This is a genomic window from Cryobacterium sp. TMT1-19 (assembly GCF_004403055.1).
Taxonomy (GTDB): Bacteria; Actinomycetota; Actinomycetes; order Actinomycetales; family Microbacteriaceae; genus Cryobacterium; species Cryobacterium sandaracinum.
Window position 1 is genome coordinate 1 of the sequence record NZ_SOHB01000005.1, and the last position, 114,966, is coordinate 114,966.

Below are 114,966 nucleotides of genomic sequence, written 5' to 3' on the forward strand. Positions count from 1 at the left end.
CGCCTCGTCGTGCGCGGCTTCCTCAGCGAGATCGTGCAACAAATCGGCTCCCCCCTGCTCGAAGAACGCCTCCAGGCGGCCATCGAAGCAGAACTCACCATGAGCGACCCGAGCTAAGCATCCGCCGCCGGATATCCGGCTCCCCAGGTCGACCAATCGGCCACTCCCCCATTCACCTGCGCAGTCACCGGCGTACGCCGGAGAACGAAAGAGAATTCCATGTCAGTTCTACAGATCATCGACCTGCACGTCAGCGTCTGGACCGACCAGGGCACCAAGCAGATCCTGCACGGGGTGAACCTGACCATCAACGAGGGCGAGATCCACGCCATCATGGGCCCGAACGGCTCCGGCAAGTCCACCCTCGCCTATACGATCGCCGGTCACCCGAAATACACTGTCGACAGTGGCTCGATCCTGCTCGACGGCGAAGAGGTCACCACGATGACCGTGGACCAGCGCGCCCGCGCGGGCCTGTTCCTGGCCATGCAGTACCCGGTGGAGATTCCCGGCGTCACGGTGACGAACTTCCTCCGCACCGCGAAGACCGCGATCGACGGCAGCGCGCCGCCCATCCGCAGCTGGATCAAAGATGTGCGCGAGTCGATGAAGCAGCTCCGCATGGACAAGTCCTTCGCTGAACGCAACGTGAACGAGGGCTTCTCCGGCGGTGAGAAGAAGCGCAACGAGATCCTGCAGCTCGAACTGCTGAAGCCCCGCTTCGCGGTGCTCGACGAGACCGACTCCGGCCTCGACGTCGACGCGCTCAAGATCGTGTCGGAGGGTGTGAACCGGGCCAAGGAGCACACCGGCCTGGGTCTGCTGCTGATCACGCACTACACCCGCATCCTGCGCTACATCAAGCCGGACTTCGTGCACGTCTTCGTCGACGGCCGCATCGCCGAACAGGGCGGCCCCGAACTCGCCGACCGCCTCGAAGACGAGGGCTACGATCGCTTCCAGAGCGCCGACGTCGCCCGATGAGCCTCGGGACAACCGCACTGCAGTCGGCGGAATCGACCCTGGGCGCGGCGCGGTTCGATGCCGTCCAGGAGGCCCTCAAGGATGTGATCGACCCGGAACTCGGCATCAACATCGTCGACCTCGGCCTGATCTACGATCTGGGCTGGGACGATGAAAACGATGCCCTGATCATTCACATGACCCTGACCTCGGCCGGCTGCCCGTTGACCGAGGTGCTCGAGCAGGAGATCGGCGTCAACCTGGACGGCATCGTCGACCAGTTCCGCATCAACTGGGTCTGGATGCCGCCGTGGGGCATCGACAAGATCACCGACGACGGCCGGGAGATGATGAGCGCTCTTGGATTCAACATCTAGCCAGCCCGTTGCCCCGATTCGGCTGAGTCTGACCGGGGCGTGCCGATGACCTATGTGATCGCCCTGCCCTGCGTCGACGTGAAGGACCGTGCCTGCGTCGACGAGTGCCCGGTCGACTGCATCTACGAGGGTGAGCGCTCGCTCTACATCCACCCCGACGAATGCATCGACTGCGGCGCCTGCGAGCCGGTCTGCCCGGTCGAGGCCATCTACTACGAGGACGACGTGCCCGAGAAGTGGGCCGAGTACTACAAGGCCAATGTCGAGTTCTTCGACGACATCGGCTCGCCCGGCGGGGCGGCGAAATCCGGCGTGTTCCAGAAGGACCACCCGATCATCGCCGCCCTGCCCCCGCAGGTGCGGCCCTGATCCTGCCGCGATCCTGAGCGCACCGCCGTGCCGGCTACGAGCGGATGCGGCGGTGCACCGACTGCGGCTTGAGGTAGACGTGCAGACCCTCCAGGCCGAATTCGACGCCGAGCCCTGAGCCATGCCGCCCCGCGAACGTGGCGGCATGGTTTGCGGCGAAGAATTTTATCCCGATCGAGCCCGTGTCCACCCGTGACGCCACCGCGAGGGCGGCATCCTCGTCTGCGGAGAAGACCGTTCCTCCGAGGCCGAAATCCGTGTTGTTGGCGATCCCGATGGCCTCCTCGAGGCGGTCGTAGCGCAAAATCGACAGCACCGGCCCGAAGACTTCCTCCCAGGCGATCCGCATGCCGGGCGTCACGTCGGCGAACACGGTCGGCGTGACGGAGAAGCCCCGGTCGAACCCGCTGGGCACGTCGCCGCCGGTCGTGGCGCGGGCACCCTCCGCCAGGCCCGACCGGATGTGACCAAGCACCGTGTCCCCCTGCGCGGCGGTCGCGCTCGGCCCGAACACGGTTGCCGGATCCATCGGGTCTCAGATCGCGACGGGGTCGATCACCGGGGTGGTTTGCGGGCGCGGGCGGCGGGCTGCAGCGCCGAGGGGGGAGTTGCGCGATTCCGACCTGGATGCGCTCGGCCGTGCCGAGCAGGATCGGCAGGTTGCGTTCGAGCTGGTGGGCGCGGCTGGTCGGCAGCACGATGCCGAGCCCGCCGACGACGCGGCCGTCAGCCTGGAAGTCCGGAACCGCCAGGGAGCAGGAGCCGAGGCGAACCTCCTCCGAGGCGAGCGCGAACCCCTGCACGCGGATCTTCTCGATCTCCCGGCGGAGCTGCTCGTGGTCGGTCTTCGTGAAGGCGGTGCGGGCGATCAGCGTGCCGCCGAGCACGGCGTCCTGCACCCAGTCCTCCTCGAATGCCAGGATGGCGCGCCCCATGGCGGTGGCGTGCATGGGCAGCCGGCCGCCGACCCGGGGGGCCTGCGGCACGCGCCGGGTGCCGTAGACGCGGTCGATGTAAAGCACGTCGGCCCCGTCGCGGATGGCCAGATGCGCGGTCTCCTGGGTGAGGCCGGAGAGGTCCTGCAGGTAGGGGGCGGGCCACGTCGCGCAGCTGCCGCCCCGCGTGCTGGCCGAGTTCCCAAAGGCGCAGGCCGATCTGGTTGCGGCCGCGGGCATCCCGCTGCACGGCGCCCCCCTCTTCGAGCTCGCCGAGCAGGCGGCACGGTGCTCTGTGGCAGCCCGCTCTCGGCGCAGATCTCGGAGAGCGACCGCGGTGAGGCGCTCTGCTCGAAGACGGCGAGGATGCTCAGCACCCGCGACGTCACGGATTGCCCGGGTGAGGATGTCCGACCAGCCACGTTCCCCCTTGGAAACGCTCGATCGCTTGCTCAGTCTACGAGCGTTCCGATCGGTGCGGCGGGGTGCGGCACCCCCCCCCCCCCCCTCTGTTGCCCCCTTGAAGTCCCCCCACGTGCGGCAGATTGCGTTTCGGATAACGTGGAGGGTGTGACCCACACTGCCCGCGACCTCGGAATCTCCGCCACCCCAGCCGCCCGGCCCGGGCTGCACGCCTGGCGGAACGCCGTGTTCGCACTCTTCTTCATTGCCGGACTCGCACTGGCCACCTGGATGTCCCGCATCCCGGCCGTGCGAGACGGCCTCGAGCTCTCGACCGCGCAGGTGGGCATTGTCATCTTCGGTCTCTCGGCCGGGTCGGTGATCGGCCTGGTGGCGGCGGTCGGGCTGCTCGCCCGCCTCGGCGCCCGGCGCGCCGTGGTACTCGGCGTCGCGATCTCCTCGGTCGGGCTCATCACGGCCGGGGTCGGCACGAGCCTGCTGGGGTCCACCGAGCTGGTCTTCGCCGGGCTGGTCCTGGTCGGTTTCGGGATGGGCTCGGTCGACGTCATGATGAACGTCGAGGGGGCGGCGGTTGAGCGGGCGATCGGCAAGACGCTGATGCCGCTGATGCACGCCTGCTTCAGCCTCGGCACCGTGGTCGGCGCACTGGCGGGCGCGGGGGCATCCTTCGTCTCGTTGCCGGTGTTCTGGCACCTGGCCGGGGTTGCGCTTCTCGTGCTCGCCACGGCCGTCGCCGGGGTGCGGTATATCCCGGTGCGAGCGGAGCTCGGCGACGAGCCGGCGACGGGCGCGGAGCCGGGCGTCGCGCCGGGAACGGCGGAGGCCGGGCCGCGCCCTGCGCCGCCGTGGCGGGAGCGCCTGCGTGTCGGCCTGTCCGCGTGGGGTGACACGAGGATCCTCCTGATCGGCACGATCGTGCTGGGCATGACCTTCGCCGAGGGCTCGGCCAACGACTGGCTGGCCCTTGCCGCCGTCGACGGGCACGGGCTGAGCAACACGGAGGGCGCCATCATCTTCGGCGTCTTCGTGACGGCGATGACCGTCGGCCGCGTGATCGGCGGGCCGATCCTGGACCGGTTCGGGCGGGTACCGGTGCTGCGCGCCTGCGCCGCGCTGGGCATCCTGGGCCTGGTGTTGTTCATCCTCGCGCCGAACGAGGGGCTGCTCTACACCGGCACGGTGCTCTGGGGTCTCGGCGCGTCACTCGGCTTCCCGGTGGGCATGTCGGCCGCCGCCGACGACACGCAGAACGCCGCCGCCCGAGTGAGCGCCGTCGCCATGATCGGCTATTTCGCGTTCCTCGTGGGCCCGCCCGTGCTCGGCCTGCTCGGCGAGGCCTGGGGCATCCTGAACGCCCTGTTCCTGATCCTGGCACTGATGGTTCTGGCGGGCCTGGCCGCCCCCGCCGCGCGCGAGCGCACCAACGCCCCCGCCGCCTAACGAATTCGACGGAGATTTTGGCGCTAGAGGCCGGTTTTGGGGCTGTTTCAAGCCGAAACGGCAAAATCTCCGTCGAATTGGTTCGGACCCGGGGCGCGGGAGGTTCGTCGAGGGTGGGCGAACGTATGCCGCGGCGCGGTTAGGCTCGAACCGTGCGCCTTGTGATTGCGAAATGTTCCGTCGACTACGCCGGGAGACTCAGCGCGCATCTGCCGCTGGCCACCCGCCTGCTCATGATCAAGTCGGACGGCAGCGTGCTCGTGCACTCCGACGGCGGCTCGTACAAGCCGCTCAACTGGATGAGCCCGCCGTGCAGCCTGGCGCTGTCCGAGCCCGATGACGACCAGACGGAGGCCGGCGTCACGGCCGTCTGGACGGTCACCCACGCCAAGACCGCCGACCAGCTCATCGTCAGCATCTACGAGGTGCTGCACGACTCCGCCCACGAGCTCGGCATCGACCCCGGGCTGATCAAGGACGGCGTCGAGGCCCACCTGCAGAAGCTGCTGGCCGAGCACATCCACCTGCTCGGCGACGGCCATATCCTGGTGCGCCGGGAGTACATGACGGCGATCGGCCCGGTCGACATCCTGGCGCGCGACTCCACGGGCGGATCCGTCGCCGTAGAGCTGAAGCGGCGCGGCGACATCGACGGGGTCGAACAGCTCACGCGCTACCTCGAACTCATGAACCGCGACCCGCATCTTGCGCCGGTGATCGGGGTTTTCGCCGCACAGATCATCAAGCCGCAGGCGCGCACCCTGGCCGAGGACCGGGGCATCCGTTGCCTCGTTCTCGACTACGACGCCATGCGCGGACTCGACGACACACAATCGAAACTCTTTTAGGAGCTGGCGGCCCGCGCGAAAGCGTATTACTCCTATTTTTCTTTAAATTCATGCGATGGATCGACTCCCGACCCCTAGTATTAGCCTGTGATTTCGACATTGACCCGCACGTGGAGTGCCATCATATTTGACCTTGACGGAACGATCACCGATTCCGCCCCGGCCATCACCAATGCCCTCGCCCGCACCTTCGCCGTGCTGGGCCGCCCGGTTCCCGCGGACGCGGAACTTCTGGCCTACGTGGGGCCGCCTCTGCTGGCCGCTTTCCGCGAGTACGCCGGCATGACACCGGAGGAGGCAGCCGAGGCTGTCGCCGTCTACCGCGCCGACGACCAAGGCAAGCACCTGCTGGACACCGCCATCTTCCCGGGCGTCGCCGGGCTCCTCGAGCGCATCCACGCGGCGAAGATCCCGATGGCCGTGGCCACCAGCAAAACCCAGCACAATGCGATCGCGGTGCTCGAGCACTTCGACCTGGCACAGTACTTCACCGCCATCGTGGGCTCCACCGACACCGAGACGCGCAGTTCCAAGGCCGACGTCGTGGCGGAGGCCCTCGAGCGCCTCGCCGCCGCCGGTGCCGACCTCAGCCAGCCCGTCATGGTCGGTGACCGCCGGTACGACGCGGAAGGTGCGGCCGCCCACGGCGTGCCGGCCATCCTCGTGGAGTGGGGCTACGGCTCCCCGTCCGAGGCCGCCGAGGCGACCGCGACCGTCTACTCCGCTGACACGCTCGGCAAGATGCTACTCGGCTGACACCCCCTCTCCCTGCCCCCACGAGAAAGCACCCCCGTCTCGAAACGAGGGTGCTTTTTCCGTATCCACGCGGACTCCCGCGCCAACTCCGGCGCGGACTCCGGGGTGGCTAGATGATGGCGGCGCGCAGGGCGGCCGCCGCGGCGGCCGGGTCCTCGGCGCCGTAGATGGCGCCGCCGGCGACGGCGACCCGGGCCCCGGCACGCTGCACGGAGGCAATGGTGGCGACGCTCACACCGCCGGCCAGGGAGAACGGAACCCGGGCGGTCTCACCCTGGTTGAGCAGAGTCGAGAGCGAGAAGCCGGGCTCCGCCTGCTCGTCAAGGCCGGCGTGCATCTCGACGAAGACGGCGCCGAGCTTTGTCACTTCGCGGGCCCGCGTCACCTTGTCGGCGACGCCGATCAGGTCGACGACGACGCCTTTGCCATGCTTCGTGGCCGCGGCGACGGCCCCGACGATGGTACTGTCCCCGGCCGTGCCGAGCACGGTCACCAGGTCGGCGCCGGCGGTGAACGCCAGGTCGGCCTCGAGCTCACCGGCATCCATCGTTTTGAGGTCGGCGAAGACCGTCTTGTCGGGGTGAGCGGCCTTGATGGCGGTCACGGCACGCAGGCCCTCCGCCTTGATCAGCGGGGTGCCGAGCTCGATGATGTCCACGTAGGGTGCAACCTTCGCGGCCAGCTCGAGGGCCGCATCCGTGGTGAGTACGTCCATGGCGACTTGAAGCTTCATGATGGTCTTCTTTCCGGTTTTGGTGACGTCTGGTGAGGTCTGATAGGTCTGAGTGAGTGAAAAGCGTTATTCGAGGTTGGCGTGGCGCGGCCACAGCTCGTCGGCCGTGGCCCCGGATGCCTTCCACAGGCTGTGGAAGATCGCGTCGCCAAGCACGACGACGGTCTGTTCAAAGAGCGCGCCCGAGTACTGCAACGACCGGAGTTCGTCGTGGTCCTGCTTCTGGGCGGCCGGCACGACCACGGTCACCGCGGCCAGCGCGGCCAGCGGGGAGTCCGGTGCGGTGGTGATCGCGATCACCCGGGCACCGGATGCCGCGGCGGTCTCGGCCGCGCGCACGACGGCGGCCGTCGCGCCGGACCCGCTCGCTACCAGCAACACGTCGCCGGCCGCGATCGCCGGGGTGGTGACCTCGCCGACCACGTGCACGTCGAGCCCGAGGTGCATCAGCCGCATCGCGGTCATGCGCAGGGCCAGGCCGGACCGGCCCGCGCCGAGCACAAACACGCGCCGGGCTCCCCGCAGGGCGGCCGCGGCCTGGTCGAGGGTCGGGAGACCGGCCGTGTCGTCGGTGCTGTTCCTGCTGTTCCTGCTGTTCGTGCTGTTCGTGCTGTTCGTGGTCGCCGTCGTCAGGAGCTGGCGCACGATCCCGGCGTTCTCGGCCGCGATGGCGGCGAGCGATTCGGTCACGGTCAGTGTCACGGGGGTGTCGGTGCAAGAAGGCATCCCCTTATGGTCCACTCTTTCGGGCGGGCAGGAGGCCCACCGAACGGGCGGTGCACCTACCCGAACGGATGGCTGAACGCACCCCCGGTAGGCTGCTGAGGTGAATAGTCAGCGCCCAGCCCCCTCGATCGAGCCGTTCGACTCCCGTTCGGCCGCCGCCGAGCGCGCCCGGGTCGTCGCCGACCTGACCGACACGCAGGCGACCACGCTCGAGTCCCTGCTCGCCGTGCTCCGCTCCCGGAACACGAGCGACGCCTCGGCCCGGCAAACCGCGATCGACCTGGCCGCGACGGCGATGGTGGCGCTGCGCGCCGTCTCCGACCTCGACCGGTCCCTCACCGAGGAGCCCGTTGCTCGGGCCTTCGAACGCCTGCGCGACGACCTGCGCCCGCTCGTGCGCTTCGGCGACCTCGACGTGCAGTTCATCGAGCCGCCCGTGAACGGCCGGGCCCTGCCCGGCGAGGTGGCCCACGCCGCCCGGGCCATCGTGCGCGGCGCGGTCCTGGCTCTGGTCGAGCAGGCCGGGGTGGCCCGCGTGCGCGTGCACTGGGACTGCGACGGCAGCAACCTTTTGATCCACATCCGCGACGACGGCTCCGGCGACCTCACCCCGGACAGCCCGAGCGTCAGCCGGTTGACGAGCCGGGTGGCCGCACTGAACGGGACGCTGCGGCTGGAGGCGACGACCGGCTGGGGGTCCGAAATGACCGTCACCCTCCCCCTCGACGTGCCGCTCGCACCGCTCACGGCGGCCGCCGCGTGGGGTCTGAGCCCGCGCGAGAAGGGCGTGCTCGAGCTGGTCGCCTCCGGCGCCCGCAACCGGGCGATCGCCGAGACGCTCTCGATCAGCGAAAACACGGTCAAGTTCCACGTCGCCAACCTGCTGCGCAAGGTGGGTGCCTCCACCCGGGCCGAGCTGGCAGCGCTCTCCCGCTGAGCCGCCGCTTCCGTGCGAAACTGGCCATCGCGCAGCATCCGTTCACACCGACGGATGCCCGCCGAGAGGACACGCGATGGACGCCACCGAATGGGACACCCGCTACCGCCTCGCCCGTGAGGCACAGGCCGGCCAGGCCGGACGTCTGTGGTCGGCTCTGCCGGCACAGATCGTGCAGGACACCGTGAGCCCGTTCCCGCCGGGGCGTGCGCTGGACCTGGCCACCGGCGACGGTCGCAACGCGATCTGGCTGGCCGGCCACGGCTGGACGGTCACGGCGGTCGACTTCTCCGCCGAGGCCGTCGGCCAGGCCGAAGCGCACGCCGCCGAGGCAGGCGTGTCGGTGGACTGGCAGGTCGGCGACGCCACAACCTGGGATCCGGCAGGCGAAAGCTTCGACCTGGTCACAGTGATGTACCTGCACCTGCCCGAGCCCGCCTTGCGCGCCGTGCTGGCCCGCGCCGCCGGGTGGCTCTCCCCCGGCGGGCACCTGGTCGCGCTCGGGCACGACCAGACCAACCTCGCGACCGGGGCTCCCGGACCAGGCGATCCGGCCATCCTCTACTCGCCCGAGCTGCTGCGTTCCTGCATCGACCCCGCAAGTCCGGGTGCCTCCCGGGTCGTGCGCTGCGAGACCATCCGCCGCGACCTCGCCACCGACCCGGAGGCCCCCGGCGACGGCGGCGCCGCCACGTTCGCCTTCGACACCCTGCTCGTCGTCAAAGTCTAATTACCCCCTGGGGTATGCTGAAACCCCAGCGCACATGCCACAAGGAAGCCCGATGTCCACCAATCCGGATGCGCCCGCGCCCGTGACCCCGGACGCCCGCCCCGTGCCCACGCCCGCCGACCACACGCCGCTGCAGCGCACGGTCGTGCGGGTGCTCATCGCAGGCCAGATCCTCGGCGGCATCGGCATGGGCGCGACGCTCTCCCTCGGCGCCCTGCTGGCCGCGCAGCTCTCCGGCTCCAGCGCCTGGTCGGGCATGGCCGCCACCATGAGCACCCTCGGCGCCGCCCTCGTGGCCGTACCGCTGGCCCGCCTGGCCCAGCGCCGCGGGCGCCGCCGCTCCCTCGCGACCGGCTCGCTCATCGCCGGCTCCGGCGCTGTTCTCGCCATCACCTCGGTCGCGGTCGACATCTTCCCGCTGCTCCTGCTGGCCCTGATACTCCTCGGCGCCGGATCGGCCACGAACCTGCAGGCCCGCTTCGCCGCCACCGACCTCGCGAGCACACAATTCCGGGCGCGCGACCTGTCCATCGTGGTCTGGTCGACGACCATCGGCGCCGTGCTCGGCCCGAACCTGTTCGGCCCCGGCGAGGTCGTGGGGAAGGCCATCGGCCTGCCCCCGCTGACCGGTGCCTTCGCCTTCTCCCTGATCGCCACGGTCGGCGCGGCCGTCGTCTACACGGTCGGACTCCGCCCCGACCCGCTGCTCACCGCCCTCGCCGCACGCGAGGTCGACCCCGCCGGCGGCACGCGGCGCGGCGGCCTGGCCATCGTGCGCGTCAACCCGCAGGCCCGCTTCGCAGTGGTCGTGATCGCCTGCAGCCACGCCACCATGGTCGCCCTGATGTCGATGGCCCCGGTGCACCTGCGCGACCACGGCGCCACCCTGACGCTGGTGGGGCTGACCATCAGTTTCCACGTCGCCGGCATGTACGCGCTCTCGCCCGTCTTCGGTTGGCTGGCCGACCGGCTGGGACGGATACCCGTCATCCTCATCGGCCAGAGCCTGTTGCTGGTCTCGCTGGCGATCTTCTGGCTGGCCGGGGAGTCACAAACTGCCATGACGGTGGGGCTGATCCTGCTCGGACTGGGCTGGTCGGCATCCGTCGTCGCCGGCTCGGCGCTGATCGCCGAGGCGGTGGGCGTGCACGACCGCGCCGCCCTGCAGGGTTTTTCCGACCTGTCGATGAACGGGGCCGGTGCCCTCGGCGGAGCCCTGGCCGGCCTGATCCTGAGCGCGATCGGCTACTCCGGGCTCGGGCTGGTCACCATGGTGCTCGCGGGCGTCATCGTCGTCTGGTCTGCCGTGCGCGGCACCACGGCCCCGCTGGTCGTGCGTTAACCGGGTCAGTCCTGACGATTGGTTATTTCACTGCGGCAGGTCCGAGTCGACCGCACCGCGTGGGTGCTTTCCGCACAGCTGGCATCCCGCCCTCGGTGTCGAACCAATTCGACGGAGACCTTGTGCTGAGAGCGCTCTTTCCGACCGTTTGAACCCGATTTGGCCAGAATCTCCGTCGAATTCGTTCGGGACGGAGGTGCTGCGGGGCCTCAGACTCGACAGACGCAGGGGCTGGAACGCTGGCCGACCCCCTCGCTGGCCGACCGGCCAGCTAGCGAACGGATGCAGGCGCGGGCTGCCGCCCCGCGGCGAGCGCGAGCAGCGCCGGAATGCCCACCGGCTCCTCCGCCAGCAGCGGCACCACCGCGAGCCGCGGGGCGCGTTTCTCGTGCACGTGCTCGAGCTCGGGGAGCTCGTTCCGGGCCCGCGCGAGCAGCAGCGGGTTGGTCGGCGCCGCCGCGGCGATCGAGTTGTTCACGATCCACGCCCACGGGGTGATGCCGGCCCGCTCCAGGTCGGCCTGCAGCTCCGCGGCCTCGAGCACGGGCGTGGTCTCGGCGAGGGTGACCAGGATCACCTTCGTCTGCTCCGGGTCCTGCAGCCGCATCATCGGCGTCGTCAGACGGATGCCGTCGCCCAGCTGCCGGGTGACCTCGCGGTGGTACGACCCGGTCGCATTCAGCAGCAGCAGGGTGTGGCCCGTGGGCGCGGTATCCATCACGACGAAGGTGCCCTTCGCCTCCCGGCTCACGCGGGAGAAGGCCTGGAACACGGCGATCTCCTCCGTGCACGGCGAACGCAGGTCTTCGCGGAGCATGGCTTGGCCCTGCGCGTCGAGGTGAGCGCCCTTCGTGCGCATGACCCGCTCGGTGTAGTTGGCGATTTCGACGGCCGGGTCGATCCGGGACACGGTCATATTCGCCAGCCCGCCGGCCAGGGTGTCGTCGAGGTGCGCGGCCGGGTCGGTCGTGGTGAGGTGCACGGGCAGCCCACGTACGGCGAGGCTGACGGCGATCGCCGCCGCGAGCGTGGTCTTGCCCACACCGCCCTTGCCCATCAGCATCACCAGGCCGTGGCCGCCGGCCTCGATCTTGTCGACGAGAGCCGAGAGCGGGGCCCCCGGAGCGACCGTGGCGATTCCGGTGCCCGGCGTCGGGACGACTTCAGGCTCGAGCAGGCTGCGGAGCGCGGCCAAGCCGACCATGTTGGTGCTCTTCAGCCCCACGTAGTCGGTGGGCGCGGTGCGCAGCCCCGCGGGCATCGCGGCGAGCGCCTGCTGTTCGCGCACCCGGATGGCGTCGAAGAGCGGGTCGGCCTCGGCGGGCGTGCCCGCATCGGCATCAGAAAGCGTTGCCGGTCCGGCCGGCAGGATGCCGTTGACCACCAGGTGCTGACGCTGCATGCCGATGGCAGCGAGTTCTGCCTGGGTGCGGGCGGCCTCCCGCAGGGCGCCGCCCTGGGCGCGCGCCACGAGCACCAGCCGGGTGCGGGCAGGGTCGGCGAGGGCGGCCACGGCGTCGGCGTAGACGGCACGCTGCTTCTCGAGGCCGGAGAGCGGCCCGAGGCAGGACGCGTCGCCCGTGCCCTCGGTGAGGAAGTCGGTCCACGACCCGGGCAGCTGCAGCAGACGGATGGTGTGCCCGGTGGGGGCCGTGTCGAAGAGGATGTGGTCGTACGCGGCCGTCCACGCGGCATCCGTCAGCAGGTCGGTGAACTCGTTGAACGAGGCGATCTCGGTGGTGCAGGCACCCGAGAGCTGCTCCTCGATCGAGGCCATCTCGGCCAGCGGCAGCAGGCCGCGCACCGGGCCGACGATGCGTTCGCGGTACTGCGCGGCCGCCTGCTCGGGGTCGATCTCGAGGGCCGACAGGCCGGGCACCGCCGCGATCGGCGTGACCGTGTTGCCGATGGTCACGCCGAAGACCTGACCCACATTGGAGGCCGGATCGGTGCTGACCAGCAGCACGGATGCCCCGGACTCGGCCAGACGCACCGCGCTCGCGCACGCGATGGAGGTCTTGCCGACCCCGCCCTTGCCGGTGAAGAAGAGGAAACGTGGGGCGTCGTCGAGGAAGCGCAGGGTCGTCATGATCGGCCCTAGCAGCAGCAGCCGGCATCGGCGCCCGCGGTATTTTCAGTGAGCTCGGTGGCCGTGGCGCTACCGGACCCGGCCATGGCTAGCAGCCGCACCGTTCCCTCCGGCTGCACGGCCGCACGGTGACTGGCCGCGCCGGTGTCGACAGCCGCCACGTCGGTCCAGCTCGCGAGCTCGGCGCGGGTCGGGTAGCGGCCGGTGAGCACGGTGGCTCCCCCTACGAGCGTGACGGGCAGGCCCTCCTGGCCGACGGTGTGCAGGAACTGGCGGGCCACCTCGTTCTCCACGAAGGCGAGGGGCTCCTGGGCCAGGTTGAATCGGGCAATGTCGCCGCCGTTCGCGCGGGTGAAATCGAGGTCCGCGGAGAAGGTGACCAGCGCCTGGTCGACGTCGACTCCGCAGATGCCTGTGCCGCAGCACAGTCCCGGTTCGAAAATCTCGATGTGTGCCATGGGTGACCATCTCCTAGACCGGCATCCAGAAGGGACGACTTGTCCGTGATGACGGTCCTCCCAGTATATCGACGCTTATCGATATTTGGCGACCCGTTTGCGTTAGCACCGGCTCCCGTTGCGAGCGCGGGAGTGGAAGACTGACTGCGGGCGCCTCTGCCCTGTTCATCATTCAACCCGAAAGGCATGCGATGACCGACGCGCACGACGCCGCAGACCTTCTCCCGCTGCTTCTCGAGCAGGAACGTGTCATTCAGTTCGACTCCTTCGACGTGGGCGACGCCTGGGCCGTCGGGTCGCGGCTCGTGGGACTCGGCAACGCCCGGCGGCATCCGATTGCGGTGTCGATCATGTTCGGCGACCAGCGCGTCTTCCATGCCGCCCTGCCCGGTGCCTGCGCCGACAATGACGCCTGGCTCGAGAACAAGTTCCGGGTGGTGCGGCGCTTCGCCAACTCCTCCTACGCCGTGGGCATGCGCTTCCGAGCGAACTCCCGCGACTTCAGCACCGACTCGAACCTCGACCCGAACACACACGCCGCGCACGGCGGCGCCTTCCCCCTGCGCGTACGGGGCTCTCTCATCGGCGTCGTCGGCGTCTCCGGGCTGGCCCAGCGCGATGACCACGACCTTGTCGTCGAGGCGCTCGAGGAACACCGCCGCACCCACGGCTGACCGGCAACGGTCTGGCCCGCACCCGACTCCCCTGCCCGGGCTGCCCCGTCCCGGGCCCCGTCCCGCAGCCCTGTCCCGCAGCCTGCCCGGATGTGAAAGTCTGGACCGAAGCCCCTGACCTGCTTTCGTTGGAGTATCCGTGACCGCCGCACCTGTCCGTTCGATCCCGCAATTCGACGCGGGCATGCCCGACGACCGCATCACCCTGCGGTTCATGGCTGTTCCCGCCGACGTCGCCGCTTCGGGTGCGACCGTGGCCGCGGGCAGCGTGCTCGAGTGGATTGACAAGGCCGCTTACGCCTGTGCGGTGGGCTGGAGCGCCTCCGACACGGTCACCGCCTACGTCGGCAATGTGCACTTCACCCGGCCGATAAAGCCCGGCAACCTGGTCGAGGTGCACGCCCGCATCATCCACACCGGACGCACGAGCATGCACGTGCTTGTCACGGTCGAGACCACGGATGTCCGCGCCCGGGAATACAGTCCGGCGACCCACTGCATCCTCGTCTTCGTCGCCGTCGACGATGCCGGGAAGCCGCAGGAAGTTCCCTTGTGGGTGCCCCACTCCGACGTCGACCGGGAGCTGCAAGAGAACGCGACGGCCCGGCTCCAGCCGCGCAAGCGCATCCAGACTGCTATGCGCTCACAGGAATATACCGATGACAGCACCACGCCACGCACGGTGTTCCGGTTTTTGGCCGACCCCGCCGACGCGAACTGGGGCGGCAACGCCCACGGCGGTACCGTGATGCGCTGGATCGACGAGGCCGCCTTCGCTACGGCGGCGGCCTGGAGCTCCGTCGCGGCCGTGGCCGTCTACTCGGGCGGCATCCACTTCTACCGGCCGATCCACATCGGGCACATCGTCGAAGTGGATGCCCGGCTCATCCACACCGGCAAGCGCAGCATGCACATCAGCATCCGGGTGCGCTCGGGCAGTCCACGCACGCCGCACGATTTGCACCTCACGACGCAGTGCATGAGCATTTTCGTCGCACTCGGCGCGAACGGGCACGCCGAGTCGGTAGAGCCACTGACGCTGATCACCCCGGAAGACAAGCGGCTCGACCAGCACGCCCGGGACCTGATGGAATTGCGCGCGCCGCTGGTCATGATGCCCGTTGACCACCTGCGCCTGCCGTGACCGGCGCGCCCTCACGGCCCGAACGAATTCGACGGAGATTTTGCGCGAATCGGACCTGAATCCTGCGAAAGAGCGCTTTCACGCCAAAATCTCCGTCGAATCGGTTCTACACCGGCTCCGGGGAACCGACGGGTCACTCCTCGGGGTCGTTCGCGTGCTCGGCGGCTGCGGCCAGTGCGGCGCGCTCGCTCTTCGAGAGCCGCGCGACGTAGGCGCGCTTGAGTTCGGCCCAGCGGGGCATCGAGACCTGGTGGGCAGGTACTTGCTGGTCGGAACCGGTGGGAGTGGTGCGGTCGGCCATGGTACTCAGCGACGCTCGCCGATTGGGGCGGCGCTCGGCGCGGACTGGCGGGACAGGAACGCCCGCTTCAGGGACGCCCAACGCAGCAGGGAAACGTAGTGGGTAGCGGTGGATCCGGATGTATCAGCCAATGGTTCTCTCAGTCTCAAACATGGTTTGAACGGCACGCCGCTGAGCCTGGTTCTATAGAAGAGCGATCGAGATTGTCACGGTAGAACATCGGGATCTGTCACGGTTGAGTATCGAGATGAAGACCGACCCACCGCCATCAGTGGACGGGATCGCAATTCACCATTATACCGCGTCGCCTCTCAGGTCCACTATCTCTAGCCCGGCATCCGCCCAGACGTTCGGGCTAGAGTCGGCCGAATGCAACCGCCTCGCCCTGACGCCGACACCGCCGCCTCGACCCGGATCGCTCCGTCGACCGCACCGGGGAACGCGCCGTTCGCGGGCTTCGTGCAGGTGCGCGGGGCTCGGGAGAACAACCTCCGGAACGTCGACGTCGACGTTCCCCGGGACGCCATCGTCGCCTTCACCGGGGTCTCCGGCTCCGGAAAGTCGTCGCTGGCGTTCGGCACCATCTTCGCGGAGGCCCAGCGCCGGTTCCTGGAATCCGTCGCGCCCTACGCGCGTCGGCTGATCCAGCAGGGCCACACCCCGCAGGTTGACGAAATCACGGGGCTGCCGCCGGCCGTGGCCCTGCAGCAGCGCCGGGGTGCGCCCAGCTCCCGCTCGAGCGTGGGCACCCTGACCACCCTGTCCAACTCGCTGCGGATGCTGTATTCCCGGGCGGGCATGTACCCGGCGGCTGCCCCACGCCTCGAGTCCGACTCCTTCTCCCCCAACACCGTGGCCGGCGCCTGCCCGCAGTGCCACGGCCTCGGCACGGCGCATACCGTGACCGAGGCAACCCTCGTGCCCGACCCTGCCCTGAGCATCCGTGACGGCGCCATCGCGGCCTGGCCGGGCGCCTGGCAGGGCAAGAACCTGCGGGACATCCTGATCACCCTTGGCTACGACGTGGACACCGCCTGGCAGGACCTGCCGCGCTCTGCGCGGGACTGGATCCTCTTCACTGAGGAACAGCCCGTGGTGGAGGTCACCCCGCAGCGCGACCGCATCGCCAAGCCGTACCAGGGCCGATTCTGGAGCGCGAAGAGCTACGTGCTGCACACCCTGGCCGACTCCAAGAGCCAGAGTCAGCGGGAGCGCGCGCTGCGTTTCGTCGAATCCGGCCCGTGTCCGCTGTGCGACGGCAGCGGTCTCACGCCCGCGGCCCTGGCGGTCACGGTGGCCGGCCGGTCGATCGCCCAGCTCAACCTGCTGCCGCTGACCGGGCTCGCCGAGCTGCTTCGCCCGACGCTCCGGGCGAGCGGCGCCGAGCGCAACGCCGCGCCTGGTACCGCGAAGCCGCACGCCGCGGAGCCCACGGAGGCCGCCGTGACCCTCACCCGGGACCTGCTCGCCCGCATCGAGGTGCTGCTCGAACTGGGCCTCGGCTACCTGAGCCTCGGGCGCGCGACGCCCACCCTCTCCCCCGGCGAGATGCAGCGCCTGCGCATCGCCACCCAGCTGCGCTCGGGCCTGTTCGGCGTGATCTACGTGCTCGACGAACCGTCGGCCGGGCTGCACCCGGCCGACGCCGAACCGCTGCTGCTCGTGCTGGAGCAGCTGAAGGCATCCGGCAACTCGGTCTTCGTCGTCGAGCACAACATGGACATCGTGCGCCGCGCCGACTGGGTCGTCGACGTGGGCCCGCTGGCCGGGGCCGGCGGCGGCGTCGTGCTCTACAGCGGACCCATCGCAGGTTTGGCCGATGTGTCGGAGTCGGTTACCCGGCAGTTCCTGTTCCCGGCCGCGCCGGAGCCGGCCGCGCCAGCCATGCCCCAGCCCGACGCGCCCCAGCCCGCGGCGCTGCGCACACCAGAACGCTGGCTGGGCCTGCACGGTGTCACCCGGCACAACCTCCGAGGCGTCGACGCCGGCTTCCCGCTCGGTGTGCTGACCGCGGTGACCGGCGTGTCCGGTTCGGGCAAATCCACCCTGGTCAGCCAGGTTCTGGCGGATTCCGTGCGGCTCGCGCTGCATCCGGAGTCCGACGCCGCCGTCGCCTCTGATCCGACGGCAGCCGCAGGCGCCGTCGACGACGACGGCGACGACGGCGAACGCGGCGACCCCGAGCCGCGGGCGCGGGTCGACCGGATCACCGGCCTGGAGGCCGTGGACCGCCTGGTGCGCGTGGACCAGAAGCCGATCGGGCGCACTCCGCGCTCCAACCTGGCCACCTACACCGGGCTCTTCGACGCGGTGCGCGCGACCTTCGCGGCCACGGACGAGGCCCGGAAGCGCGGCTACGGCGCCGGGCGGTTTTCCTTCAACGTGCCCGGCGGCCGCTGCGAGACCTGTCTCGGAGAGGGCTCGGTGAGCGTCGGGCTGCTCTTCTTGCCCGGCAGCTACACGCCCTGCCCGGCCTGCCTTGGCTCGCGCTACAACCCGGAGACCCTTCAGGTGACCTATCAGGGCAAGTCCATCGCCGACGTGCTCGGCCTGAGCGTCGAGGAGGCCGCCGGCTTCCTCGCCGACGTGCCGGCCGCTGCCCGCAGCCTCGCTACCCTGCGGGAGGTCGGGCTCGGCTACCTGCGTCTCGGCCAGCCGGCCACCGAGCTCTCCGGCGGCGAGGCCCAACGCATCAAGCTCGCCACCGAACTGCAGCGCGCCCGCCGCGGCCACACGATGTACCTCCTCGACGAGCCGACCACCGGACTGCACCCCGCGGATGTCCGCCTTCTCCTGGCCCAGCTGGGCCGCCTCGTCGACGCCGGCAATACGGTGATCGTCGTCGAGCACAACCTCGATGTGGTGGCCGCCGCCGACTGGGTGATCGACCTGGGACCGGCCGGCGGAGATGCGGGCGGCCAGATCGTGGCGACCGGAACCCCGGATGCCGTCGCGCGGCACCCGCACAGCCGCACCGCGCCTTACCTTGCCCGCCGCTTGGCTGATCGCTAGTTCGGTGACGCAAGTGCCATAGATTGGGAGGCGTACGTGTCGGCGCGAAGGAGCACTCATGACTGGTTGGCGGATCCGCGACTTTCACTCGGACGACCTCGACGGCATCCTTCGCCTCTGGGAAGAGATCACGGCCGCCAAGACGGAGCCCGTCTACGGCCTGTCCGAGGTGCTGGCCTCCTGCCAGAAGGATGACGCCGTGGTCGCCCTTGCCGGCGACGAGGTCGTCGGGGCCGCCGTGGGCCGCGCCGCCCACGCCCAGGGCTGGGTCGTCTTCCTCGCCACCGCGCAGCGCTACCAGGGCCGCGGCATCGGCACGGCCCTGCTGGCCGCCCTCGAGAAGAAGATGTCCCGGCACGCGTTGACCAAGCTGTCCGCGCTGATGCCCGAATCGGCCACGCGCGTCGACGCCTTCGTGAAGCGGGGCTTCGAGGTCAAGCAGCACCTGCGCTACTTCGAGCGCCACATCCCGGTGCAGCGCGAGGAGCTGCGGTCGCTCAGCGAACTGGGCGGGCGCATCCTGCCGCGCGATCTCTGGGAGGGCGTCGGCGGCATGCGCACCGAAAAGGAGCTGCTCGAACGAAGGCTCGTCATGCCACTGGCCAAACCCGACATGGCCGAACAGTACGGCGTCGTGCCACCGAAGGCGGTCGTGCTCTTCGGGCCTCCCGGAACGGGCAAGACCACCTTCGCAAAGGCCATCGCGTCGCGGCTGGAATGGCCCTTTGTCGAGGTCTTCCCCTCGCGGCTCGCGGCTGACCCCAAGGGCCTTGCCGGTGCGCTTCGGGAGACCTTCCTGAAGATCTCCGAGCTGGAGCACGCGGTCGTCTTCATCGACGAGGTCGAGGAGATCGCGGCGCAACGCGGCGGCGAGCCACCCTCGGCGCTGCAGGGCGTCACCAATGAGCTGCTGAAGATCATTCCCGCCTTCCGCGAGCAGCCCGGCCGGCTCCTGGTCTGCGCCACGAACTTCATCCGCGCCCTCGATTCCGCCTTTCTCCGGCACGGACGCTTCGACTACGTCATCCCGATCGGGCTTCCGGATGTCGCCGCCCGCCAGGCCATCTGGGAGCGCTACATCCCCGAGGGCAGGAAAAGCACGGTCGACCTGAGCGCGCTCGTCACCGCAAGCGACGGGTTCTCACCAGCCGACATCGAGTACGCCGCCCGGCGCGCCTCCCAGCAGGCGCTGGAACGCGCACTGTTCGAGGGGGAGGACGAGTCGACGCCCGGCGGCCCGGGCACCGAGGACTACCTGGTCGCGATCCGGTCGACCCGCACCACCGTGTCGGCCCAGGTCGCCAGCGAATTCCTGGAGGACATCGAGCGGCTCGCCCGGCTCTGAGCACGAGGTGCCGGGCAACGGACACCGCGCCAGGCCGGCAGTCTCAGGCCCCGAGGCCCCGTTCGGCGCGGCCCGATTCCTGGATGAACTCGGTCAGGGTGGCCTCGATCGTGGCATACGACCAGCGGTACGCGGCATCCTCGTCGCGCGCGAACAGCGCCTCGGCCAGCTGGTTGTGCCGGTGGGCCGACGGCGGCGTGTACTCGGTGATGGTGAAGCGCTTCTCCTCCTCGCGCGTGCGGAGGAGCGCCGCGACCGTGCCGGCGAAGTGCCCCATCACGCTGTTGCCGGAGGCGATCAGGATCAGGGAGTGGAACTCGATGTCGGCCTCGAGGAACCCGCGACCGTCGCCGGCAAGGTCAGCCGCGACCATGCCCTCGGCTGCCGCCCGCACCGCGTCCAGCTGCTCGGCGGTCATCAGGCGCGCGCTCAGTCGGGCGGCCACAGGCTCGATGCCGAGGCGCAGTTCGAGCATCTCGCGCATCTGGGTGAGATAGTCGGTGCCGCGTCCGCGCCAGTAGATGATCTGCGGGTGCATCAGGTCCCAGGAGGTGCGAGGCAGCACCTGGGTGCCCACCCGCTGCCGCGGCTCGACCATACCCAGCGACTGCAGCACCCGCAGTGCCTCGCGCAGCACGGAGCGAGAGACCGCGAATTCCTCGCTGATCACGTCCAGGTTCAGGATGTCGCCGGTCAGGTATCCGCCGTCGACGATCTGTTGGCCCAGCGAGTTCACCACCCGCGCATGAAGCCCTCGCTCACGCCACACTCCTGCGCCCGCCCCACGGTTCATCTCAGCTTCTCCCTGCGGACTGGCCGCGCGCGTCGTCGCGACGTCGCCCATCGTGATCGTACCGGCGTTGGTCCCGGAGTCGCGATTCGTGTGCCACACTCAAATATCTGATTAATCAGATTATTGGACGATGAGGTCGCAGTGAAGCAGCCTCGGAATGGAAATTCAGATGATTCTTCCCTACGCGGCTCCAGTGGTTCCGATTGAACCGGCCGGTAGCGACCTCCAGCTGATCCTCGCCGCCCTCGTCGGCGTCGCGGTGATCATCCTGCTCATCACCTGGCTCAAGGTGCATCCGTTCCTCGCCCTCTCGATCGGCGCCGTGGGCGTCGGCGTCGGGGCCGGCCTCGCTCCCGCCGCGGCCGTCACGAGCTTCAGCGCCGGCTTCGGCGCCACCATGGCCGGCGTCGGCATCCTGGTCGGCTTCGGCGCCATGTTCGGCAAGCTGCTGGCCGACTCCGGCGGAGCCGACCGCATCGTCGACTCGCTGGTGACGCGCTCGAGCGCCCGCACCCTGCCGTGGACGATGGCCCTGATCGGCGGGCTGATCGGCCTGCCGATGTTCTTCGAAGTCGGCCTCGTGCTGCTCATCCCGGTGATCATCCTGGTGGCCCGCCGCAGCGGGCTCTCGCTCATCCGCATCGCCATCCCGGCCCTCGCCGGCCTGTCCGTCATGCACGGCCTGGTGCCGCCGCACCCCGGTCCGCTCGTGGCCGTGACCACTCTCGATGCGAACCTCGGGCTCACTCTCGCGATCGGCGTGCTCATCGCCATTCCGACCGTCATCATCGCCGGCCCGATCTTCAGCCGGTTCGCGAGCCGCTGGGTCTCCGTGCCCGTGCCCGCCCTGTTCCTCACCAACGAGGATCAGGGTCTGGGCGAGAACGCCCGGCGCCCGAGCTTCCTGATCACCATCTCGGGCATCCTGCTCCCCGTCGTGCTGATGCTCGCCCGATCGATCGCCGACGCGATCGACCCGGGCTCCACCTCGCCTCTCAACGCCACGCTCGACTTCCTCGGCACGCCGATGATCGCCCTCGGCATCGCTGTGATCTACGCGATGATCGTCTTCGGTCGCGGTGGCGGCATGGACCGCGCCGGGGTCGCCAGGTCCCTCTCCGATTCCCTCCCGCCGATCGCGGGCATCCTGCTCATCGTGGGTGCGGGCGGCGGGTTCAAGCAGGTGCTCATCGACACCGGCATCGGCACCGTCATCGCCGAAGCCGTGGCCGGCAGCAGCGTCTCGGTGCTCGTGCTGGCGTGGTTCGTCGCCGCCCTGATCCGCGTCGCTACCGGGTCGGCCACCGTCGCCACCGTGACGGCCGCCGGCATCCTCGCCCCCGTCGCGGCCAGCCTGGGCAGCACGGATGTCTCGCTGATGGTTCTCGCCATCGGCGCCGGTTCGCTCTTCCTCTCCCACGTCAACGATGCCGGGTTCTGGCTCGTCAAGGAGTATCTCGGCACGACCGTCGGGCAGAATCTGAAGACCTGGACCGTGATGGAATGTCTGATCTCCGTGGTCGGCCTTGCCGGCGTCCTCCTGCTGAATATCGTGATCTAGCATGTTCGAGACTCAGCAGCCCGTGCTCGTGATCATGGGCATCTCCGGATCCGGCAAGTCCACCGTGGCGGGGCTCCTCGCCGGCCAGCTCGGCTGGGATCTCGAGGAGGGCGACGACCTGCATCCCCAGGCGAACATCGACAAGATGTCTGCCGGTCGGCCTTTGAACGACGAGGACCGCGCGCCCTGGCTCGACACGGTCTCCTCGTGGATCATCGAGCACACCATGGCGGGGGCGCCGGGAATCATCACCTGCTCGGCGCTCAAGCGCCGTTACCGCGACGTGCTGCGCGAGCACAACGTGATCTTTGTGCACCTGACCGGGTCGACGGACCTGATCGGGCGCCGGCTTGCGACGCGCCTCGACCACTACATGCCGACCTCCCTGCTCGATTCGCAGGTGGCCACACTCGAGGCGCCTGACGCCGACGAGCGCGCGATCTCCATCGACGCCGGCCGCGCTCCGGCCGAGGAGGCCGCCGAGATCGTGCGGCGGCTCGGGCTCACACCCCGGCCCGGCTCGTCGAGCCTGGGCGCGCGAGAACCGGGCAAGTCCTCGGTGCCGGGGTCGCGAGCGATTTCCTGATCGGGTCTGGCGAGTGTCGGCGGCATGAACTACACTCACAGAATCGAATAGATGTTCGAGAAAATCAAGGGAGCCACGCATGCCTCAGATCATTGACGCAGTCGTCGACGTGGAGCTGTCCGTCGACGGCGACCCGCGCGCGTTCATCTGGAACCGGTTCGAACACACCGTCATCGGCCAGCCGCAGGCGATCTTCACCCGCACCCGCTGGTGGGAGAATGCCGGCGGCGTGCCGTCCCGCATCGACACCGAGCTCTGGCGCCTCGATGCCTCGCGCGGCGACGAGGAACAACACCGCTACGACCTGCGCCGCGACACCGACGGGTCGTGGGTGCTCGCGCTCGACTGGGGGTGAGCCCCGGCCCGGGTGTCGCCCCGGACCGAGGCCGCTCCCAGCTGACGCCGATCCGCCCGGTATACCCTGAAAGGGCATCCACGGTGAGCGACAGGCCGACGGATGCCCAGACCACAGTTCGGACGGAGGCGGCAAGCTGCACACACGCGCTGCGATCTCCCTCCGTGATGGACGCCGGGTCTTCCACTCCGCCGTGCTCACGATGGCCGCGCTGCTGCTCTGCCTGCTCGCGGCGCACACGGCCGGAACCGGACACGGGCTGGCGCACGGACCGGGCAGCCTGTCCTCGGCTCCGACCGCTCCCGCTTCCTCATCAACAACAGCGTCAACAACCATGACCACTGCGATGACCGCCGACGCACACTCCGCGGCCGGGCACACCGCATCATCCGCCGCGCCTCTCGCTGCATCCCTCCCCGCATCCCTCACCGGCCCGCTGCTCGAGCGCATCGCGCCCGCGACCGCGACCGTGGTCGCCCTGTCCGCCGGCGCACTCGGCAGCGCCGACACCCACGCGATGTCCGGTCTGGCCACCCTCTCGATGACGTGTTCCCTGCTGCTTGTGCTGGTCGGCCTGATTCTGCTGGCACGGCGCCCGTCGGCCTGCCGTCGCCTGCTCGAGGCCGGCAGCTTCATCGTCGGCTCCTTCCGGGAGATTCCGCTGCACCTGCATCGGCCCCGCCTCACCCTGCTCTCCATCCGCCGCATTTAGGCCGAAACCCTCGCCAGCGCACCCCACCGGCCTGCGCGGCCCGGCCGCACCCCGGCCCCCGGTTTCTCACCCTTTTGTCAACGAATGGAACACCAATGCTCCGCACCATCCGCACCATCCGCACCTCGCTGATCGCCGCCGCCGCGCTCACCACGGCGCTCACCCTTACCGCCTGCGGCGACACGACCCCGGCCGCCGACGGACCCACCGCCGACGGACCCACCGCCACCGCGTCCGCCAACGCCAACGCCGCGGATGTCGACTTCGCCCAGATGATGATTCCCCACCACGAGCAGGCCGTCGCGATGAGCGACGACTTCCTCGCCAAGCACGGCACCGACCCGCGCGTCGTCGCCCTGGCGACCAAGATCAAGGCCGCCCAGGAGCCCGAGATCACCCAGCTGACCGATTGGCTGGGCGAGTGGGGCGCCGAAACGGGCGGCATGTCCGACATGAACCACGGCACCGACGGCATGATGAGCGAGGCCGACATGATGACGCTCGGCAACGCCTCGGGTGCAGACGCCGACCAGGTGTTCCTCGAGCTGATGATCGCGCACCACGAGGGCGCAATCGCCATGGCGCAGACGCACATCGACGAGGGCAGCAACGCCGACGCCCAGACCCTCTCGGCCACCATCGTCGCGTCGCAGTCCGCCGAAATCGCCGTCATGACCGACCTCCTCGCCGCGTACTGACCCATGACGACGGCCAGCAGAACCCTCCGCCTCGGCGGCGCCGCCGTGATCACCGTCGGCCTCGCGGCCGCGCTGGCCGGTTGCGCGCCCACTCCGGCTGCTCCGCCAACCGGCACGTCCGCCCCCACCACGGCGGCTTTTGAACACATTCACGGCCTCGGCGCCGACCCGTCCACCGGCAAGACCTACGCCGGCACGCACCAGGGCGTGTGGCAGATCCCGACCGACCTGCTGCCCGACAGCTACCTGGCCGGCGCGCCGGAGGCCGGGCTCACCCAGCCCACCCCGAGCGATGGCCCGGCCTTCGACGCCATGGGATTCACGGTGGCCGCGCCGGGCCTGCTGCTGGCCTCCGGGCATCCGGGCTCCGACGAGTCCACGTTGGTGGGCCCCAACGTGGGACTGATCAGCAGCGCGGATGCGGCAGCCACCTGGTCGAACGTCTCTCTCGCCGGCAAGACCGACTTCCACGACCTCGACGCGGTGACCTTGCCGCCGGGAGCCTTGCGCGTCTACGGCTACGACGCCGCCGCCGGCAGGGTCAGCATCAGCGACGACGATGGGGCCACCTGGTCGCCCGGAGCCGCGGTGGAGCTGCGCGACCTCGCCGCCGACCCGGCGACCGCCGACCGGGTCTTCGCGACCACCGAGAACGGCCTCGCCGTGAGCGAGGATGCCGGGCGCACGTTCGCGCTGGTCCCCGGCGCACCGATGCTGTACCTGATCGACGTTCAGGATGCCGCGGCCGGCGGCGGTGTCGTCGGCATCGACCCGGAGGGCGTGCTCTGGCACGAGGAGGCCGGAAGCGGAACCTGGACCCGCGGAGGGCAGACCGACGGCAGCCCGGAGGCCTTCGGCTTCGTCGGCGGGAGCGTGCCCTGGCTCCTCGCCGCCGACCGACGCGGGGTCGTCGCGAGCGACGACTTCGGTCTCACCTGGGCCGTGCTCGTTGCGGCCCAGGCCTAGCCCGGTGCGACGGATGAAGCTATGACCACCACGCTCCCAGCCGGTTCCCAGCCGCGCCGGGCAGAACCCGCTGCTCGCCTAGAATGAGCCGGAAAGAATTGAAGGACATGAAGCACACTGGGTTGTTCCGGCGCACACCACAGGTTGCGGTCGAAACCGGCCGTCTCGCCGATTTCGCTTACCTCGAACCCGACGCGGTCTACCTCGACTCCGCCTGTCAGAGCCTCCGGCCGCAGCCGGTCCTCGACGCCCTGACCGAGTACTACACGGAGTACAACGCCTGCGGCGGGCGCGTGAAGTACGCCTGGGGCACCCGCGTCGACCGGGAGGTGCAGGACGCCCGCCGGGCCGTGCTCGAGCTGCTCGGCCTCTCCGGCCGGGGTCACGCGGTCTCCTTCACCCTCAACACGACCTTCGGCCTGAACCTGCTGCTGCAACAGCTGCCGCAGGGCCGGTTCGGGCAGATGGTCACGAGCCACATCGAGCACAATTCGGTCTTCCTGCCCACCATGACGGCGGCGACCCGACTGGGGGTGCCCCGCCTGGTGCTCGACCGCGCCCCCGACGGCGCCCTGGTCTACCGGCCGGCCCAGCTCGAACGCGCGATCGTGGTCGTCAACGTGGCCTCCAACATCGACGGGCGTCTGCTTACCAACCTCACCGACCTGGTGCGCGACACCCACGCCCGCGGCGGCATCGTCATCCTCGACGCCGCCCAGGCCATGGCGCACGAACGCACCCTGCTGGCCAAAACCGAGGCCGACGCGCTCTGCTTCTCCGCCCACAAGATGTACGGCGCCAGCCTCGGCGTGGTCGTCGCCACCCACGAGCTGCTCGGTTCCCTCGAGCTCACCTTCGTGGGCGGCGGCATGGTGGCGGATGTCCGCGAAGACTCCTACGACCTTCTCGCCAACGACCCGGGCGCCCTGCTCGAACCCGGGCTGCAGGCCTGGGGCGAGATCATCGCCCTGCGCCGTGCGATCGAGTGGCTGGGACAGGTGCGCCCCGGCGGCCGGCCCGCGGCCGAGCACCTTCAGGGTCTCTCGCAGCGTCTCTTCGAGGGTCTCGGCGACATCCCCGGCCTCACTCTGGTCAACACCGCGGCCAGCCCGGTGATCAGCGCCTACGCCCCGAAACAGGATTCGCACCGGCTCGCAGTGTTCCTCTCCCAGTCCCACATCATGGTGCGCAGCGGCTACTTCTGCGCCCACCACTACCTGAAAGACCAGCTCGGGCTGCCGCCGCTGCTGCGCTTCTCGCTCGGACTGCACTCAACCACGGCCGATGTCGATCAGGCCGCACAGGCCCTCGCGCGCCTGATGAAAGGCCTCTCCTAAGTGTTCTGCATTGCCGCATTCATCGTTCTCGTTTTCATGGCGGCCGTGTCGGCACGATACCGCCGCTACCTAGGCAGGGCGTGGAACTGCACCCTCCGCCGTGTCACGTTCCGCCCCTGCGACACCACCTTCAAGCAGGACATCAAGGACCACCTGCTCGCGCCGCTGGCGGTGCGCCGTCCGAAGCTCGTCGGCCCGGCATCCGTCGCCCTCGAGGTGGTCGCGCTGCTCGTGGTGCTCGCCACCGTCTGGAGCGCATACGTCGTCGTCAAGAGCGGTGTGAACCTGTACGTCTACGGCACCTGCAACAAGCAGGATTCCGCATCCTGCAGCCTGGGCGCCGAGGCCTGCTCGATCCCCGACCAGACGCCCACCTTCGGCGAGTCCCTGCTCTCCGGCGACGTGATCGGCGCCTTCGGCAACGACTTCGCCAGCCTCGGCGAGACGTTCTCGGCGATCCCCTCCCGCATGCAGAACTGGGAGGCCGAGGAATACCTGCCCGCCAACGCCAGCTACCTGGGCGTCTACGACGCGAAGAAGGAAACCGCGCTCGAGGTCATCGACCCCGGTTGCACCTACTGCCTGCAGCTGTTCAACAACATCGAGGAGGCCGGGTTCGACGACCGGATGAACCTCACCTACATCGCCTACCCGATCGCCGCCGCCGACGGCTACAAGTTCCAGAACTCGCTGCTCGTCACCCAGTACCTCGAGGCGCTGCGGCTGAACCCTCTCGCCGACGTCGCCACGCCGGTCGACTGGGAGATCCTGCGCCGGATCTACACGGAAGTCGATGACAAGGGCGTTTCCTGGCAGAGCGTGATCAACGGCGCCGAGCCGGCTGTCGCCACCGCGCTGCTGCAGGACTGGTCGGCCGAATTCGGCCTGAGCCAGGAACAGGTCGCCGACGTGGCATCCGTCGCCGCCTCCGACGAGGTCGCGGACATCATCGCCGCGAACACGCGGCTGGTCGAGGAGAGCATCCACACCGTGAAGATCCCGACGATCATCTTCGACGGCCGCCGTCACGACGGCCTGGTCTCGGTGGGCGACCTGGACTAGCCCGGCGAGACTGTGAACGGCTAGACCGGCTTGACCACCATCAGCACGACCACGACCACCAGGAGCAGCGAGACGATGCCCGAGCCCATGGCCACGCGAGAGTAACCGGCGACCTTGGCGCCGGCGACCCGGGTACCGCTGGCGGACTGCTCGGCGAGGAGCTCCGAGACCGACTTCATGGCCGGAACCACCAGGAACAGGCTGAGTACGAGGGCCACCGCGTAGAGCACGATCGACAGCCAGATCCAGGTCGAGGCAAGGGAGGCGTTGTCCCTGAAGCCCACCGCGCCGAAACCGAGGAACACCACCAGCAGCGACAGCAGAGTGAAGAGATTGGTGGACTTCGCCAGTGAGGCCACCTGGCCGGCTTCCCCGGCACGCATGGAGCGCATGGCGGTCATGGGGAGGATGGCCATGGGCCCGACGATGAAGACGCCGGAGACAATGTGCAGGGTGTTGAGGGGTTCCATTTTTCCAGCGTAGGCCCCCGCCGTCCGCTCGCCGGTGCACCGACACGTTTGAGGGGTTGGCGGCCCGCACCTCTCACGGCTGTCGTTTCGAGACCCGCACCTCGGGGTGGTCGTCGGGCAGGGCGTGCCGGGAGCCGGCGCGCAGCAGCACGAGGTTCTTCCGCTCCCAGTCGAGCACGGCCTGCCGCTGCGGATCGATCGCCCGACCTTCCGCGCAAGCCGCGGCGGCGCGCCCGCAGACGCAGGCCAGCGGCATGCCCTCCACGGCGTGGTGCAGCTGCCCGATCCGCCAGAGCACGGCCATAGCCCAGTCGAGCTGACGGTGCGCGAGCTCGGTCTTCCGCTCGGCGCGCCGCACCAGGTCACTCTCGAGGAGCGCGCGCACCCCGGCGCTCTTCGTTCGGTCGGACTCGCCGGCCACGACGCCGCGCAGCTCCACCACCTGGGCTGTGAGCCCGTCGATCACCGCCTGCTGCTCGGCATCCGCCCCCGCCGACTTCTCGGCGAACTGCCGGTGGTTCTCCTGCTGGTCGGCGTATTGCCCGACCCACAGCTTGATGTGCTCCGCGTCCCGGCGGGTGGCCTTTTCCGCCCCCAGGTGGTGCAGGCAGGATGCGCAGACCACCTGGTCGGTCGCCGAGGTGAACGTGAACGGCTGCAGCGACTGGCAGCAGAAGCACTGCGCCCGGATGGCCACATACAACGGATACGGGTGGGTCACGGTTGGTCCTTCGTTAGCCTTCTTGAGCCCTATCGCCGAGCGTACCCAATCGGTGGGAGGCCGGGGTCACCCGCGGATGGCCATCCGTTCGGCCAGTTGCGCGGGCGTCAGCGGTGCGCCTCCCCCGATGAAGGACCTCCCTGGGCCGCGGGATTTCCTGCTGGGGATGAGGGTTCCGTCCCCGGCCTCCGGGCCGGCCCCTTTTCGCAGCATCCCACCGGGCACGCATCCGTCCATGGTCCGAGCGCGGTGAGCGCGCAGCGTTCCGGGGTCGTTGCCGGCGTCAGTCGCTCAAGCACCAGGTCGACGAGCCCCGCCACGAACTCCCGGTGCAGGCCGGGGGTCGACACCCGGGTAAACCCCAGGTCGTGCGCGGCGGCAGTGGCCGCCGCCTCCGTGTCGAGGTCCCAGGAGACCTCCATGTGGTCGGAGATGAATCCGATCGGCACCACGACGACGGCCCGCGTGCCGGCCGCGGCGAGCACGACGATGACGTCGTTGACGTCAGGTTCGAGCCAGGGCATTTCGGGCGGACCCGACCGCGACTGGAATGCCAGAGACCAGGCCGGGGTGGCGTCGGCCACTGTGTCGTCGTCCGCCGCCGCTGAAACTGCGGCCATCACCACCTCCGCGACGGACCGGTGCTGCGCCTCGTAGGCCCCGCCGGCACCGAAGGATCGCTCGCGTGGGCCACTCTGCTCGGCATCCGCCATCGGGATGGAGTGGGTTGTGAAGAGCACGTGAACGTCGTCCGGGGCCAGGCCCTGCCGCGCGAAGTCGGCGAGGGCGGAGCAGACGCCGAGCACGAACGGGGCGACGAAGCCGGGATGGTCGAAGTAGGGGCGAACCGCGTCGATGCGCACGGCGTCGCCGAGCCCGGTGGCGCACCGCGCCTCGGCCAGGTCTTCCCGGTACTGCCGGCAGCTCGAGTAGGAGCTGTACGCGCTCGTCGTGAGCGCGAGCAATCGGGTGTGGCCGGCGTCGACGGCCGCAGTCACGGCGTCTCGCAGGTACGGAGCCCAATTGCGGTTCCCCCAGTACACCGGTACGAAGGTGCCTCGGGCGGCCAGTTCGGTCTGGAGCGCGTCACGGAGCGCCCGGTTTTGGGCATTGACCGGGCTCACACCACCCGAGGCGCGGTAGTGGGCGGCCACGGTTTCGAGGCGTGCGTCCGGAATTCCGCGGCCCCGGGTGACGTTCCGGAGGAACGGGATGACGTCGTCCTGGCCCTCGGGGCCTCCGAAGCCGAGGAGGACCACGGCGTCGTACCCGGCTGGCTCCGCGGCAGGCGCGGGCACGAGGCCATCCACTGGCTGGGACTCAGGCACCGACGTGGGCGCCGGCCGCGCCGGGCTGGAACGGGCAGGCCGGGTCTTCCCCCAGCGGATCGCCGCTCGACGCGAACGCGCGGGCTCGGGAGCCCCCGCACAGGTCCGCGTACTCACAGCTGCCGCAGCGGCCGGTGAACTCCGTGGCCCGGATCTGTTTGAGTAGCGGGTTGTCCCGGTAGATCTCGGCCAGCGGGGTCGTGCACACGTTCCCGAGGCCGAGTGGCAGGAACCCGGCCGGGTAGACCTCGCCGTCGTAGGCCACGAAGACGATGCCCTTGCCGTCGCGGGTCGACGCGGTCTGCGCCCGCGGCAGGCCCGCGGGCGGCCCCATCAGGGCTTCCAGCCTCGCGGACAGGGTGTTGTACGGTGCGCTCGTCGGTGCAGGGTCACCGGCGCGTCGGCGGGCGACGATTCGCCGGAAAAAGGGTGCCTCGACCGTGCGCACGATGAAGCCGTGCTGGGAGGCGTCGAAGAGGAAGTGGCAGATGTCTTCGTGCTCCGCTGAGCTGACAGCCTCGGTCGAGACGCCGCGGCCGACCTGGACGAGGAAGAAGACCTCCCAGATAGCGGCGCCGGCGTTCTTGATCAGGGCCGCGACATCCGCGAGCTCGTCGACATTGGCGCGCATGACGGTCGTGTTGACCTGGACGGTCAACCCCGCCGCGGCGAGAGCCCGGATCGCCGCCACGGTGTCGTCGAAGTGGCCCGGGATCCCGCGCACGCCCTCATGGGTCGCGGCGACGGCGCCGTCAAGGCTGATCGACACCGCCTTGACCCCGCTCGCCACGATCCGTTCGATCATCTGCGGAGTAAGAGTCGGCGTGACCGACGGGGACAGCGCCGTCGGCAGTCCAAGGCCGGTGGCGTAGTCGACGAGTTCGAACAGGTCAGGGCGCATCAGGCAGTCGCCGCCGGTGAGCACCAGGATCGGGTACGGCCGGCCGAATCCGGCCACCTGGTCGATCAGGTCTTTGCCCGCTGCCGTGGTCAGCTCGCCGGGTAGGGCTTGCATCGTGGCGCTGGCCCGGCAGTGTTTGCAGGCAAGCGGGCAGGCGCGGGTGGTTTCCCAGAACACCAGCATCGGGCGCTGCGCGTAGTCCGGGCCCTTTCCACGGCGGGCGGTCGGCAGGGTCGGCAACACGGCGGTCTCGCCGAAGGGGATGCTGAGCCCGCTCATGCGGGCACCTCGCTCGCGGGACGCGCATCGGTCAGAAGCTGCGCGAGCTTGTCGGCGGTGCGCTCGGCATCGGCCACGCAGCTGGCCAGCCCGACCCCCCGGTAGGCGGAACCGGTCAGGTAGAGCCCCGGCAGCCGACCCAGAGCCACCTCCGCGGCGGCGAGCCGGCCCTGATGGCCGACGATGTACTGCGGCATCGCCTGCAGCCAGCGCTCGATGTGCTGCTCGGTCGGGCGCCCGGTCAGACCCATGGCCTCGACGAGTTCGGCGTGCACCTGGCTGACCAGGGTGTCCTCATCGAGGTCCATCCAGCGCTGGTCGCGGCGCCTGCCCACCATGCAGCGGATGATCATGGTTGTGTCATCGGCGAGGTGCGGCCACTTGGCGCTGGACCAGGTGCAACCGACAATGAGTTTGCCTTCCTCCGGCGGCACCAGGAAGCCCGTGCCGACGAGGTTGTGGGCGACGGCGGAGCGCGGATAGGCCAGGCAGATCGTGGCAACATCGACGTAGGGAATACCCGCCAGCGCGGCGGCCAGGTCGGGGGCTTCCTTGCGCACCACGTCCGCCGCAGCGAACGCGGGAGTGGCGAGCACCACCGCGTCGGCCTCGAGCACCGTGCCATCGCTCAGCTTCACCTCATAGCCGGCGGTGCCGCGCGACACGGAGACGACCGCCGTACCGAGGCGCACATCGTCGCCCACGACGTGGACGGCCAGTGCGTCGATCAACCGGGCGAGTCCCCCACGGAGGGTGACGAGGACCGCGCCTCCTGCTCCGGCGGGCTTGGGTGGGGCATTCCGGCGTCGGCGCCGCAGTCCGAGGTAGAGGCTGCGATTGCCGCGGGCGAGAGCGTCGATGTCAGGCGCGGTGCTCCGAGCACTGAGCTCGTCGGCCCTGCCGGCATGCACACCGCCGAGCAGCGGATCGACGAGGCGGTCGAACACCTGCCCGCCCATCCTCGGGCGAACGATTTCGGCGATTGTGGGGTCGTCTGGCAATCCCGCCGGGGCCGCCTTCACGAGGTCCAGGGCCGCACGGGCCAGGCCGAGCGGCGACAGCAGTCGGGATTTCATCAGGGGCAGCAGCCGATCGGGGATGCCGAAGAGGGTGCCGGCCGGGAGCCGTCGCAGCTTACCGCGCGACCAGATGCGTGCGCCGGACCCCGCGGGGGCCACGACGAGGTCGCTGACCCCGAGGTCCTCGATGAGGGCTGCCACCACGGGTGCCCGCACCATCAGCGCGTCAGGTCCGACGTCAACGAGGTGCCCGCCGAATTGTTCAGTGGAGATCTTGCCTCCCAACCGCGCCCCACCCTCAACCAGAGTCAGACGCACCCCGTCGCCAAACCGGCGGTGCAGGTAGTGTGCTGTCGCCAATCCGCTGATTCCGCCGCCGACGATGACGACCCGTGGTTGAGCGAGCATTCGACATACCTCCAGTTGCCGGTGAATCCGGGGCAACCGGCAACCTGTGGCAATCCTTGTTACTTCGATCCTACGACCGTCGTCTCCAGCGGCCACTCGCGGGCCGTCGGTGGCGGCCGCCGATCGGAGCACGAATCGCCGCCCGGACCGGGCCCTGATCAGCCCCGGAATCAGCCCGGACCACGGCCGTATTCACGCCTTCTCATATTCCGTCGGACGGTTGCGCGCGACCGCCGCGCAGGCCCGTTCGACGGCAGCCACGGATGCGGCGACGTCGTCCGCATCCGTCGACCAGTTGCTCACGGAGACCCGCAGCACGTCCCGGTCCTGCCAACGCGAACCCGACATCCAGGCGGTTCCCTCCTTGAGTAGTTCTTCCGTCACCCGTCGGGTGCGCTCGTCGTCGCCGAAGCTGACGCAGACCTGGGTGAAGACCACGTCGTTGAGCACCTCGGCGCCGGTGATGCGACCCAGCCCGTCGGCGATGGCCCGGGCGTGATCGGCCAGCCGCTCCACCAGCATCACGGTGCCCGATCGGCCCAGGGAGCGCAGAGCCGCCCAGACCGGAACGCCGCGCGCCCGGCGCGACAGCTCGGGCACCTTTTCGTAGGGGTCACCCGGACCGGTCTCGTCGGCGAACAGGTAGCTCGTGTGCACCCCGAAGGTGGACCGCAGCTCGGCGGGCCGGGCCACGATGGCCATGCCACAGTCGTAGGGCACTTGGAGTGTCTTGTGCGCGTCGGTAGCCCAGGAATCGGCGGTGTCGAGGCCTGCCAGCTGCTCGCGGTAGCGCGGGCTCACTGCGGCCCAGAGGCCGAAGGCGCCGTCGACGTGCACCCAGGCACCATGCTGGTGAGCGAGGTCGGTGAGTTCACCGACCGGGTCGAAGGCGCCGGAGTGCACATTGCCGGCCTGCAGGCAGACGATCGCGGGGCCAGTGCCCTGGTTGAGCGCGGCCGCCAGGGCCTCGGGGAGCATGCGGCCCTGGTCGTCGGCCGGGACGACAATGGGGGCGCCGAGTCCCAGGTAGCGCAGGGCCAGGTCAATCACCGCGTGGCGCTCATCGCCCACGTAGACGGCGACGCGGGGCGCCCCGGCCAGACCGGCGATCGCGACGTCCCAGCCGGCGTCGCCGAGCACATGATCGCGTCCGGCCGCCAAACCCACGAAGTTCGCCATGGTGGCCCCGGTGGTGAAGCCCACGTCGGCGCCGTCCGGCAGACCCAGCAGATCGAGGATCCAGCCGCCGGCGGCCTCCTCGGCGGCGGCCGTGGCCGGGGTCGCGAAGCGCATGCCGGCGTTCTGGTCCCACGCGCTGACCAGCCAGTCGGCTGCCAGGGCTGCCGGCAACGTGCCGCCGATCACCCAGCCGAAAAAGCGGCCGGACGTCATCGCCATCAGCCCCGGTTCGGCCAGCCGGGCCAGCTCGTCGATCACCTCCGCCGGGTCCGTCGGCTGCAGCGGCAGCGGCGCTGCGAAGCCCGCGGCGAGGGTGTCGGCGTCGACGCGTGGCCCCACGGGCCGGGTGGGCAGGGAGGAGAGCCAGTCCAGGGCATGGGCTTTCGCTCGCTCCAGGGCCTGACGATAGTCATCCGGGTCAGCAGACATGCCGAGATTTTATGCCCGCCGGGAGACCACCGAAAGAGCGCTGTTTTCCGGGCGCGGGTCGTCGCTGGCAAGGATGACCCATCGGAAGCGATCGCGACCCCCGTACCGGCTCCGATGGCGATGCCCACGTCGGCCTGCGTCGGCGAACACACGGTCGATGCCCGGTTCCGCGGCGACCGGCCGGTTTTGTGCCGACATGGGGGCTCGTCAAGCCGAAATTCAGCCCATCCGCCGTACCGTGGTCGATGGAGTTCCCCCACTCCAAACGAATCGGCCCCGGCAGATTCCTCGCCTCCCCCCAGGCGCGGTGAAGCCGGGGCTTTTTCGTGGCGGTCAGCGAACTCCTTTGAACAAATCACGGCCGATCGGCTCTCGCGACCGCTCTGAGAATCAGAGTCGCACTTCCCTTGGTTGGGGCGGCTCTGGGGTGACGCGCAGACCGGCGGGTGTGCTTGAGATGCGGACGAGTTCCTCCACCCATGCCCGGTTCAGGAGAGGTTCTTTGCTGCCCTGAAAGTTGAACTGCAACGAGATGGTGGGGTGGATCCAGATGGAGCTGTGGCCGCTGCCAGCCGCCGCCGTGTACTCCCAGGAGAAAGAGAAGCTCTCCCCTCGACGCACCTTGGCGAGGATGACGATCTTGAGGTGCGCGAGAACCCGATCATCGAACTCGACAACGACAGAGGAATTTCCGTAGACAAATTCGCCCATGATTATTGTCCGAGTCCCACGTCGATGTCGCCCATCATGGCATCGAAGTCCTTCGCTGTTGCCTCTGCGTCCCCGTTTTTTTCCACAGTTCCCTTGATGCCCACTTCCGGCGGCTGCGGGACGGGAAAACGACGTGCCTCCTCTTCTTCACCGTCGCCGACATCGGCGATATCCCTGGCCTCGAAGCCACGGCGGGTGTTGTTCGGGACGCTCCAGCGCCCTGCATTGAGCAGAAGGCCCCCTGCGCGAAGCGTAGGGGACCTTCTGTACGGACGCCGCGTCAAGGGCAGATCCGGTCCGTGCACCGAGTCAGTTAGCGGCGGTTGTCACGCTCGTCACGGTCGTAGTTCTCACGGCTTCCCGATTTGGCCAGGCCGCGGCTAATCATGTAACCGATGGTGAGGAGCGTGGCGGACAGCCAGACGGAGCTGGCCCCGAAACCCTGCCCGTCGTGCCCGTTATCGACCAAGGCGGAAGCGATGAACGCATGACGAGAATCAGCATGTAGGCGATGAATTCGGTCGTCTTGAAAGCAGCCTTCGTCTCGGTCGAAACGCGAGCGACGCGGCCAGTGTTGGGAGTGTTGCTCATAATGTGTTCCTGTGTCCGGTGTGATGTCGGCGCCGGACCGCACGGACCGACTCAGCGTCCCGCGTTCGCCTCCGGGCGCAGACGGATGAGCCGATGCGGGCCATCTTCCTGCAGCTCGGCCACCTCGCTGCGCGAGGAGAGGAAGTCGGTGAAGGAACGGAAGCCGAGCGGTTTTTCGTTGAACGAGGGGTCCATCCGGCGCATCTGGTTCTTCACCGTGCCGGTGTTCAGCCACTCGTCGTCGTCGCCCTTTGCGTGCCCGATCTGCAGGGCACGCACGAGGAGCTCCGACGCGATTGTCTGAGGGTCGATGTCCTCGGCCGGTTCCGGCTCCGGCTCGTCGAATTGCGAACTTGTGGTGTGCGAGAACATCGGGATCGTCGTCAGGGTGCGGGCTTTGACGGGCACCGTCTTGGGTGGCACGGTCGCGGGTTCTGCGGCCTTCCTGCCCGACGGGGGCTTCTGCACGAGCGCCACGGGGGCGGGCGCGGCGGCGGCGACCTTCGCTATGCCGGGGAGAGAGTCATAGTCTTCGAATTCGTCGCACGCAGCCGCGAGGGAGGTGCTGGTCGACCCGGCCACTCCAATGCCCACCACGAAGCGACCGAGACGTTTCGACTTCTGGGCGAGGGCGATGTAATCCGAGTCACCGGCGACGATGATGACGTGGGTGAGGTCGGGCAGCCGGAAGAGGTCTTCGACCACGTCGACGGCAAGACGGATGTCCGCCCCGTTCTTCGTTCCCCGCGTGGTCGTGGTGAATAGCTGGGTGAGGTCAACCGCTCGGGACATGAGCTGGCGTTGGTAGCTCGCATTCACGGGCACGGACCAGTCGGCGTACGCGCGATTGACAACCAGCGTGCCGAACGACGCGGCGAAATCAATGATCGCGTTGAAGTCGACCGTCGCGGCGTTCAGCTTCGCGGCAACCTCGGGCTCGGCATCCGCGCTCGATCTGTCGAAATTACGGATGCCATCGCGCTGGAAGGCATTTCGTCCGTGTAGTTGCTGATAGCGAGAGACGACGATGTTGTCGAAGTCGATGTAGAGGCCGACGCGTGCATCATTCGGTTCAGTCATGGTGGGTTCCTTAGCTACCGGGCGGACGAATCAGTCGCAACCCCAGACTCAAGTCTGCTGCGCACGATGCGACGACGGCAACTCGCGGAATCGACTGCGGCGCTCAGTACGCGCGCACCGATCCGCGCCGAGCCTGCCGGGAGGTACACAATGAGGTATGGCCACTGACGATCCATGCCCGGTTTTCTTTCTCTCGGATAGCACCGGAATCACGGCGGAAACGCTCGGGAGCACCCTCCTGTCCCAGTTCCCCACCGTGGAGTTCGACCGCACGACGATCCCGTTCATCCTGAATGTGGACCAGGCCCAGGCCGTGGTCGACCTGATCGACGCTCTGGTGGAGCGCGGCCAGAAGCCGATCGTATTCTCCACGGCCGTGACCAGCGACATCCGCCGCACCCTCAGCACCTGCACGGCCACCCTGATCGACCTGCTCGGAACCTATCTCGGCGAGCTCGAGGAGACCCTGGCGACGCAGGCCAGCAACGAACCAGGGCGCGCCCACGGCCTCGGCAACGCCGCCCGCTATCAGTCCCGCATGACGGCCGTCGAATACGCGATGGAGCACGATGACGGCCAGAGCCTGCGAGCGCTCGAGAAGGCGCAGCTGATCCTGGTGGCCCCGTCGCGCTGCGGCAAGACCCCCACCACGATGTACCTGGCGCTGCAGCACGGCATCTTCGCGGCGAACTTTCCCCTCGTCGACGAGGACTTCGAGCGGGAGGGTCTCCCCAAGCCACTGCGACCGTTCGTGGACAAGTGCTTCGGGCTCACCACCAATCCCCTGCGCCTGAGCCAGGTGCGCACCCAGCGCCGGGAAGGTTCGCCCTACGCGTCTCTGCGGCAGTGCGGGTTCGAGCTGCGCAGTGCGGAGCGACTCTATGCCTCCCACGGAATCCCGTTCCTCAACTCGGCGAGCATGTCCGTGGAGGAGATGTCGGCCATGATTCTGCAGCAAATGAACCTCAAACGCTGACTCACATTCAAAACGCAGACAAGTGAACATGTCAATCAAGTAAACAAATTGCGCTCAGGCCGGATAGACCTGTCACTATGGGAACAGGGCGCTTATCCATGAGGTGAGCCTCCTCACCTCGTGGCCTCACCTCTGGTCGCACACTGCAAGGGAGCAGAACACATGACGACAGACATCCTCTGGTTTTCCGAAATCGGACTCACGGACCTGGACCGGGTGGGCGGCAAGAACGCTTCCCTGGGCGAAATGGTGCAGAATCTGACGTCGGCCGGCGTCAAGGTGCCCGACGGATTCGCCACCACCGCGGACTCCTACCGCCGGTTCCTGTCCGATTCCGGTTTGGACCAGCGGATCATCGAGCGCCTGCGGGGCCTCGACATCGACGACGTCACCGCGCTGGCATCGGCCGGCAAGGAAATCCGCGGCCTGATGCGTGACACGCCCTTCCTGCCCGAGTTCGAGTCCCAGATCCGGGCCGCCTACGCGGCCCTGGTCCTGAAGCACGGCGGCTCCGACGACATTTCCTGGGCGGTGCGTTCCAGCGCCACCGCCGAGGACCTTCCGGATGCGTCCTTCGCCGGTCAGCAGGAGACGTTCCTGAATGTGCGCGGAATCGAGAACATCCTGCCGGCCATCAAAGATGTCTTCGCCTCCCTCTACAACGACCGGGCGATCGCCTACCGGGTGCACCACAATTTCGAGCACGCCGAGGTGGCGCTGTCGGCCGGGATCCAGCGCATGGTGCGCTCGGACATCGGCTCCTCCGGGGTCATGTTCACGATGGACACCGAATCCGGCTTCCGCGACGCGGTCTTCATCACCTCCTCCTACGGTCTGGGCGAGGCCGTCGTGCAGGGCGCCGTCAACCCCGACGAGTTCTACGTCTACAAGCCGGCACTCGAGGCCGGCCGTCCCGCCATCCTCAAGCGCACCCTCGGCGAGAAGGCGCTGCAGATGACCTTCACGAAGAACCGTGAAATCGGCCGCACGATCGACTTCGTTCCCGTGGACGTCGACCTGCGCAACCTGTTCAGCATCACCGATGCCGACGTGGAGGAGCTGGCCCGCCACGCCCTCTCGATCGAGGCGCACTACGGACGCCCGATGGACATCGAGTGGGGCAAAGACGGCATCGACGGCGGCATCTACATCCTGCAGGCCCGCCCGGAGACGGTGCAGTCGCGAGCGACCGCGGTGTCCCAGAGCCGGTTCAAGATGAACGAGACCGGTAAGGTCCTGGTCGAGGGCCGCGCCATCGGCCAGCGGATCGGCGCCGGAAGCGTGCGCATCCTCTCGTCCATCGACCAGATGGCGAGCTTTGCCACCGGCGACGTGCTCGTCGCGGACATGACCGACCCCGACTGGGAACCGATCATGAAGCGCGCCAGCGCCATCGTGACCAACCGCGGCGGCCGCACCTGCCATGCCGCGATCATCGCCCGCGAACTCGGCATTCCCGCGGTTGTCGGCACCGGGACCGCCACCGACATCCTCTCCGACGGCCTCGCAGTCACGGTGTCCTGCGCCGAGGGTGAGGCGGGCCTGATCTACGAAGGGCTGCTCGACTTCGGCATCGAGGAGACCGCGCTCACCACCCTGCCGCCGGCCCCGGTGAAGGTCATGATGAATGTCGGCACCCCGGAGCAGGCGTTCACGTTCGCCCAGCTGCCCAACCACGGCGTGGGTCTCGCCCGGCTCGAATTCATCATCAACCGTCAGATCGGCATCCACCCCAAGGCCTTGCTCAACCTGGCCGACCAGCCCGCCGACGTGGCCCGCGAGATCAACACCCGCATCGCCGCCTACGGCAACCCGCGCGACTACTACATCAAGCGCCTGGCCGAGGGCGTGTCCACGATCGCGGCCGCCTTCGCGCCGGAGACCGTAATCGTGCGGATGAGCGATTTCAAGTCCAACGAGTACGCCAACCTCATCGGCGGACCGGCCTACGAGCCGCACGAAGAGAACCCGATGCTCGGGTTCCGCGGGGCGTCCCGCTACCTCGAGCCCTCGTTCCGGGACTGCTTCGACCTCGAATGCGAGGCGCTCTCATTCGTGCGAAACGAGATGGGGCTGACCAACGTCAAGCTGATGATCCCCTTCGTGCGCACCCTGGACGAGGCCGCGGGCGTTATTGAACTGCTTGCCGAGAACGGGCTGCGCCGTGGGGAGAACGGCCTCGAGATCGTCATGATGTGCGAGCTGCCGGCCAATGCGCTGCTCGCCGACGAGTTCCTGGACTACTTCGACGGGTTCTCCATCGGCTCCAACGACATGACGCAGCTGGCGCTCGGCCTCGACCGCGACTCGGCGATCGTCGCCGGCGGCTTCGACGAGCGCGACCCGGCCGTGAAGAAGCTGCTCAGCATGGCGATCGCGGCCTGCAAGGCCCGCGGCAAGTATGTGGGCATCTGCGGTCAAGGCCCCAGCGACCACCCGGACTTTGCCGAGTGGCTCGTCGCCGAGGGCATCGACTCCGTGTCGCTGAACCCCGACACCGTGGTCGACACCTGGCTGCGGCTCGCCGGCGTGACCGCGGGCAGCAACCACTTCGGCACGGATGACGCCGCCACCGACCCCAAGGAGGCCTCGGCCGCCTGATCGGAGGTCGAGCTCGCCGAGCCCCGCGGGCGGCGCCCGAATCACCCGGGAACGTGCCACGCAGCTCGGCGCACTCCGGGCATCCGTCGTCGGTGCCCAAACTCGGAGATTTTCACGACACGCCGCGAGATCAGGCCGCCCAGCCGGCGTTTCGGCAATTTCTCCGAGTTTGCGTAGCGACGGATGCAGCGGGCACCGGGCGTCAGAGCGGCCCGATCAGCTTGCCGGCGTCAGTAGACGTACGGCTGGGCGGGCTGGTCCGTGGGCGTGATCTCGCTCGGAACCAGGGCGATGGCCTCCTCGCTGCGGATGCTCGGGTTGGTGTCGAAACCGCTCTCGATGGCAACCCAGCTGTCGGTCGGGAATTCGTCCTGCCAGCCGGAGTAGTAGACGGGGATGCCGACCGGCTGCGCGTCGACCGCGCAGCAGGACACGACGAAGCGGGCCACGAAGAACACATTCTCGGGGTCGCTCGTGTCGGGCGTGACGAACCCGGTCACGGTCGCGGTCTTGTCGGCGAAGAAGTCCTCGCCGCCGCCTTGGCGCACCAACGAGGACCAGTCCCGCACGGTGAAGGTCGAGTAGTCGCCGCCGACGAGGTCGCTCGCCTCTTTCTGCGTGATGAGCGAGGTCGAGCCATTCAGGTCGCGCTTGGCGACCGTGGCCGTGGTCAGGGTCCCCGGCGGCAACACCAGGAGGCCCCCGGTGGCCGCGACGATGATCAGGATGCTGCCGGCCGACCAGAGCCACGCCCAGCGTCCTCCGTCGCCCTCAGGCAGCTCGTGCTCGTGCTCGTCTTCGGCTGCGGGCAGGAGAGCGAATGCGGCCACCACCAGCGCGGCGGCGATCACGGCCATCACCATGGTGAACACGAAGTACCGGGGTGGATGTAGAGCCCGAGCTGCCCGCTGACCCCCAGCCAGACCGTGGCCACAATGCCCACGATGCTGAGGAGCGCGCCCTGCCAGCGCCGCAGGAGCCGTCTAAACGACATAGTTGATCGCCAATCCGAGAACCGCGGAACAGAGAGCCACAATCAGGGTGAGTTGCATCAGGGTCTTAGCCGTGAAGGGCGTGCGCAGCAGGGCCAGCATCTTGATGTCGATCATCGGGCCGAAGACCAGGAAGGCCACGATGGCGCCGGGCATGAACGTCGCACCGAACGAGAGGATGAAGAAGGCGTCGACGTTGAAGCAGATCGAAACCACGAAGGCCAGGGCCATCAGCGCCAGCACGGACCAGGCCGGGTGGCTGCCGAGCGTCACGAGCACCTCGCGGGAGACGGCGGTCTGGATCAGCCCGGCCGGTCCGGCGCCGATAAAGAGCGCCGGCAACATCGCGCTGGTCTCCTTCGTGAACAGACCGGCGCTGCGCTTGATCTTCCCGTCGGCCGCGTCATGGTGGTCGCCGAGTGCACAGGCATCCTGAAACCGGGGAGCGAGCAGGGACTCGGGTTTCAGGTGCCGGCTGTAGATGTAGCAGATCAGGTTGGCGATCAGGAATCCGCCGGCGATGCGCCAGACCAGGATGCCACTGTCCCAACCGAGGTCACCGGGTTGAGGATCGGGGCCGCGAAGAGTAACGTCATCGATTCGCCGACCGTCAGCCCCTTGGCGATCAGGCCGCGCGCCAGAGGCACATTGCCGCACTCGCAAACCGGCAGCAGCATGCCCAGCAGCGAGAGTACGACCCGCCGGGCGACTGGGTTCTTCGGCAGGCGCCGCAGCAGGAACCCCTCCGGCAGCCAGGTCTGCACCACGATCGACAGCACGATGCCGAGGAAGACGAACGGCAGTGACTCGACCACCACGCTGATCGACAGGGTGACGAAGTCGCGGAAGGTGTCCGCCACGGTGTCGGCAGGGGCCGCGGCCGGGCCTCCGGCGCGCGGTGAAGGGCCGCGCGGCGATGGCCTGACTCATGGGTATATCTTGTCCTGTTTCGACTCGGTCGCGCTCGGGACAGGAAGCCATCGGCAGGAGGTTGGCGGGGGCATCCGTCGGTTAGCCGCACCAATCAGGGAGAAAACCGGACACGCTACGGCTGCTGGTGCCGCGGTCGAGGTCTACCAGGGTGGTCGTCATGCCCGAGAACGCGGGCAGGGTCGGGTAGTCGTCGCCGAGGCCGGCCGCCGGGATCGTCTCCACCGCGAGGTACTGGCCGTTCGGCGAGACGCAGAAGTCCCGCACGCGCGACGCGTCCGACGCGGGAGTGAACGCGACGCTCGAGTCGGCGGCGTCGGTGACGGCGATCAGGGAAGCCAGCTGGTTGCTGTCGCCGGTCTCCTGCAGAAACAGGCGGGCGTAGCGCCCCTGCTCGGTGAGGAGCACGAGCTTGCCGGGGTAGGCGCTCGCTTCGAGCAGGCTGGGCGCGAGGTCGAGTGTGGTCACGGCCCCGTCGGCGAGGTCGATCGTCGAGCCTTGGTCGGGGTCGGCGACGACGAGCGCGCGGGTGCCGGGAACGAATCCGCGCATCTCGTCGTGCTCGCCCAACGGGGTCAGCACGGCGTCGCCGAGCATGTCGATCAGGAACAGGGTCTGCCCGGCGTTCTGCACGACGAGAGAGGTGCTGTCCGGCACGAAGCGCAGGTCCATCACCGTCATCGGCAGGCCGTCCACCCCGGTGACCTCGGCCGGGAGGCCCGAGTACTCGGTCAGGTCGTAGACGAAGGGGGTGCGGTCGTAGCGGCGCCCCGCCGTCTCCGGGGCGCTGGTGAAGGTGTACGCGATCAGGGTTTTCGACGGGGAGGCCGCCAGGTTCTCGATCACGCCCGCGCCCGGCACGGGCACCTGCACGTTGTCCCCGCCCCCGAACGAGACCACCTCGAGGGTGGCCGTGTCGTCTTCGGCGAGCGTGACGGCGGCGAGGTGGTTCTCCAGGGCGACATACTGCTGTATGCGCGGGGCGCTGAACACGATGTCTCCGTCGCCCCGGCCCTGCAGGGTCGTGCGGCGCACGGTGTCGGGCCGCTTCGCGCCGGCGTCGTCCACCCGGCTGTCGCGCTGCAGCGCATAGATGTCGGCGTCCGGGGTCGTGAACTCGTATTCCAGGGTGGCGGTGGCGTCCTGGGTGATGCTCGCGACATCCGTCACCGTCACCGTATAGACGGTGTTGTAGCGCAGGATGCCGGCGAACTCCACCGTCAGGGCGCGGTCGGCGACACGAGCGGAGACCTCTGTAGCCGGGGACACCGTCACCTGGCCGGCTTGGACCTCGGCCAGCGGCTGGTTCGCGGTGAGCAGCAGGCGCGCATTGCCACGCGTGACGGCGGCAGTGGGTTAATCTCGGCGGAGGCCAGGCGGGGACCCTGGCTGAAGTTGGCCATCGCGAGGCCCGCCACCAGCAGGACGAGCACCGCGACCGTGACCGAGAAGAGCTGTCGGAAACGCCGGCCCGCCAGCCGCACGGAGCGCGACCGATTCGCGGACGCGGGTGCGACCGAGAGCGCGCTCCGTTCGCGGTTCATCCTGTCAATTGTATCGGCCGATTTTCCGGGCGCGCCGGAGACCGGGGGATCAGGGCCGCGCAACCGGAGAAATCGGCGCAACGCCTTCGGGGGCATAGGATCGGGGGGAGTATTCAGGCGTATGCAGTCCTAGCCCTGGTCCGCAGCGTCGTCAATCGCATTCCTCGCCGCGTTGGCGCACATCACGTCGATCCCCCGATCGAGATCGTGATCATTTGACCGCTTCGATCAGACCTCCCACTGTCTCAGGACCTACCAAGCAAGGCATCAGTTATGACTTCTACGCGATTCCCCCTGTCGCGCGCGGAAACGCGCGCCCGGCTCCTGTCCATGCGCGGTGTACTCTTCGACCTCGACGGGGTGCTCACGCCCACCGCCGATGTTCACATGGCCGCCTGGTCGCGCCTGTTCACCCGCTTTCTCGAGGACCAGGGAGTGAGCCCCGCCTACAGCGACGCCGACTACTTCCAGTACATCGATGGCAAGCCCCGCTATGACGGCGTGCGGTCGCTGCTCGCCTCCCGGGGCATCCAGCTGCCCGACGGCGACCCGACGGACGCCCCGGAGCGCAACACCGTCTGCGGCCTCGGCAACCGCAAGAACGAGGCCTTCAACGAGACCCTCGCCGAAAGTGGCGTCACGCCCTACCCGGGATCGATCGAGTTCCTCGACTACGTCGTGGCCGCCGGCCTCGCCGTGGCCGTCGTCACCAGCTCGCGCAACGGGGAGAAGACCCTCGCGGCAGCCGGCATTCGCGGACGCTTCGAAATCGTCGTCGATGGCCTGCTCTCGGCCGAGCGTGGCCTGGCCGGCAAGCCGGCCCCCGACACCTATGAGCTCGGCGCGGAACTGCTCGGCCTCGATGCGGCCCAGTGCGTCGTCGTCGAAGACGCGCACTCGGGCATCCAGGCCGGCCGCGCCGGCAACTTCGGCCTCGTGCTCGGAGTGGACCGCGGCGTGGGCACGCAGACCCTGCTCCACGCCGGGGCCGACGTCGTCGTCCCCGACCTGCACGAGCTGCTCCCCAACGTCGAAACGGAGGCCGGAGAATGAACCGGATCACCGACACGAACGACCCGCTCGACCGCAACCGATTTCCGATCGACGAGTGGGCCCTGGTCGAGAAGGACTTCTCCGGTGACGACATGGGACGCACCGAGACGCTGTTCGCCACCGGCAACGGGTACCTCGGCCTGCGCGGCAACGTGGACGAGGGCCGGGACGGCCACGCCCACGGCACGTTCATCAACGGGTTCCACGAGACCTGGCAGATCCGGCACGCGGAAGAGGCCTTCGGCTTCGCGCGCGTCGGGCAGACGATCGTCAACGCGCCGGATGCCAAGATCATTCGCATTTACGTCGACGACGAGCCGCTCGTCCTGACCCTCGCGGATCTGCTCAGCTATGAGCGCCGCCTCGACTTCGCCGGCGGCATCCTCTCCCGATCCCTCGAATGGCGCACGCCCTCGGGCAAGCGCGTGCTGATCCAGTCGCGCCGCCTGGTGTCGTTCACGGAACGCCACCTCGCGATCCTCGAGTACGAGGTCACCATGCTGGACGCCGACGCGTCGGTCGTGATCTCCAGCCAGATCCTCAACCGCCAGGACGGCATCGGCGAGTACGACGCCCCGAAGCCCACCAACGGCAAGGACTTCGACCCGCGTAGGGCCGAGTCGTTCACCGACCGGGTGCTGCGCCCCCGCTTCAAACGGGCATCCGAGGGCCGCTACATCCTCGGCTTCCGCTGCACGAACTCGGGCATGACCATCGCCTGCGCCGCCGACCACCAGCTTGAGACGCTCAATGAGTACGACGAGGCCTCGCACATCGGCGACGACCTCGCCAAGCACGTCTACCGCATCAAGGCCAAGCAGGGCCAGTCCATCCGACTGACCAAGACCCTCAGCTACCACACCTCCACCGGCGTGCCCACGCACGAGCTCGCCGACCGGTGCGACCGCACGCTCGACCGCGCCGTCGCAGCCGGAACCGAGCAGTACGTCGCCGAGCAGCGCGACTGGCTCACCGCTTTCTGGGCGCGCACGGATGTCGAACTCGCCGGCCAGCCTGCCCTCCAGCAGGCCACCCGCTGGAACTTCTTCCAGCTCGCACAGGCGTCCATGCGAGCCGACGGCCAGGGCGTGTCCGCGAAGGGCGTGTCCGGATCCGGCTACGGCGGTCACTATTTCTGGGACACGGAAGTGTACGTGCTCCCCTTCCTGACCTACACGTCGCCGAACGCCGCGCGCAACGCGCTGCGATTCCGGCACGCGATGCTCGAGCACGCCAGGGTGCGCGCCACCGAACTGAACCAGCTGGGCGCGCTGTTCCCGTGGCGCACGATCAACGGCCTGGAGTCGTCCGCGTACTACGCCGCCGGCACCGCGCAGTATCACATCGACGCTGACATCTCCTATGCGCTGACCCAGTACGTGTCGGCCACCGGCGATGAGGACTTCCTCTCCCGCGAGGCCATCGACATCCTGGTGGAGACGGCGCGCATGTGGGCCGACCTCGGCTTCTGGCGCGGCAACGGCAACGACGTATTCCACATCCACGGCGTCACCGGGCCCGACGAGTACACGACTGTCGTCAACGACAACCTCTACACGAACATCATGGCCCGCTCGAACCTGCGGGACGCGGTCACCAGTGTGCGCAGACTGCGCGAGGTCGACATCGCCTCCTACGACTTCATGGTCGCCCGCCTCGGACTCGGCGAGGCCGAGATCATCGAGTGGTCGTTCGCCGCGGAAGCAATGCACATCCCCTTTGACAAGACCCTGGGCATCCACCCGCAGGACGCGCAGTTCCTGGAGAAGGAACGTTGGGACCTCTCGCAGACGCCGCCCGCCAACCGCCCGCTGCTGCTGCACTACCACCCCCTCGTGATCTACCGCTTCCAGGTGCTCAAGCAGGCGGATGTCGTGCTCGCCCTCCTGCTGCAGGGTGACCAGTTCACGCCGGAGCAGAAACGTGCCGACTTCGACTACTACGACCCGATCACCACGGGTGACTCGACGCTGTCCGACGTCGTGCAGTCGATCATCGCGGCCGAGGTCGGCTACCACGAGCTGGCGCTCAAATACTTCACCTCGGGCCTGTTCGTCGACCTCGCCGATCTGCACCACAACGCGGCGGACGGCGTTCACGTGGCATCCGCCGGCGGTGTCTGGAGCGCGCTCGTCTACGGCTTCGGCGGCATGCGCGACCACGGCGGCAAGATCACCCTCGACCCGCGACTGCCTGAGACCTGGGAGGCGCTGACCTTCCGCGTCACGCTCCGGGGAACCCGGCTGCGCGTGGACGTGCGTCAGAGCGAGGTCAACCTCACGATCGAGGAGGGCGTCGACGTCATGCTGTCCGTGCGCGGTGTTTCCGTCATTGTGCGGATGGGCCTGCCCATCACGGTCGCGCTGACCCACCAGGGCCCGCGCGACCCGGGGGCACCCTCTCGGACCTTGGTCGAGGGCGGGCGACGGGCCGACGGCACCGTCATCACGTCCTCGATCCCGACGATCGCGCACGCCACCGAGTTCCTGGAGCCGAACGACTAGTTCGCTTCCGCGGGGAGGGCCCCGGCACATCGTCGGGGGCCCTCCCTCGTTTCAAGCCCCGGCCCCGGCCCCTCGTCCGTCGCTCTGGCCCTAACCAATTCGACGGAGATTTCGCGATAGTGACCGCATTTCACATGAAATAGGTCGATTTTCGTCAAAATCTCCGTCGAATTCGTTCGCGGCGTCGGCAGGCCAGTGCCCGGGGAGCCGGGAACCGGGACTGCTACCGAGTTACAGCGCCGCCTGGATGGCCGCCGCGTAGGCCTGGTAGCCGGCGGGGGTCGGGTGGAAGGCATCCGGACCGGCGAAGTAGACCCACGAGTCGACGTCTCCGATGCCGTGGCCCGCGAAAGCCGCGGACACGTCGACGTATTCGATGCTGGAGTTCGGTCGGATTGCCTGGGCCTGGGCTACGACGCCCTGGATGGTCTGGTTTAGCAGCATGGTTGCCCCGTTGAGCTGGGCGATCAGCGGGTCAGCCGAGGGGGCAAAGAGCAGCGGGTAGCCGGTGACGACCACGTGGGCATTCGGGGCGGCCGCTGCGACGCGCGCGTAGGTGTCGGCCAGACGGGCTGTAAGCTCGCCGGAATAGATCAGGGCGCCGGCGGTGGAGATGGCGTTCCCGCACGCGACCGGATCCGCGGACGCGCACGCCGCCGCCACGCCGGCCACATTCAGATCGTTGCCGCCCACGGTAAGTGTCACCAGGGTGGTCCCCCGGTTCAGGGACGACAGCTGCGTGGTGGTCACAGTCCCGGTGGTGGCCAGGCTGCAACTGACGTTGCGCAGCAGGTTTGTGCCCTTCACCGCGTCCAGAAGGGCGGGGTAGCCGCTCGGGCTCTGCAGGCAGCTGTCCACGTAGCCACCGCCGCCTTGCCCAGCCGCGTAGGAGTCGCCCAAGGCGACGTATTTGTTGGCCGGGGCCGTGGGTGCGGCGGATGCCGGTAGAGCACCGGCGGCAAGCACGCCCGAGGCGGCGAGGATGGCGGCGAGGACGCTGGACAGGAGTCGGATTCGGGGTTTCATGGCCCGACTTTACTCGGATCTGCGCTCTAGGTGCAGGGTTGATTTCGGCACGACCTCAGCGACTCCCGGAAAGCGGCCTGGCGCTCAGCCAGCTCGGCTTTCTGGGCCGCCCGTGCTCACGGTGCCGACCTCACCAATTCGACGGAGATTTTGCCGGGATCACCCCGATCGGTGCGAAAAACCGGGTTCTGGAGCAAAATCTCCGTCGAATTGGTTCACGCGCTCAAGGGATTGAATCGCGCGTCAGGCGACGAGAACGTCAGGCGGTAAGGGGCACGTAGCGGTAATACTCGATGCCCTGGTCGTAGAAGTCGGGGCCGTTCGCGGTGCCGAGGTGGTCGACGACGAACTGGTCCTCGGCCGGGGCCGGCACGAGGTCACCGGGGCGCCCCTCGTGCAGCGCGATGTACTGCGCCTCGGTCAGGTCGACCGGGCCGTGCAGGGCGGTCTCGAAGTTGATGCGTGCGGCGGCGGCCTGCCAACCCTCGGCGACCCGCATCGGGAGAGCCTCGGCGGCGTCGCCGCTGCCGTAGCCGAGCGCCAGCCACTCCTGGCCGGCGAGCTCGAGGCCCTCCGTCAGTGCGTGCTGCAGACCGGATGCGAGCCACGCCGGCAGGGCGGCCGTGTAGAGGTTGCCCAGGTCGCGCATGGCGTCCGAGCCGAGGCCGAGCTTCTCGCTGACCAGGGTGTTCCAGACTTCGGTGCTTCGCAGGTGCTGGCGCAGGCGGCGGGACAGCGGGAAGACGTCACCGATGATCTCGCCGATGTCGGCCCCGTTTCCGTGGAACGGCGAGGGTGCGCACATCTCGGCGAGCAGGAGGTCGGCGTCGATCCCGGCATCCGCGCAGTGCGCGCGCAGCTGGTCGCGGCCCGATTCCTTGTCGGCCGCGAGCGTGAACAGGTAGGCCATCACCCAGCCGGTCGCCGGCATCTGGTGGTACGGGCGGTGCATGAACACCCGGTCGACCTCGTTGAAGTAATCGAGGGAATTGCCGGGGCGCTTTCCCAGCATGGCCGCCATCGCGTGGTGGGTGGCGTCGATGTAGCAGCTGGTCGAGTACCGGCCATTGAACACGGGCAGGTCCTGCATCTGCCCGTCGTCGCGGGGCGGCTGCCCGCGGAAGCGCGCGAACGGCTTGCGGAAGTCCGCCACCCGGTAGTCGGAGTCGCTGCCGGACCCGGCCAGATTTACTTCCAGCAGTCGGGCCTCGCTTTCCAGGAGCACAGCGACGGCGCCTGCACCTTGGGTGGGCTCGCCGCTGCCGCCGCGAGCGTATTCGGCGATGTCGGCGGAGACGACGATGGCCTGGCGGCCCACGCCATCCGTCGCCAGGTAGCGCAGGGCGGCCTTGATGCCGTAGACGCCTGCGAGGCAGGCCTGCTTGAACTCGGGCACCTCGCAGTCGCGCGCGAGCAGCGGCATGCCATGGGCGGTGAGGGCGTCGTTGACCATGCCCTTGACGATGACCGCACCGGCCGAGTTGTCGCTGCTGGATTCGGTGCCGAGGGCCAGGAGGCCGACCTGACCGGGGTCGATGTCGTAGTCGCGGATCAAACGCCACACCGCGTTCGCCGCGAGCGTGTAGACACTCTGGCCCGGGCCGCGCATGCGGAAGCTGCGTCCAACGACGTTCCGGACCTTCCCCCACGGCTGGTCGTTCCAGTCGCACCAGGCTTCGAGCTGCACCCGGTAGGGCGGCACGAACAGGGAGAATCCACTAATTCCAGGCGTCAACAGTTCCCTCTTCAGGTTTGGCGTGGTTGTTCACCCACACCGGGTCTCAAACGCACCACTCCATTATCAACGGATCGGTTGGTGAAAGTGGTGACCAGGAGCAGATCGTCAGGCGGAACCGACCCGATCACGGCGGTGCGGCCCCCCGGGAAGCGACTAAAATCGAGTGAACCCGATCGGAGCACCACTGTGGACCAACCCATCGATGGTGGCGCCACCGCCGTGGCCCGCGCGCACAGCAACATCGCCCTCGTCAAATACTGGGGCAAGCGCGACGCCGCCCTGAACACGCCCGCGGTCGGCTCCATCTCGGTCACGCTCGACGCGCTCTACACCGACACCCGCGTCACCTTCACGCCCGGTCTGGTCGCCGATGAACTGTGGCTGGCCGGATGCCGCATCCCGGCCACGCGCATCAGTCACGTTCTCGACCTGGTGCGTGGGCATGCCGCCAGCATGGGCCTGTCCGTCGCTGGACTGAACGCCATCGTGACGTCGACGAACAACTTTCCGACCGGGGCCGGCCTCGCCTCGTCGGCATCCGGCTTCGCCGCCCTCGCGGTTGCCGCGTCCGGCGCCGCCGGCCTCACCCTGGCCGACCGGGAACTGTCGATCCTGGCCCGGCACGGCTCGGGCTCGGCCGCCCGCTCGATCTTCGGCGGCTTCGCCGAGATGCACGCCGGCACCGCCGCCGACGGATCGGACGCCTACGCGGAAGAGCTGCTCGACCGGGCGGGCTGGCCGCTGGCGGTCGTCGTGGCGATCACCGAGCACGGCGAGAAATCGATAAATTCCACTATCGGCATGAACGAGAGCAAGGCCTCCTCGCCGTTCTACCAGGCCTGGCTTGACTCGGCCGACGACGACCTCAACGAGATGCGCTCCGCCATCCGTGACCGCGATTTCGCCCGGCTCGGGCAGCTCTCCGAGTACAACTGCCTCAAACTGCACGCCCTGATGCTCACGACCCGACCCGCACTGATCTATTGGAACGCCGCGACCGTCGCCGCGATGCACGCCGTGGCGGGTCTTCGCGCCCAGGGCGTGCCGGCCTACTTCACCATCGACGCCGGGCCGCAAGTCAAGGTGCTCTGCCTGCCCGGCGACGCCGCCGCGGTTCAGCGGGCGATGGTGCTCGTGCCCGGGGTGCTCGAGGCGCGCATCAGCGCGCTCGGCCCGGCCGCCTGCCGGCTGGAATGACCATGGCGACGACTCTGCCGACGCCTCCGCCGAAGCCGACGATCCGGGCGTCCGCGCCCGGCAAGCTCTTCCTGCTGGGCGAGTACGCCGTGCTCGAGGGCGCGCCGGCCCTGCTCACCTCCGTCGACCGACGCGTAGAGGTGACGGTCGACGAGTCACCCACGGGCTCCTGGCAGGTCAGCGCGTCCAATTTGGGCATCCGGAACCTGGTGTTGGGCACGGATGGCGCCCTCCCGGCCGGGCTCACCGACCAGCAGCGCGACCACCTCCGCGTCTTCGACCAGGTGCGCGTCGCCGTGCAGGCCGCTGCGCTGCGGGCGCGGGTGCTGCCGCAGAGTCAGACCCCGCTCGCCATCACCATTGACAGCAGCGCGCTGTCCCGGGGCGGCCACAAGCTCGGCCTCGGTTCCAGCGCCGCCACCGCCGCCGGCCTGACCGACGCCCTGGCCCGCGCCCTGGGCCTGACGCTCGACCGGAACGAGCTGTTCCGCCTGGCCCACGCCGCCCACCGCAGCGCGCAGAACGGCGCCGGCAGCGGCGGAGACGTGGCCGCGAGCGTGCACGGCGGGTTGATCCGCTATGCCCCGGGTGCCGCAGTGGTGCCTCTGCGCTGGCCGGAGGAGCTCTGCATCTCGGCCGTCGTCACCGGCGAGGGTGCGCTGACCACCCGCCTGGTGGGCCGCGTGGCCGACTACGCCGCCGAGAACCCCGCCCGGCACCGGGCCGACCTGGACCGGCTGAAACACCTCGCCGAACAGGCCGAGGCGGCGCTGGCCAGCCCGGCCGATTTCCTGCGCCTCGCCTCCGACTACTTCGCGGCGCTCACCCAACTCGACGCGCATGCCCAGGCCGGCATCGTGAGCGAGCGACACCGTGAACTGCACGCCCTCGCCCGGCGCGAGGGCGGCATCTTCAAGACCAGCGGGGCCGGCGGCGGAGACGTCGGTCTGGCCTTTAGCTACGCTGGAGAACCCACCGAGCGACTCGCCAGGGCACTCGCCCGGGCCGGGGCCGCCATCGTCCCGCTCGGCTTCTTCGCCGCCGGCCTACAGGGAGGCACCGCGTCATGAGCCGGTCCCGCATCCCCCGCTTCTACCAGTTGTCGGTCAGTGAACGCATCGCGCTCCTCCGGCAACGTGGTGTCCTGTCGACGGATGCCGCCGCGCACCTCGCAGACGGAACGTCCGCCCTCGACGTGGCCGCCGCCGACCGGTTGATCGAGAACGTGATCGGCGTCTTCTCAATGCCGATGGGACTCGGCCTGAACTTCCAGATCAACGGCCGGGACCACCTGGTGCCGATGGTGGTCGAAGAGCCCTCCATCGTCGCCGCGGTCAGCTCCGCGGCCCGGCTGGTGCGCCAGGCCGGCGGGTTCACGAGCGTCGCCGACGAGCCGCTGCTGATCGGCCAGATCCAGGTCGTCGACCTTATCGACCCCGAGCGCGCCCGGGCTGACCTGCTCGCGCGCGGCGACGAGCTCGTGGCGCTGGCCGACAGCGGGCATCCGAAAATGGTGGCGCGCGGCGGCGGCGCCCGCGGCATCGAGGTCTTCCTGCGCGGTGCGACGGCGCAGAACGGCGAACTGCTCGTCGTGCACCTGCTGGTCGACACCCGCGATGCGATGGGCGCCAATCTCGTCAACTCGATGTGCGAACGGCTCGCCCCACTGGTCGAGGAGATCAGCGGCGGCCGCGTGTTCCTGCGCATCCTCTCCAACCTCACCGACCGGGCCCTGGTGCGCGCCCGTGCCGTGATCCCGCACGCGCTGCTCGAGACCGCCGACTTCCCCGGCGAACGCGTGCGCGACGGTATCGTGCTCGCAAACGAGTTCGCGGCCATGGATCCCTACCGGGCCACCACGCACAACAAGGGCATCATGAACGGCATCGACGCCGTCGCCCTCGCCACCGGCAACGACTGGCGGGCGATCGAGGCGGCGGCCCACGCCTACGCCGGCCGCGGCGACGGCTACGGCCCGCTCACCACCTGGAGCGTGAACGACGCCGGCGATCTCGTGGGCGAACTGACCATCCCGTTGAAGGTCGGCACGGTCGGCGGCCAGGTGGAGTCGAACCCGGCCGTACGGCTCGCCCACACGATCCTCGGGGTGTCTTCAGCGGCCGAGCTGGCCGAGGTGATGGCCGCCGTGGGGCTGGCCCAAAATCTGGCCGCCCTCAAGGCCCTGTCGACCAACGGCATCCAGCACGGCCACATGCGCCTGCACGCGCGGGCCGTGGCGGCTGCCGCCGGCGCCAGTGGAGCCCGGTTCGAGGAGGTCGTCGAGAGGCTCATTACCGACGGCGAGATCAAGGTGTGGAAGGCGCGCCAGATCATGCAGGCCCTCGAAGAGAGCAGCGACGGCGACCGGGCCATTGAGCCGGCCGCGCCGGTTGCCGGGTACGGCACCGCCGCCGCCGTCGCCTTGCCCGCGGCTTACCCCGCACCCACGGCCACCCTTACGCCCAGCGCTTCCGCCACGTGCGCTGCTGCCCTCACCCCCGGCGCCCCCGGCCCGGATGCCCACCTCGGCTACGGCAAAATCATCCTGATGGGCGAGCATTCCGTCGTCTACGGCTACCACGCGATCGCCGCGCCGATCGGTCTGTCGGTGCGCGCGCAGGTCACCCGCCAGACGTCGCTCCGCAAACCGGTCATCGCCGACTGGGACGTCGACGGCTCGGTGCGCGAACCGATCCGAGCAGACCTCTCGCACCGGGTGGCGGCGCTGATCGTCACCCGGCTCGGCGTGTCCGACGCCGGCCTTCGGGTCGACGTGTTCTCTCACCTGCCGCGCGCCAGCGGCCTGGGTGCCTCCGCCGCGTTCGCGGTGGCATTGATCCGCGCCGTCGCCGACAGCTTCCAGCTCACGATCAGCGACGCCGAGGTCTCGAGCCTTGCCTTCGAGTGCGAACAGATCGTGCATGGCACCCCGTCGGGCATCGACAACACCGTCGCCACCTTCGGCCGGTCGGTTCTTTTCCAGAGATCGGATGCCCCGGGCGGCCACACGATCCGCGACATCTTCACTCCCCACCCGATCCCCATCGTCATCGGGCTGTCCGGGGTGGAGTCGCTGACGAAGCAGACCGTGGGCCTCGTGCGCAGCGCCTGGCAGCGCAACCCCGCGCGCTACGACGCGATCTTCAGCCAGATCGACGGGCTGGTGTTGGCCGGGGTAGACGCGCTCCGCCGCGGCGACATCGCCGAGCTCGGCGAACTGATGAACATCAATCAGGGACTGCTCAACGCGCTACAGGTGTCGAGCCCGGAGATCGAGTCACTCGTGGCGATCGCCCGCCGCGCCGGCGCCCTCGGAGCGAAGCTGACCGGTGGCGGGGGCGGCGGCGCCATGATCGCTATCGCCGAACCCGGCGGCACCGAACCGATCATCACCGCAATGCGCAGCGCCGGCTACACGACCTACCTCACCGAGATTCGCTGAGCACCCGAAATTCGAACCTGTATTCGAGGTATTCGGAGCTGGGCATCTCGTCATTCCCGACAGCAATAAACGGCGATTATGGCAGTCGTCCACAGGTCTCACGCGTAGTTATCCACATCGGGCATTCCAGTAATTATGCGGGCAACAGCCACATTTCACGCTGCTGTCCACAGGGTTATCCACAAGGCTGCGGATAGACGTATCTTCGACGTCTGCCGGGCCGGCCTGCCCGCCTCGCGGCGCAGGTCTCAATCGGCGGCCCTACGGCGGGCCCACGCGCCCCGGCCACAGGTCGACACCCAAACCGTTCTCCAGACGGGCCACGGTCGCCAGGTCCGGCCAGGACCGCCCGTGCAGCACCGAGAGCAGTGTCGTGTGGTCGAGCCCGGCATCGCGCGCCGCGGCGCGCACGCTCCGCTCGCCGATTGCGGCCTGCACGTTCACCGCGAACTGACGGGCCACCTCGCCGACGGCGCCCGCCGACGGCACGTCGGGCCACCCCACCACGAGGTCACGGGGAGCAGGTCGCGCCGGTCTGGACATAGCCCGAGCGTAGACGACGGATGTCCCCCTCGGATCGCCCACCCCAACCCGTCAGTCGAATCCACGGTGGTCGGGCTTGTCGAGACCCGGTGAGCCGCTCTCTGAACTTGTGAACAAATCATCGAAATAAACACTGAATCGAGTCGACAAATAGTGACAGACTCTCGACTCTGTGTTCGCTTTGAGGTATCCTCGTATAATGATCGATCTCGCGGATGACCTCAGGCAAGCGGCCGATGCCGTCGCCCTGCTGGGTTCCTCGAGTGCCGATTATGAGGCGCTGGCTGATGCCGCAGTGTTGTCCGGTCAGAAGCAGATCGCGGCGGCTCGCCGCCTGCTCGACACCCGCGCCGCGAGGATGGCCGGCACCATCGCCCGCCGGTCCCGGCCGGAGTTGGGCCACTCCGGGTTGGCGGCGCAGCAGGGGTTTCTCTCGCCGGAGGCCCTCATCCAGAAGTGGACCGGCTCCTCGAAGGGCAACGCCTACAAAATGGTCGCCGTCGGCACCATGATGGCTGATGCCGAAGCAGCCGAGAAGCAGGTCGAGGCGGCTCTCCTCGCCCAACGCGGATGCCGCCGAGGTCGCCGAGTTCGAGGCGAAGGTGCCGTGGCAGGCGCCGATCGCCCGGGCCGTCACCGCCGGATTCCTCTCCGTCGACGCGGCCGAGTCGATCCGCTCAGGGCTCGGCCAGATCGACGCCGCGGTCACCGCCGAGAAGCTCGGTGCGGCACTCGAAGCGCTACTCACCGAGGCGTCGTCACTGAATGCCGACGAGGTCTTCAAACGGGCGAGACGGATGCGCGACCGGCTCGATGAGGCCGGCATCGCCGCCCGCGAGAAGCAGGCCTACGACGACCGCTACCTGCAGGTCTACCGGCTTCGTGACGGCAAAGTGCGGCTGAACGGGCTGTTCGCGCCCGAAGACGGCGAGTTCGTGCTCTCCACCTACGACTCCATCATCGGCCCGCGCCGCGGCGGGGTGCGGTTCGTCGACCCGGAGCGGGAAGCCTGGGCCAAGAAGATGCAAGACGACCCCCGCACGACCGAACAGATCGCCGCCGACTCACTGGTGCAGCTACTGAAGATCGCCGGCGAGGCCGACCCGGGCCGGGTCTTCGGCGGGCGCCGACCCTCGGTGCGCATGATCGTGACCGAGAAGGCGCTCAAGACGGGCCAGGCAGGCCAGGCCGAGCAGGTCAACGAACACGGGCCGGCCGAACCCGCCGCTCACGGGCAGATCGAGGGCAACCCTTTCCCCATCTCCCAGGAAACCATCGACCGGCTGCTCTGCGACACCGGCACCCGCGGCATCAAATTCGACGACAACGGCCAGATCATCAACGTCGGCCGCGACGAACGACTCTTCACGGAGAAACAGCGCGCCGCGATGGCCGTGCGTGACGGCGGATGCCTCTGGATCGACTGCGACAGATCACCGGCCTGGAGCGAAGCCCACCACATCAACGAGTGGTTGAAAGGCAACGGCTACACCGACCTCGCCGACGGGGTACTCCTTTGTCATCCGCACCATCTGCTGCTGCACAACCAGCATTGGACGATCAGCCGCACCGGAACTCAGCATTGGTTGCGGCCACCGGTGGAGGTTGACCCGAAGCGGACACTGATCGCTCTGCCGAGCAAGCGGGCGAACCTGTAGGGCGGGACGGGTCGCCGGGTCTCGACGGGCTCGACCACCGGGGCTGAAACTACCGGAACGACAAAAGGCCCCCAATCTCTCGGGGGCCTTTCTGTCCGACTGGGTGGACGGCAATCAACCCATCGTGTTCGCTGTGGGTTGATTGCAAAACTCAAAACTTCGGCCTGACCCCGTGTGCTGGTTGCGTAGTTCCTCGCGATTCTTCTGCATGATCTTGCCGATCCTCTGGCGTTCGACGAAAATCTTCTGAAAATTCGTGGAATCGAGGGACACGCCTCCGCTGGCTCCACCGCGCTGTAGCGCCCGCGAGCGCCACGAAAGCTGGAACGCCTTCCTGAACCGCCTACACCCGTGTGCGGTGTGGTGCAGTTTCTGGTCATCGACGATGTCTTTCGCGTCGCGCAGTGACCGGGCGAGGCGGTCGAGCTTGGTGACCACAAGCGTGTCCCCGGCCCGGCATGCAGCCAGCGCTTCTCGTAGTCCTGGCCGCGCCCGGTTCGTGCCGGTCACCCTTGATCGGTGAACGTCCGGCTATCGGGCACCCGGTAGATCTAGGTCCAGCACATACGTCTGCGACGGACGTCCCAACAGCGAATGCTGGAATGGATGTGCGCCAACTCACCGGTGACGACCTGGAACTCATTGCGAGAGCGGAAGAGGCAATTGATGCCAACGCGGACGTTGAAGGCGGGGTACACACAGTCGGGGCTGCCGTTTGTGATGCCACGGGACATATCCACGTCGGCGTCAACGTTTATCATTTCACGGGTGGCTCCTGTGCTGAGCTCGTCGCGCTGGGATCAGCACGAACCTCCGGAGCGCGCGAGCTAACGGCGATTGTCGCCGTGGGCGACAGTGGGCGTGGCGTGAAAACCCCGTGCGGCCGCGATCGCCAAGTTCTTGCCGAAGAGAAAGCGACCGCTGATGCGGCGAGCTCGATTGCTGGCTAGTTCGACCATGAGTTGTCACGGGACGGCCGGGTGCCTCACGAACGGATAGCTTCCCATAACGCCGTTGACAGTTCCTGATGAGGCAATCCGACCGAGCTGTGGTTCTGCGGCGTGGACCCGACCTTTTCACCTTGCTGCTGCGTGAGGAAAAATTAGTCTGTACAACCACGATCCGAGACACCAATGGGTCGTGGTGAGAATTGTGCCGCCGAGAGCGACCATTCCTCCCAGCACGATTCCCAGCGCTGATAATCCGAAATAGAAGGACAAGGCCGCACCTGCAAGTAGCACGGTGGACAGCAGGTAGGAAAACCGTCGTGGACTCGGCGTGGGGGGAAGCGCCGGAGCGCGAAACATATGGCGAACGACCAAGTTATAGACCAGATCGAGAATCATGCCACGGGGAAATAGTGCCCCTGTGAGAGGAACGATTGCACCCAATCCAAGAATGATAGGCGACTGCAAAATCAATCCGAGAACGATCAAGACAGTGCCCACTGCCGGTGTGAATCGTAGGGGCCATGCGTAACAAGACTTGGCTTCATCATCGAGGCCTCCGAATCCCTGCTTATCCAGATTGGTCTTCGTCAGTTCTCTCAGTGCCGCCACCTTCGATTCCTTGATGCTGGCCATAGGCAACCCCATTTCGCAGACAGGGGCTATTCCTCTTTTCTTAAAAAATCTCAATGTTCCTAGGATATCGAACCCATGCCTCCGGCCCGGCGATGAGTGTTCACTCCCACTCCCGGCACCTACATGGCAATCGACCGTGCCAGTGGCAAGCGCGTCACCAGACCCGTCACACCAGCGACCGTCACCATCCCGATGGATGCCGGAGCCCCAGCCGAACGGAAACAGGACCCCCGGTTGGCTGTGAAGCACCTCCAGAAGTTCGCCTTCAATTACCTCGCGGCGACCATCGCCGCCGTGTCATCGAACCTGCGGAAGATATTCGACTTCTTCGTGAAGACCGCGGAACGTGACAGCGGCGAGAGTCTCTCCCGAGAACGCCGACGCAAAGAAGCCACCGGAACACCGCTGAATAAACACAGCGCACTTCCCTCCCTGGCGCCGCCGCAGTAGCGGGAACCTCCGCCAATTCCGAACGTCACCCCGCGCACCGAACGCTTCAGCCTGCCTACCAGCAGGCTGATTGGCGTCTAACCCGCGAATTACCGAGCGGCGAACAGCGAAACCGCTCCTGAAATCGCTCGGACTCGTTAAAAGCAGAAGGCCGGCTGAGCATTTCTGCTCAACCGGCCTGTTCGCTTGGATTTCCTGAAAACCATTCCTGGATTTCCTGAAACACCCACTGTGCGCGAGGGGGGACTTGAACCCCCACGTCCTTTCGAACACTGGCACCTGAAGCCAGCGCGTCTGCCAATTCCGCCACTCGCGCGAACTTAGGCAGATTAGCACTTTCCGAGGGCACAACGCCATTCGAGACAGGCAGGCCGCGCGAACACAGGACTGCACGGCGTGGCGAACATCCTGAACACGCGCCCGATATGCGCCCGACATGGTGACCCGGACTGGCTCCCGTAGGATGACAACCCTCACCGGGTATTGCCCGGCGGGTGAGTTAACACTTGGGACAAGTAACATGCTCATAGCCGAAAGGATCGGATCGGGAGACCTGTGGGCATTCTGGATAGTTTTGAAAAGGGTCTCGAACGCGCCGTCAACGGTGCGTTCGCCAAGACCTTCAGGTCGGGGCTGCAGCCGGTTGAAATCACCTCAGCGCTGCGTCGCGAACTCGACACAAAAGCAGCGGTCGTGTCCCGCGATCGCATTCTCGCGCCCAATCGCTTCACGGTGCGAATGAGCCATGCCGACTTCCAGCGCATGTCCGCCCTTGGCCAGACCCTCCTCGACGAACTCACCGAACTCGTGCAGCTGCACGGCCGCGAGCAGCGTTACCAGTTCGCCGGCGGCGTCTCGATCACCCTGTCCGCGGATCGCGGCCTCAGTGAGGGCATGGTCCAGATCGACTCCAGCACGATCAAGGGCAGCGTCGCCTGGATCCCCGTGGTCGAGGTCAACGGCAAGCGCTACCCCCTGACGCAGTCACACACCGTCATCGGCCGCGGGAGCGACGCCGACATCACCATCGACGACTCCGGCACCTCTCGCCGGCATGTCGAGATCCTCTGGGACGGCTCCCGTGCCCAGGTGCGCGACCTCGGCTCGACAAACGGCTCCCAGCTCAACGGTTCACCGGTCACGCAGGCCATCCTCGAGCCCGATTCCGTCGTCACCATCGGCCGCACCCGCATCGTCTTCAGGGTCATCGCGCAGGCATCCTCTTCCGAGCCGGTGACCGAGCGTCGCCGCGACGGCGGCCGCGAACGTCACGACATGGACGGATTCTGGGGACCCACCGCATGAGCGTCAGCGAGCTCACCCTGCTGGTGCTGCGCCTCGGCTTCCTGCTGGTGCTCTGGCTCTTCATCTTCGGCATCGTCTATGCCCTGCGCAGCGACCTGTTCGGCCAGCGCGCACGCAAGATGCAGGCGGATGTCGTTGGCTCGGCCGGCGCGCCCGCCGCGTTCCCGAGCGCCACGCCCGTGCCGAGCGCCACCCAGCCTCCCGCCGCCGCGGCCTCCGCGCCGACGGAGCAGTTCACGGCTCGGCCGAGCCCGGCGTTCACCGCCGTGGACGACAAGGCCACCAGCCAGAACGCGACCCGCCTCGTGATCACCTCCGGCCCGAAGTCCGGCACCGAGTTCCCGCTCACCGGCGACTCGATCACGATCGGGCGGTCGGGCGACTCGAGCCTCGTCATCCGTGACGACTACACGTCCACCCACCACGCGCGTCTGATGCTCTGGCATGACAAGTGGATGATCCAGGATCTCGATTCGACCAACGGCACCTTCCTGGACGGCAACCGTTTGGCCGTGCCGACCCCGGTCCCCCTGAACACCACCGTCAAGATCGGCGCAACCAGCTTCGAGCTACGGCGGTAGCTGCATGGCGACAGTCAGTCACAGCGCGGCCACGTCCCACGTTGGAAAGATTCGGTCCAACAACCAGGACTCCGGCTATTCCGGGCGCCATCTCTTCCTGGTTGCCGACGGCATGGGCGGGCACGCCGGCGGCGACGTCGCTTCGGCGATCGCCACCAAACGCATCATGGATGCTGACCGGGACTTCCAGTCCCCGCAAGACGCCGAGTTCGCCCTGCAGGCGGCGCTGATCGCCGCGAATTCGCAGCTCGCCGAGACCGTGTTCGAGCACGCCGAACTCACCGGCATGGGCACCACCGTCAGCGCGCTGATCGTGCTGGAAGACGAGGTGGCGATCGCGCACATCGGTGACTCGCGCATCTACCTGCTCCGCGAGGGCGAACTCTCCCAGATCACCATCGACCACACCTTCGTGCAGCGGCTCGTCGACAGCGGCCGCATCACCGAGGCGGAAGCCATGGTGCATCCGCGCCGCTCGGTGCTCATGCGCGTGCTGGGCGACGTCGAATCGGCGCCGGAGATCGACACCTCCATCCTTGCGACCTTCCCCGGTGACCGCTGGCTGATCTGCTCCGACGGGCTCAGCGGCGTGGTCTCTAATTCGGGCATCGCCGCGGCCCTGCTCAGCCCACTTGACGCCCAGGGCGTGGCCGATCGTCTGGTCAAGGAAAGCCTCGACGGCGGAGCCCCTGACAACGTCACCATCGTCGTCGTCGACATCGGCTCACCCGCCGAACGCATCGACATGCCCACCGTGGTCGGGTCGGCATCCGCTCCCCTCGCCTTCGGCGAGGAGCCCACCCGCGGCCGAGCGCTGCGCATGTCGAGCTTGCGCCTGCACCCCGTGCGTGAGACGCACTTCGAGCCTGACTCCCAGGACTATCTCTCGGAGCTGATCGAGGAAGACAATCGCCGGGCCCGCCGCCGCAAGATCACCTGGCTGGTCGGCATCATCCTGCTGACCCTGGCCATCGTCGGTGCCGGCTTCCTCGGCTACCGGTGGACCCAGTCCCGTTACTACGTGGGGGTGGAAGGCAGCACGGTCGCCATCTTCCAGGGCGTGCAGCAGGACCTCGGCCCCCTCTCCCTGTCCTCCGTCTTCGAGGACACCGACCTGGAGCTGTCCGAACTGCGGGTCTACGACCGGCAGCAGGTCGAAAAAACCATCAGCGCAACCTCCCTCGCGGATGCGTTGCTCATCGTCGAACGGCTCCAAGATGCCAGCGTCCAGTAACCGGTCCACGACGACGGATGCGCCCGCGCGCCCGCCCCGCACGGGTCGCGTGCGCCGACTGCACCTGCCCCAGAAGCTGCGCAACCTCGAGTTGGTCCTGCTGCTCATCGCCTGCGGCATCAACGCGGCCACCGTTGTGCTCGTGCAGCTCGGCGCGCTCGGCCGAATCGACACGACACTGGTGCTGCTCGGCGCCGGCCTGTCGGTGCTGGTTCTGGCCATGCACGTGGTGCTGCGCGTCGTGGCCCGCGAGGCCGACCCGTTCATCCTGCCCATCGCCACCCTGCTCAACGGCCTCGGCATCGCCATGATCTACCGCATCGACCTGGCCAACGAAGAGTCCGGCTGGGCCAGCGCCTCCGTACGTCAGACCGTGTGGAGCGCCCTGGCCATCGGTTGCGCGATCGCGGTCATCCTGATCATCCGCAACCACCGGGTGCTGTTCCGCTACACCTACATCGCCGGGTTCGTCGGTGTGGCACTGTTGCTGCTCCCGCTCGTTCCCGGCCTCGGCCGCGAGGTCAGCGGGGCGCGCGTCTGGATCGGCGTCGGATCCTTCGCCACCTTCCAGCCGGGCGAGATCGCGAAGATCGCCCTGGCCGTCTTCTTCGCCGGCTACCTCGTGCGCAACCGCGACAGCCTCTCCATGGTGGGCAAGAAATTTCTTGGCATGCGTTTCCCGCGCCTGCGCGACCTCGGCCCGATACTTGTCGTCTGGGCGCTGTCCATGTCCGTGATCATCTTCCAGCGCGACCTCGGAACCGCCCTGCTCTACTTCGGTCTATTCCTGGTCATGCTCTACCTGGCCACCGGCCGCCTCAGCTGGGTGCTGCTGGGCATGTCCCTCTTCCTCGGCGGTGCCCTCATCGCCAGCCAGACCCTGGACTACGTCAACGGCCGGTTCCAGAACTGGCTCGACGCCCTCAACCCGGATGTCTACGGGGCCGACGGCGGCAGCTACCAGCTGGTGCAGGGGCTCTTCGGTCTCGCCAAAGGCGGGCTCATCGGCACGGGTCTGGGCCAGGGGCGTCCAGAGATCACCCCCGTCCCCCAGAGCGACTACATCATCGCCAGCCTCGGCGAGGAACTCGGCCTGGCGGGCATCTTTGCGATCCTCGCGCTCTACCTGCTCCTCGTCGCGCGCGGCTTCCGCATCGGCTTCGCCGGCAATGACGACTTCGGCAAGCTGCTCGGCGTGGGTCTCTCCTTCGTCATCGCCCTGCAGTGCTTCATCGTGATCGGCGGCGTCACCCGTGTGATTCCCCTCACCGGTCTGACCACACCCTTCCTCGCCGCCGGCGGGTCCTCCCTCGTCGCGAACTGGATCATCGTGGCCCTGCTCCTGCGCCTGTCCGACACGGTGCGCAACCAACCCAGGCTGGTGGTCTGATGAATCGTGAACTCAAACGAGTGAGCATCGTGGTCCTGCTCATGTTCGTTGCCCTGCTCGTCTCCACGACAATCGTGCAGGTCTTCCAAGCAGACAGCCTGTCCGCGGATGCCCGCAACACCCGCACGCTCTACGACAGCTACTCCGTCGAACGCGGTCCGATCCTCGTCGCGGGCGAGCCGATCGCCCAGTCGATGCCCGCCGACGATGAATACAAGTTTCAGCGCACCTACAGCAACGGGCCGCTCTACGCCCCGATCACCGGGTTCATTCCGCTCAACGGTGCGCCCACCGGGCTGGAGCATGCCCTTAACGGCGAACTCAGCGGAACGTCCGACGCCCAGTTCTTCGACAAGATGAACGCCCTGATCACCGGCCAGAACCCCAAGGGGGCTTCTGTGGAGGTCACGATCGACCCGGTCGCGCAGCAGGCCGCCTGGGATGCCCTCGGCGACCTCACCGGCTCCGTCGTCGTCTCCGAGCCGGCGACCGGTCGCATCCTCGCCCTGGTCTCCAAGCCCAGCTACGACCCGAACCTGCTCACCGTGCACGACAACCAGCAGGTCACCGACAACTATCAGTCGCTGCTGAACGACGACGGTAACCCGCTGCTCAGCCGCGCCACCAAGACCCTCAACCCACCCGGCTCGGTATTCAAGCTGGTCGTGATGACGGCCGCCCTGGAATCGGGCAAGTTCACCCCGGAGAGCACCTTCCCGAACCCGCCCACGTACCAGCTGCCCGGCTCGTCGGCTGTCGTCATCAACTCCGGCGGCGGCACCTGCGGCGGAGGGGACACCGTCACCCTCGCCACCGCCCTGCGTCTCTCCTGCAACATTCCGCTGGCCGAACTAGGTCTGCAGCTGGGCAACAAGGCCATTCGCGACACGGCCGAGAAGTTCGGCTTCAACAGCGACTATTCGATCCCCCTCGACGTGTCTCAGAGCGTGTACCCCACGGTTCTCGACGACGCCCAGACCGCACTCTCGGCCTTCGGCCAGACGGATGTCCGTGCGACGGCCCTGCAGATGGCGATGGTTTCAGCCGCGATCGCCAACGGCGGCCAGCTGATGACGCCCAACCTCGTCGACAAGGTGACCGCACCGGACCTGAGTCCGATTCAGGTCTTCGAGCCGGAAGCAATGAAACGGGTGATGAGCGCCGAAACGGCGGCAACACTGAACCAAATGATGGTCAACGGAGTCCAGGATGGCGCCGCCAGCAATGCAAGAATAGACGGGGTCAAGGTGGCAGGTAAAACGGGCACGGCGGAGAACGCCGAGGACGAGCCTTACACCCTGTGGTTCACCGGATTCGCTCCTGCGGAGGATCCGAAATATGCGATCACCGTTCTCGTTGAAAATGGCGGGGGACTTGGCCAGACAGGGTTCGGCAATCTGCTTGCCGCACCTATTGCAAAGGAAGTACTAGAGGCGGTGCTGAACAAATGAGACCCACATCAGGGCTCACCTTCGGGGGACGATACGAGCTGCAGTCCCGGATCGCCATTGGCGGGATGGGCGAGGTTTGGAAGTCGATCGACCTCGTAATCGGTCGCACGGTCGCCATCAAGATTCTCAAGGACGAGTACCTCGGTGACCCTGGGTTCCTCGAGCGGTTCCGCGCCGAGGCCCGTCACGCCGCGCTCGTCAACCACGAAGGCATCGCCAACGTGTTCGACTACGGCGAAGAAGACGGCAGCGCCTTCCTCGTGATGGAACTCGTACCCGGTGAAGCACTGTCCACCATCCTCGAGCGCGAGCATGTCCTCCCCGCGGACAAGGTGCTGGACATTGTCTCCCAGACGGCCGCCGCGCTTCACGCCGCGCACGCCGCCGGACTCGTGCACCGCGACATCAAGCCGGGCAACCTGTTGATCACGCCCGAGGGCCGCGTCAAGATCACCGACTTCGGCATTGCCCGCATCGCCGACCAGGTGCCGCTCACCGCGACCGGCCAGGTCATGGGCACCGTGCAGTACCTCTCACCCGAGCAGGCCAGCGGCCGCTCCGCCTCGCCGACCACCGACATCTACTCGCTCGGCATCGTCGCTTACGAAAGCCTCGCCGGCCGCCGGCCGTTCACGGGCGAGTCCCAGGTCGCGATCGCCATGGCGCAGATCAATGAGACCGCCCCCGACCTGCCCGACACGGTGTCGGAGCCGGTGCGCAACCTGGTGATCTCCTGCCTGGCCAAGAACCCCGCGGACCGTCCGGCCTCGGCCGCGCACCTGTCCCGTGCCGCCGCGGCCCTCCGCCGCGGCGACATCGCGGCCGCTGCGGCATCCGTGCCTGCCATCATGAACGGCGTCACGCCCACCTCCGCGACCCTGTTGATGCCCGGAGCCGGCGGAATGCAGGCCACGACCGTGCTGCCCACCGGAGCGCCCGCGACGCGTGCCTCCGCGACGGCGGAACCCGAGGAGAAGAAGCGCAGCCCGTGGACCTGGCCGCTGATCGGCCTGATCGGCCTGCTCGCGCTCGTACTCACCGGCACCCTGATCGCCCTGTTCACACAGGACAACACGACGCCGGTGGAGACGCCGACCACGTCGGCACCGGCATCGGTGACTCCGTCCCCGAGCAAAACGCCCACCCCCTCGGCGACCCCCGCGCCATCGCCGACCCCAACGAGCAACACCGTCGAGGTCAGTCTGGCCGACTACCAGGGACTGACCAGCACGGAGGCGCGCGACAAGCTGTCCGGGCTGGGATTCGTAGCGGATGTCCAAGCCGGCAACGCGGCCACCACCCCGGAGCAGATCGCCGACACCGTCTACGACGTGAACCCCACCGGCCCGGTGACGAAGGGTTCCACGATCACGGTCACGGTCTACGCCCCCGCCGTCACCCCCGACGACCCGACCGCGGCGCCCACCGTCGCCCCCGCCTCGGTCGCCGCCGGAGCAGAGTCCACGGTCACCTGGGCTGCACAGTCCTGCCCAAGCGGCCAGACGCTCTCCGGCTATGAAGTCGTGGCCGACGGCGACGCCGTCTCCCCCGGCCCGATCAGCCCGGACGCCACCTCTACGAAGATCACCGCGGGTCCCGACGCCGGCACCTTCACGGTCAAGTTCCGCTACATCTGCGGCCAGGTCGCGTCGGCCTACTCAGAGTCCAGCACACCTGTCACCGTCACCCCGGCGGCGTAGCGGAGGCTCAGGAAGGTACGGCTAAAATACGGTGAAATGTGTGCGCGAGCTGGGAGTAATGCTTTGACTGATGAAGGCCGTCTGCTCGCTGGTCGTTACCGGGTGGGTGCGCTCCTCGGGCGAGGTGGAATGTCCGATGTGCACATCGGCACCGATTCCCGGCTCGGCCGCACGGTCGCGATCAAGCTGCTCAAGTCATCGCTTGCCGCCGACCCGGCATTCCGCACCCGCTTCCGCCAGGAGGCGCAGGCGGCCGCCCGTATGGCTCACCCCACCATCGTGCGCGTCTTCGACGCGGGCGAGGAGTCAGTCTCCGAGATCGGCGGCCACGAATCGCAGATCCCGTTCATCGTGATGGAATACGTCGACGGTCGACTGCTCAAGGACATCATCCGCGAGGGCCCGGTTCAGCCCGACGAGGCCGTTCGCATCATCGTCGGCGTTCTGACAGCCCTCGAATACTCTCATCGCGCGGGCGTCGTGCACCGCGATATCAAGCCCGGCAACATCATGATCACCAAGACCGGTCAGGTCAAGGTGATGGACTTCGGCATTGCCCGGGCCATCTCCGACTCCTCGACGACCGTGGCGCAGACCACGGCGATCCTGGGCACCGCCTCCTATTTCTCCCCCGAGCAGGCCAAGGGTGAATCGGTGGATGCCCGCACCGACCTCTACTCCACGGGCGTGGTCCTGTTCGAGATGCTCGCCGGTCGCCCACCATTCCGCGGTGACTCCGCCGTGGCCGTCGCCTACCAGCACGTCAGCGAAGCCCCGGTCGAACCGAGCTCGATCAACTCCCGGGTGTCCCCCGCACTCGACGCCGTCGTGCTGCATTCCCTGGCGAAGGACCGTTTCGCGCGCTACCAGAGTGCCGTGGAGTTCCGCACCGACGTCGAGCTGGCCGGGTCAGGGCAGATTCCGGAGTACCACACGTCCGATGACTCCAGCGGCGGGCTGTTCGCTGCTGCCCCGCTGGCGGCTTCCGGCTCCGAGCTCGCGCTCAAACAGCTCACCGAAGACGAAACCATGGTGCGCACGCAGCGCCGCCCACCCGTGATCTGGATCTGGGCCGGTATCCTCAGCGTCGTCGTCATCGTGCTCTCCGTCATGATCTGGGCCTTCAGCCTCACGCCAAGCGTTGATCTGCCCGACAACTCGCGCCGGGTGCCGTCGCTCACCGGATTCAGCTATGAGAACGCCCAGAATTCACTTCTGGACCAGGACCTGGCCGCGATCCGGGCCGAGGAGGCCAGCGCCACGGTGCCCAAGGACCAGGTGATCCGCACAGACCCTCCGGCAGGCACGATCGCCCAGCCGACCGACCTGATCGAGGTTTATGTCTCCACCGGCGCCCAGCCGGTCGACGTTCCGGATGTCACCAACCTGCCCCTCGCCGACGCCCAGACCGCGGTGACGGACCTCGGCCTCACCGCGGGGTCGGTCACTCGGGAGAACTCTCCGACCATCGCCGCCGGTCTGGTGCTCCGAACCGACCCAGTCGCCGCGACGACAGAAAAAACCGGTGTCACGGTCGATTTCATCGTCTCCAGCGGCCTCGTAGCCCTCCCCGACCTCGAGGGTCAGCTCCTGAGCGCGGCGATCGATATGCTCGCCGCAGCCGACGTGCAGTTGTTCCCCATCCCCACACCCGATGAGACCTGTCCCCAGCAGGATGGCTCGCCGGTGACCCAGCAGTCCCTGGCTCCGGGCGACGTGCCCCAGAAGTCCGAGGTTACGTTGGTCTACTGCACCGGCCCGGCTGCCGACTGAGTCCCGGCCCGGCGGCTGACCGCCTCAGCTGAGCTTCAGCAGGGGAGTGAGCCCCTGGGCCGTCTTCCGGGCGCCGGGCAGTCCGGCCAGAGCTAGCCAGTTGGCCACCATCAGGTAGCCGCCCTCGGTCAGCACCGACTCGGGGTGGAACTGCACACCCAGAATAGGGGCGCTCACGTGCCGGAGCCCCATGATCACGCCGCCCTGCGTGCGTGAGGTGACGATCAGGTCGCTCGGCACGGTGCCGTCGACGACGGCGAGCGAGTGATACCGCGTCGCCGTGAACGGCTGCGGCACGCCGGCGTAGAAGTCGCTGCCGTCGTGCGTGATCAGGCTGGTCTTGCCGTGCATGAGTTCTTCGGCGTTGGTGACCGTGGCCCCGAAGGCCTCGGCAATCGCCTGGTGCCCCAGGCAGACGCCGAACAGGGGCTGGCCGGAACCGAGGGCGGCGCGCACGATCGGCACGGAGACGCCGGCGTCGGACGGCTTGCCGGGACCGGGTGAGATGAGCACGCCGTCAAATTCCGCGATGCGGGCCGCGGCCTCCTCCGGCTCGAAGGCATCGTTGCGCAGCACGACCGTTTCGGCTCCGAGCTCCATCAGGTAGCCGTTGAGCGTGTAGACGAAACTGTCGTAGTTATCGATGACGAGGATGCGGGTCATGGGCTTCCTACCGTGACTTCCTGATTGTTGACAATGGAATCCACCCATGGGAACGCCCAGGTGGCAAGCACGAACAACATGGCTGTGAGCAGCACGAACACCAGCACGATCCGGAGCCAGACCGGTCCGGGCAGAACCCGCCAGAGAGCAGCGTACATCCGAGCCTCCTAGCCCTGGGCCTGGGCATTGATAACGGTCGCGACTTCGGCCGGCGGGCCGGCCGATGTCGGTTGCCACGCCTCGAAAACACCGTACGCGATGATGCGCTCGGCCGTGGAGAGCAGGGGATTGCAGCTCGTGAGCGTGATGAACCGGTCGACGGGCGCCACATCCGGATTGTGCGGCACCGGCGCGATCACATCGACCGCGGTCGGGGCGACGTACTCGAGGTCGCGGAACCGGTAGGTGTAGTAGCCGTCAGCGGTCTGAACGTAGATCGCGTCGCCCAGCTGGAGTTCGTTGATCAGGTGCATGCCACCGCCGTTGGCGCTGCGGTGCGCCGCCAGGGCGAAGTTGCCGAGCTCACCGGGCATCTGGGTGTCGGGGTAGTGGCCGATCCCCGACCGGGAGCTGTTGAGCACATTGTTGTCAATCCCCTCGGCGATGGACCGGTGATAGTCCGCCCCGAATCGCGGGACGTAGAGCACGGCGAAGGATTGGGCGCTGGGGGGAGCCTCACGGACGACCGGGTCACCGAAGTCGGCCGGGGCCGACTCCCCCGGGTCGGTTGTCTGCGGGGTATCCGCGGCCTGATCGCGACTGGACCGCTCGTCGTCAATCCAGGTCTGGCTGATCTCGGCCGCCGCCTTCGACTGCTGGCCGGCCATAATCATGTCATTCCACCAGAGTTGCCAGCCCAGGAATGCGAGCACGAGAACGCCGGCCGTGATGAGCACCTCGCCGATGATCCCCACGGCACTGAGTCGCGGGCGACTCTTGTGGCGGGGGGCGTGGCGGGTCGCCTCTGCGGGAGGCTGATCTGCTCGCTCGGACATGGACTCAATCCTAATCGGGGAGGTGGGTCCTCTCTGCCGGGCACCTGCCGGTCGATCCAGCCAAAGACGCTAGAATCGCAGGCATGTCACGCTCGAATCCCCGCAGCAAGCCCGCCCGCACCGAGGTCGCCCGCTCCGGCGAGGCCGGTCCGAACGCCGTGTGGTTCAAGCCGGTGATGTTCGGTTTCATGCTCATCGGGCTGGCCTGGATCATCGTCTTCTACGTGAGCCAGGGAACACTGCCCGTCGCTGGTTTCGGGTCGTGGAACATTCTGGTCGGTTTCGGGATCGCCTTTGTTGGCTTCCTGATGACCACCCGCTGGCGCTGATCCCGCCCTTATCCGGCCCGGTGGTCACGCCTGTCGAGACCCCGTCCCGCACCCCCGCGACGGGATAATGACAACGGTGTAATTATCCCCATGTGGACAAACCTGTGGATAACTTTTCCGGGAGGCAACCGCGGCCGAACAGCTCGCTGAACCCCGGCGCTGTGTCTCACATTGTGCACCTGCTAGGGTGCTGTGTGAAACCAAGCGGGGGCACCGGCCGAGACGCGGTCGAGACGTGTTTCCGCTGTGTGAGAAGAGGCGTAACTCATGAAAGCATCAGCAGAACTCGGCTCCAACCTGCAGTCCGTTCTCGTCGACCTGATCGAGCTGCACGTGCAGGGCAAGCAGGCGCACTGGAGCGTCGTGGGCAAGAACTTCCGAGACCTGCACCTCCAGCTCGACGAGATCATCGACGATGCCCGACTATTCTCCGACCAGCTGGCCGAGCGGATGCGCGCGCTCGACGCCCTGCCGGACGGCCGAAGCGAGACGGTCACGGCGACCACCCACCTGCCCAAGTTCCCCGCCGGAGAGGTGGACACCTCGGAGACCGTCGGCCTGGTCACCGACCGCCTCGACGCGACGGTCGACAACATCCGTGCCGTTCACGACGCGGTCGACGAGGAAGACCCGACGAGCGCCGACATCCTGCACGGCTTTATCGAGAAGCTGGAACAGTACGCCTGGATGGTCAGCGCCGAGAACCGCACCCCGCGCAAGGCGCCGGCCAAGGCCCCGACCAGGCCAGCCGGCAGGGCCTGAGTCGGAAGCTAAGCCTCCTGTTTCACGCACCTGGACACGGAGCCTGGTGTGGTCGGTACCAAACCAGGAGGTCGGTTTGACGAGGATAGAAAGTCCGGGACCGACCTGGCTGACCGTGCCCGGGAAACGCACGGCGGAGTCCAGCCTGCGCGACGCCGCAACGGCTGCCTTCGCAGTGAACGGAGACGCGGGGCGGGCCCTGGAGCTCTCCCGCGCGCTCGGCGGCTCCGTTCCCCGACCAGGGTCAGGGCGGACGCTGGGCCTGCTTGAAACCCTGGCTTCCCTGGCCGCCGCGGACCTCACGGCCGCGCGGGTAGCCGAGGCGCACCTGGACGCCCTCGCCATCCTCGACCAGGCCGCCCTGGATCCGGCCGGGCTCGTCGCGGGGGGCAGCCCGGAACCGAGCTGGGGCGTCTTCGCCGCCGAGGCCGCGGGGTCTCGTCTCGAGGCGAGACCGGTCGGCGGCGAACGGTGGCGTCTCGACGGCACGAAACCCTGGTGCTCGCTCGCCGGCTCGCTCAGCCACGCCCTGGTCACAGCGAACACCACGGCCACCACCCGGCGGCTGTTCGTGGTCGACCTGGCCGACCCCGGCATCACCGTCCGCACGGACGCCTGGGTGAGCCGAGGGCTCCCCGCCGTGCCGAGCGGACCGGTCGAGTTCCGAGGCACTATGGCCTGGCCGGTCGGCGACGACGGCTGGTACCTCCGCAGACCGGGCTTCGCCTGGGGTGGGATCGGAGTCGCGGCCTGCTGGTGGGGTGGCGCCGTGGGTCTGGCCAGGCGGGTCTGGGAGTCCGTACTCGAGCGAGAGCCCGATCAGATCGCGCTCGCGCACCTGGGCGCCCTCGACCTCGCGCTGACCGCCGCCGGGACCTCCCTGGCTGCCGCCGCGGCGGCGATCGACGCCGGGGACGCCGTCGGCGACCAGGGCGCACTCCTGGCAGAGCGGGTGCGCGGCCAGGTCGCGCGCACGGTCGACGAGGTGATCACCCGCACGGGCCACGCGCTCGGCCCCGCGCCGCTCGCCTTCGACGCTCGGCACGCTGGGCGCATCGCCGATCTGCAGCTCTACGTTCGCCAGCACCACGCCGAACGGGACGACGCGGCGCTCGGTCGCCGACTACGGGACGCCGGGGTATCCCCGTGGTGAGCTTCAGTCACACGGATGCCGGCACGGCCGAAACCGTGTGGACGGCGGTGCATGGTGATGCGGCCGGCGTGCAGGCACTGCGCATCGACGAATTGCGCCGACTCGTCGTGGTCGCGTCGCATCCCGACGACGAAACGCTCGGTGCCGGCGGGCTGATCGCCCGGGCCGGGGGGGCCGGAGTTCCGGTGACGGTTGTGGTGCTCACCAATGGTGAGGCCTCCCATCCCCTGTCCCGTACGCACGACCCCGGGCGGCTTGCGGAATTGCGCCGGGTTGAGGTGACGGCTGCCGTCACCGCCCTGGCGCCCTCGGCCCTGGTGCGCCTGGTCGAGCTCCCCGACGGATCCCTCGCCGAGCGCCCGGAGGAGGCGTCCCGGGCGATTTCCGCCGAGCTCGGGGCCGGCGGGCCGGGAACCTGGTTGGTCGCCCCCTGGAGCCTGGACGGCCATCCTGACCATGCGGCGGCGGCCGAGGCCGCCCGCCACGCGGCCCGCGGCCGAGGTGTCAGCCTCTTCGAATACCCGATTTGGGCCTGGCACTGGTCCTCCCCGGGGGACCCGATCTGGTCGGACGGCGTGCTGCGAACCCTTGATCTGGCGCCCGAAGACCGTCGGCGTAAATCTAGGGCAATGGCCCTGCACATCAGTCAGGTGCAGCCGCTGTCCGAGCTGCCCGGCGACGAAGCGATCATCCAGGCGGCCTTCGGTGCGCACTTCGAACGCGAGTATGAGATCTTCATCGAGATCGAAACTGAGAAAGAGTCGGGGAATAGAGCGAGTCTGACCGGGGATTTCTTTGAGGAGTTCTACGCCGGGAACCGTGACCCGTGGAGTTTCGAAACTCGCTGGTACGAGGAGCGCAAGCGGTCACTGACCCTGTCGGCGCTGCCTCGGAAACGCTTCCGAGCGGCGCTGGAACTGGGCTGCTCGATCGGCATGCTGACGGCTGGTCTTGCCGACCATTGCGACACTGTCGCCGCGGTCGACATCGCCGAGCAGCCGCTCCAGGTCGCCCGCGCCCGGCTGGTGTCACGCCCCAGCGTCACTTTCGCACGGCGCACCCTGCCCACCGAGTGGCCGGAGGGCTCCTTCGATCTCATCGTGTTCTCCGAGGTCGGGTACTACTTCTCGGCGGAGGAATTGCGAGCGGTTCTCGGGCGATGCCGCGACAGCCTTGCTGCCGGTGGTGTGCTCGTGGCCTGCCACTGGCGGCATCCGGTGCCGGAATATCCACTGACCGGCGACCAGGTGCACGCAGAGCTCGGCAGGCTGGCCGGGTTCGAGCGCACGGTTGAGCATCGGGAACGCGACTTCCTGCTCGAGGTGTTCGAAGCCGCGCCGGCTCGCTCGGTCGCACAACGCGAAGGCCTGGTTCCGTGAGCGGCCGCGGCGCGATCGACAGAATCATCGTCGTGGTACCGGCCCGCAATGAGGAGGAGCTCCTGCCGAGATGCCTGTCGGCGTTGGCCGTGGCCGTCGGGGAGGTCGGCGGGGTGGCCGGTCAGGCGCCGCCGGTCATCGACGTCGTGGTCGTGCTCGACCGGTGCAGCGATGGTACAGCCGACGTCGCCTCGGAGTGGCCGATATTCGCGAGCATCCAGACGAACGGTGGCGCCGTCGGCGTTGCCCGCCGCGCCGGGGTGCGGCACCTTGTGCCGACCTCTGACCAGTTCACCTCGGCGACGTGGATCGCGACGACGGATGCCGACTCCGCTGTGCCGCCGAACTGGCTGACCGTTCAGCTCGCATTCGCCCGCAACTCCATCGATCTCGTCCTGGGAACCGTGGTTCCCGACGACGGGTTGTCCGACGGAGGCAGGGAACGGTGGGACGCCCAGCACCGCCTGGTCGAGGGCCACACCTATGTGCACGGTGCGAACCTCGGAGTGCGCGCCGACCGGTATTTGCACGCCGGAGAATTCGCGCGCGTCGACGGGCATGAGGACGTGCGGCTGGTCTCCGCCCTGCGCAGTCTCAGGGTGAGCGAGATTCGCACCGAACTGATCCCCGTTGTTACCTCCGGTCGCCTTGCCGGGCGCACTCCAGAAGGATTCGCCGGCTATCTGCGTGATCAGGCGGCCGAAGCCACTCCCTAGGGGAGTGAGTCCTCATCGTTTGGTTGTGTCGCTCCCGGAAGGTCGCGGACTGACCGCACTGCGGGCACGCGTTCATCCCCGGCGGAGCGTCGTGCCCGGCGTCGAACCAATTCGACGGAGATTCTGGGTCAAACACCTGTTCGTCAGCCCAAACGGGCTGTTCAGAGAAGAATCTCCGTCGAATTCGTTCGGGCAGAGTAGCTGCAGGCCTCGGGCTCGACAGACACGGCGGTCGGGCCGCACGTACCGCCCGCGCCGCGGTCCCCTGCGCGCCTGCGTCGGCATCGGGAACAACCTTCTCCGCCACCCTCCGCGAACCCACATTGCCCCGGGCAATCGGGGCTCACGCGGCGAGCTAGGTCAGGAACATCGCACCGCTGACGACCACCAGAAACGCCCCGAAAACCGTTATCAGCACGGTCTGCAGCCGCTGCTGCTTGATGCGGCGGGTCTGCACGAAGATCAGCCCGACCACCGCACCAGCGATCAGACCGCCCACGTGCGCCTGCCAGGCCACATTCAGCCCCGGTAGGAATCCGATCACCAGGTTGATGCCGACCAGGATCAAAAGCTGGGTCGCGTTTCCGCCCAGGCGCCGCTGGATGATCAGGAACGCGCCCATCAGGCCGAAGATGGCGCCGGAGGCGCCGACAACGGGAATCCGGGGGTCGGACAGGAACAGGACGCCCAGAGATCCGGCGAGGCCGCTCAGCACGTACAGGGCGAGGAAACGGCCACGACCGAGCATTCCCTCAAGGATCTGACCGAAGATCCAGAGCGTGTACATGTTCAGCAGTACGTGGAAGATGGAGCCGTGCACCAGCACGCTCGTCAGCATGCGCCAGGGCTCAAAGCTCCCGGGAGAGGAGTAAACGCCCGCGTACCAGAGGAGGCTGGTGAAACCAGCACCCAGGATGAACTGCAGCAGGTATATCGCCAGTGTGACGGCGATGATCACTGTGGTCACCGGGTGCGAGGTGCTCTTCAGCCGGGTCAGGATGGCCGGCTTGGTGCGCGGGGCATGCCTGCGCTGTTCGTTCATGCACTCGGGGCAGATCACGCCGACGGCGCCCTGAGTCTGGCAGTCAGGGCAGATTGTGCGCCCGCAGCGCTGGCAGAGGATGTAACTCTGCCTGCCCGGATGCCGGTAGCAGAAGTTAGCGGCGGTTCCGGGCAGGCCTGTCATCGTAGGCGGAGCCTAGACCTGCTCGACGGTGACGCTCTCGATGACGACTTCGGTCTGCGGACGGTCGCGGCCGTCGGTGGGCACGGTCGCGAGCTTGGCGACGATCGCACGGGAGTCCTTGTCTTCGACGGCACCGAAGATGGTGTGCTTGCCCTGCAGCCAGGTCGTCGGCACGACGGTGATGAAGAACTGCGAACCGTTGGTTCCGCGTCCGCCCTGGATACCGGCGTTCGCCATTGCGAGCACGTACGGCTGTGTGAAGTCGAGGTCTGAGTTGATTTCATCGTCGAACTGGTAGCCCGGTCCGCCGGTGCCCTGGCCGAGCGGGTCGCCGGCCTGGATCATGAAGTCCTTGATGATGCGGTGGAAGACCGTACCGTCGTAGAGAGGTGCGTTGGAGGTTTGACCGGTGGCGGGGTGCTTCCACTCGATCTCGCCGGTTGCGAGACCGACGAAGTTCTTGACGGTCTTCGGCGCGTGATTGCCGAAGAGGTTGACCTTGATCGGTCCGAGGGTGGTATTGAGCGTTGCGACCGCAGTGTGCTTAGACATGAAGTCAATTCTTGCACAGCCGGATTGGTGGATTCCGATCGACACCGGCTCTACCCAGAGCCCTCCCAGACGATTGCGTGGCAAGATGGACAGTGTTCGCCACATGACATCGATGGAGGGTCCAGATGAGCCTGTCACGCAAGCGCCGCAAGGAACTTACTCGGCTGCGTAAGAGCGCAGACGAATTATGGAACAACCAGCAGGAAGTGCTCGAGCGTGCCAACGCCATTGCACGGGAGGCCAGCCGCCAGGCCGGCATCCTCACCCGTGAAGAAGTAGCTCCCCGCGTGCGTGAAAGCTATGAGCACCTTTTGCGCCCTGGAGTGCAGGCCACTCAGGATCTCGCCGAAGGTGTTCGCCACCAGGTCATCGACCGGGTGTTGCCCGGAATCGGCAGCGGAATCGGCACGGCCATCGGCTCGGTGATGAGCGTCGGGGACGTCGCCCGCGACGCCCGCGTTCGTGCGGCACTGAACCGCGTGCGGTTCCAGAAGCCTGTCGTGCTAGAGAACAAGGGTCCTGGCGCCGGCACCTACATCGCACTCGGTGTTGCCCTGGCCGCCGCCGCAGGCGTCGCCTACGCCGTCTGGCAGACCTTCCGCGCCGACGACGAGCTGTGGGTCGCTGAAGATGATCCCGCCGCCGCCACGTCAGTCGAAGACTAGACCGCAGCACCGCAACGCCAGGGGAGGGCCCGCATCCAGGGGATGCGGGTCCTCCCCTTTTCTTTCGGGTTGCCGGCTCAGCCGAGAAGAATCGTCGAGGCACCCTCGAGTTCTTCGAGCTGCGTCAGAAGCGACATGACGACAATCACGTCGATGACCACATTGAACAGCGCAGCGACGATCGAGAGGATCAGCCCGATCTGCGCCAGATCCCGGCGATTCGAGCGCCGCAGCGCGATAATGCCGAGCACAATCCCTACGCTCGCGAGCAACAGGCCGAGAATCGGGAGCCAGCCGCCGGCGAAGGCCACAATGCCCATCCAGAGGGCCGTGATCGCGAGCCTGTCGGCCGTGGGCCGGGAGGGCGGCATTGCGGCTGCTGGTGCTGGGCGGTTGCTGGCTGACATGCGCCTCACCGTACCAAATCGCAGGGTGAAGCTGTGCGAAAGTGACTGAGGTTCGATAAATGGAGAACGCCCGGCCCCAAAAAAAGGGGCCGGGCGTTCTTATTTTGTGGAGCCACGGGGAATCGAACCCCGGACCTCCTGCTTGCAAAGCAGGCGCTCTACCAATTGAGCTATGGCCCCGCATGATCACGGGGATTGCATGCCGCGGTGTCGAAACTTTTCTTGCGTGGGGATACCGGGATTTGAACCTGGGACCTCTTCGTTATCAGCGAAGCGCTCTAACCAACTGAGCTATATCCCCCTAATGGGCGAGTTTGAGACTACCCGATTCGACGGGATTGTCCCAATCGAGCCGCAAAGCGACCCGACCGGCAACATCCGACGACTAGTTGTTGGTGAATCCGACGAGCAAGCCGCCGGTGATCTTCACGCTCAGGTTGTACAGAACCGCGTATACGGCTCCCAGCGCTGTGATGACGACCGTGTTCAAGATGGCCACGACGAAGGCGAAGCCCATCACGTTCCCGATGGACAGGATGCTGGCCAGATCGGACGAGGCGCCGGCGATATCGGTGTACAGGTCATCGACCTTGCCGAAGATGCCCGTTCCGTTCAGGATCGTGAAGATCAGGAACGTGGCCACGATCGTGACGATGCCCAGGCACAGAGCGATCAGGAAAGACAGTTTGACAGCCGACCAGAAATCCACGTAGACGAGCTTGAGCCGCACCTGCTTGGTCGCGGCCGGCTTGCGGCTGGATTTCTTGGCGAGCTTTTCGGCGACACTACTCATTTACAGGTTCTTCCTCTCCCAAGGCGTTTTCCGGTTCGGCCGCAAGAATCTCGGCCACCAGATTGCGCTCGGTGTTTTTCGCAATGGCGATGATTCTGTCTTCATCCGCAAACTTAGCGAAAACAACGCCCATCGTGTCCCGTCCCTTGGCCGGGACCTCGGAGACGTCCGAGCGTACCACCTTGCCGCTGGCAAGTACCACGAGCACCTCGTCTTCTTCGTCGACGATCAACGAACCCACCAGGTCGCCACGGTCGTCGTTGAGCTTGGCCACCTTGATGCCCAGGCCGCCTCGGTTCTGGAGGCGGTACTGGTCGGCTGCGGTGCGCTTGGCGTAGCCGCCCTCGGTCACGACGAACACATAGCCGTCGCCCGAGACCACGGATGCGTCCAGCAGGCTGTCCTCGCCGCGGAAGTGCATTCCGATGACGCCGGAGGTGCTGCGTCCCATCGGGCGCAACGCCTCATCCGATGCCGTGAACCGGATCGACATTCCTTTTTTGGAGACGAGCAGCAGGTCGGAGTCGTTTTCGACCAGCAGGGCCGAGACAAGTTCGTCGCCCTCGCGCAGCTTGATCGCGATGATGCCGCCCGTGCGGTTCGTGTCGTATTCGCGCAGCTCGGTCTTCTTAATCAGGCCGTCGCGGGTCGCAAGCGTCAGGTACTGGGCCACGCCGTAGTCGCGAATGTCCAGGATCTGCGCGATCTCCTCACCCGGCTGCAGCGCGAGCAGGTTGGCGACGTGCTGGCCCTTCGCGTCCCGGCCGGATTCCTGCGCTTCGTAGGCCTTGGCCCGGTAGACGCGCCCGGTGTTCGTGAAGAACAGCAGCCAGTGGTGCGTGGTCGTGACGAAGAAGTGCTCGACCACGTCGTCCGCCCGCAGCTGGGCTCCCTTGACACCCTTGCCGCCGCGGTGCTGATTGCGGTAATTGTCACTGCGCGTGCGCTTGATGTAGCCGCCGCGGGTAACCGTGACCACCATCTCCTCTTCGGGGATAAGGTCCTCGATCGACATGTCACCGTCGAAGCCGAACATGATCTCGGTGCGCCGGTCGTCGCCGAACTTGTCGGTGATCTCGGTGAGCTCATCGCTGATGATGGTGCGCTGACGCTCCGGGCTGGCCAAGATCGACTGGAACTCCACGATCTGCAGTTCCAACTCGGCAGCCTGATCGATGATCTTCTGACGTTCCAGAGCAGCCAGACGTCGCAGCTGCATGGTCAGGATCGCATCGGCCTGGAGCTTGTCCACGTCCAGCAGTTCCATCAGGCCGGTACGAGCGTCGTCGACGGTGGGGGAGCGACGGATGAGGGCGATCACCTCGTCGAGGGCGTCGAGGGCCTTGAGATAGCCGCGCAGGATGTGCGCATCCGCTTCGGCTTTCTTCAGGCGGAACTGGGTGCGCCGCACGATGACCTCGACCTGGTGGGCGACCCACGCGGAAATGAAGCCGTCGAGGGACAGGGTGCGCGGCACCCCGTCGACGATGGCCAACATGTTCGCGCCGAAGTTCTCCTGCAGCTGGGTGTGCTTGTAGAGGTTGTTCAGCACGACCTTCGCCACCGCGTCGCGCTTGAGAACGATCACAAGGCGCTGACCCGTGCGGCCACTGGTCTCGTCACGGATGTCGGCGATGCCGCCGATCTTGCCGTCCTTGACCAGATCGGCGATCTTGATCGCGAGGTTGTCCGGGTTGACCTGGTACGGCAGCTCGGTGATCACCAGGCAGGTGCGACCCTGGAGCTCCTCGATGCTCACCACGGCACGCATGGTGATGGAACCACGGCCGGTGCGATAGGCATCCTGGATGCCCTTGATGCCGAGGATCTGAGCGCCGGTGGGGAAGTCGGGGCCCTTGATGCGCTGGATCAGCGCTTCGAGCAGTTCATCGCGGGTCGCGTCGGGGTTCTGCAGGTACCACAGGGCGCCGGCCGCCACCTCGCGCAGGTTGTGCGGCGGGATGTTTGTGGCCATACCCACGGCGATGCCGACCGAGCCGTTGACCAGCAGGTTCGGGAAGCGGGAGGGCAGCACGGTGGGCTCGAGTGTGCGGCCGTCGTAGTTGTCCTGGAAGTCGACGGTGTCCTCGTCGATGTCGCGCACCATCTCGAGTGCGAGCGGGGCCATCTTCGTCTCGGTGTACCGTGGGGCTGCGGCGCCGTCGTTGCCGGGGGAGCCGAAGTTGCCTTGCCCGAGGGCCAGCGGATAACGAAGGCTCCAAGGCTGTACGAGGCGCACGAGCGCGTCGTAGATCGAGGAGTCACCGTGGGGGTGAAACTGCCCCATCACGTCGCCCACCACGCGGGCACACTTGGAGAACGCCTTGTCCGGACGGTAGCCGCCGTCGAACATGGCGTAGATGACGCGACGGTGCACGGGCTTCATGCCGTCGCGCACGTCGGGCAGCGCGCGCCCGACGATGACGCTCATCGCGTAGTCGAGGTAGGAGCGTTGCATTTCCAGCTGCAGGTCGACCTGATCGATCTTGCCGTGCTGCACGAGGTGCGCAGCCTTGGCCGCGGTGTCTGCTGCCAGGGACGCGGCGTCTATGTCGGTCCCATCGGGGCCCTCGCCCGAGGTGCCGCCGGTGTTGGAGTGGTCAGATGTCAAGGAAACGCACGTCCTTCGCGTTTTTCTGGATGAAGTTACGGCGGGACTCGACGTCCTCGCCCATCAAAGTGGAGAAGATTTCGTCGGCGGCGGCAGCATCGTCGAGGGTGACCTGCAGCAGAGTGCGGGACTCGGGTGCCATTGTGGTTTCCCACAGCTCCTTGTAGTCCATCTCGCCCAGACCCTTGTAGCGCTGGATCCCGTTGTCCTTCGGAATGCGCTTGCCGGCCGCGGCTCCGTCTTCGAGGAGCGCGTCGCGCTCTCGGTCGGAGTAGACGTACTCGTGTGCCGAGTTCGCCCATTTGAGGCGGTACAACGGCGGCTGGGCCAGGTAGACATATCCGAGATCGATAAGCGGCCGCATATACCGGAAGAGCAATGTGAGCAGCAGGGTCGTGATGTGCTGGCCGTCGACATCAGCGTCGGCCATCAAAACGATCTTGTGGTACCGCACCTTGTCGGGGTTGAACTCTTCGCCCATGCCGGCGCCGAAGGCCGTGATCATGGCCTGAACCTCGGCATTGCCGAGGGCACGGTCGAGCCGGGCCTTCTCCACGTTCAGGATCTTGCCCCGCAGGGGCAGAATCGCCTGGAACTCGGGGTTGCGGCCCTGCACGGCGGATCCGCCGGCCGAGTCACCCTCCACGATGAAGATCTCGGAAAGCGATGGGTCCTTGCTCTGGCAGTCCTTAAGCTTGCCGGGCATGCCGCCACCCTCGAGGAGTCCCTTGCGCCGGGCGGTCTCTCGCGCTTTGCGGGCGGCCATCCGTGCGTTCGACGCTTGAAGCGCCTTGCGGATGATTTCCCGCGCCGGGTTGGGGTTGCGGTTGAACCAGTCGGATAGCTGGTCGTTGGCGACCTTCTGCACGAAGGACTTCGCCTCGGTGTTGCCCAGCTTGGTCTTCGTCTGTCCCTCGAACTGCGGTTCGGCGAGCTTGATCGAGACCACGGCGGTCAGGCCCTCGCGCACGTCGTCACCGGTGAGGTTGTCGTCTTTTTCCTTCAGGATGCCCTTTTCCCGGGCGTATTTGTTGACGAGGGTGGTGAGCGCGGCGCGGAAGCCCTCCTCGTGGGTGCCTCCCTCGTGGGTGTTAATCGTGTTCGCGTAGGTGTGCACGCTCTCGGTGTAGGCGGTGGTCCACTGCATGGCCACTTCAAGCGCCATCTTGCGTTCGTGATCTTCCCACTCGAACGAGATGATCTCGTCGTTGACCAGGTCGGCTTTCTTGGCCCGGTTGAGGTATTCGACGTAGTCGACAAGGCCGTTCTCGTAGAGGAAGGTCTTGGTGACCGGCGTGCCCTCGTCGTCGAGGTTCTGCGGCCGCTCGTCGGTGAGCGTGAGGCTGAGTCCCTTATTCAGGAAGCCCATCTGCTGGAAGCGGGCTCGCAGAGTCTCGAAGTCGAAGTCCGTGGTCTCAAAGGTCTTCGAACTTGGCCAGAACGTGATGGTGGTGCCGGTTGCATCCGACGGCTCGTCCATGGTGAGGGGAGCGTTGGGCACGCCGTCGTGGAAGCTCTGGCGCCAGACGTGACCCTGGCGGCGTACCTCCACCTCGAGGCGGCTGGACAGCGCGTTGACAACCGAGCTGCCCACGCCGTGCAGACCGCCTGACACCGCGTACCCTCCGCCGCCGAACTTGCCTCCGGCGTGCAGCACGGTGAGCACGACCTCGACGGTCGAGCGGCCCTCCGCCTTGTGAATGTCGACCGGGATTCCGCGGCCGTTGTCGGCGACGCGAACCGCGCCATCCGCCAGGATCTTAATGTCGATGGTGTCGCAATAACCGGCGAGGGCCTCGTCGACGGAGTTGTCCACGATCTCGTAGACGAGGTGGTGCAGACCGCGAGGTCCGGTGGACCCGATATACATTCCGGGTCGTTTACGAACGGCTTCAAGTCCCTCGAGAACTTGGATATCGTCTGCGCCGTATCCGTGCTCCGGCTCGATCTGTGGGTCAACTGACATCTGTAATGGGGCTCCTGACCGTCGCGCGGGCGACCCTTTAGCCTACCAAAGACGCCAAGCACTGCGGGCCAAATCGGGCATCTGCGGCGTTTAATGCACCGGGTTGACCTGTTTTGGCCAGTTACCCATAGGTATCGCGTGGACCGCGCCCTGGAATTGATCTGGGACCCTTTTTCCAGGAGGGAGCGTTAGGCCCTTGAAAACGGATCGACTCGATGCCTGCGTCCGGATACTTCACGGCGATATGCGTCATGATCTCCACCCGCATCATGCGCAGCTGCGTCGCCCAGGCCGTCGACTCGCACTGCACCGTCAGAACGCCCTCGTCGATTCCGACCGGGGTCGAGTGTTTCGACGTCTCCTCGCCGGCCAGCAGGGTCCAGGAGGCAAGCAGCTCCGATTGGGCCAGCGGTGAATTCCAGCCCAGCTGCAGCGTGAGCGAGTTGATCGTATCGCTCAGTCCCCGAGGATCCCGGCCCGCGCCGAACGGAACGCTCGAGCCGATTTCGGCTCCAGGACGCCGTCGGGCGCGGCTGCGCTTGGCGTTTGGGTCACCGAATACGTCCTTGAAGCGCAGATAGACCCGGGAGGCCTCGCTCGGCTCAGCCATCGACGACCGCCCCGGCATGGATGTGGATGGTGTGCTCGGTGAGTTCTTCCGGCACGTCTTCGAGCACCGCCGCGGTGATCAGAACCTGTTCGAAACCGGTGACGGCGGCGGCCAGACGTCTCCGGCGGCTCAGATCCAGTTCGGCGAAGACGTCGTCGAGGATCAGGACCGGGTCGCCCGTCGTGGAGTCCCGGCGCAGCAGCTCCGCCGAGGCGAGTTTCAGGGCGAGGGCGAACGACCACGACTCACCATGGCTGGCATAGCCCTTGGCGGGCAGTGCATTGAGCGCGAAGACCAGGTCGTCCCGATGCGGTCCGACCAGGGTCATACCCCGGTCGAGCTCCTTGCGACGAAGGGCGGCCAGTGCCATGCGAAACGAGTCCCCGGTGGTCGATCCTGTCGAAACCGAGGCTGACGAAACCGAACCGGTGGGAACCGAGCCCGTCGAGGCCATCGCCTCCATCGCTGCATCCTCGTCTGCACCCAGGATGCTGAGTGATGGAACCAACATCGGCCCATGGTCTTCCCCCGCGACCGCCCGGTACGCAGCACCCAGAGGTGGCCCGAGCAGGCGAACGAGTTCGGCCCGCTCGTCGATGATCTCGGAGCCGAGAGCAACGAGGCGATCGTCCCAGATTTCGAGTGTTCCAAGCTGGGTGGTGCGCACGCCCGAGGCCCGCGCCGACTTCAGCAGCGTATTCCGCTGGCGCAGCACCCGGTCGTAGTCGGCCAGAACCCCGCTAAGCCGGGGGGTGCGCAGCACGAGCAATTGGTCGAGGAATCGCCGGCGCCCGGACGGGTCACCCCGAACCAGCGCCAGGTCTTCAGGGGCGAAGAGCACGCTGGAGAAAAAACGTGGGAGTTCTCGAGTCTTGATCACCGACCGGTTGACTTGGGCCCGGTTCAGGCCCGAGCGGTTGATCTGCACCTCGGTCAGGATCTCGCGGCCGTTGAACTCGAGCTTGGCCCGGATGATGCCGGCGTCGCGACCGGCCCTGATCATGGCGGAGGTGTTGGAGACCCGGTGCGAACTGAGGGTACTGAGGAATCCCAGGGCCTCGACGAGATTGGTCTTTCCCTGCCCATTCCGGCCCACGATCAGATTGGGTCCCGGCGCGAACGGCACCTCGACCTGCGCATAGTTGCGAAAGTCGGTCAGAGACAGATGTTGGACCCGCACTCGGGTCAGTCGGCCGTTTTGACGGCGTGGCCGCCGAACTGATTGCGCAGGGCCGCGACCGCCTTCATCGCGGGGGAGTCGTCCTGCCGGGACACGAACCGCGCGAAGATGGCCGCGCTGATCGTCGGTACGGGAACGGCGTTATTGATGGCCTCTTCGATGGTCCAGCGGCCCTCACCGGAGTCCTCGACGAAACCCTCGATGTTCTGAAGTTCCGGGTCGTCGTCCAGGGCTCGCACGAGAAGTTCAAGCAGCCAGGACCGCACCACGGTGCCGCGCTGCCAGGCCTTGAACACGCCGGGAACGTCGGTGATCAGGTCACTGCGCTTCTCCAGCAGTTCATAGCCCTCGGCGTATGACTGCATGAGGGCATACTCGATTCCGTTGTGCACCATCTTCGCGTAATGCCCGGCGCCGACCGCGCCGGCATGCACGAAACTCTCGTCGCGTGGGCCCTCGGGACGCAGAGCGTCGAAGACGGGCATGGCCCGCTCGACCTGCTCGGCGGCGCCACCGACCATCAGCCCGAATCCATTGGTCAGCCCCCACACGCCCCCGGACACCCCGGCGTCGACGTAATGCACGCCCGATGCCGCCAGAAGAGCGGCATGGGCGAAGTCATCGGTGAAGCGCGAGTTTCCGCCGTCGATGACGAGGTCGCCGGCGCTAAGCTCAGTGGCCAATTCGGCGATCACGGCATCCGTCGCGGCACCGGCCGGGACCATTACCCAAACAAGCCGCGGAGCCGGCAGCGCGGCAATCAGCTCAGCGGTGCCGGCAACGTCCGAGATCTCGGGGTTGCGGTCGAAACCAGTGACCTCGACGCCATTGGCCCGCAGACGGTCGCGCATGTTCGCGCCCATTTTTCCCAGGCCGATGATGCCGATGTGCATGGCTGTTCCTTCCGAGATTGTCCTAGCGCAACAGCAGATTGGGCTGGAGCAGGTACTTGTAGCTGTCGGCGCCCGGCTGATCCCGAGAGGTCTGGCTGGTGATCAGAACCGGGCCCGGCTTGTTGGGATTCTCGGTCTTCGTGAAAGAGATTCGCACAAATTCCGAGTGCACCGCGCCCAGGCCGTCCAGCAAAAACTGAGGTTTCAACGAAACGACCGTGTCCGTGCCGGACAGGATCGCGTCGATCGTCTCCGATGCCTGGGCCTGCTCCGATCCGACCGCCTCGAGGGTGAGACCGTCGGCGGTGAAGGTGAACCTCAGGGCTGCTTCGCGCTCGAGGACGAGCTGCACTCGACGGGTCGCCTCGATCAGGTCCGCCGTGTTCATGACCGCGTAGTTGTCCACGTTATCGGGAAACAGGCGCCGCACGGGTGGATAGTTTCCCTTGATCAGAAGGGAGGTGACGGTTTTCTTATCGGCGGTGAACGCGATGAGCTCGCGGTCGTCGGTGTGGGTGATCGCGATAGAAATCGTGCCGCTGTGACCGAACGTCTTGCCGACCTCCTGCAGAGTGCGGGCGGGAACCAGGGCCGTGATGGTGTCGGTGGTCGTGGTGCTGCCTTTATCCCAGTCGATCTCGCGCACGGCAACACGGTACCGGTCCGTGGCCACGAGGCTGAGGCTGTTTTCCGTGACTTGCAGCTGTACGCCGGTGATCACGGGGGTGACATCGTCACGGGAGGCAGCCACCGCCACCTGGGCGACAGCAGCCGAGAACTCTTCGGCGGGCACGAGACCGGCCTGCGCGCTGACCTGCGGGATGCTCGGGTATTCCTCAACCGGCATGGAGAGCAACGTGAAACTCGCACTGCCACAACTGACCGTGATCCGAGATTCGTTGGTCGAGAACCGCACCGGTGCGTTGGGCATCCGACTGGCGATGTCGGCGAGGAGTCGTCCCGAGACGAGAACTTTGCCGACTTCTTCGACGTCGGCGGCGATCTCGGTTTGCGCGGAGACCTCGTAGTCGAACGACGAGAGGATCAGCCCGGTTGCCGTCGCCTCGATCAGCACACCGCTCAAAATCGGCAGCGTCGTCCGCTGGGGAAGGAGCTTGACAGCGAAAGAGACGGCTTCACTGAAGACGTCCCGGTTGGCCTGAAATCTCACGAAGTCACTCCTGTTCGGTTAGAGACCTGGATACGGCCTCAATGGTAGCCGTGTTTCACGGAGCAAATTTTTGCAACCGCCGAGCACTCAAGGTTGTCGGATGGAGAGAAAGAGAAGTTAATTGTTAATCTTCTTAACCGGTGTGGAAACTGTGGATAACTTGTGGGATGCCGCTAGGCGACTGGGAACTACAAACTTGTAACTTGTTGGCAGCCTGTGAGTGCCCAGCACACTTCGGTGTCGTGCCGGTTTGGCAAGGAGGGGAGTTTGCACAACCACGCGCTGAGTTTCTACAGGTTGTGCCCAGTTGTGTAAACAATTTCCACAGGGTTATCCACAGGTGTGAAAACTGAAGAAATACCGCTATTTGTAACGGTGGTTCTGCTTGATGCGGTTCGTGAGCTCGGTCACCTGGTTGTAGATCGACCGGCGTTCCTTCATCAGTTCGCTGATCTTTTTATTCGCGTACATCACCGTGGTGTGGTCTCGGTTGCCGAATAATTGGCCGATCTTGGGCAAGGAGAGGTTGGTCAGCTCACGGCACAGGTACATCGCGATCTGGCGCGCCGTGGCGATCGCCTGCGACCGGGATGACCCGTAGAGGTCATCCACGGAGAGCTTGAAGTAGTCGGCGGTGTTGGTGATGATATCGACCGGCGCGATCACGTTGTCCTCATCGAGGGTGATCAGGTCCTTCAACACCGTCTGCACCAGGTCCATGTCGACCGGGGTGCGGTTGAGGCTCGCGAAGGCCGTCACCCGGATCAGGGTTCCCTCGAGTTCACGGATGTTCGAGGAGACCTTCGAGGCCATAAACTCGAGAATATCGTGCGGGACCTGTAGTTTCTCGCTCTGCGCCTTCTTGCGTAGGATCGCGATTCGCGTTTCCAGGTCGGGTGCCTGGACATCCGTGATCAGGCCCCACTCGAAGCGTGACCGCATTCGGTCCTCAAAACCGGTGAGGTGCTTGGGCGGGAGGTCACTCGTGATGACCACCTGCTTGTTGTGATCGTGCAGGGTGTTGAAGGTGTGGAAGAAGGCTTCTTGCGTTTCCGCCTTGCCTTGCAGAAATTGGATGTCGTCGATCATCAGGATGTCGATGTTGCGGTAACGCGACTGGAATGCGGAACCACGGTTGTTGGCGATCGAGTTGATGAAGTCGTTGGTGAATTCCTCGGAGCTGACATAACGCACCCGGATGCCGGGGTACAGGCTCATCGCGTAGTGGCCGATGGCGTGCAGGAGGTGGGTTTTGCCGAGGCCGGACGACCCATAGACGAAGAGAGGGTTGTAGGCCTTCGCAGGCGCCTCCGCTACCGCGACCGCCGCGGCGTGTGCGAAGCGGTTGGACTGGCCGATCACGAAGTTGTCGAAGCTGTACTTCGAGTTCAACCGGGTGTCATGGGGCCGCTCGGGCGAGCTGCTCTCGAACACCGATTGCGGTGCGGCTGGGGTTTCCACATCGGGGGGAGAACTCGATTCGCGCACCGGCCGGATGGATTCCTTTTCCAGCTCGGGATTGACGACCACATAGAAGGTGGACACCGCGGACGCCTCATCCAGGTGGCCCATCGCCGTCAGGAGCGGCACTCGCATGCGCTGATTGAGCATGCTGGCCGTGAACTCGTTGGGGACCTCAAGGTAGAACGTGCCGGCGGCGATACCCTTGGGTTCGACCAGGTTGAGAAAGCCGTACAGCATGGGCGTGATGCTGTCGTCGGATTCCAGGCTGGTCAGGACAGACCGCCAGGTCTCCGTGATGGGCTGTTCTTCGGTGGCCATGGTTTCTCCGCTTTTCTCTCATTGTTGCCTTCTACAACGACGGAGATCGAGGACTGGGCTCGTCTCTGAACGCATAATCCAGCTAAAGCATCCACAAGGTTATCCACCGCCTGTGGGCAAATAAGCCCCAATTCACAGGGTTTGTTGAAAACCTGTGGATAACTTGTCCTCACGGTAGTCAATCACCGCCAGTCCGGCCAAATTCGTTCGCATTTCGTGCGCGTGTCGATGCTCGAAATGGGTGCGATTGTGTGTACAACCGATGTTTTCGGGAGGTCGAGTTTGACCATCACCGGCCAAAGCCGTAGTTTTAATCAGTTGACCCCAGCCCGAGGGCTACCTCACTCTTTCCCGGCCGCTCAGTTTGGCCTACGGAGATTTAACACGTGGAGACAGAACAATGAGCAAGAGAACGTTCCAGCCGAACAATCGCCGTCGCGCCAAGGTGCACGGCTTCCGCCTTCGCATGAAGACCCGTGCCGGCCGCGCGATTCTGGGTGCTCGCCGTCGCAAGGGTCGCATCGAACTCTCCGCTTAAGCACTCTCGTGCTCGCGGGGGCCAATCGCATCACCGCCGGTGACGACTACAAGTCGGTCGTTCGCCGGGGTGCGCGCATCGTCGGCCCGCACCTAGTGACGTATCTGCGCCGGAATCCGGAGGAGGCTCCGGCACGGTTCGGTTTCATTGTGGCGAAAAACGTGGGTGACGCCGTGCGGCGCAATCGAGTTCGACGTCGTTTGAAGGCGGCGAGCTACGCTGTGCTGTTCTCCACACGGCCCGGCACGGATGTTGTCATCCGCGCTCTGCCGTCGGCAGCGGATGCGCCGTGGTCGACCCTGCATGCGGAACTGTCCGTGGCGCTGGTGAAGTTTCAGCGCATCTCGGTTACATCCGTTGCCGGTAAGGCCCCGGCAGCGATCCGATCGGATCGCTGACTGGTGAACAGGTTCTTGACTACGCTCATACTCCTCCCACGCAACGCGGGGGTTCTCGTACTGCGTGCGTACAGAGCCGTGATTTCCCCGCTCTACGGCGATGTTTGCCGGTACTACCCCTCCTGTTCGGCGTATGCACTCGGCACCGTTCAGGAATACGGACTCGTCGTGGGATCAGCCCGAGCCGCGCTGCGGCTGGGCCGATGCCATCCGTGGGCCGAAGGCGGGATCGATGACGTTCCCCTCAGGCGGAAGCGTCGCGTCATCGTGACGTCGTTTGGTTTTGTTATCGCAGCGAGCCACGGAAAGGGCTGACGCAAAGATGGACCTCCTAGGTACGATTCTCTGGCCGCTGAAATGGGTCGTCGAGGCTCTACTCGTCGCATTCCACTCCCTCTTCTCCGTCATGGGGATGAACTACGACGACGGCCTCACATGGGTGCTCTCGATCGTCGGTCTCGTGATCGTCGTCAGGGCCGCCCTGATTCCCATCTTCGTGCGGCAGATCAAGAGCCAGCGCAAGATGCTGGAGGTCGCGCCGCAACTCAAGAAGATTCAAGACAAGTACAAGGGCAAGAAAGACCAGTTTTCGCGCGAGGCCATGTCCCGCGAGACCATGGAGCTCTACAAGCGCACAGGCACCAACCCGCTGAGCTCCTGCCTGCCTTTGTTGCTGCAGATGCCGATCTTCTTCGCCCTGTTCTCCGTATTGAATGACGCGCAACGTAGTCAGGCTGGAGTCGGCCCGCTCAACGACGATCTCGCGAAGAGCTTCGGAAACGCCACCCTCTTCGGCGACGCGCCGCTGCATGACTCGTTCGCGTCTCAGTGGACGAAAATGGTCGCTGGTCAGGACTTCAATGCCGTCGTTATGTGGATCGCGGCCATCATGGTGGTCCTGATGACCGCCTCACAGTTCATCACCCAGCTACAGATCGTCTCCAAGAATATGTCGCCGGAAACCAAGGCAAGCCCCATGTTTAAGCAGCAGCGCATCATGCTCTACCTGCTTCCCCTTGTCTTTGCCTTCTCCGGTGTTGCCTTCCCCCTCGGCGTCATGTTCTACTGGCTTACCTCGAACATCTGGACAATGATCCAGCAGTTCCTGGTCATCCGGAATATGCCCACGCCCGGCAGTGAGGCCGCCAAGGCGCGCGAAGAGCGACTGGCCCGAAAGGGTAAACTCATCGCCACGGATGGTGACGTGATTGTGGTCGAAGAGCCCAAGAAGCCTCAGCGTCAGCAGCCGGTCGCAAAGAATCGTGCCAAAAAGCAATCCGGCCCTAAAAAATAAGAAGAGACCCAACGTGACTGAGAACACTGACGTGATCGCCGCACCTGGACCGGCGGACGATTCCCCCACGCTCGGCCAGCTCGAGCAGGAGGGGGACATCGCCGCGGACTACATCGAGGAATTCCTCGATATCTGCGACCTCGACGGGGACATCGACATTGACGCGCGTAATGGGCGGGCATACCTGTCCGTCAATTCCTCGGATGTCGCGAACCTGCGTTTGCTATCTAAGCCGGAAACCGTCAATGCCTTGCAGGAATTGACGCGACTGGCCGTGCAGAACAAGACCGGAGCTTTCTCGCGGTTGATCCTGGATATCGGCGGCTCGCGCGACGCCCGGCAGGCCGAGTTAGCCTCACTGGTGTCCCGCGCCGTGGAACGCATCCAAGCGGGTGCCGCCGAGGCATCACTGCCGCCGATGTCCTCCTACGAGCGCAAGCTCGTGCATGACCTGGTGTCGGAAGCGGGTTTCGTCTCTGAGTCCAAGGGCGAGGGCCGGGACCGCCACACGGTCATCTCCGCCGCGTAGTACATCGAAATATTGTGACTCACACTCTCGAGGCGGAGCCAGCCGTTGCCGCGGATCTCTTCGGTGACCAGATCGAGGGTGCCCGCGCCTTCGTGGCCAGCCTGGCTGCGCAGGGCGAGGAACTCGGCCTGATCGGCCCGGTGGAAGTACCACGGCTGTGGAGTCGACATATCCTCAACTGTGCGATCGTCGCGCCGCTGCTCCGACCCGGACTCGTCGGCGATGTCGGTTCCGGGGCCGGGTTACCCGGCTTGGTGCTGGCGATCGCCCGGCCGGATGTGACGTTCGTACTCATCGAGCCCATGGAGCGCCGGGTCGCATGGTTGACCGGCCAAGTGGCCGCGCTCGGCCTGACCAATGCGACCGTACTCCGGGCTCGGGCGGAAGACGTTCGGCTGCCCGGGCGGCTTGACCAGGTGACCGCCCGTGCGGTCAGTGCCTTCCGCACCCTGATCCCTCTCACGGCCCCCCTTCTAAATCCCGGCGGTGAGCTGGTGCTGATGAAGGGCACGGGCGCCGCGGCGGAGGTCGAAGCCGCGGCGAAGGCCATCCGTAAGTTCCGGCTCAGCAATGTCGAGGTGATCACCCTCGGCGAGGGCGTGCTGCAGGATGTGACTCGAGTCATAAGGGCTACAGTGGATTAGTCCCTAGTGTCTGCTCTTGTCAGTGCTGAGGCACAACCGGAGTCCCTGCGGGGGTGGCTCATTAATCGTCGAACGCGAAGGTTTCACGTGAAACAACCTGGTGAAGACCAGCAATCAAGCAAGGCGGCCGCGGTGTTTGACGATACGACCCCGCTTGCGCGTGAGATTTCTGACCTGACGCGGCGCCGACAGCGGATTGCCTCCGAGACGCTGCCGAGGCCGGAGAAGACGCGCGTCATCACCATCTCGAACCAGAAGGGTGGCGTCGGCAAGACCACGACCGCGGTCAACTTGTCGGCCGCTCTGGCCCGTCAGGGCGCGCGCGTTCTGGTGATCGACTTGGACCCCCAGGGCAACGCGTCCACCGCCTTGGGCGTCGAACATCGCGCGGAAACCCCCAGCGTCTACGACGTCATCGTCAACGACGAGGAAATGGCTGCGGTCGTTCAGACCAGCCCGGAGTTCGGCTCGCTGTTCTGTGTGCCGGCCACTATCCACCTCGCGGGTGCAGAAATAGAGCTCGTCTCCCTGGTCGCCCGTGAGCAGCGTCTCAACCGTGCCCTCGAATCGCACCTGAAAACGATGGATGACCCCTACGACTACGTTTTCATCGACTGCCCCCCGTCTCTGGGACTCTTGACGATCAACGCGTTTGTCGCGGCCCGCGAGGTGCTGATCCCGATTCAGTGTGAGTACTACGCGCTCGAAGGTCTCAGCCAGCTGCTCAAGAATATCGAATTGATCGAGAAGCACTTGAACCCGGACCTCGGGGTGTCCACGATTCTGCTCACGATGTACGACAGCCGCACCAACCTGGCGAACCACGTGGCCCAGGATGTGCGTGAACACTTCCCCAAGCAGGTTCTGAACACCCTTATACCGCGTTCCGTGCGTGTCTCTGAGGCGCCGAGCTACGGTCAGAGCGTTATCAGTTACGACCTCAATTCTGCCGGATCACTCTCATACCTCGAAGCAGCAGCAGAGATCGCCCATCGGGGCGCCCCCAAGACAGGAGTCGCACTTTAATGGCTAAAAGGACTGGGCTTGGCCGGGGGATCGGTGCACTCATCCCCATTCAGGACGACCCGACGCAGGCGCGTCCAGTCGATGTGTTCTTCCCCTACGCCAATGCGGTGCGCCCGAACGAGACCGAGGGACTTCTTCCGGTTCCGGGTGCGCGGCTCGCGCACCTCAATCCCAGCGACATCGTGCCGAACCACGTCCAGCCGCGGAGCACCTTCGATGAGTCCGACCTGGCCGAGCTGGTACACAGCATCCAGGAAGTCGGCGTGCTGCAGCCCATCGTGGTTCGTTCCATCGTGGAGCAGCCCGGCAAATACGAACTGGTGATGGGGGAGCGTCGGCTTCGCGCCACGAAGGTGGCCGGACTGACCACCATTCCGGCGATCATCCGTGAGACGGCGGATGTCGACATGTTGCGTGACGCGCTGCTGGAGAACCTGCATCGCGCACAGCTGAACCCGCTCGAGGAGGCGTCTGCCTACCAGCAGCTGCTGGCCGATTTCGGCATCACCCAGGAGGAGCTCGCACAGAAGATCGGTCGGTCGCGGCCGCAGATCACCAACACCATCCGTTTGCTGAAGCTCCCCGAGGCCGTGCAGATGCGCGTTGCCGCCGGTGTTCTGTCTGCCGGGCACGCGCGAGCGATCCTCTCCGTCGGGGATCCGGCGGGCATGGTCAAGCTGGCCGACAAAATCGTCAACGAGGATCTCTCCGTACGGGCAGCGGAGGCCGCGGCCGCGATGCAGCCACGTGTCGATTCCGTCAAGCCAACGGGCGGACGTCGTCAGGGACACCTCGACGAGATCGCGGAACGCCTCGGTGACCGACTGGACACCCGCGTAAAGATCCATTTAGGCGCAAGAAAAGGCCAGATCACAGTCGATTTTGCCACGATCGGTGATCTCAATCGCATCCTCGACGTTCTCGGCGAACCCGGTTTCGGAGCCAGCTAGCCCCACCCCAGTGTCGAGCGCCCCGCTGCTCGACCGCTCGGTGGTCGACCAGCCGGTGGTTGACCAGCCGGTGATCGATCACCCCGTGGTCGAGTGAGTCGAGACCCGCCCCGCTCCGTTAGTGTTTCACGTGAAACATGAGCATCGGCCCTCACCCGTGCGTCGAACCGGGCCGCGGTGTTCGAGCCTGTCCAGACTCTGTCCCCTCACCCTTTCCGGTGGTGGAGCCTGTCGAGACCCGAGGCCCGAGACCCGACACCTTGGCTGCATGTCCATCCAGATACGCTGGTCCTCCCGCTTAAACGGGCCTGCGATTCGTCAAACCGACCTCCGGTCATCGCTAGCTGAGTCTCCGGGACGATCAAATCAGTCATGAACTACACATTAGACGTCATCAGGAAGCAACCTAAGCGCTCAGGTGGCAGAACAGGAATCCGCATTACGGCCCTTATGAGGCCTAAATTCTGCGTATCAGAGATCGTGCACTCGAGAAGCGCACTGACCAGCCCACCCCGGATTCACGGTTTGAGTCACGGCGCTCATTTTGAGTGAGCAGCCGGCATCCGCCGTCAGAGTCTGGCCTGCAGAGAATGGAGCGATCCAGTGTGCACAGGTTGCGACAGGCTCGATCACCGCCGCCCCCGTCCCGTTCCGGTGGTCAAGCGTGGCGAGACTGGTTCCCGTCGATCCGTTTCGGTGGTCGAGTTCGTCACGTGCCGGGCCCCTCGGGTCCTTCCGCGTGACCGAGCATGACGCGGGCCAACCTGGTGAATCATGAGTGTTTCGCGGGTGAGGTCAATCAATGGAGCCACCCTCGGCCCCCGTCAACTGATGACTTGTTCCCCACGGCTCGTGGGTTTTGGCCCCGCCGTTTGTGAAACACGACGGGGAGTCGCCCCGCGCGCTGCGCGAACCCACCAGGACCTGGGTGAGGCCGTATCGGCATCCCTTCGTCCCTGATCGACATTGCCGAAATCCAACCGTGTCGAGTGCAAGAACCGCGACAGGCGGACCCAAGGATACGACGTCCAGACCGGGCGGGTCGCCATGCGAACGGGTTCCAGGGCACTGCGTGGGCGAAGAATATTGTCTCCCCGTCCCGACATGGTCATGTTTCACGTGAAACACACTCCGGGTTCGGATCTGGTCCCTAAAAGTTCGACACTGGAGCAGTTCCGCAGCGTCGACACCTCCGCGCACCTGTGCCGGTGTCCATTCCGGTCTCGACAGGATCGACCGCCGAAATGTGTGTGTTCGTGAGATCGGGGATCGTCAGCGGATGCATCCGCCCACGGGATGGCATCTGTCACAGTCGCGAGTTCGATCCGCCACCCGCGCCGGCATGCTCTCCGTCGCCTGTCTGGATTGCGCCTAATCCCGGGCACACGGTGCGGAGGAACGGTGAGAATGTCCTGCCTTGCGCGCGGCGTGCCGACTCCGTGGAGGCACGACAGTTCGTCTGCGGTCTGGTCTCATTCCGCCAGCTCGCGTCACGGCCGTCGAATCCGCGAAAGCGCCACACTGCCAAAGGGGTGGGTAGAGGAGAGGGCCAGTCAGTCCGAGCTTGTTCGCCCGTGGTTGTTCTCGGGCCGGTTCGTACGTGGAGACTCGGTGGTTTGGCGTCTACTGAGGTCAGCGAGTGGATGTGTCGTGGGCGTTTCACGTGAAACGTTGGATCCCGCAGATCACGGTCGGTGAGCGGACGGTGCCGAGTGTGGCCGGGGCTGTCCCTCGCGAGAGCATCGTCGATCAAGTAATGCTTCTCGACGCAGAGGAGCGACACCGGGCGTCGGGTGCGTGTCTACTCGTCAGCATCTCCGGCGGTGTAGTGTAAGAGTCTGCGACCTAACTTCCAGGTGCTCTCAACGACGTCGGTCCCGTCCGGGCATTCGGGCAGGTACGGGGGCATGGCGTCCATGCCGGCAGGGCGGGCGGTGTGGGAGCGGGGTGGGTGCTCGACAACCTCAACCAGCGTGAGGGGGCGCCTGGTCGGCGCGGTCTCGATGAGCACGTCCACCGACGGACTCGAGTGGCGACAGAACCATGTTTCACGTGAAACACGGCCCACGGCGCGGACTACGAGCCGGCGATGGCGGCTCGGGCGAGGGCGTCGTAGACGGCGCCGAGAGACTGACCGGAAGCCTCGATGCACTGGGGCACCAGGGACGTCTCGGTCAGACCCGGAAGCACGTTTGCTTCCAGGAACCAGGGAACGCCATCCGAGTCCACGATCAGGTCGATGCGGGAGATGTGGCGCAGACCGAGCAGTTCGTGGATGGCGACCGCGGTTTGTGCCACCAGTTCCGCAATCTCCGCGCGGATCCGGGCCGGTGTGTAGAACAGCGTCTCACCCGCGTTGTAGCGGGCCTCGAAGCTGTAGACGCCGTCAATGGGCACGATCTCCACGGCGGGCAGTGCAACGGGGCCGTCTCCGATGTCGATGACGGTGACCGCCAGTTCGGTACCCTCGACCTTCTCCTCCACCAGGGCGACCGTGGCGTAGGTGTAGGCGCCGACCATGGCACGCGGCAGTCCGGCGGGGGAGTCGATGATGTTGACCCCCTGGGCCGAGCCACCCTCGGCCGGTTTCACCACGAGCGGCGTGGGCAGGGCCGTCAGGAGGTGCTCGAGGACGCTGGCGGCACCGAGATCCCGGAACGTCTCGGTGGACAGGGCGATTGCGTCGGGGGTGGCGTAGCCGGCCCGGCGCACGAGCTCCTTGGCGATCGGCTTCGACCAGGCCAGACGGGCCGGCCCAGCTAGCGAGCCCACGTGCGGTATCCCGGTGGTCTCCAGCAGGGCCAGGAGTGCACCGTCCTCACCGGTGGCGCCGTGCACGACCGGCCAGATCACATCGGGTTTCCGGATGGTCAGATCGGCGAGCAGGCCGGCCTGCGGGTCCAGAACGGTGACGGTGTGGCCCAAGCTCGTCAGTGCATCCGCGACCCGGCGACCCGAGCGTAGTGAGATGTCCCGCTCGTGCGAGATACCGCCCGCGAGAACAACGATGTCAAGTGGCAAAAAATCGCTCATGGTCAGGGTTTTTTCCTTGCTTTGGCTGGTGTGGATACCGACGGAGACGATCTACGAAATGTCGGGGGGCGGGGAGTTGAAGCGGCCTTCTGCGCGAAACGGGTTCAGGGAACCGGTGCCGGCGAAGGTCTCGAGCAGGTCGAGCTCATCACGGAGGACGGATGCGAGGCGACGGATTCCGACCCGGATGTGATCCGGCGTCGGGTAGCAGAACGAGAGGCGCATGTTGCGCCGCCCGTCGCCGTCGGCGAAGAAGGCGGTGCCGGGCGTGTACGCCACGAGTTCCTTGACCGCCCGCGGCAGCATGGCCTTGGAGTCCAGTCCCTCTGGAAGAGTGACCCAGACGTAGAACCCTCCGTTCGGATTGGTCCAGGTGAGGCCGGGCAGGTACTCTTCCAGGGCGTCCAGCAGTGCGTTCTTGCGCTCGTGGTAGACCCCGCGGAAGGTGTTGATCTGGCCCTTCCAATCGGACGTCGCCAGGTACTCGGAAATCACCAGCTGGCTGAACGAGCTGGGGGAGAGCACCGCGGCCTCGTTGGCAAGCACCAGCTTCTCCCGGATGGCGTGCGGGGCCAGCGCCCAACCGACCCGGAAACCCGGGGCGAGGGTCTTGGAAAACGTGCCTAGGTAGACGACTCCGTCCTCTTCGAGCGAGCGCATCGCATCCGGTGCCGGCTGGTCGAAGTAGAGCAGTCCGTAGGGGTTGTCTTCCAACACCAGGATGTCGTCCGCCCGGGCGATCTCGAGGATCTCGAGGCGACGGGCCCAGCTGAGGGTCACTCCGGCCGGGTTGTGGAAGTTCGGGATCGTATACAGGAACTTGATGGTCTTGCCGGCGGCCTTGAGGCGCTGGATGTGCTGGCGGAGCGCTTCAGGGATCAGGCCGTGCTCGTCCATGGGCACGTGTTCTACCTCGGCCTGATACGACTTGAAGATAACCATGGCCGTGACGTAGCTGGGGCCCTCCGAGAGCACCACGTCGCCCGGGTCGAGAAAAAGTTTACTGACCAATTCGAGGGCATGCTGCGACCCCGTTGTCACGACGACATCGTCGGCGTGCGCACGGATGCCTTCAAGCCCCATCACCTCGAGTATCTGCTCCCTCAGAACGGGAACGCCCTGACCAGAGCCGTATTGGAGAGCGACGGGGCCCTGCTGGCGCATGACCCGGTCCATGGCGTTGATAACCAGGTCGGGCGGTAGGGCGGCCACGAAGGGCATGCCGCCGGCCAGTGAGACGACCTCGGGGCGGGAGGCCACCGCGAAGAGAGCCCTGACCTCGGAGGCGCGCAACCCCGCGGCTCGCTCGGCGTAGTGGTGGTACCACGGGTCGAGGTTGTTGCCGGTCTGGGGGGAGCGCTTCGCTGTCACGTCACTTCCGATCTGGTGAGGTTTCAATCGTATGCGGTCGGTACCATCCGGCCCGAATCCCAAAAAACCCGCCCGGCGTGAGCCGGACGGGTCAGGGCCTCGGTAGAGGCAGGGACGGTTAGGCCAGGTAGGCGGCCAAATCCTTCTCAAGGGCGACCTTCGGCTTGGCGCCGATGACGGTCTTGACGACCTCGCCCTTCTGGAACACCTTCATCGCCGGGATGGAGGTGATCTGGTACTTGGCGGCCAGCGCCGGGAAGTCGTCGACGTTCAGCTTGACGATGTCGAGCTTGTCAGCGTTCTCGCTGGCAATCTGGTCGAGGATCGGGCTGACGGCGCGACACGGGCCACACCATTCCGCCCAGAAGTCCACCAGAACGGTTTTTTCGTTGTTGATGACTTCCTGGTCGAAGGTGACGTCGGTGACGGCGCGTGCAGACATGTGGTTACTCCTTGATTGAGGGTTATGTGACTTCGGTGAGGGTTACGCGAGTGCGGGTTCGCCGGCGCTGGCCAGCAGGTTCTCGGGAAGCGAGGCCAGATAGTGCTCCGCGTCGAGTGCGGCGACGGTTCCGGATGCCGCTGCGGTCACCGCCTGGCGATAGGTCGGGTCGATCACGTCCCCGGCGGCGAAAACACCGGTCTGGCTGGTTTTCGAGCTGCGACCGGCGACGGCGATGGTGCCCTCCGCGGTCAAATCGAGCTTGGTGTGCACGAGGTGCGTGCGCGGGTCGTTGCCGATGGCCACGAAGATTCCGCCGAGGGGGAGCAAGGTTTCATCACCCGAGACGGTGTTGCGCAGGACCAAGCCGTCGACGGCATCCGTGCCGGTGATGCCGACGACCTGGGAATTCCAGAGGAATTCAATCTTGGGGTTGGCGAACGCACGCTCCTGCATGATTTTGGAGGCCCGCAGGGTGTCCTTGCGGTGCACGACGTAGACCTTGCTGGCGAAGCGGGTGAGGAAGGTGGCCTCTTCCATCGCGGAATCGCCGCCTCCGATCACGGCGATCGTCTTCTCCTTGAAGAAGAAGCCGTCGCAGGTGGCGCACCAAGACACGCCGCGGCCGGACAGGCGCTCTTCGTCGTCCAGGCCCAGCTTGCGGTAGGCGGAACCCGTGGCATAAATCACGGCGAGGGCTTCGTGCTTCTCGCCGCTGCCCAGCGTGATGGTCTTGGTGTCGCCGGAAAGCTCGAGCTCGCTGACGTCGTCATAGACGACCTCGGTGCCGAACCGCTCGGCCTGCTCCTGCATCTTGGACATCAGTTCCGGTCCCTGGATGCCGTCGGGGAAGCCCGGGTAGTTCTCCACCTCGGTTGTGTTCATCAGTTCGCCGCCGGCCTCGACCGAACTGGCGATCAGAAGCGGCTTCAGGTTCGCCCGGGCGGCATAGATCGCGGCCGTGAAACCGGCCGGTCCGGAGCCGATGATGATGATCTGACGCACGCGTAGACTCCTTCAGATTATGGGGGCAGCGATCTCGATTGCCTCGCTTCCGGATACAACACATCCTAATCGGATGCTATTCCACGCCGGCTGGGGACCGGTCAACGACGACGGATGCGGTCGATCACCGGGTCGATGAAGCCGCGCAGCTCAGCGGTGCGCATGAGCAGCAGCAGGCCGAAGTAGACGCCTGACATGGCGAGGCCGATGACGATCATGGTGAGAACGGCCTGGAGCGTCCCGGACAGGGCGAATCCAGCCTCCTGGGTGCCGCCAAGCACGAGCAGGAGGAGAACGCCGGCCGTGATCGCGGGCACGGCGGCGACGAAGTACTCCACGAGGCTGCGCAGGATGCGCCGCCCGTCGATGCCGCCGAGGCGCCCACGGAGCAGCCCTGCCGCCAGCAGGGCCTGCGCAATGCCGGACACGGTGACCGTGAGTGCGACGCCCGCGGCGATCCAGGCGCTGGGCAGGAGCGAGCAGGCAAGGACGCCGATGATGACCAGCGTCACCTGGAACAGGGTGAAGTAGAACGGCGTACGGGTGTCGCCGAGCGCGTAGAAGGTGCGTTGTACGACGAACAGGACGCAGAACGCAACGAGGCCGAGCACGTAGGCGACGATGACGTTGCCGATGCTCTGCACCTGTTCGTAGGGGGCGACGAAGACCCGGGCGAACGGGTAGGCGCAGACCGCGATGACGGCGGAGGCGAGCACGATGATCAGGGTGGTGCCGCGGATGGCGGAGGAGGCATCCCTTCTGACCAGGGCCAGCTTGCCCACCGAGGCGTGCTCGCTCATCCGGGTGAAGTAGGCGGTGGTGACTGAGACGGTGATCACCGAATGCGGGAGCATGAAGATGAGCCAGGCCGTGTTGAGTGCGGCCACCGAGGCGTCGGAGTCGCCGGCGAGGGTGACCACCCGGGTTTCGACGACGCCGGCCAGGGTGGTCAGCAGGAGCATCCCGAAGGTCCAGCTCGCCATCCGGCCGGCCACGCCGAGTCCGACGCCGCGGAAGCGGAAGTCGGGGCGGAAGCGCAGACCGATGCGGTGCCAGAAATAGAACAGCACGACGGCCTGCAGCACGACGCCGAGCGTGGCGCTCCCGGCGAGGACGGCGATCATCGCGGGCGTGAACTCGGTGGCCAGCCGGGTCCCGTTCGGGTCGGCTCCGTAGAGCGCCGAGAAGGTGAGCAGGCCCGCGATGGCCACGACGTTGTTGAGCACGGGAACCCAGGTGAACGGGCCGAAGGACTTGCGGGCGTTCAGAACCTCTCCGAGGACCGTATACAGGCCGTAGAAAAAGATTTGTGGCAGGCACCAGAAGGCGAACGCCGTGGCGAGGGCCAGCGATTCCGGCTTCATGTTGGACCCGTAGAGCAGGGTCAACAGCGGAGCAAGCGCGGTGGCTGCGATGGTGGTCGCGGCGAGGATGACCAGGGCCAGCGTGAGGAGTTTGTTGATGTACGCCGTGCCACCGTCGGCGTGCAGGCTGGCGCGCACGATCTGCGGCACCAGGACGGCCGTCAGCACCCCACCGGCCACGATGACGTAGACCGTGTTCGGAAGCTGATTCGCCACGGCGAAGGCGTTGGTGCTCTGACCGACCTGGCCGATCACCCCCGCCAGCACAATCAGCTTCACGAAGCCGAGGATGCGAGAAACAATGGTTCCGGAGGCGAGGAACGCGCTCGCCCGGCCGATGCTGTCGGTCTTAGGCACGGGGCTCCGTCGGGGCATCGGCCGCGCTGGCGGGGGTCAGCGGGCCGGGCGCAGCGCCGGCGGCCCCGGATTCGGGATCTTCTTCTGGGGGTGCTTCGGCTTCAGGGACTGTGGCCGGTTCTGCCTCTGGCTCAGGGGCGTCCGCAGTCTCAGTTTCGGCACGTTCCCGTCGGCGTCGCAGAATGTTGCGCCACACCCCGAACCCGAAGAACAGCACCACGAACGCGGCGAACAGGAGGGATCCGAGGCCTTCCCAGTCCGCGCGCACGTTGATCGGGATGAGGGCGGGCTGCGAGATGACCGTTCCCGCCGGAGTGAGCAGGGTCACGCGCAGGGTGACGGCGCCGTTTCCCACTGCGGCCGTCACCGGGATGGTCACGGTGCGGGCGGATTGGGCTTCGATGGTGGACTCCACCGCCTCGCCGACCAGGAGGCGCCCGTTGGAGGGAACGACCTGCACCATCACCGTCACGGCCTGGCTCAGGGCGTTGTCCAGGGTCACCGGAATGTCGACCTGGCTGCCGACCACGTTGATGGGGCCCTTGGTCGCGACCGTGATGGAGCCCACAAGCGCCGAGGAGTTCGCGAGGCTGGTGCCGACGGCATCCGCCCAACTGGCCTCCTGGGATGCCCAGGAATTGGATAACAGAGCCATCAGGTCCAGGCGCTGCGTGCCTGTGACGATCGCCGGGTCGGACAGTACGGAGGAAAAGTCGGTGACCGTCTTCTCGGCCTCGAAGAGCTCGGCGGCCAGGGCCACGCGATCCTCCGGCTCGGCCTGGCTGTCAAACTCGACCTCTTCGGATGGGACGGATGCCCGCACCTCCGGCAGGGTGGACGGCGCGTACCACCGCAACCCGGCCAGCGCGTCGATGGTCTCGGTGAGTCGGTCCGCGCTGGGCGGCCACCCGCGGTCGAAAGTGGCCAGGAGGGTGCGCGCGGTTCCGGGGCGCTCGGCCGAGACGACCGCCAGCTGCGAGCTGACCTGGGACATGGCTTCGCGCCACGCGTCATCCGTTGTCGCGGCCGCGGCGGTGCGCAGGGCGGCGGCCAGCGAATCATCGACGACCAGACCCAAACCGTGGCCGGTGCCGAGATCAAGGGATGCATTCGGGGTGAAGTCGCCGGCGGCCCCGGATGCGTTCGATCCGCCCAAAATGGTTGTGTTGAGGCCACTGGCCGCGAAAACGTCCAGGTCTGCACTCGCAACGTCACCCTCGGCCGGCCAGCCGATGTCAGTGGCGCTATATTCCCAAGCAAGCAACTCTTCCGTGGTGGGTGGTGTGCCATCGCTGGGGGGTGCGGGCTGGTCCGTTGACGGCGCCGGTGTCTCGGTGCCAGGCGGGAGGGCAGGGTCGGAGTTCGGCGTCGCGGGCTGGTCCGTCGCGGCGAACAAGGCAGGGTCGATCGCCTGGTCGAACGTGGTGGGCGTCAGCAGCGGCCCGGCGCCGGCTTGAGCCTGCAGGGCAAGGTCGGCATCAGCATAGCTGAGCGGGAATATATCGTTCGGAGCCTCGTCCAGCCGGTTCAGCCACGCGATTGCGCTGGGCGGTGCCGCCGAACCGAGGATTCGGATGGAAACAATGATCAGCGGGTCGATGGCAATGGTGACCGGGCGGCCGACGACGCCGTCGAGCTGACGGCTCAGAACACCGGTCGGCGCCGTAAACGTTTCCAGTGCCTTTGACGTAATCAGGCCCGTCGACTGCGCGGGGACGGTGATCGGCATGATCACCGACATGTTGACGGGGGTGACCTCTTCGTCGGAATACCAGACGAAGGTGCCTCGGCCCTCTGCCCGCACCCTGTCATCTGTACTCAGGGTGGCGGCAATGCCGCGGGCACCCCATGCGTTGCCGCTGGTGAGGCCCACGGAGCCGGCCGCCACGGTCAAGGTGAAGATCTCGGTGCTGTCCGGCTGAATGGACGCCATCGTGGGCTCGCTCAACATGAGATCGCCGGGTTTGCTGTTCTTCTCCGGATCCAGCCAGCTGTTGAGGGCGTTGCGGTTGATCAGTGCCCGTTCCGCGAGGAAGAGGTCGATGGTGCCCGGTGAGATGGTGTCAAGGGTCGCGTTCTCGACGGTGACAGTGACCGTGAGGTCCTGGCCGGCCTGGAGGGGCGCCAGTGTCGCGGGCGCCACGCTCAGGTTCACCGCATTGGCCGTTACGGCGGTGGGGGTCTTCGCTGTCGGGGCCGCTGGGGCAGATGCAGATGTGATTTCAGACGCGGTTGCGGATGCGGGCAGACCGGCGGAGGCGACCGGCAGAACCCCGGCCAGCAGGCCGATCAGAACGGCGCCGATCGGCCTCTTCGTGCGTGACCAGAGGCCGCGCATCGCTCCGGGGAGCGCGGGCCGACGCTTGAGAACAGACTCGGCCACCATGTAGGGGATTCTACGGCTTCGACGCGGGGGTAACGCCGCACCGGGGCAGCCGGCGTAGCTCCAGCAACTAGCATGGGGGTCATGCAAAGCGTTGCGACAGCTCTCAAGCGGCTGGGCGACCTGGCTGCTACCCCGACCGTTTCCCGATTGGCGACCGCGTTCCAGACGGCTGGACACGAACTGGCCCTCGTCGGCGGACCGGTCCGCGACGCCTTCCTCGACCGGCCGTTAAACGACCTCGATTTCACGACGGATGCCACGCCGGACCAAATCCTGCACCTCGTGAAACCAATCTCGGATGCCCACTGGGATATCGGCCGCGCCTTCGGAACGATCGGCGCCCAAATCGCCGGCGAAAAGGTGGAGATCACGACCTACCGGTCGGACAGCTACGACGGCCAGACGCGCAAGCCCGAGGTGGTTTTCGGCCACCGCCTGGAGGACGACCTGCTACGCCGCGATTTCACGGTGAATGCACTGGCTCTGCGCCTTCCGGGGCTGACTCTGGTCGACCCCGCGAACGGCATCGACGACCTCCTGGCCGGCGTTCTGCGCACGCCGATTTCCCCGGAGATCTCGTTCGGCGACGACCCGCTGCGCATGATGCGGGCGGCCCGGTTCGCCGCCCAGCTCGGATTCGCCCTCCACGCCGACACCGCGGAAGCGATGGAAGCGATGGCGGACCGCATCCGTAATATCTCGGCCGAACGCATCGGCGACGAGCTCTCGAAGCTGCTGTGTGCGGACAACCCGCGTGCCGGGCTCGAGCTGCTGGTGGACTCCGGGCTCTGCAGCCGGGTGCTGCCGGAGATCCCCGCCCTGCGCCTCGAAGTCGACGAGCACCACCACCACAAGGATGTCTACCAGCACACCCTGACGGTGCTGGACCAGGCCATCGGCTACGAGGAGTCCCGCGGCAGCTTCGACGGCCCCGACCTGATTGTGCGCCTGGCGGCGCTGCTGCACGACATCGGCAAGCCCGCGACCCGCAAGCTCGAGCCGGGCGGCGTGGTCAGTTTCCACCACCACGACCTGGTCGGCGCGAAGCTGGCGAAGAAGCGGCTACGGGCCCTCCGTTTCGACAACGACACGACCGCCGCCGTGGCACGCCTGATCGAACTGCACCTGCGTTTTTTCGGCTACACCGAGGGTGCCTGGACGGACTCCGCGGTGCGGCGCTACGTGCGGGACGCCGGCGACCAGCTCGAACGACTGCACATCTTGACCCGTGCGGACGTCACCACCCGTAACCGCCGCAAGGCGGACCGGCTCGGCTTCGCCTACGACGACCTGGAACAGCGCATCGAGGAGCTGAACGAACAGGAAGAGATGGCGGCGGTGCGCCCCGATCTCGACGGTGAGCAGATCATGGCCGTCCTCGGAGTGGGTCCGGGCCGTGACGTCGGCGAGGCCTACCGGTACCTGCTCGAGCAGCGGCTGGATGACGGGCCGCTCGGCGAAGACGAGGCCACCCGCCGCCTGATCGCCTGGTGGGCCGAGCGCGCACAGTAGGCCCTCCCGGCGCCTTCCGGGGCCGTCCATTCGCCGACTCTCGCCGTTTGTGCCGAGAGTCGCCGCGCGGGTGATGACTCTCGGCACAAACGGCGAGAGTCGAGACCCGGTGGCACTTCGCGAGCGGATGTGTGACTATCCCTCCACAGGACCTCCGCCGCCGATCTTGGCCACAGGAGCCGCCCTTGCGATCGGAGCCAATAGGCCGCACCACCAGCATGGCGCTATGAATCCCAACTCCCCGCATGACTGGCGGCCACTGTATCTCGGTCGTGACGCTCGGTTTCTCGGCAGCGATGGGCGTCCTGTTCAACGGCTGGTCGGGTCCGGTCAAGCCGTTCGCCTACGACGTGGCGTTGCCGTTGACGCGACCGGCTGGGACATCATCAGCGATCGTGATCGGTACTTCTTGCGTATGCGCGCCGTGGAGGCCACCAGAAAGTCCCAGCCCGTCTACTCTTATGAATCGGCTGCTGTTTTGTGGGGACTGCCCATCGTCGGCACATGGCCCGACGAGGTCCACCTCATGGCGGCCGGTAAAACCGGCGTGCATTCGAAGAACGGGGTCACCTGGCATCACGACCGATTGCCCGACGAAGACGTCGTGGAGATCGAAGGGATGCTGGTCACGGGTCTGCTGCGTACGCTGATCGATGTTGCACGAACGGCAGGATTCCTGTCGGCAGTCGCCACGCTCGATTACGGAACGAAACCTAAATTCATCCTGCCGAACGGCATGGCTGCGCTCGGGATCGACCGCGACATCCTGCTTGATCGACTCGACTCCGACGGACCAACCCGTGGGGCACGAGCCGCTCGGATCGCCATTGTCTTCTGCGACAGTCGATCCGGTTCGGTGGGCGAGTCCCTCAGCCGGGGACAGATTCACCTGTGCGGATTCCCGCCCCCCGAATTGCAGGTGTCCTTCGTGCACGAGGACGGGCAGGAAGACATCACGGACTTCCGGTGGGTTCAGAAACAGGAGAACCGCACACTTCGCCTCCTCGGCGAATTTGACGGCAAAGTCAAGTACACGCGGGACGCCTTCATGAACGGGCGTACCAGTGAAGAAGTCGTGTGGTCAGAAAAGCTTCGCGAAGACCGGCTTCGCGGGACGGGGCACGGAATGGCGCGCTGGATCTGGGCGGTAGCGCTGCGCCGGGAGAGCCTGAAACGGCTCCTGCTCGCCGCCGGACTGCGTCCCGAACCAGGGAAATACCCCAACAGGTGAAGCGACCGTCGCCGTTCGTGCCCAGAATCTCCGATAGAACGGCGATGGTCGGCACAGTTGGCGATTCTCGCGACAGCGGTGACGGACTCGGCGGCGACGAGGGCGCCAAACGGGTGAACGGGCGGAGGCGGTGGCGGAGGGCCGCCGTTTCCGGTAGCCTTGGCAGGTTGTCTGTGTGCCGGATTCCCGGCCTCCGCTTACAACACATGCACAACCCTCCTGTTGCAGAGATTCTGCAGCCGTTTAGTCCGAAGGAGGTGGGTTAGTCATGCATCAGTACGAGTTGATGGTTATCCTCGATCCCGAGATCGATGAGCGCACCGTAGCTCCCAGCCTTGACAAGTTCCTCAACGTTGTTCGCAACGATGGTGGAACCATTGACAAGGTTGACGTTTGGGGTCGCCGCCGTCTCGCTTACGAGATCAACAAGAAGTCCGAAGGCATCTACGCCGTTGTCGACTTCACCGCCAACGCTTCTGCCACGGCCGAGCTCGACCGCCAGCTGAAGCTGTCGGAAGCCGTCATGCGCACCAAAGTGCTTCGCGCAGAAGAAGGCATTGCCCAGGTCGCCGTCGCGAGCAAGCTCGCCGCCGAGAAGGCCGCCCGCAAGGCAGCCAACCCGAAGGTAATCGCTGCGAAGGCTGAAGCCGCTGCTGCCGCCCCGACCGCCAAGGTCGCCGCGTCCGTGAAGCCCGCATCGGCAGCTGCTGCCGCCGCGGTCAAGGCTGCTCCGGCCAAGGTCGAAGCCCCGGTTGTCGACGCTCCTGCCACGGCAGAAGCTGTTGCTCCCGCGCCGGCCGCGTCCGCCGACAAGGCAAGCGACAAGTAGCCCGTGGCCGGCGAGACCGTAATTACCGTGGTGGGCAACCTGACCAGCGATCCGGAGCTGCGGTACACGCAGAACGGGCTGGCGGTTGCCAACTTCACCATCGCATCCACTCCGCGCAATTTCGATCGCGCGACCAGTGAGTGGAAAGATGGCGAGTCGCTCTTCCTGCGCGCGAGCGTTTGGCGTGAATTCGCCGAGCACGTAGCTGGTTCACTGACCAAGGGTACCCGTGTCATCGCTTCCGGGCGTCTCAAGCAGCGTTCGTATGAGACGAAGGAAGGCGAGAAGCGAACGAGCATGGAGCTCGAGATCGATGAAATCGGTCCTTCGCTGAAATACGCCACCGCTCAGCTCACTCGCGCGCAGTCATCGTCTTCTCCTCGAGGCGGTGGCTCACCTGCCGTTGCCTCGAACGACGAGCCCTGGGCTGCCAGCGCCCCCGCCGCGAACACCGGTGGAGATGTCTGGAACACTCCGGGAAACTTCAGCGACGAGACACCCTTCTAAGCCGAGCCTTACAGGCTGTTGGCTGAAAAACACTTCTTTGAGAAAGTAAGGAAATCATGGCTGGAAAGTCGAGCGGCGACCGCCGCAAGCCGCTCCGCGGTGCTAAGGGTGGCAAGAATGCCGCTCCCGCGAAGTCGATCCGGGTTGGTGTCATCGATTACAAAGATGTCCCCACCCTCCGCAAGTTCATCTCCGAGCGTGGAAAGATCCGCGCCCGTCGTATCACCGGTGTTTCCGTTCAGGAGCAGCGTCTTATCGCCCGCGCCGTCAAGAACGCTCGCGAAATGGCGCTGCTGCCCTACGCCGGTTCAGGCAGGTAGGACACCTCATGTCAAAAATCATTCTGACGCACGAGGTCTCCGGCCTCGGTGCACCCGGTGACATCGTCGAGGTCAAGAACGGGTACGCCCGCAACTACCTCTACCCGCAGGGATTTGCTGTTTCCTGGACTCGCGGTGGCGAGAAGCAGATTCAGCAGATCAAGGCCGCTCGCGTAGCCCGCGAGCACGCCACCCTCGAAGAGGCGCAGGCTCTCAAGGCTGCACTCGAGAACGCCAAGGTCAAGCTGGTCGTCAAGGCCGGCGAAGGCGGACGCCTTTTCGGCTCCGTCAAGACCACGGATGTTGCGGATGCAGTTGCCGCAGCGGGTCTCGGTGCCCTCGACAGGCGCAAAATCGAGCTCAGCCCGATCAAGATGACGGGTGAACACCAGGCAACGGTTCGTCTTCGTGACGAACTGAGTGCGACCATCACACTGCTGGTGGTAGCTGCCAAGTAAGCTCTACAGCTTTACACCCGTGTGGCGGTGGGTTCCGAAAGGAACCCACTGCCACACCTGTTTAAGCGATGCCACACACCCAATCGGGGGTGATTTTAGTCCCAGAACATGAGGCGCTGTACACAGGTTTTCTCACACCTCGACAAGATTCAACACGTACTTTAGACAGGTTTTCAACACGACACTGTGAATAGAATTAATGCCTGATCAAACTGTATTTATGTGATGAAAAACTTAAGTTGTCCACAGTTGATTCCACAGCTTGTGCACAAGACACGCGGCGTTTCGCCCAGATTGTCCACAGGCTTATCCACAGGGCGGTTTGTTCTCTGCCGAGCCGGGTCCGTATGGTGGGCACGCGGCCGCAATCGAGGTGTGCACAGTGCCCGGCAGCGATGTCGGTGGGCCCTGATAGAACTGCACCACGAGTAAAGGAGGCACGAGTGTCGATCTCTCACTTGGGTCTGGCGGACAAGCGCGGGGCAGACTCACGCGGCGGACTGGAAGCCCGGCACACCGAGCGCACGCTCCCGCACGATCTCCTGGCCGAGCAGAGCGCGCTCGGCGGCATGATGCTGAGCAAGGATGCCGTCGCCGACGTCGTCGAGACCGTGCGCGCCGCAGACTTTTACATCCCCAAGCACGAGATCATCTTCGACGCGATTCTGTCGCTCTACGCGCAGGGCGAGCCGACCGACGTTATCGCCGTCACCGACGAGCTCACCAAGCTCGGCGAGCTGTCCCGGGCCGGCGGCGCGGACTACCTGCACACGCTCACGAGCCTCGTGCCGACCGCGGCCAACGCCGGTTTCTACTCTTCGATCGTCGCCGAACGCGCTCTCCTCCGGCGCCTCGTCGAGGTCGGCACCCGCATCGCCCAGATGGGTTACTCCGGTGAGGGCGAGGTGCTGGATCTGGTCAATACCGCCCAGGCCGAGGTCTATGCCGTCACGGGTGGCAGCGAAACCGAAGACTATGTGCCGCTGACCGACGCGGTCACAGCCGCGATCGAGGAGATCGAGGCTGCCAAGCTCAAAGACGGTCAGATGACCGGTGTTCCCACCGGCTTCGCCGATATGGACGAGCTCACCAACGGCTTCCATCCCGGCCAGCTGATCATCGTGGCGGCGCGTCCGGCGCTGGGTAAGTCCACGCTCGCCCTCGACTTCGCCCGGGCAGCCTCCATCAAGCACGACATGCCCAGCATTTTCTTCTCCCTGGAAATGGGCCGCAGCGAAATCGCGATGCGTCTGCTCGCGGCCGAAGCATCCGTACCCTTGCAGAGCATGCGCAAGGGCGCCGTCGACGCGCGCGACTGGACCACCATTGCCGCCACCCGCGGTCGCATCAACGACGCCCCGCTCTACATCGACGACAGCCCCAACATGACCCTGGTCGAGATCCGGGCCAAGTGCCGCCGGCTGAAGCAACGGGTCGGCCTCAAGATGGTCATCATCGACTACCTGCAGCTGATGACGTCGGGCAAGAAAGTCGAGTCGCGCCAGCAGGAGGTCAGTGAGTTCTCCCGCGCGCTCAAGTTGATGGCCAAGGAGCTACAGGTTCCCGTTATTGCCCTCTCCCAGCTCAACCGTGGTCCCGAACAGCGCGCGGACAAGATGCCGGCCATCTCAGACCTGCGCGAGTCCGGTTCGCTCGAGCAGGACGCCGACATGGTCATCCTGCTGCACCGCGAGAGCGCGTACGAGAAGGACAATCCGCGCGCCGGCGAGGCGGACCTGATCGTCGCCAAGCACCGTAACGGCCCCACGCGCACCGTCACGGTCGCGTTCCACGGCCACTACTCCCGCTTCGCCGATATGGTGCCGGGCGCCTGACACCCTGTAGGTTCCTGATCTACATGTCATAATCCTGATCTTGTTGTCCATCGCTTGTCAGTGATGACAGCTAGCAATCCTCGAAAGTCGAAACAGCTTGGCGTGACTCGCCCACCGCGTCAGTCAGTAGCGGCCCTGCGGATGGACTGGAGCGCCGCACGGCTCCAACCTTCACTCGCGGGGATCGCCAGGGCCCGTCGGCGTCGGGGCAGCCTTTCGCGAGGCCAGCCTTCTCCCGCTGGCCTGCGCCGGTGGACCATCGGCGTGCGCGGGGCACAACAATCAGCTAGCATCACCGCATGAAGCGCATAACATATATCGGCGGCTCCATTGTCACGAGCAACAGCATCACAACAACGCTTCTCGACTACGTCACCTCAGTGGCCGATAGCGACAATAGTGTGGCTGTGGATGTCACCGTGCTCGACGAGAACGACGAGACATCCGTGCACACGCTAATTCTCAGCCCAACCAGTCAATTCGACGTCGTCGATGTCGACGTCGAAGGGATGACGGAGGAAGATGAGGCGACGCGTTTCCCGTTACCTGAAATGCCGATGATCGGTATTACCGGCACCGTCGAAACCACAGGCGACGCTGGTCGGACGGCCAAGGACTTTAACCTTGTCGCTAACGAAATCGACAACGGACTTGGGAGCATTCATGGGTAAATTTATCTACGGGACTCCGTCGATCACCGTCGACTTCGACGACCGGGTGCTCGCTCACCTCAAGATCGTCATTTTGTCCAAGGTACGCAGAGGGGAAAGTTTCACGTTTTCGTGGGAATACTCGGCGGCATCAGGACACGGTCACAGCACCATTTGGATCCACCCAACGATTCCGCTTCAATTCGACTTTTTCGGCAATAAGGAACCTCTCCTAAACCGTGCTTGGGTCGAGGAATTGGTGCGTCTGTCAAACACACCAGGCGGCCTGCGGGTAACGCCGGAACCGGCCGAGTTGGAGACGCCCGCACGCGATCGATAATCGCCTGACTACTCCACCCTGGCCCCCGGCGTGAAGCCTGCCAGCGGGGTCAGGGCCAATGGATGCGCGACGTCGTGTCGATGGCCCGGATTACGACGGACGCACTCGCCCTCAGGGGCTCCATCAGGTCAAAGGGCTAAGGCACGCACCCACTTTCGGGGCAGTGATAAACTTAGCTAAACTTATGAACTTGGGCTGTGGTGTCCGCGGAAGTTCCGGTCGGCCTCGCCCCGGAAGGACTATTTAGCCATGTCCCAACCTCTCTTCGAAGCGAGCACGGTGCCACCGAGACTCCTGATTCTCGGGATCACCGCCTGCCCCACCGGCATAGCGCACACCTACATGGCGGCCGAGAAGCTCGAGAGCGCAGCGGCTGAGTTGGGCTACGAGATGAAGGTCGAGACGCACGGCTCGGTCGGCGTCGAAGGCACCTTCAGCCAGGACGACATCGACCGTTCGGACGCAATCGTGATCGCGGCCGACACCAAGATCGATGCCTCGCGCTTCGCGGGCAAGCGGATCGTCTCCGTCGGGGTCGCCGACGGCATTCACCGCCCCGCCGCCCTGATCCGGGACGCCCTCGCCGCCGAGCCGTCCACCGTCGGCGACAGTTCCAGCCGGGACGCCACGCCCTCGAGCAGCGGCAAGGCCGACTTCGGAAGCACCCTGTACCGCGCACTGATGAACGGCGTGTCGTACATGATCCCGTTCGTTGTGGTCGGCGGGCTCCTGATCGCCATCTCGCTCTCCTTCGGCGGCGAGGCGACCCCGAATGGGCTCGTCATCCCGGAGGGCAGTTTCTGGCTGACGCTCAACCAGATCGGCGGACTCGGTTTCACCCTGATGGTGCCGATCCTCTCTGGCTTCATCGCCTACGCCATCGCCGACCGGCCCGGGCTCGCACCGGGCATGATCTGTGGCTGGATCGCCACGACCGGGGCCTTCTACAATTCCGAATCAGGCGCCGGCTTTATTGGCGGCATCATCACCGGTTTCCTGGTCGGCTTCGTCGCCCTCGGCATCAAGAAAATCCCCGTGCACCGCTTTATCAAGCCGATCATGCCGATCCTCGTGATCCCCGTGCTCACCACCGTGATCGTCGGCGGCGCCTTCGTGCTCGCCCTCGGCCAGCCGATCAGCTGGGTCTTCTCCAGCATGACCACGTTCCTCACCGGCCTGCAGGGTGGCAGCGCGATCGTGCTTGGCCTGATTCTCGGCGCCATGGTCGCCTTCGACATGGGCGGCCCGATCAACAAGACCGCATTCCTCTTTGGTGGAGCATTGATCGCGGAGGGGAACTCAGCCCCGATGGGCATGGTCGCCGCCGCGATCGCCGTCCCGCCGCTCGGGATGGGCTTGGCCACCCTGATCCGCGGCCGCTACTTTTCCAAACCAGAGCGTGAAGCCGGCATCGCCGCACTGTTCTTGGGATTCTTCGGCATCACCGAGGGCGCGATTCCGCTCGCCGCGGCCAAGCCGCTGCAGGTCATCCCGGCGAACATGATCGGTGGCGCCATGGCCGGAGGCATTGCCGCCCTGTTCGGGGTCACCAACTCCGTACCGCACGGTGGCCCAATCGTCGCCGTCTTCGGTGCGGTCTCCGGGGTGCCGATGTACTTCGCGGCCTTGATCACCGGCGCCGTCGTCACCGCCCTCGTTTCGGTGCTGCTGCTCGGCATTTCCGCGCGCAAGTCGACCCGCCACGCTGCAGCGACGGGTGCGGCCACGGGCACCGCCGCCGGGGCTTCCGGTCCTGTCCCCGCGCCCACGGGCCCATCGGACGCGGATGCCGGCACGGTCGGCTCGGTAGCGTCCGAGTCCGAATCGTCGCCTATGCCCCCGGCGAAGAAGACGGTGCTCGACTATATCGACGAACGCACGATCGTGCTCGACGTCGACGAGACCGACCGGGATGCGATGATCAGCACCCTCGCCGGCCTGATGAGCAAGACCGGCCGCGTCACCGACGAGACCCTGGTGACCCAGGCCGCCCTCGCCCGCGAGAAGCACGGCACGACGGGCATCGGCGACGGCATCGCGATCCCCCACGCAAAGTCGGACGGTGTAACCGCCCCGGTACTCGCCTTCGCCCGCAGCACGCAAGGCATCGACTGGAACTCAGCCGACGGCTCCAAGGCCACGCTGATCTTCATGATCGCCGTCCCGGAGGCGGAGGCCGGAACCGAGCACCTGAAGGTACTCGCCCAGCTATCCCGCGCCCTGATAAAGCCCACCTTCCGCGACGCCCTCCAGGCCGCCACGACCCCCGCGCACGTACTCGAGGCGCTGGCCCTGCAAGTCGGCGCGAAGACGGTCGCACCCGACGCGTTCTAGGAGCCTGCCGATGGTACGCATCGGCAATCCGAGCGCTTAGTCTCCAGCAGACCAGAAACGCCGCGGCTTCGGGTCGAAAACTCAACGATTTCGGCCTGCCAGGTTGGGTGTCACGAAGGAACGTCTAGCGGGGCACTGGCTGATGTTTTCGTTTACCGAATTTGTTATCGGGAACCGCGACTGATTCAGGTCGCTGCGTCGGTCAGGCGATGCTCGTATAGCGGGAGCAGGCATCGAGCACCTTGTTGGCATCATGAGTTCCTGCGCGATTGAGGCCTTGCGGACCGAAAATCGGAAACGGTAGATCTAGCCGGCGCCCATCGACAGTCTGAAAAATGCGGAGGGCCAGAACCGCGACGCTGATATTTCCTATTTCGACCGTGTGTCGGCCGGGATGGGCGTAATCAATGTCGTTCCAGGGCAGGGCCATTCGAGGGACATCGGTTCGTCCGCGGCCCCAAAGCTCGATTCCTTTCGGTCCGAGCGTGACCACGAAGTGCTGGCGCAGTCGCGGTCGGTCGGTCCCAATCGTCTTCAGGGCGTCGATGAGTGCCGGGGTGCGCTGCGTCATGAAGACAAAGGCGTCGGGTCGAACCGCCTTTGCCGCTCGCAACTTGGCGCGCTGGAATACGGCGGTGCCCAAGAAAATCAGGGCGACAAGCACTCCAAGCCCCACCAGCCCGATCCGGCCTGTTTGTTGGAACGACATTCGATCGGCGAACTGGCCATCTGCGCTAACCAACAGGTCGCTGGGGACCACGGCGATGAACCCGATCGCGATGATTGCAAGGCCCCAGATCCCGATCTTCATTGGCAGCGAGGTGGGCACGTCGACGAACCGCACGGCATTGCCGAGCGACGACGCGTTGACTACCGCTCCAGAGGTCATGAGCCGAGCCTACCCATCGGGTGACACGGAGCGGTAGCAACAACGGGGGTCGGAAATCACACGCCGTTAGGGCTGGTGATGCGGTCATGACGCGGCAGCTTTGCTGCTCACCAAGGTGATGAGGGCAGCGGTGAGATTGCGTCCGGTAAGCCTTGAGACACTAGGCACCGCCCAATTCGCCAATTGCAGTCAGATTCATGTGTGGGGTGTCTCGTAACCTCAGTGTGTCGAAACACATGAGATGTAAGACGACTCGAAGCCCGGTAATGCGACATCGAGCTTCACAGGGCGCGGTCATTTATCTCCAAACTCCACAGAACTCGCGTGTGCCGCGAAATACGCGTCGAACTCGCTGATGTCACTTCCAGCTGCGCGGAGGTGATCGCCGTTGGGCCGTTCAGACTCCAGCTCTGACCAAACTAAGCCAGCAAAGTAGGCCACGAAGAAGCTCG

At 66.5% G+C, this 114,966-nt stretch carries 111 protein-coding genes, 3 tRNA genes and 2 pseudogenes; 62 read left to right on the forward strand and 54 right to left on the reverse strand.

The genetic code is table 11. From position 1 onward, the window contains the following. The first annotated feature begins 219 nt into the window (after positions 1-219). The 3 genes from sufC to fdxA are packed head-to-tail and all read left to right on the forward strand — an operon-like array spanning position 220 to position 1,709. Positions 220-984, forward strand: a complete 765-nt coding sequence (sufC, locus tag E3T40_RS00745) for a Fe-S cluster assembly ATPase SufC (protein WP_104193716.1) — start codon at positions 220-222, stop codon at positions 982-984. Beyond that, entirely contained in the window at positions 981-1,340 is a 360-nt protein-coding gene (locus E3T40_RS00750; protein ID WP_104193717.1) for a metal-sulfur cluster assembly factor, read from the forward strand. The genes sufC and E3T40_RS00750 overlap by 4 nt, the downstream gene beginning before the upstream one ends. A gap of 45 nt (positions 1,341-1,385) precedes the next feature. Beyond that, complete coding sequence (gene fdxA / locus E3T40_RS00755; RefSeq protein WP_104100575.1) at positions 1,386-1,709, forward strand: ferredoxin; 324 nt, start codon at positions 1,386-1,388, stop codon at positions 1,707-1,709. Positions 1,710-1,743: 34 nt separating this feature from the next. On the opposite strand, the gene E3T40_RS00760 is transcribed toward fdxA, so the two are convergent. The 3 genes and pseudogenes from E3T40_RS00760 to E3T40_RS17445 all read right to left on the reverse strand — a co-directional run bounded on the left by E3T40_RS00760 (position 1,744) and on the right by E3T40_RS17445 (position 3,066). Beyond that, the gene (locus tag E3T40_RS00760; protein ID WP_134542419.1) at positions 1,744-2,238 is read right to left on the reverse strand and encodes an aldehyde dehydrogenase family protein; all 495 of its coding nucleotides are present in this window, start codon (positions 2,236-2,238) and stop codon (positions 1,744-1,746) included. A 154-nt stretch (positions 2,239-2,392) separates the two neighbouring features. Then, a pseudogene (locus E3T40_RS16795) lies at positions 2,393-2,659 on the reverse strand (IclR family transcriptional regulator C-terminal domain-containing protein); the annotation flags it as partial. After that, positions 2,578-3,066 carry a helix-turn-helix domain-containing protein gene (locus E3T40_RS17445; RefSeq protein ID WP_369828316.1) on the reverse strand — a complete coding sequence of 163 codons (489 nt, stop codon included), beginning with the start codon at positions 3,064-3,066 and terminating at the stop codon, positions 2,578-2,580. The gene E3T40_RS17445 and the pseudogene E3T40_RS16795, both read right to left, overlap by 82 nt. A 148-nt stretch (positions 3,067-3,214) precedes the next feature. Here E3T40_RS17445 and E3T40_RS00770 point away from each other — a divergent pair, with 148 nt between their 5' ends. From E3T40_RS00770 to E3T40_RS00780, 3 genes are all read left to right on the forward strand, one after another. Next, the gene (locus E3T40_RS00770) at positions 3,215-4,507 is read left to right on the forward strand and encodes an MFS transporter (RefSeq protein WP_241981624.1); all 1,293 of its coding nucleotides are present in this window, start codon (positions 3,215-3,217) and stop codon (positions 4,505-4,507) included. Between the two features lie 152 nt (positions 4,508-4,659). Then, the gene (nucS, locus tag E3T40_RS00775; protein WP_104169263.1) at positions 4,660-5,355 is read left to right on the forward strand and encodes an endonuclease NucS; all 696 of its coding nucleotides are present in this window, start codon (positions 4,660-4,662) and stop codon (positions 5,353-5,355) included. Positions 5,356-5,442: 87 nt separating this feature from the next. Further along, complete coding sequence (locus tag E3T40_RS00780; protein WP_104169262.1) at positions 5,443-6,111, forward strand: HAD hydrolase-like protein; 669 nt, start codon at positions 5,443-5,445, stop codon at positions 6,109-6,111. A gap of 109 nt (positions 6,112-6,220) precedes the next feature. Here E3T40_RS00780 and hxlA read toward each other — a convergent pair whose 3' ends face one another. Both hxlA and hxlB read right to left on the reverse strand, forming a co-directional pair. After that, entirely contained in the window at positions 6,221-6,844 is a 624-nt protein-coding gene (gene hxlA, locus E3T40_RS00785) for a 3-hexulose-6-phosphate synthase (protein WP_104100578.1), read from the reverse strand. A gap of 66 nt (positions 6,845-6,910) precedes the next feature. Beyond that, positions 6,911-7,570, reverse strand: coding sequence for a 6-phospho-3-hexuloisomerase (hxlB, locus tag E3T40_RS00790; RefSeq protein WP_134542421.1), 660 nt, complete (start codon positions 7,568-7,570; stop codon positions 6,911-6,913). 100 nt (positions 7,571-7,670) lie between these two features. Between hxlB and E3T40_RS00795 the strand changes: the two genes are divergently transcribed. From E3T40_RS00795 to E3T40_RS00805, 3 genes are all read left to right on the forward strand, one after another. Further along, complete coding sequence (locus E3T40_RS00795) at positions 7,671-8,507, forward strand: LuxR C-terminal-related transcriptional regulator (protein WP_104169260.1); 837 nt, start codon at positions 7,671-7,673, stop codon at positions 8,505-8,507. Positions 8,508-8,583: 76 nt separating this feature from the next. Further along, on the forward strand, positions 8,584-9,237 hold the full coding sequence (locus tag E3T40_RS00800) for a bifunctional 2-polyprenyl-6-hydroxyphenol methylase/3-demethylubiquinol 3-O-methyltransferase UbiG (protein ID WP_104169259.1): 654 nt from the start codon (positions 8,584-8,586) through the stop codon (positions 9,235-9,237). A 52-nt stretch (positions 9,238-9,289) separates the two neighbouring features. Beyond that, complete coding sequence (locus E3T40_RS00805) at positions 9,290-10,579, forward strand: MFS transporter (protein WP_104193721.1); 1,290 nt, start codon at positions 9,290-9,292, stop codon at positions 10,577-10,579. A 271-nt stretch (positions 10,580-10,850) separates the two neighbouring features. Here the strand turns inward: E3T40_RS00805 and arsA are convergent, their stop codons facing one another. After that, positions 10,851-12,659, reverse strand: a complete 1,809-nt coding sequence (gene arsA / locus E3T40_RS00810; protein ID WP_134542457.1) for an arsenical pump-driving ATPase — start codon at positions 12,657-12,659, stop codon at positions 10,851-10,853. Between the two features lie 17 nt (positions 12,660-12,676). Then, complete coding sequence (gene arsD / locus E3T40_RS00815) at positions 12,677-13,126, reverse strand: arsenite efflux transporter metallochaperone ArsD (RefSeq protein ID WP_134542422.1); 450 nt, start codon at positions 13,124-13,126, stop codon at positions 12,677-12,679. 191 nt (positions 13,127-13,317) lie between these two features. On the opposite strand from arsD, the gene E3T40_RS00820 reads away from it, so the two are divergent. Together E3T40_RS00820 and E3T40_RS00825 are read left to right on the forward strand one after the other, a co-directional pair. Continuing rightward, positions 13,318-13,800, forward strand: coding sequence for a heme-degrading domain-containing protein (locus tag E3T40_RS00820; protein WP_134542423.1), 483 nt, complete (start codon positions 13,318-13,320; stop codon positions 13,798-13,800). Positions 13,801-13,939: 139 nt separating this feature from the next. Further along, on the forward strand, positions 13,940-14,944 hold the full coding sequence (locus tag E3T40_RS00825) for an acyl-CoA thioesterase (protein WP_233193919.1): 1,005 nt from the start codon (positions 13,940-13,942) through the stop codon (positions 14,942-14,944). 133 nt (positions 14,945-15,077) lie between these two features. Here E3T40_RS00825 and E3T40_RS16145 read toward each other — a convergent pair whose 3' ends face one another. After that, positions 15,078-15,245 carry a hypothetical protein gene (locus tag E3T40_RS16145; protein ID WP_166786531.1) on the reverse strand — a complete coding sequence of 56 codons (168 nt, stop codon included), beginning with the start codon at positions 15,243-15,245 and terminating at the stop codon, positions 15,078-15,080. Between the two features lie 5 nt (positions 15,246-15,250). Next, entirely contained in the window at positions 15,251-15,376 is a 126-nt protein-coding gene (locus tag E3T40_RS17240; RefSeq protein ID WP_255408583.1) for a hypothetical protein, read from the reverse strand. 238 nt (positions 15,377-15,614) lie between these two features. Here E3T40_RS17240 and E3T40_RS00830 point away from each other — a divergent pair, with 238 nt between their 5' ends. Beyond that, positions 15,615-18,257, forward strand: coding sequence for an excinuclease ABC subunit UvrA (locus E3T40_RS00830; protein ID WP_166786532.1), 2,643 nt, complete (start codon positions 15,615-15,617; stop codon positions 18,255-18,257). A gap of 58 nt (positions 18,258-18,315) precedes the next feature. Then, a complete protein-coding gene (locus E3T40_RS00835) occupies positions 18,316-19,602 on the forward strand; it encodes an ATP-binding protein (RefSeq protein ID WP_104170965.1) in 1,287 nt (428 codons plus the stop codon). 43 nt (positions 19,603-19,645) lie between these two features. On the opposite strand, the gene E3T40_RS00840 is transcribed toward E3T40_RS00835, so the two are convergent. Next, positions 19,646-20,341 carry a FadR/GntR family transcriptional regulator gene (locus tag E3T40_RS00840; protein WP_158250247.1) on the reverse strand — a complete coding sequence of 232 codons (696 nt, stop codon included), beginning with the start codon at positions 20,339-20,341 and terminating at the stop codon, positions 19,646-19,648. 211 nt (positions 20,342-20,552) lie between these two features. Between E3T40_RS00840 and E3T40_RS00845 the strand changes: the two genes are divergently transcribed. The 8 genes from E3T40_RS00845 (at position 20,553) to E3T40_RS00880 (ending at position 27,672) form a co-directional block, all read left to right on the forward strand. Next, positions 20,553-21,956, forward strand: a complete 1,404-nt coding sequence (locus tag E3T40_RS00845; RefSeq protein ID WP_241981625.1) for a GntP family permease — start codon at positions 20,553-20,555, stop codon at positions 21,954-21,956. A gap of 1 nt (position 21,957) precedes the next feature. Further along, complete coding sequence (locus E3T40_RS00850; RefSeq protein ID WP_104170964.1) at positions 21,958-22,542, forward strand: gluconokinase; 585 nt, start codon at positions 21,958-21,960, stop codon at positions 22,540-22,542. Between the two features lie 79 nt (positions 22,543-22,621). Next, positions 22,622-22,897 carry a hypothetical protein gene (locus E3T40_RS00855; protein ID WP_104100589.1) on the forward strand — a complete coding sequence of 92 codons (276 nt, stop codon included), beginning with the start codon at positions 22,622-22,624 and terminating at the stop codon, positions 22,895-22,897. A 193-nt stretch (positions 22,898-23,090) separates the two neighbouring features. Beyond that, positions 23,091-23,609: a hypothetical protein gene (locus tag E3T40_RS00860; RefSeq protein WP_134542424.1), complete on the forward strand. Its 519-nt coding sequence runs from the start codon at positions 23,091-23,093 to the stop codon at positions 23,607-23,609. Positions 23,610-23,704: 95 nt separating this feature from the next. Then, positions 23,705-24,307, forward strand: coding sequence for a DUF305 domain-containing protein (locus E3T40_RS00865; protein ID WP_134542425.1), 603 nt, complete (start codon positions 23,705-23,707; stop codon positions 24,305-24,307). Between the two features lie 3 nt (positions 24,308-24,310). After that, positions 24,311-25,273: a F510_1955 family glycosylhydrolase gene (locus E3T40_RS00870; protein ID WP_104170961.1), complete on the forward strand. Its 963-nt coding sequence runs from the start codon at positions 24,311-24,313 to the stop codon at positions 25,271-25,273. Positions 25,274-25,380: 107 nt separating this feature from the next. Beyond that, positions 25,381-26,610, forward strand: a complete 1,230-nt coding sequence (locus tag E3T40_RS00875) for an aminotransferase class V-fold PLP-dependent enzyme (protein ID WP_166786533.1) — start codon at positions 25,381-25,383, stop codon at positions 26,608-26,610. Then, a complete protein-coding gene (locus E3T40_RS00880; protein WP_134542427.1) occupies positions 26,611-27,672 on the forward strand; it encodes a hypothetical protein in 1,062 nt (353 codons plus the stop codon). Positions 27,673-27,692: 20 nt separating this feature from the next. Here E3T40_RS00880 and E3T40_RS00885 read toward each other — a convergent pair whose 3' ends face one another. The 10 genes from E3T40_RS00885 to E3T40_RS00925 form a co-directional block, all read right to left on the reverse strand. Then, a complete protein-coding gene (locus tag E3T40_RS00885) occupies positions 27,693-28,142 on the reverse strand; it encodes a DUF2269 family protein (RefSeq protein ID WP_104194695.1) in 450 nt (149 codons plus the stop codon). A gap of 73 nt (positions 28,143-28,215) precedes the next feature. Further along, complete coding sequence (locus E3T40_RS00890) at positions 28,216-28,863, reverse strand: hypothetical protein (protein WP_134542428.1); 648 nt, start codon at positions 28,861-28,863, stop codon at positions 28,216-28,218. A gap of 107 nt (positions 28,864-28,970) precedes the next feature. Then, entirely contained in the window at positions 28,971-30,251 is a 1,281-nt protein-coding gene (locus tag E3T40_RS00895; RefSeq protein WP_134542460.1) for a ferrochelatase, read from the reverse strand. Beyond that, entirely contained in the window at positions 30,184-31,371 is a 1,188-nt protein-coding gene (locus tag E3T40_RS00900) for a TIGR04053 family radical SAM/SPASM domain-containing protein (RefSeq protein WP_134542429.1), read from the reverse strand. The genes E3T40_RS00895 and E3T40_RS00900 overlap by 68 nt, the downstream gene beginning before the upstream one ends. Next, positions 31,368-32,798: a protoporphyrinogen oxidase gene (gene hemG, locus E3T40_RS00905; RefSeq protein WP_134542430.1), complete on the reverse strand. Its 1,431-nt coding sequence runs from the start codon at positions 32,796-32,798 to the stop codon at positions 31,368-31,370. Before hemG ends, E3T40_RS00900 begins: the two co-directional genes overlap by 4 nt. A 192-nt stretch (positions 32,799-32,990) precedes the next feature. Further along, positions 32,991-34,406: an aminotransferase class V-fold PLP-dependent enzyme gene (locus E3T40_RS00910; RefSeq protein WP_104100600.1), complete on the reverse strand. Its 1,416-nt coding sequence runs from the start codon at positions 34,404-34,406 to the stop codon at positions 32,991-32,993. A gap of 390 nt (positions 34,407-34,796) precedes the next feature. Next, positions 34,797-35,117 carry an ATP-dependent DNA ligase gene (locus E3T40_RS00915; RefSeq protein WP_104170953.1) on the reverse strand — a complete coding sequence of 107 codons (321 nt, stop codon included), beginning with the start codon at positions 35,115-35,117 and terminating at the stop codon, positions 34,797-34,799. A 2-nt stretch (positions 35,118-35,119) separates the two neighbouring features. Then, on the reverse strand, positions 35,120-35,401 hold the full coding sequence (locus E3T40_RS00920) for a hypothetical protein (RefSeq protein WP_134542431.1): 282 nt from the start codon (positions 35,399-35,401) through the stop codon (positions 35,120-35,122). A gap of 29 nt (positions 35,402-35,430) precedes the next feature. Continuing rightward, complete coding sequence (locus tag E3T40_RS16150) at positions 35,431-35,586, reverse strand: hypothetical protein (protein ID WP_158252176.1); 156 nt, start codon at positions 35,584-35,586, stop codon at positions 35,431-35,433. Between the two features lie 173 nt (positions 35,587-35,759). Then, a complete protein-coding gene (locus tag E3T40_RS00925; protein ID WP_104100603.1) occupies positions 35,760-36,788 on the reverse strand; it encodes an NYN domain-containing protein in 1,029 nt (342 codons plus the stop codon). 157 nt (positions 36,789-36,945) lie between these two features. On the opposite strand from E3T40_RS00925, the gene E3T40_RS00930 reads away from it, so the two are divergent. Further along, on the forward strand, positions 36,946-37,764 hold the full coding sequence (locus E3T40_RS00930; RefSeq protein ID WP_134542432.1) for a pyruvate, water dikinase regulatory protein: 819 nt from the start codon (positions 36,946-36,948) through the stop codon (positions 37,762-37,764). 162 nt (positions 37,765-37,926) lie between these two features. Further along, on the forward strand, positions 37,927-40,365 hold the full coding sequence (gene ppsA / locus E3T40_RS00935) for a phosphoenolpyruvate synthase (protein ID WP_104194701.1): 2,439 nt from the start codon (positions 37,927-37,929) through the stop codon (positions 40,363-40,365). Between the two features lie 230 nt (positions 40,366-40,595). Here ppsA and E3T40_RS00940 read toward each other — a convergent pair whose 3' ends face one another. From E3T40_RS00940 to E3T40_RS00955, 5 genes are all read right to left on the reverse strand, one after another. Beyond that, a complete protein-coding gene (locus tag E3T40_RS00940) occupies positions 40,596-41,237 on the reverse strand; it encodes a TIGR03943 family protein (protein ID WP_104194702.1) in 642 nt (213 codons plus the stop codon). A 111-nt stretch (positions 41,238-41,348) separates the two neighbouring features. Then, positions 41,349-41,957: a permease gene (locus tag E3T40_RS00945; RefSeq protein WP_255408691.1), complete on the reverse strand. Its 609-nt coding sequence runs from the start codon at positions 41,955-41,957 to the stop codon at positions 41,349-41,351. Continuing rightward, positions 41,861-42,217, reverse strand: coding sequence for a permease (locus E3T40_RS17245; protein ID WP_255408690.1), 357 nt, complete (start codon positions 42,215-42,217; stop codon positions 41,861-41,863). The genes E3T40_RS00945 and E3T40_RS17245 overlap by 97 nt, the downstream gene beginning before the upstream one ends. Positions 42,218-42,368: 151 nt before the next feature. Then, positions 42,369-43,562 (reverse strand): hypothetical protein, encoded by a 1,194-nt coding sequence (locus E3T40_RS00950; RefSeq protein ID WP_134542433.1) that lies wholly within the window; start codon positions 43,560-43,562, stop codon positions 42,369-42,371. After that, on the reverse strand, positions 43,559-43,831 hold the full coding sequence (locus E3T40_RS00955) for a hypothetical protein (protein ID WP_134542434.1): 273 nt from the start codon (positions 43,829-43,831) through the stop codon (positions 43,559-43,561). Before E3T40_RS00955 ends, E3T40_RS00950 begins: the two co-directional genes overlap by 4 nt. Positions 43,832-44,104: 273 nt before the next feature. Between E3T40_RS00955 and E3T40_RS00960 the strand changes: the two genes are divergently transcribed. Both E3T40_RS00960 and E3T40_RS00965 read left to right on the forward strand, forming a co-directional pair. After that, positions 44,105-44,884, forward strand: coding sequence for an HAD family phosphatase (locus E3T40_RS00960; protein WP_166786534.1), 780 nt, complete (start codon positions 44,105-44,107; stop codon positions 44,882-44,884). Then, positions 44,881-47,388 (forward strand): glycoside hydrolase family 65 protein, encoded by a 2,508-nt coding sequence (locus tag E3T40_RS00965; RefSeq protein WP_104170946.1) that lies wholly within the window; start codon positions 44,881-44,883, stop codon positions 47,386-47,388. The genes E3T40_RS00960 and E3T40_RS00965 overlap by 4 nt, the downstream gene beginning before the upstream one ends. 231 nt (positions 47,389-47,619) lie before the next feature. Here E3T40_RS00965 and E3T40_RS00970 read toward each other — a convergent pair whose 3' ends face one another. Both E3T40_RS00970 and E3T40_RS00975 read right to left on the reverse strand, forming a co-directional pair. Further along, positions 47,620-48,414 carry a GDSL-type esterase/lipase family protein gene (locus tag E3T40_RS00970; protein WP_134542435.1) on the reverse strand — a complete coding sequence of 265 codons (795 nt, stop codon included), beginning with the start codon at positions 48,412-48,414 and terminating at the stop codon, positions 47,620-47,622. A gap of 259 nt (positions 48,415-48,673) precedes the next feature. Next, on the reverse strand, positions 48,674-50,149 hold the full coding sequence (locus E3T40_RS00975; RefSeq protein ID WP_104194705.1) for a hydroxymethylglutaryl-CoA synthase family protein: 1,476 nt from the start codon (positions 50,147-50,149) through the stop codon (positions 48,674-48,676). Positions 50,150-50,338: 189 nt separating this feature from the next. On the opposite strand from E3T40_RS00975, the gene mvaD reads away from it, so the two are divergent. From mvaD to E3T40_RS17385, 3 genes are read left to right on the forward strand one after another with little or no spacing between them, the layout of a single operon-like run. Continuing rightward, complete coding sequence (gene mvaD, locus E3T40_RS00980) at positions 50,339-51,349, forward strand: diphosphomevalonate decarboxylase (RefSeq protein WP_233199295.1); 1,011 nt, start codon at positions 50,339-50,341, stop codon at positions 51,347-51,349. 2 nt (positions 51,350-51,351) lie between these two features. Continuing rightward, on the forward strand, positions 51,352-52,419 hold the full coding sequence (locus E3T40_RS00985) for a mevalonate kinase (protein WP_104170943.1): 1,068 nt from the start codon (positions 51,352-51,354) through the stop codon (positions 52,417-52,419). Continuing rightward, a complete protein-coding gene (locus E3T40_RS17385; protein ID WP_134542436.1) occupies positions 52,416-54,791 on the forward strand; it encodes a hydroxymethylglutaryl-CoA reductase, degradative in 2,376 nt (791 codons plus the stop codon). The genes E3T40_RS00985 and E3T40_RS17385 overlap by 4 nt, the downstream gene beginning before the upstream one ends. A gap of 261 nt (positions 54,792-55,052) precedes the next feature. Here E3T40_RS17385 and E3T40_RS00995 read toward each other — a convergent pair whose 3' ends face one another. Continuing rightward, a complete protein-coding gene (locus E3T40_RS00995) occupies positions 55,053-55,334 on the reverse strand; it encodes a helix-turn-helix transcriptional regulator (protein ID WP_134342752.1) in 282 nt (93 codons plus the stop codon). 518 nt (positions 55,335-55,852) lie between these two features. Between E3T40_RS00995 and E3T40_RS01000 the strand changes: the two genes are divergently transcribed. After that, positions 55,853-56,992 carry a DUF222 domain-containing protein gene (locus E3T40_RS01000; protein WP_134542437.1) on the forward strand — a complete coding sequence of 380 codons (1,140 nt, stop codon included), beginning with the start codon at positions 55,853-55,855 and terminating at the stop codon, positions 56,990-56,992. A gap of 114 nt (positions 56,993-57,106) precedes the next feature. Here the strand turns inward: E3T40_RS01000 and E3T40_RS17450 are convergent, their stop codons facing one another. Further along, positions 57,107-57,502, reverse strand: a complete 396-nt coding sequence (locus E3T40_RS17450) for a recombinase family protein (protein ID WP_370287843.1) — start codon at positions 57,500-57,502, stop codon at positions 57,107-57,109. A 92-nt stretch (positions 57,503-57,594) separates the two neighbouring features. On the opposite strand from E3T40_RS17450, the gene E3T40_RS16495 reads away from it, so the two are divergent. Then, on the forward strand, positions 57,595-57,942 hold the full coding sequence (locus E3T40_RS16495) for a cytidine deaminase (protein WP_174843623.1): 348 nt from the start codon (positions 57,595-57,597) through the stop codon (positions 57,940-57,942). Positions 57,943-58,068: 126 nt separating this feature from the next. On the opposite strand, the gene E3T40_RS01015 is transcribed toward E3T40_RS16495, so the two are convergent. Continuing rightward, positions 58,069-58,575 (reverse strand): DUF4395 domain-containing protein, encoded by a 507-nt coding sequence (locus E3T40_RS01015; RefSeq protein WP_158252174.1) that lies wholly within the window; start codon positions 58,573-58,575, stop codon positions 58,069-58,071. 96 nt (positions 58,576-58,671) lie between these two features. On the opposite strand from E3T40_RS01015, the gene E3T40_RS01020 reads away from it, so the two are divergent. Next, positions 58,672-59,025, forward strand: coding sequence for a hypothetical protein (locus tag E3T40_RS01020; protein ID WP_134542439.1), 354 nt, complete (start codon positions 58,672-58,674; stop codon positions 59,023-59,025). Positions 59,026-59,257: 232 nt separating this feature from the next. Here E3T40_RS01020 and E3T40_RS01025 read toward each other — a convergent pair. Continuing rightward, positions 59,258-59,341: transfer RNA gene (locus E3T40_RS01025), tRNA-Leu, on the reverse strand. A 239-nt stretch (positions 59,342-59,580) separates the two neighbouring features. On the opposite strand from E3T40_RS01025, the gene E3T40_RS01030 reads away from it, so the two are divergent. From E3T40_RS01030 to pknB, 7 genes are all read left to right on the forward strand, one after another. Next, positions 59,581-60,330 carry a DUF3662 and FHA domain-containing protein gene (locus tag E3T40_RS01030; protein WP_134394340.1) on the forward strand — a complete coding sequence of 250 codons (750 nt, stop codon included), beginning with the start codon at positions 59,581-59,583 and terminating at the stop codon, positions 60,328-60,330. Beyond that, the gene (locus E3T40_RS01035) at positions 60,327-60,911 is read left to right on the forward strand and encodes an FHA domain-containing protein (protein WP_104170935.1); all 585 of its coding nucleotides are present in this window, start codon (positions 60,327-60,329) and stop codon (positions 60,909-60,911) included. Before E3T40_RS01030 ends, E3T40_RS01035 begins: the two co-directional genes overlap by 4 nt. 4 nt (positions 60,912-60,915) lie before the next feature. Further along, complete coding sequence (locus tag E3T40_RS01040; RefSeq protein WP_104170934.1) at positions 60,916-62,145, forward strand: PP2C family serine/threonine-protein phosphatase; 1,230 nt, start codon at positions 60,916-60,918, stop codon at positions 62,143-62,145. Next, positions 62,129-63,535 (forward strand): FtsW/RodA/SpoVE family cell cycle protein, encoded by a 1,407-nt coding sequence (locus tag E3T40_RS01045; protein ID WP_104100624.1) that lies wholly within the window; start codon positions 62,129-62,131, stop codon positions 63,533-63,535. The genes E3T40_RS01040 and E3T40_RS01045 overlap by 17 nt, the downstream gene beginning before the upstream one ends. Continuing rightward, the gene (locus E3T40_RS01050; RefSeq protein WP_104170933.1) at positions 63,535-64,986 is read left to right on the forward strand and encodes a penicillin-binding protein 2; all 1,452 of its coding nucleotides are present in this window, start codon (positions 63,535-63,537) and stop codon (positions 64,984-64,986) included. The genes E3T40_RS01045 and E3T40_RS01050 overlap by 1 nt, the downstream gene beginning before the upstream one ends. After that, positions 64,983-66,686, forward strand: coding sequence for a serine/threonine-protein kinase (locus E3T40_RS01055; RefSeq protein WP_134542440.1), 1,704 nt, complete (start codon positions 64,983-64,985; stop codon positions 66,684-66,686). Before E3T40_RS01050 ends, E3T40_RS01055 begins: the two co-directional genes overlap by 4 nt. A gap of 63 nt (positions 66,687-66,749) precedes the next feature. Continuing rightward, a complete protein-coding gene (pknB, locus tag E3T40_RS01060; protein WP_233194110.1) occupies positions 66,750-68,459 on the forward strand; it encodes a Stk1 family PASTA domain-containing Ser/Thr kinase in 1,710 nt (569 codons plus the stop codon). Positions 68,460-68,483: 24 nt separating this feature from the next. On the opposite strand, the gene E3T40_RS01065 is transcribed toward pknB, so the two are convergent. From E3T40_RS01065 to E3T40_RS01070, 3 genes are read right to left on the reverse strand one after another with little or no spacing between them, the layout of a single operon-like run. Beyond that, complete coding sequence (locus E3T40_RS01065; RefSeq protein WP_104170930.1) at positions 68,484-69,122, reverse strand: aminodeoxychorismate/anthranilate synthase component II; 639 nt, start codon at positions 69,120-69,122, stop codon at positions 68,484-68,486. After that, positions 69,119-69,280: a DUF4175 domain-containing protein gene (locus tag E3T40_RS16155; protein WP_146067669.1), complete on the reverse strand. Its 162-nt coding sequence runs from the start codon at positions 69,278-69,280 to the stop codon at positions 69,119-69,121. Before E3T40_RS16155 ends, E3T40_RS01065 begins: the two co-directional genes overlap by 4 nt. A gap of 9 nt (positions 69,281-69,289) precedes the next feature. Further along, entirely contained in the window at positions 69,290-70,117 is an 828-nt protein-coding gene (locus E3T40_RS01070; protein WP_104170929.1) for a class E sortase, read from the reverse strand. Positions 70,118-70,200: 83 nt separating this feature from the next. Between E3T40_RS01070 and E3T40_RS01075 the strand changes: the two genes are divergently transcribed. From E3T40_RS01075 to E3T40_RS01095, 5 genes are all read left to right on the forward strand, one after another. After that, positions 70,201-70,446: a cell division protein CrgA gene (locus E3T40_RS01075; protein WP_104100630.1), complete on the forward strand. Its 246-nt coding sequence runs from the start codon at positions 70,201-70,203 to the stop codon at positions 70,444-70,446. 267 nt (positions 70,447-70,713) lie between these two features. Then, positions 70,714-71,208 (forward strand): Dps family protein, encoded by a 495-nt coding sequence (locus E3T40_RS01080; protein WP_104170928.1) that lies wholly within the window; start codon positions 70,714-70,716, stop codon positions 71,206-71,208. 76 nt (positions 71,209-71,284) lie between these two features. Beyond that, the gene (locus E3T40_RS01085; protein WP_134542441.1) at positions 71,285-72,361 is read left to right on the forward strand and encodes an acyl-CoA dehydrogenase family protein; all 1,077 of its coding nucleotides are present in this window, start codon (positions 71,285-71,287) and stop codon (positions 72,359-72,361) included. Continuing rightward, on the forward strand, positions 72,358-73,740 hold the full coding sequence (locus tag E3T40_RS01090) for a bifunctional PIG-L family deacetylase/class I SAM-dependent methyltransferase (protein ID WP_241981627.1): 1,383 nt from the start codon (positions 72,358-72,360) through the stop codon (positions 73,738-73,740). Before E3T40_RS01085 ends, E3T40_RS01090 begins: the two co-directional genes overlap by 4 nt. Next, positions 73,737-74,456, forward strand: a complete 720-nt coding sequence (locus tag E3T40_RS01095) for a glycosyltransferase family A protein (protein WP_104170925.1) — start codon at positions 73,737-73,739, stop codon at positions 74,454-74,456. Before E3T40_RS01090 ends, E3T40_RS01095 begins: the two co-directional genes overlap by 4 nt. 355 nt (positions 74,457-74,811) lie before the next feature. Here the strand turns inward: E3T40_RS01095 and E3T40_RS01100 are convergent, their stop codons facing one another. After that, a complete protein-coding gene (locus tag E3T40_RS01100; RefSeq protein ID WP_134542443.1) occupies positions 74,812-75,642 on the reverse strand; it encodes a rhomboid family intramembrane serine protease in 831 nt (276 codons plus the stop codon). A gap of 12 nt (positions 75,643-75,654) precedes the next feature. Further along, positions 75,655-76,194, reverse strand: coding sequence for a peptidylprolyl isomerase (locus E3T40_RS01105; RefSeq protein ID WP_104194717.1), 540 nt, complete (start codon positions 76,192-76,194; stop codon positions 75,655-75,657). A gap of 125 nt (positions 76,195-76,319) precedes the next feature. On the opposite strand from E3T40_RS01105, the gene E3T40_RS01110 reads away from it, so the two are divergent. After that, the gene (locus tag E3T40_RS01110) at positions 76,320-76,859 is read left to right on the forward strand and encodes a hypothetical protein (protein ID WP_104100637.1); all 540 of its coding nucleotides are present in this window, start codon (positions 76,320-76,322) and stop codon (positions 76,857-76,859) included. 77 nt (positions 76,860-76,936) lie between these two features. On the opposite strand, the gene E3T40_RS01115 is transcribed toward E3T40_RS01110, so the two are convergent. From E3T40_RS01115 to dnaA, 11 genes are all read right to left on the reverse strand, one after another. Continuing rightward, positions 76,937-77,266, reverse strand: coding sequence for a hypothetical protein (locus E3T40_RS01115; RefSeq protein WP_134542444.1), 330 nt, complete (start codon positions 77,264-77,266; stop codon positions 76,937-76,939). Between the two features lie 107 nt (positions 77,267-77,373). Beyond that, positions 77,374-77,446, reverse strand: a tRNA-Ala gene (locus tag E3T40_RS01120). A 47-nt stretch (positions 77,447-77,493) separates the two neighbouring features. Then, positions 77,494-77,567: transfer RNA gene (locus tag E3T40_RS01125), tRNA-Ile, on the reverse strand. An 84-nt stretch (positions 77,568-77,651) separates the two neighbouring features. Further along, on the reverse strand, positions 77,652-78,059 hold the full coding sequence (locus tag E3T40_RS01130; RefSeq protein ID WP_104100639.1) for a DUF3566 domain-containing protein: 408 nt from the start codon (positions 78,057-78,059) through the stop codon (positions 77,652-77,654). Then, positions 78,052-80,595, reverse strand: coding sequence for a DNA gyrase subunit A (gene gyrA / locus E3T40_RS01135; protein ID WP_241981629.1), 2,544 nt, complete (start codon positions 80,593-80,595; stop codon positions 78,052-78,054). The genes E3T40_RS01130 and gyrA overlap by 8 nt, the downstream gene beginning before the upstream one ends. A gap of 64 nt (positions 80,596-80,659) precedes the next feature. Then, on the reverse strand, positions 80,660-82,636 hold the full coding sequence (gene gyrB / locus E3T40_RS01140) for a DNA topoisomerase (ATP-hydrolyzing) subunit B (RefSeq protein ID WP_104170920.1): 1,977 nt from the start codon (positions 82,634-82,636) through the stop codon (positions 80,660-80,662). Between the two features lie 121 nt (positions 82,637-82,757). Continuing rightward, complete coding sequence (locus E3T40_RS01145; RefSeq protein ID WP_233194112.1) at positions 82,758-83,246, reverse strand: DUF721 domain-containing protein; 489 nt, start codon at positions 83,244-83,246, stop codon at positions 82,758-82,760. After that, the gene (gene recF, locus E3T40_RS01150; protein ID WP_134542446.1) at positions 83,239-84,426 is read right to left on the reverse strand and encodes a DNA replication/repair protein RecF; all 1,188 of its coding nucleotides are present in this window, start codon (positions 84,424-84,426) and stop codon (positions 83,239-83,241) included. The genes E3T40_RS01145 and recF overlap by 8 nt, the downstream gene beginning before the upstream one ends. A 5-nt stretch (positions 84,427-84,431) precedes the next feature. Next, the gene (gene gnd, locus E3T40_RS01155) at positions 84,432-85,319 is read right to left on the reverse strand and encodes a phosphogluconate dehydrogenase (NAD(+)-dependent, decarboxylating) (protein ID WP_134542447.1); all 888 of its coding nucleotides are present in this window, start codon (positions 85,317-85,319) and stop codon (positions 84,432-84,434) included. A gap of 22 nt (positions 85,320-85,341) precedes the next feature. Beyond that, positions 85,342-86,490, reverse strand: coding sequence for a DNA polymerase III subunit beta (gene dnaN, locus E3T40_RS01160; protein WP_104170916.1), 1,149 nt, complete (start codon positions 86,488-86,490; stop codon positions 85,342-85,344). 363 nt (positions 86,491-86,853) lie between these two features. Then, entirely contained in the window at positions 86,854-88,272 is a 1,419-nt protein-coding gene (dnaA, locus tag E3T40_RS01165; RefSeq protein WP_104170915.1) for a chromosomal replication initiator protein DnaA, read from the reverse strand. Between the two features lie 400 nt (positions 88,273-88,672). On the opposite strand from dnaA, the gene rpmH reads away from it, so the two are divergent. From rpmH to E3T40_RS01205, 8 genes are all read left to right on the forward strand, one after another. Further along, on the forward strand, positions 88,673-88,810 hold the full coding sequence (gene rpmH / locus E3T40_RS01170) for a 50S ribosomal protein L34 (protein ID WP_104100646.1): 138 nt from the start codon (positions 88,673-88,675) through the stop codon (positions 88,808-88,810). A gap of 8 nt (positions 88,811-88,818) precedes the next feature. Then, positions 88,819-89,208: a ribonuclease P protein component gene (gene rnpA, locus E3T40_RS01175; protein ID WP_104194722.1), complete on the forward strand. Its 390-nt coding sequence runs from the start codon at positions 88,819-88,821 to the stop codon at positions 89,206-89,208. A 3-nt stretch (positions 89,209-89,211) separates the two neighbouring features. Beyond that, positions 89,212-89,523: a membrane protein insertion efficiency factor YidD gene (gene yidD, locus E3T40_RS01180; protein WP_104170913.1), complete on the forward strand. Its 312-nt coding sequence runs from the start codon at positions 89,212-89,214 to the stop codon at positions 89,521-89,523. A 7-nt stretch (positions 89,524-89,530) separates the two neighbouring features. Then, positions 89,531-90,502: a membrane protein insertase YidC gene (yidC, locus tag E3T40_RS01185; RefSeq protein WP_104100649.1), complete on the forward strand. Its 972-nt coding sequence runs from the start codon at positions 89,531-89,533 to the stop codon at positions 90,500-90,502. Positions 90,503-90,515: 13 nt separating this feature from the next. Further along, positions 90,516-91,031: a R3H domain-containing nucleic acid-binding protein gene (locus E3T40_RS01190; RefSeq protein WP_104100650.1), complete on the forward strand. Its 516-nt coding sequence runs from the start codon at positions 90,516-90,518 to the stop codon at positions 91,029-91,031. Between the two features lie 11 nt (positions 91,032-91,042). Beyond that, a complete protein-coding gene (rsmG, locus tag E3T40_RS01195; RefSeq protein WP_104170912.1) occupies positions 91,043-91,675 on the forward strand; it encodes a 16S rRNA (guanine(527)-N(7))-methyltransferase RsmG in 633 nt (210 codons plus the stop codon). A gap of 132 nt (positions 91,676-91,807) precedes the next feature. Continuing rightward, entirely contained in the window at positions 91,808-92,701 is an 894-nt protein-coding gene (locus E3T40_RS01200) for a ParA family protein (protein WP_104170911.1), read from the forward strand. Continuing rightward, the gene (locus tag E3T40_RS01205; protein ID WP_104170910.1) at positions 92,701-93,651 is read left to right on the forward strand and encodes a ParB/RepB/Spo0J family partition protein; all 951 of its coding nucleotides are present in this window, start codon (positions 92,701-92,703) and stop codon (positions 93,649-93,651) included. Before E3T40_RS01200 ends, E3T40_RS01205 begins: the two co-directional genes overlap by 1 nt. Before the next feature lie 2,076 nt (positions 93,652-95,727). Here E3T40_RS01205 and E3T40_RS01210 read toward each other — a convergent pair. The 6 genes from E3T40_RS01210 to E3T40_RS01235 all read right to left on the reverse strand — a co-directional run bounded on the left by E3T40_RS01210 (position 95,728) and on the right by E3T40_RS01235 (position 103,609). Continuing rightward, complete coding sequence (locus E3T40_RS01210; protein ID WP_134542448.1) at positions 95,728-96,684, reverse strand: ATP-grasp domain-containing protein; 957 nt, start codon at positions 96,682-96,684, stop codon at positions 95,728-95,730. Between the two features lie 51 nt (positions 96,685-96,735). After that, on the reverse strand, positions 96,736-98,055 hold the full coding sequence (locus E3T40_RS01215; RefSeq protein ID WP_134542449.1) for a PLP-dependent aminotransferase family protein: 1,320 nt from the start codon (positions 98,053-98,055) through the stop codon (positions 96,736-96,738). 118 nt (positions 98,056-98,173) lie between these two features. Beyond that, the gene (gene trxA / locus E3T40_RS01220; protein WP_104100656.1) at positions 98,174-98,497 is read right to left on the reverse strand and encodes a thioredoxin; all 324 of its coding nucleotides are present in this window, start codon (positions 98,495-98,497) and stop codon (positions 98,174-98,176) included. 42 nt (positions 98,498-98,539) lie between these two features. After that, complete coding sequence (gene trxB, locus E3T40_RS01225) at positions 98,540-99,502, reverse strand: thioredoxin-disulfide reductase (RefSeq protein WP_104194729.1); 963 nt, start codon at positions 99,500-99,502, stop codon at positions 98,540-98,542. Between the two features lie 101 nt (positions 99,503-99,603). Continuing rightward, positions 99,604-101,223: a murein biosynthesis integral membrane protein MurJ gene (gene murJ, locus E3T40_RS01230; protein ID WP_370287845.1), complete on the reverse strand. Its 1,620-nt coding sequence runs from the start codon at positions 101,221-101,223 to the stop codon at positions 99,604-99,606. Beyond that, entirely contained in the window at positions 101,216-103,609 is a 2,394-nt protein-coding gene (locus E3T40_RS01235; protein WP_134542450.1) for a DUF6049 family protein, read from the reverse strand. Before E3T40_RS01235 ends, murJ begins: the two co-directional genes overlap by 8 nt. An 81-nt stretch (positions 103,610-103,690) precedes the next feature. On the opposite strand from E3T40_RS01235, the gene E3T40_RS01240 reads away from it, so the two are divergent. The 10 genes and pseudogenes from E3T40_RS01240 (at position 103,691) to E3T40_RS01285 (ending at position 113,625) form a co-directional block, all read left to right on the forward strand. Beyond that, entirely contained in the window at positions 103,691-105,121 is a 1,431-nt protein-coding gene (locus tag E3T40_RS01240; RefSeq protein WP_134542451.1) for a CCA tRNA nucleotidyltransferase, read from the forward strand. Positions 105,122-105,347: 226 nt separating this feature from the next. Beyond that, on the forward strand, positions 105,348-106,352 hold the full coding sequence (locus E3T40_RS01245; protein WP_134542452.1) for a hypothetical protein: 1,005 nt from the start codon (positions 105,348-105,350) through the stop codon (positions 106,350-106,352). 268 nt (positions 106,353-106,620) lie between these two features. Next, positions 106,621-106,989 (forward strand): annotated as a pseudogene (gene rpsF / locus E3T40_RS01250) (30S ribosomal protein S6); the annotation flags it as partial. A 195-nt stretch (positions 106,990-107,184) separates the two neighbouring features. Next, the gene (locus E3T40_RS01255) at positions 107,185-107,688 is read left to right on the forward strand and encodes a single-stranded DNA-binding protein (RefSeq protein WP_104100662.1); all 504 of its coding nucleotides are present in this window, start codon (positions 107,185-107,187) and stop codon (positions 107,686-107,688) included. 56 nt (positions 107,689-107,744) lie between these two features. Continuing rightward, positions 107,745-108,008: a 30S ribosomal protein S18 gene (gene rpsR / locus E3T40_RS01260; protein ID WP_035835236.1), complete on the forward strand. Its 264-nt coding sequence runs from the start codon at positions 107,745-107,747 to the stop codon at positions 108,006-108,008. A gap of 8 nt (positions 108,009-108,016) precedes the next feature. Beyond that, entirely contained in the window at positions 108,017-108,466 is a 450-nt protein-coding gene (gene rplI, locus E3T40_RS01265; RefSeq protein ID WP_104100663.1) for a 50S ribosomal protein L9, read from the forward strand. A gap of 443 nt (positions 108,467-108,909) precedes the next feature. Beyond that, positions 108,910-110,301: a replicative DNA helicase gene (dnaB, locus tag E3T40_RS01270; RefSeq protein WP_104100664.1), complete on the forward strand. Its 1,392-nt coding sequence runs from the start codon at positions 108,910-108,912 to the stop codon at positions 110,299-110,301. A 299-nt stretch (positions 110,302-110,600) separates the two neighbouring features. Continuing rightward, on the forward strand, positions 110,601-110,972 hold the full coding sequence (locus E3T40_RS01275) for a hypothetical protein (RefSeq protein ID WP_104170902.1): 372 nt from the start codon (positions 110,601-110,603) through the stop codon (positions 110,970-110,972). Next, the gene (locus E3T40_RS01280; protein WP_104170901.1) at positions 110,965-111,291 is read left to right on the forward strand and encodes an ATP-dependent DNA ligase; all 327 of its coding nucleotides are present in this window, start codon (positions 110,965-110,967) and stop codon (positions 111,289-111,291) included. Before E3T40_RS01275 ends, E3T40_RS01280 begins: the two co-directional genes overlap by 8 nt. 249 nt (positions 111,292-111,540) lie before the next feature. Beyond that, the gene (locus E3T40_RS01285) at positions 111,541-113,625 is read left to right on the forward strand and encodes a fructose-specific PTS transporter subunit EIIC (RefSeq protein WP_104170900.1); all 2,085 of its coding nucleotides are present in this window, start codon (positions 111,541-111,543) and stop codon (positions 113,623-113,625) included. Positions 113,626-113,827: 202 nt separating this feature from the next. Here E3T40_RS01285 and E3T40_RS01290 read toward each other — a convergent pair whose 3' ends face one another. Beyond that, the gene (locus E3T40_RS01290) at positions 113,828-114,514 is read right to left on the reverse strand and encodes a hypothetical protein (RefSeq protein ID WP_134542453.1); all 687 of its coding nucleotides are present in this window, start codon (positions 114,512-114,514) and stop codon (positions 113,828-113,830) included. Positions 114,515-114,966 lie beyond the last annotated feature (452 nt).

Coding starts and splice junctions, on each gene's coding strand:
- sufC (WP_104193716.1), top strand. CDS start 220: ATGTCAGTTCTACAGATCATCGACCTGCACGTCAGCGTCTGGACCGAC.
- E3T40_RS00750 (WP_104193717.1), top strand. CDS start 981: ATGAGCCTCGGGACAACCGCACTGCAGTCGGCGGAATCGACCCTGGGC.
- fdxA (WP_104100575.1), top strand. CDS start 1,386: ATGACCTATGTGATCGCCCTGCCCTGCGTCGACGTGAAGGACCGTGCC.
- E3T40_RS00760 (WP_134542419.1), bottom strand. CDS start 2,238: ATGGATCCGGCAACCGTGTTCGGGCCGAGCGCGACCGCCGCGCAGGGG.
- hxlA (WP_104100578.1), bottom strand. CDS start 6,844: ATGAAGCTTCAAGTCGCCATGGACGTACTCACCACGGATGCGGCCCTC.
- hxlB (WP_134542421.1), bottom strand. CDS start 7,570: ATGCCTTCTTGCACCGACACCCCCGTGACACTGACCGTGACCGAATCG.
- E3T40_RS00800 (WP_104169259.1), top strand. CDS start 8,584: ATGGACGCCACCGAATGGGACACCCGCTACCGCCTCGCCCGTGAGGCA.
- E3T40_RS00805 (WP_104193721.1), top strand. CDS start 9,290: ATGTCCACCAATCCGGATGCGCCCGCGCCCGTGACCCCGGACGCCCGC.
- arsD (WP_134542422.1), bottom strand. CDS start 13,126: ATGGCACACATCGAGATTTTCGAACCGGGACTGTGCTGCGGCACAGGC.
- E3T40_RS00820 (WP_134542423.1), top strand. CDS start 13,318: ATGACCGACGCGCACGACGCCGCAGACCTTCTCCCGCTGCTTCTCGAG.
- E3T40_RS16145 (WP_166786531.1), bottom strand. CDS start 15,245: ATGGCCGACCGCACCACTCCCACCGGTTCCGACCAGCAAGTACCTGCC.
- E3T40_RS00830 (WP_166786532.1), top strand. CDS start 15,615: ATGCAACCGCCTCGCCCTGACGCCGACACCGCCGCCTCGACCCGGATC.
- E3T40_RS00835 (WP_104170965.1), top strand. CDS start 18,316: ATGACTGGTTGGCGGATCCGCGACTTTCACTCGGACGACCTCGACGGC.
- E3T40_RS00845 (WP_241981625.1), top strand. CDS start 20,553: ATGGAAATTCAGATGATTCTTCCCTACGCGGCTCCAGTGGTTCCGATT.
- E3T40_RS00850 (WP_104170964.1), top strand. CDS start 21,958: ATGTTCGAGACTCAGCAGCCCGTGCTCGTGATCATGGGCATCTCCGGA.
- E3T40_RS00855 (WP_104100589.1), top strand. CDS start 22,622: ATGCCTCAGATCATTGACGCAGTCGTCGACGTGGAGCTGTCCGTCGAC.
- E3T40_RS00865 (WP_134542425.1), top strand. CDS start 23,705: ATGCTCCGCACCATCCGCACCATCCGCACCTCGCTGATCGCCGCCGCC.
- E3T40_RS00870 (WP_104170961.1), top strand. CDS start 24,311: ATGACGACGGCCAGCAGAACCCTCCGCCTCGGCGGCGCCGCCGTGATC.
- E3T40_RS00875 (WP_166786533.1), top strand. CDS start 25,381: ATGAAGCACACTGGGTTGTTCCGGCGCACACCACAGGTTGCGGTCGAA.
- E3T40_RS00885 (WP_104194695.1), bottom strand. CDS start 28,142: ATGGAACCCCTCAACACCCTGCACATTGTCTCCGGCGTCTTCATCGTC.
- E3T40_RS00900 (WP_134542429.1), bottom strand. CDS start 31,371: ATGAGCGGGCTCAGCATCCCCTTCGGCGAGACCGCCGTGTTGCCGACC.
- hemG (WP_134542430.1), bottom strand. CDS start 32,798: ATGCTCGCTCAACCACGGGTCGTCATCGTCGGCGGCGGAATCAGCGGA.
- E3T40_RS00910 (WP_104100600.1), bottom strand. CDS start 34,406: ATGTCTGCTGACCCGGATGACTATCGTCAGGCCCTGGAGCGAGCGAAA.
- E3T40_RS00915 (WP_104170953.1), bottom strand. CDS start 35,117: ATGGGCGAATTTGTCTACGGAAATTCCTCTGTCGTTGTCGAGTTCGAT.
- E3T40_RS00925 (WP_104100603.1), bottom strand. CDS start 36,788: ATGACTGAACCGAATGATGCACGCGTCGGCCTCTACATCGACTTCGAC.
- E3T40_RS00930 (WP_134542432.1), top strand. CDS start 36,946: ATGGCCACTGACGATCCATGCCCGGTTTTCTTTCTCTCGGATAGCACC.
- ppsA (WP_104194701.1), top strand. CDS start 37,927: ATGACGACAGACATCCTCTGGTTTTCCGAAATCGGACTCACGGACCTG.
- E3T40_RS00955 (WP_134542434.1), bottom strand. CDS start 43,831: ATGAACCGCGAACGGAGCGCGCTCTCGGTCGCACCCGCGTCCGCGAAT.
- E3T40_RS00960 (WP_166786534.1), top strand. CDS start 44,105: ATGACTTCTACGCGATTCCCCCTGTCGCGCGCGGAAACGCGCGCCCGG.
- E3T40_RS00965 (WP_104170946.1), top strand. CDS start 44,881: ATGAACCGGATCACCGACACGAACGACCCGCTCGACCGCAACCGATTT.
- E3T40_RS00970 (WP_134542435.1), bottom strand. CDS start 48,414: ATGAAACCCCGAATCCGACTCCTGTCCAGCGTCCTCGCCGCCATCCTC.
- E3T40_RS00985 (WP_104170943.1), top strand. CDS start 51,352: ATGGCGACGACTCTGCCGACGCCTCCGCCGAAGCCGACGATCCGGGCG.
- E3T40_RS17385 (WP_134542436.1), top strand. CDS start 52,416: ATGAGCCGGTCCCGCATCCCCCGCTTCTACCAGTTGTCGGTCAGTGAA.
- E3T40_RS00995 (WP_134342752.1), bottom strand. CDS start 55,334: ATGTCCAGACCGGCGCGACCTGCTCCCCGTGACCTCGTGGTGGGGTGG.
- E3T40_RS01000 (WP_134542437.1), top strand. CDS start 55,853: ATGCCGAAGCAGCCGAGAAGCAGGTCGAGGCGGCTCTCCTCGCCCAAC.
- E3T40_RS16495 (WP_174843623.1), top strand. CDS start 57,595: ATGGATGTGCGCCAACTCACCGGTGACGACCTGGAACTCATTGCGAGA.
- E3T40_RS01015 (WP_158252174.1), bottom strand. CDS start 58,575: ATGGCCAGCATCAAGGAATCGAAGGTGGCGGCACTGAGAGAACTGACG.
- E3T40_RS01035 (WP_104170935.1), top strand. CDS start 60,327: ATGAGCGTCAGCGAGCTCACCCTGCTGGTGCTGCGCCTCGGCTTCCTG.
- E3T40_RS01040 (WP_104170934.1), top strand. CDS start 60,916: ATGGCGACAGTCAGTCACAGCGCGGCCACGTCCCACGTTGGAAAGATT.
- E3T40_RS01045 (WP_104100624.1), top strand. CDS start 62,129: ATGCCAGCGTCCAGTAACCGGTCCACGACGACGGATGCGCCCGCGCGC.
- E3T40_RS01050 (WP_104170933.1), top strand. CDS start 63,535: ATGAATCGTGAACTCAAACGAGTGAGCATCGTGGTCCTGCTCATGTTC.
- E3T40_RS01055 (WP_134542440.1), top strand. CDS start 64,983: ATGAGACCCACATCAGGGCTCACCTTCGGGGGACGATACGAGCTGCAG.
- E3T40_RS01065 (WP_104170930.1), bottom strand. CDS start 69,122: ATGACCCGCATCCTCGTCATCGATAACTACGACAGTTTCGTCTACACG.
- E3T40_RS16155 (WP_146067669.1), bottom strand. CDS start 69,280: ATGTACGCTGCTCTCTGGCGGGTTCTGCCCGGACCGGTCTGGCTCCGG.
- E3T40_RS01070 (WP_104170929.1), bottom strand. CDS start 70,117: ATGTCCGAGCGAGCAGATCAGCCTCCCGCAGAGGCGACCCGCCACGCC.
- E3T40_RS01075 (WP_104100630.1), top strand. CDS start 70,201: ATGTCACGCTCGAATCCCCGCAGCAAGCCCGCCCGCACCGAGGTCGCC.
- E3T40_RS01080 (WP_104170928.1), top strand. CDS start 70,714: ATGAAAGCATCAGCAGAACTCGGCTCCAACCTGCAGTCCGTTCTCGTC.
- E3T40_RS01100 (WP_134542443.1), bottom strand. CDS start 75,642: ATGACAGGCCTGCCCGGAACCGCCGCTAACTTCTGCTACCGGCATCCG.
- E3T40_RS01105 (WP_104194717.1), bottom strand. CDS start 76,194: ATGTCTAAGCACACTGCGGTCGCAACGCTCAATACCACCCTCGGACCG.
- E3T40_RS01110 (WP_104100637.1), top strand. CDS start 76,320: ATGAGCCTGTCACGCAAGCGCCGCAAGGAACTTACTCGGCTGCGTAAG.
- E3T40_RS01115 (WP_134542444.1), bottom strand. CDS start 77,266: ATGTCAGCCAGCAACCGCCCAGCACCAGCAGCCGCAATGCCGCCCTCC.
- E3T40_RS01130 (WP_104100639.1), bottom strand. CDS start 78,059: ATGAGTAGTGTCGCCGAAAAGCTCGCCAAGAAATCCAGCCGCAAGCCG.
- gyrB (WP_104170920.1), bottom strand. CDS start 82,636: ATGTCAGTTGACCCACAGATCGAGCCGGAGCACGGATACGGCGCAGAC.
- E3T40_RS01145 (WP_233194112.1), bottom strand. CDS start 83,246: ATGGCTGAGCCGAGCGAGGCCTCCCGGGTCTATCTGCGCTTCAAGGAC.
- gnd (WP_134542447.1), bottom strand. CDS start 85,319: ATGCACATCGGCATCATCGGCCTGGGAAAAATGGGCGCGAACATGCGC.
- dnaA (WP_104170915.1), bottom strand. CDS start 88,272: ATGGCCACCGAAGAACAGCCCATCACGGAGACCTGGCGGTCTGTCCTG.
- rpmH (WP_104100646.1), top strand. CDS start 88,673: ATGAGCAAGAGAACGTTCCAGCCGAACAATCGCCGTCGCGCCAAGGTG.
- yidC (WP_104100649.1), top strand. CDS start 89,531: ATGGACCTCCTAGGTACGATTCTCTGGCCGCTGAAATGGGTCGTCGAG.
- E3T40_RS01205 (WP_104170910.1), top strand. CDS start 92,701: ATGGCTAAAAGGACTGGGCTTGGCCGGGGGATCGGTGCACTCATCCCC.
- E3T40_RS01210 (WP_134542448.1), bottom strand. CDS start 96,684: ATGAGCGATTTTTTGCCACTTGACATCGTTGTTCTCGCGGGCGGTATC.
- trxA (WP_104100656.1), bottom strand. CDS start 98,497: ATGTCTGCACGCGCCGTCACCGACGTCACCTTCGACCAGGAAGTCATC.
- E3T40_RS01235 (WP_134542450.1), bottom strand. CDS start 103,609: ATGGTGGCCGAGTCTGTTCTCAAGCGTCGGCCCGCGCTCCCCGGAGCG.
- E3T40_RS01240 (WP_134542451.1), top strand. CDS start 103,691: ATGCAAAGCGTTGCGACAGCTCTCAAGCGGCTGGGCGACCTGGCTGCT.
- E3T40_RS01245 (WP_134542452.1), top strand. CDS start 105,348: ATGAATCCCAACTCCCCGCATGACTGGCGGCCACTGTATCTCGGTCGT.
- rpsR (WP_035835236.1), top strand. CDS start 107,745: ATGGCTGGAAAGTCGAGCGGCGACCGCCGCAAGCCGCTCCGCGGTGCT.
- rplI (WP_104100663.1), top strand. CDS start 108,017: ATGTCAAAAATCATTCTGACGCACGAGGTCTCCGGCCTCGGTGCACCC.
- E3T40_RS01275 (WP_104170902.1), top strand. CDS start 110,601: ATGAAGCGCATAACATATATCGGCGGCTCCATTGTCACGAGCAACAGC.
- E3T40_RS01280 (WP_104170901.1), top strand. CDS start 110,965: ATGGGTAAATTTATCTACGGGACTCCGTCGATCACCGTCGACTTCGAC.
- E3T40_RS01285 (WP_104170900.1), top strand. CDS start 111,541: ATGTCCCAACCTCTCTTCGAAGCGAGCACGGTGCCACCGAGACTCCTG.
- E3T40_RS01290 (WP_134542453.1), bottom strand. CDS start 114,514: ATGACCTCTGGAGCGGTAGTCAACGCGTCGTCGCTCGGCAATGCCGTG.